Here is a 115,343-nt window from a genome sequence, read left to right as displayed (position 1 = left end):
TCAGTATCATATTCCTCTTGTCCGATTGCCTGAATCCATTGTCGGACGGTTCAATCACCGTGCGGTATCCGTTGGACAGCGTTGTACAGGTAAACCGGGTCCTGGAAGCAATATCTTCGAGATAATCGAGAGTTTCGCCATCGTCTTCATAGAGTTCAAACTCCGCCGCCTCATCTTCATAATTCGGAAAGATATGCACAAACAACGGATAGTCTTTCTTCTCGTGGATATATTGCATCACGGGCATCATAGGGATGATGGATCCTTTTTTTACAAAAATCGGGATGGTATTCAACGGCGCTTTATATGCCACTGTTTGTCCGCCTAAATACTCAGTTTTTTTATCGTTAAAATCGATCCATTCACCCTCCGGCAAATAGACCCGTTTCACCCGTTCTCCTTCTTTCAAAACCGGAGCAACTAAAATTTCTTCACCGAAAATAAACTGATTGTCTGTTTTTGCTGCTTCCTCATCATTGGGGTACTCCATAAACAACCCTCTGGTAATGGGTAAACCGGTATCATGTGCTCTACGGGAATAGGTATACAGATACGGAAAAAGCTGGTATTTTAATTCAATCGCTGCTTTGCTGTTTTTCTCCACTACATCTCCAAACATCCAGGATTCTACAGCATTATCCCCTTCGTGATGGGCACGGCTCAACGGACAGAATATACCAAACTGCATCCATCGGGTGTACAATTCTCCCATCGCCTGATAATCGGTAATGTCTCCGCAATATCCGGAAATATCGGTTGTCCAGAACGGTATACCTCCCAACCCGGCCGATATGCCTACAGCCACCTGATTTTCCAGTTGTGCCCAACCTTCAAGCACATCGTTACCATTGCCACTGTCGTTTGTCCATCCAAAAGTATAGCGCTGAAGCCCGGCATATGCAGAGCGTGTCATCTGGAATATACGGCGATTGGGATTATGTTTCTCGAATTGCTCTTTTACAACCTTATCCCATGTCAAACCGTAGACATTGTGAATTTCGTCGTGCATTCCAATATGATGTTGCATATTCAGACGGTCAACATCTTCTTCGTTGCTCCATGCCGGTTCACCCATATCGGTCCAGAATCCGCTTACACCATCATTGATGGGTTTCTGCTGATATTCTCCCCACCAATCGGCTACTTCGGGAATGGTGAAATCTACAACACCACAATTTCCGCCCCAGGGCCAGGGCATATCATAAGCTTTTCCTGTCCGGACATCTTTTACCAGATAGCCAAGTTTGTCAGCCTCCTCCCATTGCTTCTTATTCGCCTGGGAAATGACAGGATCCTGAGACACTATCATTTTGAATCCCTGATTGCTTAATGTCTGAAGCATTCCTTTCGGGTCTGAATAATTCCCTTTTCGCCACTCGAAGTCCTGCAGGTATTGTGTCCAGCCTATATCCTGATAAATGATATCACAGGGGATTTGCCGTTTGCGGAATTCAGCGGCAATCTCCAAAGCCTGTACCTCTTTGGTATAGAGCCCTCTGCTCTGTGCAAACCCCAAAGCCCATTTAGGCGGCATGATAGGCTTACCTGTAAGAGTAATATATTGTTGTTGGATCTCTTTATAATCTTTTCCGAATATGAAGTAATAGACGAAAGCTCCGTCGGGTGCTTCGAACGAATAATATTCCTCCGATTCCGTACCGAATTTGAACTCTGTTTTATATGTATTGTCCAAAAATATTCCGTAGCGGTAATTACTCATAAAGAAAGGGATACTTTTAGCCAATGGATCTTCTGTTACACTATAGCACGGACGGTCGCTGTTCCACATCTTATATGAACGTCCCCGGCGGTTCAAAGGACCTGTTTTTTCTCCCAACCCAAAGAACTGTTCATCGTTGCGCAATATCTTATATGCCTTCACGGCAGTAGCATCGGAGATATGCCCCTTATCTTTAAAATCACTGAAAACCAGTTTTTGCCATTTGTCGAATATCTGTAACTGCATCGGATTTTTATTCATCCGGATACGAAGTTTTGATGTAAATATTTCATAGCAGGAAGGTTCGTCGTTAACGTGTATTTCACCAACATCTTCCAACTTTTCATTGACCACTGCAAATGATTCATTGCTGCGGACAAACTGTCCGGCCGGATCGAACCATACTTTAACCACTGAACTGTTATGGATGGTTAATGACAACTTTGATCCGTCATTCCCGTTAAATATAACCTGATTACCTTTTTGGGTAAAGGAAATACATTCCCCGCCAAACAGCGTCGACGAAGAAAATCCTCCTATTAATACGATTATTATTGTTGTTAAATACCTCATACAGATAAACTAAAAGTTATATTGCGGGAAATATCCCGCAATATAACTTTCTAAAAAATAAGAATTTATATTTTTTCTGCTAAAAGCGTTTCTTCTAATGCATTGATAGTAAGCTTATAATTTCCTGCTTCTTCCACCCTGAATTTATCATCCGAACCGCCATCGCCACTTTGACTATAACGTAATGTTTGCGGCTTATTTAATTCTAATTTTGCACCAGCTTGTCCAGCCATAAAGAAAGCACCTCCCCAACCGTCACTTCTATTGATCGGAAATTTTATCTCACCTGCTGTGAGCGCACCTTCCCAGGTAAAAATATTTTTGTTGTCTGCGGACTGCTTCATCGCGGTTGCACTTTCAATATCCCAACCATTGGGTGTGGCATCACCCACCATATACATGGTAGCAAACCGGGGTGGGTCTTTATAATCGTCCGGATTTGGCGGAGGAATTAATTCATAATTCTCCTGACAGGAGACACCCAGGAATATCAATAACAGGATGGATAATACATATTGTATATTTTTCATAATTATCTAATTTTCAAAACTATATTTTAATAAATCTGCGATTCTTTATTAATTTTCATATCCGGGATTCTGTACCAGATCGGGATTTGCACCCAACACTTCGTAATGAATCGGATAGATTTCCCAATGATTGCCTGCATCGGGTTCTTTATCCCACCAGGTTCCGGTTGTGAATTTATTCCAGCGTATCAGGTCTGTACGCCTACGGCCTTCGGCAAGAAATTCGCGTCCCCATTCGTCCAACAGTTCGGCCTGCGTGAGTTCAACCACACCTTCGGGCTTGTACAGGTAATCGTTGTGATATTCGGACGGATAGTTCCGCTTTCTTACGACATTCAATAACCGGCCTGCTTCTTCTACATCTCCTGCACGGAACTTACATTCGGCCAACGAATAGTAGATCTCGGGCAGACGGATCAATGCGAAATCCGACTCGATCGCACCCGGATCGCCATCCCTGTAAACAGGATATTTCACGGGATGCCAGCCAGAATTATGATCGGCATTAGCCATTTCAGATTTTACACCCGGAAGTGTAACACTCGGAGCAGCATTTTTGAATGGACCAACCTGATCACGGATATAGTAATCGTATCCTTTGGGAGATTGCACCCTTTTGGTTTGTCCGCTTTCAGTGTATTCCAGATAGCCATACAGGAACATTCCTTCCCTTTGGCTTGTACCGGGCAGATTCCTGTATTTTTTCAACCGGTAATCTTCCGGATATTTCTGGAATTTTCCGACCGGCATTCCCAACTCAAAGTTATAGAGGTTGCCCATCAAATCGCGACTGGGTTGCAAAGCATATTTGGGATTCATCCCTCCGAATTCCATAAATCCGAAGTAAAAGTGTGCATTGGCCGGCAAACTCCACCAGTACATATCTGTATTCATATGCCAACGGGCTCTGGATTTCGATGCGGTAAATGCATAAATCACTTCATCACTGGTTTCATTGTTCCAGTCAAAAGGCTCATCCCAACGATCGGCCACTCTGTATGTACCGTATTTTCCGTCGATAATATCCTGTGCATAAACGGCACATTCGCTATACATTGCCGTACCGATCCATTTTTCGGCATTGAGATACAGCTTCACCAGTAAGGAAGCAGCTCCCGCCTGATTCCAGATTCCCTGTTTTAGCTGGTTGCCCCCGGTACCTTGTTTTACGGGTAGCATGGGGATAACTGCTTTGAGTTCCGTTTCAATAAAATCGAATACTTCCTGCGGGGAAACCTGTCCTTTACTGTTTAGTTCCTGATTCCGGCTGATCGCCAAAGGAATATTCCGGTATTGGTCGAGCAAATTAATATAGAACCATGCGCGCATAGTACGTAATCCACTTGAGAATTCATCCAGTTCCGCCTGCGTCATTCCGAATTTTGCCGGATCTAATGTTACGAAATCATCCAAAACAGCATTGATTTGCGTAATTCCCTGAAAGTTGGCATTCCAACCGTCTCTTGTGAATCCGTCAAGCGAAGACCATTTATGGTAATGCCAGCGTTGATAGTTTCCTCCATCAAGCCAGTCACCTTCCCTGTTCCATGTACCCAATTGATCTGCCGGCTGTTCCTGCATACCAAAATTGGCACCTATACTCCAGAAAGCATGTTCCAACGGACGTACATAAGCACGAATAACATCGTCTTTGGTATTGTAGTAGTTTTCGGTTACAATCTGATCATACACTTTCTCGGTAAGATCGGTACACGACAAACAACCGATGGCCAGTATTGCTGCTATTATATATTGAATTTTATTTTTCATCTTCATAGTTGTAAATCATTAGCCTGTTAAAAATCAACTTGCACACCAAACAGGAACTGTCTTGTTGAAGGATAGTAATTTTTGCGGGTTCCCGCATCGTCATTACCAAATATTCCGGGCAAAAGACCGTTCACATTGTAATTGGACGGGTCCACACCGTCGAATTTAGTCAATGTAAACAGGTTGCGGGCTGTTCCGTAGAAACGCAGACTGCTGATCCAGTCATTCTGCTTTATGGGAACGGTATATCCCAATGTAACAACGTCTAACTTCAAATAATCGCCTTTTTTGATGAAATAATCGCTCAGGACATTCATCCCGGTAGTTATAGCCGCATTCTTGCTGTAAGCCAGTGTAGTTACGTTCGATGTACTGGGTGCCGATTGCAGACCGTAGTAAAATTCGTGGACATCGAAAAGATCATGACCGAAGGCACCCCGGAAATAGAGTGATAAATCCCAGTTTTTATACATCAAATTATTGTTCCATGACATGGTAAATTTCGGTAAACCATTACCGGTCACACGTTTGAATGAGTCATTGGCTTCAGAAACAGGTACTTTTTCGGTATTATCGGCATTCCATACCAACCAGTTGCCATCTTCATCAATTCCGGCAAATGCGTGTGTATAGAATGTTCCCACCTGTTCGCCTTCGATGATCCGCTGTACCGATCCCGGACTACCCGGAGCAGGCATACCGCCCACTTCATAATAACTCTGTCCCTGGAAAATATCGTTGGAGAAATTCAGGAACTTGTTACTCATGGTCGTTCCAACCAATCCTGTATTATAACTGAAATCTTTGGTTTTAACTACATCGACATTCAATTCTATTTCAAAACCGGTATTCTGCATTGTTCCTACGTTTGCATACATGTTGTCAAACAGGTAAGGAGGAATAGGTACTTTATAATCGCCCAAAAGGTCTTTCTGTTTGCGGTTGAAATAGTTAAAACTACCCGTGAGCCTGCCAAACAAACGGAAGTCAACGCCAATATTCCAGTTATGCGCTTTTTCCCAACGCAGATCCGGATTCACATTTTTCCCGGCAGCCCATCCTTTGTAATATTCACCATTGTAGTACACGTCGCCGAAACCACCCATTGTGGCCAGTGAACGGTAACTATCGAAATTTTGGTTTCCGGTCACACCATAGTCAGCACGAAATTTTAAATCGTTTATCCATGCTATATCTTTCATGAATTGTTCTTCACTGATGCGCCAACCCGCCGATATAGCAGGAAAATATCCCCATTTATTATTTGCACCGAATTTCGAAGAACCTTCATAACGAAGCGATGCTGTAAGAAGGTAACGTTGCATATAATCATAGGTCAGACGTCCGAAGAAAGCAATTAATTTGGAATCGTTGCGTGAACTTGACATCCCGGCGCGACCATCTTCTTTCATATAGCTTCCATCACCCAAATTATCCCAGGTAAGGACGTCGGATGTGAAATCCTTATTCTCACCTTTCAATTGGTTGTACATCCAGTATTGATACGAATATCCACCTGTAAATCCTAAATTATGGTCGTTTTTTGACGTTTTGAAATTTACCAGCCATTCCAGACTTTCCTGCCGCCATTTTTTGTATTCCTGGCTGGCTTCACCCGCATATCCGTTGTTAATAGCCTCATTGCTGGTGGATGGGCGGAACCAATACCCCATTTCATCGTTGATTTGCTGAGCCAGGGTGATCTGTGTCGTCAATATATAATCTAACGCTTTTCCTTTAGCATAGAGTGTCGGGATATCCATTTTGGCAGTCATATCCCAATCCATCAATTTATGTTCGGTATAGCTTTTCTCCAGTGTAAGCTTCTCCACCGGATTATAGTCTGCCTGTTGATTTCTGAAATCGGTAAATCTTCCGGAACCGTCCTGTTCATATACCGGAGAAGTGGGATTAGCCACCAACGCATTGACGAATGCTCCCCAGTCGGCATTGTTTTTATTGATAACACGGGGCGCTACATTCCCCGAAAAAGTGAGCAATCCGCTACGAAGGGTATGGTTAAAAGATAAACGCGCACCATACTCTTTGCGGTCAGAACGGATATCAATCCCGTTGGCTTTACGGTAGTCTACCGATGCCCTGAAATTACTATCCCTGTTACCACTCGATAATGACAAGCTATGATTTTGCGTTAAGCCTGTCCGTGTAATTTCTCCGAGCCAATCGGTATCATGACCGTAATCAGGTGAACCATTCATCACTGAGCGGTAGGTACGGAATTGTTCTCCTGTCAGCGGCTCCAATTCACGTATCATCACATCGAACGAAGTATAGCCGTGATAATTGGTCTGTAAACTACCATCTCTTGAGCCTTTCTTTGTAGTCACCAGGATCACGCCGTTACTTCCTCGTGTTCCGTAAATAGCTGCTGCCGCTCCATCTTTTAGTATATCAAAAGACTCAATATCGTTAGGATTGACATTGTGTAAATTGCCACCCGGCACACCGTCGATAACGATCAGCGGACCTAAGCCTGCCGAACGTGACGAAACACCACGCACCTGGATGCTCGCACCACTATTCGGATCACCACTTCCCTGATTGGTGATGGAAACACCGGCTACTTTACCCTGAATCATCATTGCAGGATCAATCGCCCCGACATTTAAAAAGTCTTTACTCGAAATATGAGAAATTGAAGAAGTCAATTCTTTCTTGTCCATGGTTCCATAACCGATAACTACAATCTCTTCAATCATCTGTACATCTTCCTGTAACGTAATATCAATAGTAGTACGGTTATCAACCGAAACTTCCTGTCTGGTGAAACCCACATAAGAAAACTCCAGCTGTGCGTTTTGCGAAACTGTAATAGAATAGGCTCCATCCAGATCGGTCACTGTTCCGTTAGTTGTCCCCTTCTCTAAGACGGAAACCCCGATAAGAGGTTCACCCGACACATCGCTAACGGTTCCCGAAACAGTTATCTTGCCTGTATTCTGAGCATTGACAAATATCGGAAAACAAAGAAAGATTATTCCTAACAAGAATATATTAGGAATGATGCCTTTTTTATAGGGCTTTTTTTCTTTTAATTGCATACAATAAATTTAGATTAAGAAAATTAAAAATAAATGATATATAGTCTCATAAAAATAAGACTACACAGGATATTTAACCTTTACTTTTTTTCAGGTTATCTATTATAGATTTCTTATCCAGATATTCCGGAATGAGACAGCTGTACCGTGGTCCTGAAGCATTAGAGGGAGCCGTCCATGAGCGTTGTATTCCGGCAATCCGATATATGGTGTATGGCCTTTCAGGATATAATTGTTCTGTATAAGAATACCGTTTAATACGACAGTTATCATGGCAGGTGACTCAAGCTCACCTCCTGTACCAAATCTCGGGGCTTTCCAGTAAATATCATATACCTGCCATTCACCGTTTTTTGTATAGGCATTGGCCAACGGAGCCGTCTGCTTATATATACTACCCACCATTCCGTTTACATAGGTATCGTTATTGTCCCCATCCAGTACCTGTACTTCATAGCGGCTCATAAGAAAAATCCCGCTATTTCCGCGATCTTGTCCGTTGTATTTCTCAGGAGCAGGCGACCTGAACTCAATATGCAACTGGCAATCGCCAAAATGCTCTTTGGTCATAATACCTCCCGTGCCGGGTTTGACCGATAAAACTCCATCCTCAACCCTCCATCCGGGTTTTTCTCCTTTTTCATTTACCCATTTGGACAGGTCAGTGCCATCAAAAAGTATGATGGCATCGGAGGGGGCAGCGCCGGGCGTTTTACCCGGGATGACTTTCTCTGGTACGGGATAATACCATTCGGTCTGTGCAGGTGTCCACTGCGTAAATGCACCGAATGAATACACAATAAAAATCGTTAAAAACAGGCTTTTTTTCATTATATTACTTTTGTTTTTTAGTTAGTATATTTTTGGCTTAGACATATTTCTCTCTATGCGTGTGTTATTAGTAAATGACAAAAGTAAAAGATAAACGGATAATTCTGAAATGATAGAGTAAAAATAGCACTTGTTAAATACAACAATAAACTGTAAAACAATCATTTAAATAATATTAAAGAAACAACTAATCCATATATTTTTATTTCACAAACAGAAGAAAATAAAGAGTTTCTTGATTCCATGACAACTCTGTTTATGATACAGAATTATCCATTTTTAGGTATCCGGCTTATTCTGTATTCAAATTCTTCTTTGGGAATAATTGCTTTGGATTTTAATTTTCCCTTATAGGAGTAGACGGTTTTAACCGATAAATTAAGAAATTTGGCAATTCGTTCGTTATCGGTAATTCCCAGACGTATCAGGGCAAAAATACGCAATTCAGGATTTAAATTTCCTTCTTCATCAATCGTTACCTGATCTTCAGGATTGAGGAATTTATTAAATTCCGTGATAAAATTAGGAAAAAGCAGCAGAAACGTTTTATCGAATGATGAATACATGTTATCACGCTCGGTTTTCATATTAAATTCCTTATACAGCTTACTCAAATCTTCGTATTGCCGGGTAGTTACTTTACGGTCAATCGTCTTCAGAAGATTCTCAAAACGTTCGATATATTCGGATTTACCATACAAAGACTGTACAATATACATGTCTTTTATCTGGTTTGATTCTTCAAGCATTCGTTTTGAACGTTCCAATTCTTTGTTTGCTTCTTCCAGCTTGTAATTTATCAACCGTATTTCGTTGTATTGATCCTGTATAGATTTTTTTGCGTTTTTCAATTTTGAGATTTGGCGGAATATAATTACCAGTAACATAAGAGCAATGAGCGCCAACAACGAGACTGTAATCAGGTAGTTGGTAAGTTTATCCTTTTGACTACTGACAATATCGAGTCTCTCTTTTTCGATAATGGGAAGAATAGTGCTGATTTCAATTTTACGGCTGCGGTTGTCGTAAAATATAGCGTCTTCCATGGCTATTTGCATACATTTGCTTGCAAAATCTATATTCCCCAATTCATACAACCATTGTCCGAGGGATTTTTTGGAAGTCGTTTCACGTATGGAAGTCCGTATGTCATAAATGGATGAGAGGGCAGCATTGTAAATCGCTCTCACTGTATCGTTGACATTATGATAACTTACAGCAAGATTAGAATGTATGATAGCGTAATTGTGAGGGGATAATTGATATTTATCAAGTATTTCTGTATATTTTGCGATTTTGATGTTATCATCAGTGTAGAGCAGTAAATTATAATTATCATACTCGAACGTATTGGGGTTCAAGTAAATTAACAAGGAATCACAATATTGCAGTACTTTCTCCCTGTAATCCTTTTGGAACTGATTACTTCTATTGTATAACAATAAATCCTGATAGAACCTCAAACAATTTTGATAGTAGGTTATTTTCAGATTATCCGGCATTTTCCCGGGATTCAAGGTATTAATAAGCTCAAAGGCTTCTTTGTACAATCCGGCCAATACAAGGGATTTCAATATATTCAATCTGGATTCCGTAATCAGTATTTCATTATTCAAAGCCGTTGCAATATCCAGTGTATTTTGTGCATATACCCAGGCCGAATCGTATTGATAAACAATGTATTCGTTAAAGAGTCTGTTACTTAACTCAAATCTGGCATGCAGCTCATCCGTCTGATGGAGTTGCTGTTTCATCCTCTCCATCTCGTCTTCCTTAAGTTCGTAATAAAAAAAACGATTATCCAACTCTGAATCAAGCACCTTGAGAATGGAATCATTGGGCATGGATCCATATATACCATGAGCACATATCAGGAATAACAAAATCCCAAACAGTTTTTTCGGGAATAAAATAATTCTCATAATCCTACGCTCATTTAATGCACCTCCAAATTTCTGACCGGTCTAATTTATCACATTGCACGGTACAAAAGTAAGCTATCCTATTCTTCTTTCCAAACCGGATTATGATCATAGTAAGTTTATAGTGGATTACAGCCAGATATCATCAGGATAGATCACTTTTTCCAGGAAAAGGGCGTGTCCCGGTGCAGAGTCTCCTGCCACATTGCGATTTCCGGCTTCAATAATGCGTCGCAACCCCTGCTCATCAAGCTGTCCCCTACCCGCTTGCAACAGTGTTCCCACAATAGCGCGTACCATATTCCTAAGAAAACGATCGGCCCTAATGGTAAATTCATACAACTCTTCTTTTTTTTCCCACCGGGCATATTCAATCCGGCAGTTGTTGGTCTTCACATCTGTATGCAGTTTACTGAAACTGGTGAAGTCTTTATACTCCTTCAATACTTCGCAGAGGGTGTTCATCACTTCGAGGTCAGGCTGAAAAAACAACCGGTAAGTATATTCATGGAGAAACGGATCTTTCACCGTCGTCACATAGTATTTATAGGTGCGTGAAACAGCACTGAAACGGGCATGTGCGTCGGGGCGCACCTGTCGTATAGCGGAAAGGGAAATATCTTTCGGAAGGAAATTATTGAGTCTGTATACCAGATCATCCGGAGAAAAAATATCTCCCTGCCAATCGAAATGGGCCACCATTTCACGGGCATGCACACCGGCATCGGTCCTACCGGCACCTACCACCATCACTTCTTTCCTTAAAATAACAGAGAGTGCATCCTGAAGCACCTGCTGCACACTCATTCCGTTAGGTTGGATTTGCCAACCCACATAATTTTTTCCGTTATAGGAAAGTGTGATAAAAAAACGGGACATCCGAAGTTTATAAATTAAGAAACAATTAATTTAGTACGCGGGTGTAGAGGGTTCTTCCACCGGCATGTGCGGCGCAAGCAGGATTAACCCTCCTACAGCGGCTGCACCTGCCACAATCCAGCCGGCAGTAACAGCATTCCGATTGACTATCTCTATATAAAATATGTCACCTCGTTGTTGAACATCACGGGATAAGAGGTCGTTTTTACTACCTGTTTTTATTATTTCCGAAATAAAAAATACATCTTCAAAAACAGTCTGACTTTTATCCCTGTCATTGACAATGGTTAAATAGCTTCGAAATTTTAAAGGTGTATCTTCTTCGGTAAAATTGATAAAACGAACAGATGAGAGACCTATGTCCCGCTTCCGATACAGATATGCAGGAATATCCAGATTCAAAATGCGCGACAACGCCATAGGCGAATAAACAACTTTAGAATGAGGAGGAACAAACAGATCACTCTGAGGTAACACAACTCGCCCGGAAATACTTCCCGAAGAAGCACTGTAATTGGTATTTGAGAAATGATAGGTCGTGGTACTTACATCGCCGTGAAAGCGTGCGTTATTATCTCTCAACTGCACAGCATAGTCTTCAGCAATAATCACTGAGCGCGACCAATCTACAAAAACCGGATCCTCCGACTCATTATGGATTTCATACACTACTTTCCCGCCCAAATCCTTGAATGAATAGTTTACAGATAAATCATTACGAGAGGTACGAAACGAACCATCCTGGTTCCGCAGTAACTCCTTTTCATACGACTGAACGGTGGAATAATAGTAGGTCGTACAACCGGACGTCAATAATCCCAGACTGACAATTAAAAATAAAACGGTATTCTTTAAGATCATAGGGAAGTATTTTAATGTGCAAACAGCACGTTTAACTATTCATCCCACGAAGTCTGATTTTAGTAAGCGCCTGTTTGGTATTGAGCGGAAAATCGCCATCCATCATCCATGCGTAATAACTCGGTTCGTTTTTGAGTACCTCTGCCACCGGTTTTCCCTTGTGTTTCCCGAAGTTAAAAACTTCCACACCTTTCTCGTCATAGATAAATCGTCCGGCAAAGTCCACATTACTGTTGAAACTCGAATACTCCTTCGACAACATCTCAATATCATTTTCCAGATCGGGATAGCGGTCGAGTTGCGATTTCAACACTTCGTAGGTCGCTATGGTATCAGCCTCGGCAGAATGTGCATTATCTAATTTCTTATTGCAATAAAAAGCATAAGCTGCTTCCAGAGTGCGCTGTTCTTTTTTATGGAAGATGATCTGCACATCTACAAATTTACGTTTGCTCATATCGAAATCCACGCCGGCACGAAGGAATTCTTCTGCCAGCATCGGCACATCGAACCGGCTCGAGTTGAAGCCGGCCAGATCACATCCTTCCAGTTGGTCGGCCAGTGACCGTGCTACCTGTTTGAAAGTAGGGCAATCTTTCACGTCATCATCGGTGATGCCGTGAATAGCGGTAGCCTGCGGAGGAATAGGCATCTCGGGATTGATACGGCGTGATTTGATCTCCTCTTTGCCGTTAGGATACACTTTCAGGAATGATATCTCTACAATGCGGTCGTGTATGATGTTAATCCCGGTCGTCTCCAAATCGAAGAAGACGAGAGGATTCTTAAGATTTAACTTCATCAGATTATCGTTAGTCATTCAACATCATCGGCATCAACAGCGTCAGCATATCTTCATTTTCTTCTTTCTCGACAGGAAGGATCAACCCGGCACGTGACGGATCGGAAAGCTCTATACGTACATCTGAAGAGGGTATATTATCAAGAATATCAATCAGGAAAGAGGCTTTAAATCCAATATTCATCACATTCCCTTCGTAAGTGCAGGGAATGGTTTCTTCTGCAGTAGTCAGGAAATCGATATCCTGGGCGGTTATCACGATTTTATCTTCCGAGAGTTGGATTTTCACCAGGTTACTGGCCGGATTGGAGAATACAGCCACACGTTTGAGGGCGTTCAATAGTGTCAGTCGGTCCAGCACAAATGTGTTGGGATTATTCTGCGGGATTACCGAGTTATAATTGGGGTAACGCCCCTCTACAAAGCGGCATACCATCTTGTAAGACGACATGGCTATGTAAGCGTTGTTTTCATCGAACTTAATTTCTACCGTGCCGGATTCTTTCGGAAGAAGTGATTTGAGCAGGTTCGCCGGCTTTTTTGGCAGGATAAATGATGAGCGTCCTTCACCCCTGGTCTCAGTAGTGGTTACACGAACCAGTTTGTGCCCGTCGGAAGCCACGAAAGTGAGGTCGTCGGTTGTAATATCAAAATAGATACCGTTCATCACCGGACGCAATTCATCGTCGGCAGTAGCAAAGACAGTCCGGTTGATACCCGAAAAGAGTGTATCAGCCTCCACAGTCAATGTCATAAATGAATCTTTGAGCGGTTTGGGTTCCGGATATTCATCCCCTTTCAGACCGACAAAATTGTATTTCCCGTTGTGATAATAGAGGAATATCTCCAGTGTCTCATCGTTGATATCGAACGTAAGCGGCTGGTCGGGCAATTCTCGTAACGGGTCGAGCAGGTTTCGGGCATTGATGGCCAGGCTTCCTTCACCTTCCGCGCTATTCACTTCTACCGTCGTTTCCAACCGGGTTTCGTTGTCGGCTGCGGTAAGTGACAGTGTGTTACCTTTCAGATCGAGCAAAAAGCAGTCGAGAATAGGCAATGTGTTCTTGGAATTGATAACTCTGCTTATGGCCTGCAAGTGACTCAACAGTGCGGCGCTTGATACTACAAACTTCATATGATTAAAAATTAGACCCAAGAGCCAAGAATCAAGACACAAGAGTTGTTAATATCCTTGTGTGTGAACTCGTATCTTAGGAGCGTTGCATTTGTTTATTTATTTTTCAGCAAATATATAAAATTATCCCACTGCATCGACTCTTTTCCCGATAAATTTTCGATACCTGTTCAAAATTCAAGATTCCAAATTCAAGATTCAATATTTCAAAATTTCATGATTTAGTTTTCATTTTCAATTTTCAATTAACAAAATAACCTTCCCACCATTCCACATTATTACATTATACATTATTCTCATTGACATATTATTCTCATCAACTTCTCGGATGATGTTCGATGATCTCCTGTCGGAGAAAATGTCGGTCGATATGTGTATAGATCTCGGTAGTAGTGATCTTCTCATGTCCCAACATCTCCTGGATCACCCTTATATTGGCGCCCCTTTCGAGCAGATGGGTAGCAAACGAATGACGAAAAACGTGCGGACTGATTTTTTTTTGCAAACCCACTTCTTCGGCATACCGTTTGATATAATAAAAAACCGTAACACGGGAGATAGCTTTGCCGCGTGAACTGACAAAGAGAATATCTTCATTTCCTTTCTGGATGGGAATCTGATTCCGATAGTAAAGCCAGTCACGGATCTTCTGTATGGCCACATCGGAAATGGGTACCAGCCGCTGTTTACTCCCCTTTCCCTCCACACGGATAAAACCTTCGTTGAAAAAGAGATTCGAGAAGCGGAGGTTGGTCAGTTCAGATATACGAAGTCCGCAACTGTACAGTGTTTCAATAATAGCGTAGTTTCGGGTACCTTCGGCTGTCGACACATCTATAGCTGCCAGTAACGAGTCGATCTCCTCTACTGACAAAACGACCGGAAGCTTCAGTCCGACCTTGGGAGCTTCCAGCAATTCGGCGGGATCATCCGTCCGGATCTTATCCAGCAAGAGAAAGCGAAAAAATGATTTCAAGCCCGATATAATACGGGCAATGGAACGGGGCGAAATATCCTTATCATGCAATTCGGAAAGAAACTCTTCCAGGTGAGCGGTCTGAACGGATTTTATATCGATCTCTTTGTTTTCCATGAAATCAAGCAGTTTCTCCAGATCGGTCATATAGGCATCAATGCTATTGGCCGATAATCCTTTCTCCAACAAAAGATAGCGCTTATATTTTTCGACCTTCAGATCCCGCTTCATTTCAATTTTTGTCGATCTCTTTTCTGAGAGTTGTTGCCTCTTCGAGGTGTTCTTCGATTTTATTCAGTACAAAAGACTCCTCATCTTCCGACAGAGTCTCCCCTTTTTCCAATTTTTCCATAAGGCCAATCAACGGCTTATTTCCCATTAACCGGAACAGGGGCAATATCTTATGAACGATTCCCTGAGCTACCTTTTCTTCTTTTTTCCGGAAAGCTTCTTTCAACTGAATGTGACACTCTCCCGTTTCATTGATAAACGATTGCAGAATGGCTGCAGAGGTCTGTTTGTCATCACTCACAAATTCGATTAACGCCCTGGCCCCCTTTTCGTCGAAAGATTGTTTTTCTTCCGGCATAAAAGCCTTTTCTTCGGGATTTCCACTCCCTACATAGTGCCAAATAGTACTGTATAACCTGTCGGAAGTGAACGGTTTAATAAGAAAATCGGTAAATCCGGCAGACTTCATCTTTTCTTTCGATATATCCGATCTGGCTGATAACCCTATTACAGGCATATTTTTTACCTGTTCACTCCCTAAACGACGAATCTTTTCAACCAGTGTCAATCCGTCGGTTCCAGGCATCTGAATATCCATAAACAGGATATCAAAGGAAGACGATTGAAGAAGCGATAATACCTTATCGGGGTTAATTTCCGTCACACTCTTTATCTTCTTCTTCGCAAGCATCTCCGAAGTCATCGTCAACTGAACAGGGTCATCATCCACAAGAAGCACAGAAACACCTTCAAGATACTGTTGCAGTATCTCAGGCTTGTCCCTGCTTTCAACCTGTATCTCTTCTTTTGCATCTTTCAGAGGAATCTCAACAATGAATTCAGATCCTTCCCCTTTGCGGGAATTGAGATGAATAGTCCCATTCAATGCCTCTATAAACCCTTTGGTAATAGCCAGCCCAAGACCACTTCCTTCCTCACCGAGAGGGTTATCCAGTTGCCTGAATTCCTGAAAGATAATCTGTTGATCGGCATCATCGATTCCTTCACCGGTATCGGTGACTGAAAACAGAAGACGTTTCGGGGAATCATCGTCCTTTAACCAAGCCCTGACCCGAACACTACCCTCCGATGTGTATTTTACCGCATTGGAGATAATATTATTCATAATCTGGCGTATCATATAGAGATCACTATACACAGCCAATTGTTCAGGTAGATTATTTTCAACACTGTATTCCAGGCCTTTCCTTGAAGCCAGCGGCTCGAAGCCTGAAGCCGTATTATCTATAAGTCCGTACAGGTTGAAATTCGACTCCTTCAACTGCCAGCTTCCTTCTTCTAATTTATGATAGTCCAGCAATGCTGATGCAAGCTCCAGGATGTGTTCTCCCGAGCTTTTCATATTGTTAAGGTAAGTCTCGTTTTTCCGATCGCCATGAATATCCATCAACTCGATGAATCCGAGGATTGAACTCATGGGCGCCTTAATATCGTGCGATATGGTGAGCATCAGCTTTTCGCGTGACGCAAGTAAATCGGAAATACGTTTATTAGACGCTTCGAGTTGTCTTCTATAACGCTGGCTTTTGTTAATATCCACCAGAAAGAGTATGGCGAAAACAAACGCGATAAGCAATGCCACACAGAAAGCGATAAACATGGTACGTTGAGAGCCAGAGATAGTCTGTTCTTTTGCTATGAGGAGCTGAAGCGACTTCTCTAACTCCTCTTGTTCAATTCCTTTCAACAATTCGTCGATACGTGAAGTAAGCATCCGGTTGGTCTGACTCATCAACTCCTGACGTGTAAGATAGGCTAATTGAAATTGTCTTTGCCGTTCCAGATCGAGTCTCTCCGAATAACGCACCTTGTTGATAATAGTATCCACGATCAGTTTAAGGTCGTGATCCGAAACAATCGACCTCTTTTCAATCACCACTGTGGAGTCGGAACGGGCTACGAATACGTCACGTACACGATCCATAAAACCTCTCCGGTTACCGGCTACTACACTCGTATCACTTTTATTGGTATCTGCACTGTTCAGATTCTTACTCTCCAAATAATCAGTTATCTCCTGATTCAATTTCAGAGGCACATAGCTGCTTTCGTTTTGCACCACGATTCTCGGAGCACGGCGGATGGAATCGAGCAATACAGCTACTTCCTGCAGGTTTTCCCTTTTCCTGTCCACCAACAGTTGTATGGTATCCAACTTCTCTATTCGTGAAGAATCGACTGCCACCTGTTTCAACTCATCAAGGTTGGCTCTGATCTTGGGAGCTATAGAATCGTACTTGTGAAAATATTGTTCCGCATTTTCTGCATTAATCAGGTTTTGCTCGCTCTCAATCTCATAAAGCATAGAAAGCGTGTTTCCCACAATCAGTAATTCCGACATGTCTTCGCCTTTGATCCTGGTATTGGAATAGTTCACCAGATTATTATAGAGAGAAACAAGACCTAAAGCCATAACTGCTACCACCAGCAGATATCCGATAATAACGGTAAATTTGACCTTTAATGAACCTTGTTTTCTATTTTCAGGTAATGATCGCATATTGTTTTTCAGTTGTTGGTAAGGACGTTATATAACTTAATCTTGTTGTAAAGTGTTTTCCTGTCGATATTCAGTATAGAGGCTGCCATCGTTTTATTACCTTTGGCCAGCTCCAGTGCCTCCATGATCTTTTCTTTTTCGTAATATTCCTTGCGAAGGCCCTGTATTGGGTTCAATAGTTGCAAGCGGTTGTTATTTTTTACTCCGTTTCCGAATAACTCCGGAATAATGGATGCAGGAATGGTTGTGTCGTCTGTAAGCAAGGCGGCTTTTATGATACAGTTCTTCAATTCCTGTATATTTTCCGGCCAAGCATAATCGGCCAGCCGGTCCTGTACGATGGGATCAATGGTGTCTATCTGTTTGTCGAGTGTAGAGTTGGCAAACTGGAGAAAATGATTGGCAAGGAAGATAATTACCTCTTTTTTACCTTTCAGGGTAGGCAACGCGATACAATCCTGCATAACCAGATTATAAAGTTTTGGAATAAGGCGCTTCTGTAATTCCTCTTTACGCATCTCCGAACTCATGATCACCTGGGTAAAATCATCGTCTTTTTTTTGTCTGGTGAGGATGTTTAATAATTCATCCTGCTGATTGATATCGAGATAGGCTATTTGCCGTATGTACAGCAGCCCCCCTTTTGCTTCAAGAAATTTCTGCATAAGGGGTGACTTACCATCACTTCCGTTAGACGATTTACGGTAGGAACTTACCATATCGGCAGATTTATCATTATCGAGAATTACCAATGGTTTCGGCAAGTGGGTGCCTTTTTCGTAGATATATTTTACTACAGAGAGTTTTCCTGTCCCCCGGTCACCAAGGATCAACCGGTGTTGGTTATTTTCTATAATATGGTCGAGTTGTTTGTAGAGTTGCTCGTATTCTTCACCCGGGAACTTGATAAAATCATCGGAAAAGCGGTTTTGTTTCAACATCCGTTCCTGAAGAATAATGGCTTCATCGATCTTCTTGAAAAGTTGCTCCGGTTCGATCGGCTTGGAAATATAATCTACTGCACCCGATTTCATCGACTCGACTGCCGACTCGATGTCAGCATAACCGGTCATCATGATCACAAGTATATCCGAATCATATTTCTTTACCCAGGAAAGAAAACTGAAGCCGTCGGCATCAGGCATCCTTATATCGCTCAGGATCAAATCAAACGGTTGTTCCTTTACCTTCTGCTTTGCCTCCAAAACATTGGTGGCAGTTTCCACGCTGAACCCTTTTTTTACTAACCAGGATTTCAGCATCAGACAAACAGTCAGATTGTCGTCAATAACAAGTATATTCCTGTTTACATTATCCATAGTAGAATATTACATGCAACATACCGGGATTTTATAGTTTATTTTTCTCCTTTTCTAACTCCCGGGGTATCATAACAGCTGCATAGAGCAGAAATATTGCTCCTATGATCATTGCCAGTACCCATTCATTACGTCCCCTGAACATCAGAAAGGTCGCCACAATCATCGATATGCATGAAAACAGCTGAAAATTAAACAACCTCTTACCACGTATACTTTTTCCCGGATACGGGTTTGTAAAAGTGATGGCAGAGAAAACTGCCACGGACAAAGCCATTATCCAAGGTGCCACAGCAGGTATGAAAAGATACAATACCGCTGATAATAAAATCAAGATACCGGAAATCCGAAATAGAACATCTTTTACGCGATGCATTGTATATGTGCTAATTATTTGTAAAATATCAACCAGAACCCGATTATGGTCTTACAAATATATTACTTTTTTTTCATTATTTCACCTTAATTCCTTCTCACTTCTTTTCTTTAATGATAAAAATCTCTTCATTTTCCTTTTTCATGAGATAATTTTCTCGTGCAAATTTCTCAAGATCTTCTTTATTGGATTGAAGTTCATTCAGCTTTTCCGTATCTATCTCTGTCTGCTGCCGGTAAAATTCGATCTGGGATTCAAGGTCTTTTATTTGAGCCTCATATTTCATTCTTTTGGTAACACTACTGTCACTGAAGAAAAAGAGCATCGCGATCAGCATAAGAAGAATGATAATCTGATAGACAGTAAGTCCCAGAACTCTTCCTGATCCGAATTTCTTTGTATATTTATTCATTGTTGCACAACTTTTAAGCACTACAAAAATAGCTTCTTTTTTCCAATTGTGCGAACCATTGCAGGGAAATAAATATAAAATATCCATTCTACCTTTTGGGGAAATTGAACAAAATAAAGTACCTTTACGCTCAAGTTAAGAAATTAAAAAAAGGTATGAAACGCGCAAAAGAATTGTTCATACACCATAACATGATTATTGCGAGTTCCATATGATACCTTTAAATTATTCGTGTTAAGCTAAATGGGCAGAGTCAAGCTTGCTTGAGCTATGCCATAGCAGGCGAATATCTAACTTTAGTGAAATTAATAGTTTTAATCATATGAAAAAAGTTATTGCCGCAATTGCGTTGTTATTCGTAACCCTTGCATCCTTTCCCTGTACAAATTTACTGGTAGGGAAGAAAGCTTCCACAGACGGATCTACACTGATCTCCTATGCTGCCGATTCCTACGCACTGTATGGAGAACTGTATCACTGGCCCGCAAGACAATATAGTCCGGGAGAAATGCTCAAAGTATATGAGTGGGATACAGGAAAGTATCTGGGCGAAATACCTCAGGCATTACAGACCTACAATGTGATTGGTAATATGAACGAACACCAGTTGGCCATTGCCGAAACAACTTTCGGCGGACGAAGCGAACTGTCCGATTCTACAGGCATTATGGATTACGGAAGCCTTATTTATATTACGCTACAGCGTGCCAAAAACGCCCGGGAAGCCATTAGCGTGATGACCGGACTGGTAAAGGAACATGGCTATTACAGTTCAGGCGAATCGTTTTCAATAGCAGACCCTGAAGAGGTGTGGGTTATGGAGATGATCGGTAAAGGCCCCGGCAATAAAGGGGCTGTCTGGGTGGCTGTGCGTATCCCTGACGATTGTGTATCAGCTCATGCCAACCAGGCACGTATCCAACAATTCCCTTTAAACGATCCCGACAATTGTATCTACTCTCCGGATGTGATCTCGTTCGCCCGTGAGAAAGGATATTTTGAAGGTAACGATACCGATTTCAGTTTTGCCAAAGCATATGCTCCTCTTGATTTCGGTGCACTCCGCTACTGTGAAGCGCGGGTATGGTCGTTTTTCAACAAAGTGAACAAGGATATGGCCCAGTACGTCACCTATGCACAGGGAAAAACTACAGATCCCATGCCGCTTTATATCAAACCCGACAGAAAGTTGAGCGCACAGGATATTCAGGAGATGATGCGCGACCACTATGAAGGAACCGAACTCGATTGGCGCTTCGATGTAGGTGCAGGTCCCTTCAACTCGCCTTACCGTTGGAGTCCGCTCTCTTTTGAGGTTGATTCCGTGGAATATTGTAACGAACGCCCTATCGCTACACAGCAAACAGCCTTCTCATTCGTGGCACAGATGCGTTCCTGGCTGCCTGATGAGATAGGCGGGATCCTTTGGTTCGGCATCGACGATGCGGCACAAACGGTGTACTATCCGTTCTATTGTGGCCACACAGAAACACCTCACGAAATGACTGCAGGTAATGGAGACCTGCTCACTTTCTCATGGACATCCGCTTTCTGGATTCACAATTGGGTCTCCAATATGGTGTACACCCGTTACAGCGATATGAGCGTAGACATGAAAAAAGTGCAATCGAAGCTCGAAAACCAATTCCGAACCGCACAACCCGAAGTGGAACAGGAAGCGGCACGGCTCCGTGAACAATCTCCCTCACAAGCTGTTCAGTATCTTACACAATACACTAACAGCCTTGTAAAAGAAGGGGTAGCAGAATGGAAAAAACTGGGTGAATATCTTATGGTGAAATATGTAGACGGTGTAATCAAAAGAGAGGAGAACGGACAATTTAAGCGCAACCCATACGGGGAACCGGCTTCTCCTTTACGCCCGGGATATTCGAACGAATATTACAGAAAGATAGTCGACCAGACTGGCGAAAAATACAAAGTACATCCTATTGAATAAACAAAAAATAAGACTGTTTTAACATGGAAGAAGAAACATTATTAGCCCAGGTCACCGATAAGGCTATATCCTGGATTAAAGGAAATTACGATGCTGAGACGAAAGAAGAGGTACAACAAATGCTCGACAGCGACGATAAAACAAAACTGATCGATGCATTCTATAAAGATCTTGAATTCGGCACCGGCGGTCTGCGCGGCATCATGGGTGCCGGCAGTAACCGAATGAACATCTATACGGTAGGTTCTGCCACACAAGGGCTTTCAAATTACCTCAAAAAAGAATTTGCCGACCTGGATGAGATCAAGGTAGTAATCGGGCATGACTGCCGTAATAACAGCCGTAAATTTGCTGAAATCTCAGCTGATATCTTCAGTGCAAACGGCATTAAAGTATATCTTTTTGAGAATCTGCGTCCTACCCCTGAAGTATCTTTCGCTATCAGAAGGCTGGGATGCCAGAGCGGAATTATGATCACCGCTTCACACAATCCCAAAGAATACAACGGTTATAAAGCTTATTGGAACGATGGTGCGCAGGTGCTTGCCCCGCACGATAAAAATATCATCGCCGAGGTGAACCGTATTAAATCGGTAGATGATATCCATTTTGAGGGAAACAAAGACCTGATCGAGATTATTGGAAAGGATATGGACAAAGCGTTTATCGAAGAGGTAAAAAAGCTGGTGCTCTCTCCGGAGGCCATTACCCGCCATAACGACCTGAAGATTGTCTATACTCCGATTCATGGAGCCGGGAGCACGCTCGTGCCTGATGCTTTGAGAGCTGTAGGCTTCACCAATATCATCTCCGTACCTGAACAGGATGTGATAAGCGGAGATTTCCCGACTGTGGTATCCCCCAACCCGGAAGAATCGGCAGCACTCGATCTGGCTATCAAAAAGGCCACTGAAACCGGTGCCGATCTGGTGATGGCGACCGATCCCGACGCAGACCGTATCGGTACGGCTATCCGCGACAATAAAGGGGATTTCATCTTAGTCAACGGTAACCAGACGATGCTGATCTGCCTCTATTACCTGATGACCCGTCGCGATGAACTGCAACTACTTACGGGTAAGGAATATGTAGTAAAGACAATCGTCACCACCGAACTGGTAAAAGAAATTGCCGATAAGAGAGGAATTGAGCTCTTCGACTGCTATACCGGTTTCAAATGGATCGCAGAGATCATCCGCCAGAATGAGGGAATAAAAAAATATATCGGAGGAGGAGAAGAGAGTTACGGATTTCTAGCCGGCGACTTCGTACGCGACAAAGACTCCGTATCGGCCTGCACCCTGTTCGCAGAGATAGCAGCCTGGGCACGTGACAACGGGAAGAGTATGTACGAATTATTGCAGGATATCTATCTGGAATACGGCTATTCCAAAGAAGTGGGTATCTCCCTCGTACGCAAAGGTAAGGAAGGTGCCGACGAGATAGAAGCTATGATGAAGAATTTCCGGGTGAACCCCCTGACTTCTTTGGGCGGCTCTCCGGTTACCCTCGTGAAGGATTTTGCAAAACTGGAGGCTGTGGATCATCTTCACGGCGAACATATCTCCCTTGAAATGCCAACCACCTCCAACGTGCTGCAATTCTTCACGGAAGAAGGTACAAAACTCTCTATCCGTCCTTCAGGCACAGAGCCAAAGATCAAATTCTATATTGAAGTGAAGGGTGGACCGGCAAAAACGAGAGAGGCTCTGGAAGAAGCGGAAGAGGCAGCAAACAGGAAGATCAGTGCTATTCGCGAGGAATTGGGGATATAATTGATGTGATGATTTACAGATTTGATGATGTGATGATTAGAAATTCAATTAGCACATTATTTTAGTCTTGGTTCTTGATTCTAAAAGTCTTTTAAATATGAAACGAAAACTAACAATAGCTTTGGTGGCGCATGACCACCGCAAAGCCGATATGGTGGAATGGGTGGTTTTTAATGCCGACTTTTTGTCGAAGCATCACCTCGTTTGCACCGGCACCACCGGAACACTGGTACGTGATGCTTTGTACGAAAAAGGAGTCTATCCTGAATTCACCATCATGAATTCAGGGCCGATGGGCGGCGATGCAGAGATTGCCGCTATGGTGGTTCGTAAGGAGATAGATCTGGCCGTTTTTCTGATAGACGACCTCAATCCGCAACCTCACGAAGCAGATATCATGATGTTGCTTCGCCAGTGCCGGGTACATAATATACCTATAGCCTGTAACCGGTACAGCGCCGACCTCATGATCACCAGTAATCTATGGGATGATGATGACTATACTCCATCCCCACCCCGGTATGAAAAATTTGACAGGGAATCGTTGAATCTCTGAAACAACGATTAACTAAAGATTTGATCCCTCATCGGCAGACAATAGCCAATGAGGGATTTTTTAAAAGAACACATCAAATGACAACGTATATTTCCATCACAAAATCCGCGATAATTCAAATTATCGCGGATTTACGCGATACTCCATATTATTGCTTAAATATACAATAATCAAAAATATTGCGCTAATATGCAATATTATATTTAACTTTGTGATTCAATTATAACAACCATAACATGATAGCAGTTATAAAAGGAGATATCATCGCATCAAGGAAACTGACAGATCAGGAGAAATGGCTGTCACCATTAAAGAACCTGCTGTCCACGTGGGGAAAGACTCCCGAGCAATGGGAGTTGGTGTGGGGTGATTTTTTTCAGATAGAGATTGATCACCCGGAAGAAGCACTCCAAAAAGCCCTTATCATAAAGACGCTGATAAAAAAAACAGAACCACTGGATGAGCAAAAAAAGATCAGTCCCATAGATGTGAGAATAAGCATAGGGATAGGAGAAAAGACCTATACGGGTGTAAAAATATCAGAAAGTAACGGATCAGCATTCATCTACGCCGGTGAAAAATTTGATGCCCTTAGAAAGGAAAAGATCACTATGGGGATAAAAAGCCCCTGGTCGCCTTTTGACGAGGAAATCAATTTATATCTGAAATTAGCCGGCACTTTTATGGATAAATGGACTATATCTTCAGCAGAGTTGATGCACGCAGTACTTCAAAACAATACATATACACAGCAAGAAATTGGGAAATTGTTGGGGATAAAACAAAGCGGCGTCAGTGGAAGATGGAATCGGGCCAATGTGGAGGAAGCATTGGATGTGGAAAAGATGTATCGAAAAAAGATTAAAACTCTACTATCATGATATTTCTCATCAAACTCATATTGGCTCACTTTATCGGGGATTTTTTATTGCAACCCAAATCGTGGGTTAAAGAGAAAGAGACTAAGAAGCTCAAATCTCCTCAATTCTATCTGCATATTTTACTGCACGGCATATTATATCTGTTGATGCTTTGGGATTGGAACTATTGGCTTTTGGCATTGGTACTGATGTTTGCACACGGGATAATTGATATGGTAAAACTATATGCCCAAAAAGAAGACAACAAACCCAAGTGGTTTTTGATAGACCAGGGGTTGCATATCATCACCATCCTGGTATTATGGTATATTTGGAGCGGATTAAGTTTCAATTTTCATGAATGGTTCGATAATGTAAATGTATGGATTTACATCACAGCGATACTTTTTTTAACGGTCGTAAGCAGTATAATCATACAGGTTCTCATGTCCAACTGGTCAAAATCGTTGAACGACAATAACGACGCATCCCTGGCCAGTGCAGGCAAATATATCGGTATATTAGAGCGATTATTTGTCTTTACATTTATATTAACCGGTAATTGGGGAGCTATCGGATTTTTACTGGCTGCAAAATCGGTTTTCCGTTTTGGGGACTTAAGGGAATCAAAAGACAGAAAATTAACAGAATATATTTTAATCGGAACCTTACTCAGTTTTGGTATAGCCGTAGCTACAGCAATGCTTGTACTTGAATTACAATGAGATTATATCAATAACTCCTGCTCGCAGAGGCTAACGGACATTTATATAAAAGGGATGAAACATTCAATCCCTTTTTTTGTTTTAATAAAAGATGATTGTAACAGGGCACAGATATGAAGACTCATACGACAAATTATTTCAATACATTGATTGAAATGGCGGAAGATACAAAAGTAAACTGCGGAACAATACCGCCTGCAAAAGATAAAAAGACCGTCGCAGAAATGCAATACGAACTGCTGGATGGTAATCCATACAAATACAGTTCCGACGATGTATTGTTTCTGGTATATGCAGAAAGGAATAATATCCCCCAGGATGAATATCCCGAGGCAAGAGAACAGTTCTTCTCAAAAGGACAACCCTGCATGCGCACTTCACCGTTGACAAAGAATTACGGCTTTGGAATCCATAGTAACGGCGAAGGAAAGATCGCCCTCTTCGGAATGGAAACCAAAGAGTATCAACAGCTTTTAGCCGATACTACTGTAAAGAAGATAAAAGCGATGAAACGAGCATGAATTGCCTTGCAATCGACGGAGTCAATTACGAAGTAATACGGAGTCAATTACGAAGTAATACGGAGTCAATTACGAAGTAAGACATAGTCAATTACGAAGTAAGACGGAGTCAATTACGAAGTAATCGACTCATTGCTTAATGAAAAAGTTCCATACACCATAATAAAAAATAAATATTTTAGTCATATGAATAAACTAATTGTAATAGTATCACTGATGGCCATCGTACAAATGAGTCCGGCCCAGTCCCTGAAAACGGTCTCCTATATGGACGGGACACAGGAATTGAATGGGTTAGTCACTGCCAATGCAGGGCGACAATTACCCGGCGTATTAATCCTGCCAGCATGGAAAGGTGTTGACAATGAAGCCAGAACGGCTGCTTTAGAATTGGAAAAAGAGGGTTATATTGCCTTTATTGCAGATATTTACGGCAAAGGGAATATCCCGGAAGACAATGCTTCCGCCGCGAAATTATCCGGGTCTTACAAAAGCGACTATAAAGCGTATCAGCATCGGATCGCTTTGGCGTTAGAACAACTGGAAGAGCAAGGTGCTTTGCCTGACAAGATAGCCGTCATCGGTTATTGTTTCGGTGGGACAGGAGCCCTGGAAGCGGCACGTGCGGGATTTGACGTACAGGGAGTAGTCTCTATACACGGAGGATTAGGTAAAGACAAAAGCAGACCGAATGCACCCATAGAAACAAAAGTATTAGTGGAACATCCGGCAGAAGACCAGAGTGTATCCCAGGAAGATTATGACAGTCTGGTGAAGGAACTGCGGGATGGCAATGCCGACTGGCAGATCATTATATACGCTAATAGCGGACACACCTTCACCAATCCCGAATCGCACGAATACAACGAAGTTATGGCCCAAAGAGCCTGGAAACATACATTGATGTTTCTCGAAGAGATATTAAAATAACAAACATTTTTGCGAATTTCTAAACACAAAATAAAAGTATCCTGACAAAAAACGAATTGGCGGGGTATATCTCTATATCCCGTTGAAAAAGAAAAATTATGAGCAAAGTAAAGATCAACAATACAGATTTGAAGATAACCCGCATCAATCTGGGTGGAAATGTATTCGGATGGACACTGGATGAAACCAGATCCTTTGAAATTCTGGACAAATTCATTGAAAAAGGTGGAAATTTCATCGATACCGCTGATACTTACCCCTGGTGGGTAAACGGCACAGGGGGATTATCGGAAACCATTATCGGAAAATGGATGAAATCAAGAGGGAATCGGCAGGATTTGGTAGTAGCTACCAAAGTCGGTTCTGAAACCAAAGAGCACACTTTTGATATCAGCAGGAAGCATATCCTGCAATCTGTAGATGAGTCATTGCAACGGCTTCAGACCGATTATATCGATCTCTATTATACCCACTTCGATGATGAAAAGACGCCTGTCGAAGAAACATTGTCTGCTTACGACGAAATCATAAAGGCCGGAAAAGTTCGCTACATAGCCACATCCAATGTGTCACCCAAAAGATTGACAGCCTCTTTTGAAGCGGCGGAAAAGAACAACTTCCCCAAATATGTCGCTCTGCAACCGCATTACAATCTAATAGAAAGAGTAAAATATGAGAATGACTATTTACCTCTGGTGGAAAAATATAATTTAAGTGTGTTCCCTTACTGGTCTTTGGCTGCGGGTTTCCTTACGGGAAAATACCGCTCCGAAGCCGATTTCAATAAGAGTGTAAGGGGAGCGGGAGCAAAAAAATACCTGAATGAGAAAGGTTTTGCCATTTTAGATGCTTTGGATAAAGTGTCTGCCAAACACGGTACATCACAGGCGGCAGTCGCGTTGGCATGGCTCCTGGCACAACCGCATATAGGTGCACCTATCGCAAGCGCGACAAACCAAAACCAACTGGAAACTTTATTTGTGGCAACCAAACTGAATCTGGATAAAGAAGACCTGGATTTACTTGATAAAGCGAGTAAATAAACAGTTCAGTATTTCGCCTATTCAATTCCCAGTCTGAAAGATCTTTCTGAGACTATAAAGATCAATTTTCAGGATGGAATTTATCGGGAACGACTCTTAACATCTCTATAAAACAGTCTGATGATTGTTCGGGGAGAAGTAGGGTAACTACATCATCCAGCTTCAAACCATATTTGTGTGAGAATTCTCTTATTTGTCGCTTTCGGAATATTTTCTTTAAGGCAGTACGTACCGATAAATCAGGATATTTTAATATGAAGCAAAGGAAATCAAAGTATTTCTCTTTCATTTCAATATTTATCCTTGGGGATTGTTTTTTACTTATCTTCACCAGTGCCGACTGAACTGTTGGAGGTGGCATAAAACTAGCCGGAGGGACAGTATAGATTAATTCTAAATCATAAAACGTATGGTAAAACAGCACGTAGCACTGAAGAGAGATCACAGAAAAGTGACAGACAGTATTATCCTGCAGAAATAACAAGACTGCATTGCCTTAGCTCAAAAAAGAAAACAATGCAAAACAAATAGTATTCTTCTTTTAAAAAAGGAGAAAACAAATAAAATAATCAAGGGACCGTCTATCACTTAGATAGCAGTCCACGGTCTGCAGAAATACATAATGTATATATTTATTGTTACAAAAGTACACGATTTTTCTTTAAAAACTGATACCTTTGATGGTAGATAGCGACTTTACTACATGAAATTGATAAAACGAATAATGATAATCCTTGTAAGCATTGTATTGCTGTTGGGCATTACGATATTTTTCTATATCCGGCAACCGAAGTTCGGCAAAGCTCCAAGCGGGGAACGACTCGAGCAACTACAACAATCCCCGAATTACAAAGATGGACAATTCCGGAATATCCGTCATACACCCAATTTCAGCGGAGATCAATCGCCTGCGAAAATCTTTTTCAATTTCCTTTTTAAGAAAGTTCCACGTACAAGACCCGTTGACGAGATCCCGTTTCTGAAGACAGATTTGAAAAATCTGCCCATCCATGAAAATGTGCTGGTATGGTTCGGCCATTCCTCTTATTTTATCCAACTCAACGGAAAGCGGTTTCTGATCGATCCGGTTTTTAGCGGCAACGCTTCGCCGGTACCTAATTCCAATAAATCATTCAATGGAACAGATGTATATTCAGCCGATGATATGCCTGAAATTGATTATCTGCTTATCACTCATGATCATTACGACCACCTTGATTATCCGACAATAATGAAATTGAAACCAAAGATCGGGCACATTGTCTGCGGTCTGGGTGTAGGAGCACATTTAGAGTACTGGAAATTCGACCCTGGAAAAATTACCGAGAAAGATTGGAACGAAAGTATGTTTATTTCCAATAATATCACCCTGAATACTGCACCGGCACGCCATTTTTCAGGCAGGAGTTTTTCAAGGAACAACACTCTTTGGCTGGCATTTATTCTACAAACCAAAGAGTTAAAATTATATCTCGGGGGCGACGGCGGATATGACACCCATTTTGCTGAAATCGGAGAAAAATTCGGTGGATTTGATCTGGCGATTCTGGAGAACGGCCAGTATAATCAGGCGTGGCGAGCCATCCATCTACTGCCCGAGGAGGGGTTACAGGCAGCAAAAGACCTAAAAGCAAAACGCTTGTTTCCCGTCCATTCTTCTAAATTCAAATTAGCTCACCATCCCTGGGACGAGCCGTTAAAAACCATAACCGAAATGAATGAGCAAGGAGATCAGATACCACTGGTAACTCCCAGGATCGGCGAAGTTGTCTATCTGAACGACACTACACAGGTTTTCAGTAAATGGTGGGAGGGGATTAATTGAAATCTGAATAATATTAACTACTTTTGTCGCCGAAGACAATCAGCTCCATTTGATGCCAAACCCATCAGTTGAAATGTTGCCTTCTTTTCAAGTTGATCATCGATGCAGAAATGGAAAGAAACAAAACAAGTCAATACACTTTTACCATTATTGTCCCGATTTACAATGAAGCAGAGAACATCAGTCGGTTAGAAGCAAAACTACAAAACTTCTTACCTCAGTCACTCTATCCTGCTTGTGTACTGTTTGTCAACGACGGTTCGACCGACAGCAGCCGGGAAAAAATACATAATATCTGCGAACGGAACCCCCATTTTTTCTATCTTGACATGAAAAAGAATGGTGGATTGAGTGCTGCTTTAAAAGCCGGATTCGATTACTGTTTTTCGGAATTCGTAGGCTATATGGATGCCGACATGCAGACTGATGCCGATGATTTCAACCTGCTACTCCCCCATCTGGCCGAATATGAACTGGTAACAGGTATACGTGCTAACCGCAAAGACTCGTTCTTCAAGAACCTGCAATCAAAAATAGCCAACGGATACCGGCGGATGATGACCGGTGACGGCGTATCTGATACCGGCTGTCCGCTAAAAGTGTTGCATACCGGGTACGCCAAACGTGTACCAATGTTCAACGGAATGCACCGGTTCCTTCCGGCACTCATTCTGTTGCAAAACGGTAGGATACAACAAATCCCGGTACGTCACTATCCCCGTATAGCGGGAAAATCGAAATATCATCTGTGGAACCGGCTTACCGGTCCTTTTATCGACTGTTTTGCTTACCGGTGGATGAAAAAACGCTATATCAATTACCAGATCAGTGGAACCAATTTAGATTGATCTATGCAGGGAACAACCATCTGGATTTACGGAATTGGCTTTTTAGCCCAGATCTTCTTCTCGGCACGAATACTTTGCCAGTGGATTGTAACCGAGAAAGCAAAGAAAATAATCTCGCCCCCTATATTCTGGATCCTGAGCATTTTCGGTTCCTACCTGCTTTTTATTTACGGGGTACTCAGAAACGATTTTGCCATTATATTCGGGCAATTCATTGCATATTATATCTATCTCTGGAACCTCAATATGCAGGGAATCTGGAAACGAATACATGTCGGACTGAAAGCCATTCTCTTATTAACACCGGTGATAGCGGTTGCATTACTGATGCGCGACATGAATGCTTTTACCACCCTCTTTTTCCGGCAGAAGGATATACCTATCTGGTTACTGATCTTCGGTTCAGCCGGTCAGGTGCTCTTTACATTCCGTTTCATCTACCAATGGGTCTATTCTGCCCATCTTCATCGGTCGGTACTGCCAATCGGTTTCTGGATTATCAGCCTGTTGGGATCAGGTATTATCGTCGCTTACGGGATCATTCGCCACGACCCCGTCCTCATACTGGGACAATCGGTAGGTTTTGTGGCTTATGTGCGTAACATCATGATCGGCTTACAGACTAAAACTAGTGTGCCAATATGAATAATCCCGCCAATTCGGGGCGTGTAGGGTCAATGTGAATGATGTTAGAAGAAAAGAAGTCGGAAGTGTAGTTAAAGTGTCCTCGGCGATATGTGCTTCGCACGATAATTGGTAATTAGTAATTAGTAATTGGAAATTAGTTAATTAGTAATTCGGATGAAAACTAAGTATCTCTATCTCTTTTGGTTTATAGCGCTGCTCCCGGTTATGGTTTTACGGGACTATACCCCCAACAATGAGTTACGTTACCTGAGCATTATTGATGAAGCTTTGCGTAACGGCAACTTTTTTACTTTCACGCTGGATGGTGAAATCTATGCAGATAAGCCGCCTCTCAGCTTCTGGCTGATGATGGCAGGGAAAACATTGCTCGGCAGCCACCAAATGTGGTTTCTGTCGCTTTTATCGTTTTTGCCCGCATTGGTAGTGTTGATGGTAATGGAGAAATGGATGAGAAAAGAAAAATCTTTTGCCTACCAACCCGATGGTTTGCTGATGCTGATGACCGGCGGTTTCTTTCTGGCTCTTACCATTACTATTCGTATGGATATGCTGATGGTGATGTTTATCACCCTTTCACTCTACACTTTTTTTAAGATATACCGGGGAGAGGGAAAGAAACGGGATGCTTACCTGTTTCCGCTCTATGTCTTTCTGGCTCTTTTCTCAAAAGGCCCCGTCGGCATATTGGTTCCGTTGCTCTCCACCCTTATATTTCTTCTCTATCGGGGTAAAATCCGTACATGGCAACAATACTGGGGTTGGAAAAGCTGGCTGGTTCTACTGCTGGGATGTGGTATCTGGTTTACCGGTGTTTATATGGAAGGAGGAGATGCCTATCTCAATAACCTGTTAGTACATCAAACAGTGGGAAGAGGAGTGAATGCTTTTCACCATAAATCTCCGTTCTATTACTATGCTATTGCTATCTGGTACTTGCTGGCCCCCTGGATGTTTTTATGCGTGGGGCTTATCATTGCCGGAGTGGTTCGCAAAAAAATCCAAACCGAGACCGAAAAGTTTTTTCTTACTATTATCCTGACGACTTTCGTCATGCTATCCCTGATCAGTTCCAAGTTGGCAGTCTATCTACTTCCCGCCATACCGTTTCTGATCTATCTCCCGGCCATGCTACTCGATAAATTCGATGAGAAAAACATCTGGTTACGGCTTTCGGTGGCAGTACCTGCCGTCGTTTTCGCAGTAGTGCTGCCGGCTGTTTTTTATATAAAAGGAATCAACGAAATCTCTTATATCGCCGTACCATTGGTCTATGCAGCGGCAGCTGTTATATCACTCGGCGGAATCACGGTCTTATATCTGCTATTCCGGGAAAAAGCACTCCGTAAGTCTATCCGCGTGATGACTTTCACCCTTTTATTGACTATCTTTATCGCCGGATTAGCCTTGCCTCAGTTGAATCCTTATATGGGATGGAACACATTATGCAGGGAAGCGATTCGGATTGCGGAAGAGAAAGGCATTTCCGAATATTATGTATATAAGATTTCACGGCCCGGAAGTATGGATGTTTTTCTTGGAAAAGAAGTCATAGTTGCTTCCGAAGAAGATATACTGAACGATACATTATCCGGCCAACTGTTACTGTTACCCGAAAAAGCAGTATTGAATAACAGTCAGATTCAATCTGTTATATCAGGCAAAGAGCAACACAAAACCGGCCCTTACCTCATTGTTGTTTTATAATCTGATAAAGATGAAGATATTGGTTACCGGCACCGCCGGATTTATTGGTTTTCACGTCGTACGCGAATTAGTCCGGCAGGGATATGATGTGGCCGGTCTCGACAACATCAACGCTTATTATGATATACAACTAAAATATGCCCGTCTGGCCGAAACAGGCATACCACAGGAGAAAATAAAAGAGGGAGAATGGGTACAGAGCGATAAATACCCGACCTACCGTTTTATCCGGCTTGACCTGACTGATGCCAAAGGACTTCTCACTCTCTTTCGTGAAGAACAATTCACACATGTCCTCCATTTTGCTGCACAGGCCGGGGTCAGGTACTCCCTTGAAAATCCTCTTTCATACATCAATTCCAATATAGTGGGTTTTACCCACCTGCTGGAGGCATGCCGTTCCTATCCTGTCCGGCATTTCCTTTATGCCAGTTCCAGCAGCGTCTACGGAGACGACACTCCCTCTCCTTACAAGGAATCAGCCCAAACCGATCATCCCGTAAGTCTTTATGCGGCTACTAAAAAAGCAAATGAACTGTTGGCATATTCCTACAGCAAACTTTATGGAATAGCTGCAACCGGTATCCGTTTTTTTACGGTCTATGGCCCCTGGGGACGTCCCGACATGGCACCATGGTTGTTTATATCGGCCATTACGGAAGGAAGGCCTATCAAGGTTTTCAACAACGGGGAAATGCAGCGTGATTTCACCTATATCGACGATATTGTGGAAGGGGTGCTCAAAATTATGCCTGCTCCTCCGCAAGCCAAGGTTCCCAATGTAGTATATAACATGGGCTGTGCTTCGCCCGTACAACTGATGGATTTCATCCGTATTATCGAAAAAACCACCGGAAAGAAAGCTGTCAAGGAGATGGCAGATATGCAACCCGGAGATGTAGTATCTACTTATGCCGATACATCATTACTTGAACAGAAGTTTGGATACAAACCCCGTACATCGGTTGAGACCGGTATCAGGAATTTCTACGACTGGTTTAAGGAGTATCGTCACGGGTAAATATCTGTTTAAGGAATACAATCCCGGAGAAAACAAGCTCTGCAAGAAATATTTCTCCAAAGTGACAGATCTTTGGCCTTGCCCGATTTTCGGATAGTGCCAATTTTCAGTTTTTTGTCCCAAATAATTTTATCAAACCGAAAAAATATGCTATTTTTGTAAGCCTGTTAAAAAGATGGGTTTTAGGGACGTTCTTCATCTGGTTGAACGGGCTGAAAAAGGGTATAACAACCGTAATAAGGCCATAATAGGAAACAATAACAACGATTAATAAAAACTCTTTTAACAAATAAAATTCAATTAAGTTATGATTAAAGTAGGTATTAACGGATTTGGCCGCATCGGACGTTTGGTTTTCCGTGCCGCACAAAACAGAAATGATATCCAGATTGTGGGTATCAATGACTTGCTCGATGTGGATTACATCGCTTATATGTTAAAATATGACACGATCCACGGTCAGTTCACCGGATCGATCGATGTGAAAGACGGTAACCTGGTAGTAAACGGAAATACCATCCGCGTATCTGCTGAAAGAAACCCGGCCGACCTGAAATGGGATGCCGTAGGTGCAGAATATGTAGTTGAATCTACCGGTTTGTTCCTTTCTAAGGACAAAGCCCAGGGCCACATTGACGCTGGTGCAAAATATGTAGTGATGTCTGCTCCTTCTAAAGACGATACCCGCATGTATGTTACCGGCGTAAATGAAAATACGTATACCAAAGGCGAGCAGTTCGTATCGAACGCATCCTGTACCACAAACTGTCTGGCGCCCATAGCTAAAGTTTTGAATGATAAATTCGGTATCGAAGAAGCGTTGATGACCACCGTACACGCTACCACCGCTACCCAGAAAACAGTGGACGGACCTTCAGCAAAAGACTGGAGAGGCGGACGCGCGGCATCGGGCAACATCATCCCGTCTTCTACAGGAGCTGCCAAAGCAGTAGGGAAAGTAATTCCCGAACTGAACGGAAAGCTCACCGGTATGGCATTCCGTGTTCCCACCCTGAACGTTTCGGTTGTGGACCTGACTGCCCGCCTGAAAAAAGAAACCACTTACGAAGAAGTATGCAACGCAATGAAAGAAGCTTCGGAAGGTGAATTGAAAGGTATTTTGGGTTATACCGACGAGGATGTGGTATCGAGCGACTTCATCGGCGATGCACGTACTTCCATTTTCGATGCAAAAGCCGGTATCCAACTCAGCCCGACTTTCGTGAAAGTGGTAAGCTGGTATGACAATGAATGGGGATATTCCAGCAAAGTACTGGAACTGATCGCTCACATGGCAAAAGTAAACGGATAATACACCGTTATAACAATTATAGAAAACGCCTCCAAACGGGGGCGTTTTTTTGTGGTTGTTTTGCTCTTCCCGGCACCCATGCTTTAAGGCACAAAAAAAGCCGGACAACACCTGTTCGACTCTTTTTATCAAATATACCCGGTGTTATATTTATTCCGGATGAATTGATTCTGTGGGACATACTTCTGCACAAGAACCGCAGTCGGTACATACATCCGGGTCAATTACATAAATATCACCTTCCGATATAGCCTCAACAGGACATTCGTCGATACATGTTCCACAGGCAATGCAACTATCGTCAATTACGTAAGCCATAATAATAGTAAAAAATTAGTTATTGTAATTAGTTTATATTGATGCAAAGATAATCAGTTTTTTTCTAATACAAAAGAGGTGTAAAATATTGCCCGTTATTTAGAATCTGTATAAATTTCCCCTTCATTTACATCCATTATATCTTGATAAAAACCGGTACAACCTATCCAAAACACAATAACCGGTAAAGAAAAACGTTTAATATAAGGCATGATAAAAAAAACGACATATTTTCTTCTGTTGATCCTGATTTCAGGTAATCTTCATAGTCAGCAGCGTAAGTTACAACACCGCCCCTATGCCGATCAGCGGCTATTTCATCTGGGGTTTACACTCGGGGTACATACGCAAGACCTGATACTCACCCAATCGGGTTTTATCAATGAAAACGGAGAGGTTTGGTTTTCTGAAATCCCTGCTTATTCGCCAGGATTTGCGATCGGCATCATCGGGGATATGTACGTCAACAGGTTTATGAATCTCCGGGTGACACCCTCGCTTTATCTGGGCGATAAAAAATTTGTATTCAGGGAACAATCATCAGGGGAAGAATTCGCTACACATATCCGTAACAACTATATCACCCTGCCGTTACATCTGAAAATCTCTGCCGACAGGATCAATAATTTCCGTCCGTATGCCCTGGTGGGAGGGTATGGCAGTCTGGAACTGGCTTCTATTAAAAACCGTGCTGTACTGTTAAAACCATATGATGCAGGAATTGAGCTTGGTGTAGGATGTGATTTTTATCTGCCGCTTTTTAAACTGGCTCCGGAGTTGAAATTCAGTTTCGGCCTTGTGGACATACTGGAAAAGGAAAGGAATGATCTGAAAGATGATGATCTCCGGAAATATGCCAATTCACTGTCGAAAGCTGTTCAACGAATGATCACACTCAGTTTTCACTTCGAGTAATATTATTTTCGAGGGCGGCTCGATATAAAAATTTCTCTAATTACGGCTGGCTGTATAGTCTATTTTTCCTTTTTCGAAAAGGGATGCATAACTCCTTTTCCCCCTGAAATAGAAATCGATTAAGATGCTCTTCCGGTATTGTGTAGGGATAAGATCCATAGTTGCTTTTTGCAGGTTCTCTCTCCGTACAGGCTTATAGTACGGCCTCATCTTCAGGAAATCTCTATAAGCATCGATCACCGCCTGTGCACTTTGGATGTTTCCTCTTAGCAAAAGACGCAAACCAGCCAGGATATCGAAGAAAATTCGTATGGTAAAGGTGGAATAGTATATTCGTTGCGGTATATTTTTATAGAGCATCAGCAGGTTATTGCGGAAATTCAGATACATCTTTTTCGGATTATCCTGGTTCAGTGATGCCCCGCCTACATGATACACTACAGATGCAGGTACACACATCACCCTCCTTCCCCGCGCATTCAACCGCCAGCAGAGGTCTATTTCTTCCATATGCGCAAAGAAACGTCCATCTAAACCACCGGCTTCCGTGTAATCTTTCTTCCTGATACAAAGGCATGCTCCTGTCGCCCAGAAAACCGGTATCTCGGTATCATACTGTCCTCGGTCTTCTTCCACCACATGCAGAATCCTCCCTCTGCAAAAAGGATAACCATAGCGATCAATAAACCCTCCTGACGCACCGGCATATTCAAACCGGTTTTTATCTTTGTAAGCGCGTATTTTCGGCTGTACCGCCGCTACTTCGGGATGTAAATCCATATATGAGATCAGGGATTGTAGCCAGCCCGGCGTGGTCTCTACGTCAGAATTAAGCAATACTACATATTCCGAATCTATTTGCTGCAATGCCTTATTATATCCCTCGGCAAATCCCCAATTCTTATCCAGCACAATCACTGGCAGGTTGGGATAGTGTGTCCGGAGAAATTCCTGCGAATCATCACTTGAATTGTTGTCTGCCACAATCACATTACACTCCTTGTTCAATGAATGTTGCAGCACAGAAGGAAGAAACTGCTCCAGCAATTTTCTCCCGTTCCAGTTCAATATGACGACAGAAGTTTTCATTAATTAAAATTACCAATGACTAATTACCAATTACAGTAAAACTAAAAACTAAAAGTGAATCTCACCTGGGTACCCCACCTTTCCACCTTCCCACTTTTCCACCTTTCCACCTTAATCAGGTTTCTTAAATTTCCAGCGGTCATGCGACCATAAATAATAGGCCGGCTCCCTCATGGTTGTCTCCTCCAGCTTCCTCATGTACCGCTCCATAATACTGTTTTCAGTCTCTTCACTTGCGTCAGGCGTAATCACAAAAAATTTACCTGTATAATACCCTCTTTTGATTTTTTGTATATCTAAATAGACAATGGAATTTCCCAATCGCCGGGCTATTTTCTCCATGCCGGTCTGTACGGGGGTCTGCTGATTCATGAAGATAGTCCAGTATTTCTCTTGACGTGGGGATGGTCGTTGATCGTTAAGGAAACCGACTACCATTACTTTCCCCTGGTTCTGAAAACGGATCATCTGCCGGATAACACTTTGCATCTCAATCGGTCTGGCGTTGAAATGGCTCCGTGTCTTCAAAAACAGATGGTTGAATGCATTGGAGTGCAGCTTTTTATAAACAAATCCCAACACTACATCTGACGTCAGATGTAACCCGATCGAGGGAACCCATTCCCAATTACCATAATGGCCGAGGCTCACTACACAGGATTTTCCATTAGAAGTCAGCCGGTCAATTATCTCCGGATTTTCGAACTTCATCCGTTTTCGTACTTCCTCATCGCTAAGACGAAGAGTTTTGATAGTTTCTACGAAATAGTCACACAGGTGACGATAGAATTTTCTCTCAATCTTCTCAATACTCTTTATAGGTTTCTCAGGAAAAGCATTCTTGAGATTTTTCCTTACAATCTTCCTCCTGTATCTTACCACATAATACACAAATAGATATAGGATATCGGAGAGAATATACAGCACTCTAAACGGTAACAGTGCGTGCAGATATGTTACCGCATATAACAGTGAACCCCCGATTCCCTTTTTACTTCCTTCGTCATCCATTAAAAAATCGCTTTCATTGCCATTTCATCCTCATCATACGTCCCCACTTCCACTTCTGTAACCCTGTTCACAAGAGATGCGTCGTAATCGGCATACAATTTTACATAATTTTCGGTAAACCCATGCATTTTCTTACCCCGTTTTGTGTGTTCGAACAGTACTTTTTTCCGGCTTCCCTGTTGTGACAGATAAAAATCCCGCAAATGTGCGTCCGAGAGATCCAGTAATGTCTTACTACGCATATGTTTCGTCTTCGGATCTACTGCGTAATCGATATTTAGCGCTGCCGTACCGGGACGTTCGGAATAGGTAAACACATGCAGTTGCGAGAAATCGATGGAACGGATAAATGCTTCTCCCTCTGCAAAATAATCATCGGTCTCGCCCCTTACACCCACAATCACATCCACTCCGATAAAGGCGTGAGGAAGGATCTGTTTGATCTTTTCCACTTTATGACGGAACAGTGCAGTATCATACCGCCGCTTCATCAGACTCAGTACGGCATCACTTCCTGATTGCAACGGCATATGGAAATGAGGTGCAAAACGATGCGATCCAGCCACAAAATCTATGATCTCATCCGAAAGCAAATTCGGCTCAATAGACGAGATGCGGTAACGCTCCACACCTTCCACCTTATCGAGTTCTTTAAGAAGATCCAGGAAGGATTCTTTGGTGGTATGTCCGAAATCGCCGATATTCACCCCTGTCAGGACAATCTCTTTACCTCCTTCCTGCACAACCTGTTCGGCCTGTCTTACCAGATCGGCAATCGACCCGTTACGGCTTCTGCCTCTCGCAAAAGGAATAGTACAAAAGGAACAGAAATAGTCACATCCGTCCTGTACCTTCAAAAAATAACGGGTACGATCGTCCGCAGAAACGGAAGGGACGAACGAGCGGATGCGGTGTGTCTTTGATGTGACAACCTCTCCTTTCTCTTTTTTCTTCAGATCATCGAGATATTTTACTACATCGAGCTTTTGCTCTGCACCCAATACTAAGTCGACACCTTCAATGCCGGCCACCTCTTCGGGTTTCAACTGGGCGTAACACCCCGTAACAACCACAAATGCCGAAGGGTTCTCCTGAATCACCTTCCTGATAGCCTGACGTCCTTTCTTATCGGCCAATTCAGTGACGGAACAGGTGTTGATCACACAAATGTCGGCTTCCTGCCCCTTCCGGGCACGACGCACACCGGAATTTAATAACTGCCTCCCTATAGCAGATGTCTCTGCAAAATTCAATTTGCAGCCCAAGGTATAATAGGCGGCTGTTTTATTTTGAAAAATAGTTCTATCAATCATATCTGATTTGTCATATTCATATCGTTTCTCCTCGAAAACAGACCCATGGGAGAAACAATTCGCACGACAATAAATTAACTGTGAATAAATGAAGGGACAAAATTACAATTTTACTCCTAATTTACAGCCCTTTTTTCTTTGATAATACATTTTTAGCTATTACTTTTGCTCATATTTAGCAATAATGTGCAATCATGATTGAACAAAACTTCATCAAAATATACGAAGAGAGTTTCAAAAAGAACTGGGATCTGCCTGCACTGACTGATTATAAAGGCGGCAATTCATATACCTATGGTCAACTGGCCCATGAAATAGCCAAACTTCACCTTCTGTTTTCGGGATTACAGATTGAAAAGGGCGACAAGATCTCGCTGGTCGGTAAAAACCACTCCTCCTGGTCAATTGTTTTTATGGCTACCATCACTTACGGTGCAGTGATTGTCCCTATTTTACACGAATTCAATCCGGAGAGCATAGAACATATTATCGATCATTCCGATTCAAAACTGGTTTTTGTCAGTGAGGCTATCTGGAAATCCATCAACAAGGATAATCTGAAGATGCCGGTATTTGAGTTATCCTCTTTATACTCTCTTCTGAAAAGTAATGATGAAAGTACAACCGAAAAGGCGGCGAAACTCGAAGAACTATTTTATCGCACCTATGCGGGCGGTTTCTCGCGCAACGATATCCGGTATGCAGACGTAAACAATGAAGAAGTAGCTTGCCTTAATTACACATCAGGAACAACCGGATTCAGTAAAGGGGTGATGATTACGGCAAATAATTTTGCAGGGAACGTCACTTACGGCGAAAAATTAAATCTGCTTTTTACTGGTGACCGCAATCTGGCATTTTTACCGATGGCGCATGTATATGGTTGTGCATTCGACTTTCTCTATGCACTTTCTGCGGGTGTCCACACCACATTGCTGGGCATCTCCCCTACTCCCCAGAACCTTATTGTTGCACTGAACGAGGTGAAGCCACACCTTATCATCACGGTACCTCTTGTCTTTGAAAAGATATATAAGAAGCGGATCCTGCCGGTAATAGAAAAACCGGCTGTCAAGATGCTTTTAAAAGTACCCGGGATCAATAAACTTATACTTAATAAAATAAAGAGTTCGCTGACAAAAACATTGGGAGGAAACTTCAGAGAGGTAATCATCGGAGGTGCAGCACTCAATGCTGAAGTAGAAGCTTTCTTCTACAAGATAAAATTCCCTTTTACCGTCGGCTATGGCATGACTGAATGTGCTCCGCTTATTTCTTACGATCACCATTACGATTTTGTACCTACATCCTGCGGTTCGGTATTGGACAAGATCATGGAAGCACGTATTGATTCGCCTGATCCTGAAAATATTCCGGGTGAAATTCAGGTTAGGGGGGAAAATGTGATGAAAGGCTATTATAAAAATCCCGAAGCGACAGCAGCAGCTTTCACAGCCGACGGCTGGCTTAAAACCGGTGACCAGGGTATCATGAAGGGAAGGCGGCTTTTTATCAAAGGAAGGATCAAAACCATGATCCTTTCAGCGAATGGGCAGAATATTTATCCCGAAGAAATTGAATCGCGATTGAACAATCTCCCCTATATCGCTGAAAGTTTAGTCATAATGCAAAACACAAAACTTGTCGCATTGGTCTATCCCGATATTCCTGCCATGAAGGAGGACAATATACCGGAAGAAAAGCTTAAAGAGATCATGGATGAGAATAAGGGAATACTCAATCAATCGGTCGCTCAATACGAGAGGATCGCCGCTATAGAAATAATGGAAAAGGAGTTTGAGAAAACACCCAAGAAAACCATTAAACGTTTCCTCTACGAGTGATAAACAGTACGGAATCCGGCTTCTCTTTTTCAGATCATCAAGATTGACAAATACTTAATATTATTTAACTATAATTTTTTAGTAAAACATGTTCTATAACATGTTTTTGATGTAATTTTGCTTCGTTTTTGATAAAGCATTAATATTTATCGTTTAAAACTACTAAAAAATGAAAAAAGTAATTTTATTAGTTGCTACTATTGCAACTTTGGGTTTCATTTCTTGCAACAATGCTCAAAAAAATGCTGAAAAGGCAACGCAAGACAGTATCGCTGAAGCAGCCAGATTAGACAGCATTGCCAAAGTTCAGGCTGACAGTATCCGGGCAGCTATCGAAGCTGCTGAAGCAGCAGCCGCCGATACTCTGGAACAAGTGATTGAAGAAGCTACTCCTGGTGTGAACTAATCAGAGAGTAAAGTTGAAATTGAAGTGCAGCCACCCCAAAAGGGTGGCTTTCTTATTTGATATTCTGTCAAAAATAGTAACTTTGTTTGTCTGTTGTGTGGATGATATGGGAGAACAAACCCAAAGGATAACCAAACAGACTTATCTTTAAAATAGAATTTTATCAAGACAGCAAATGAGAAAGATCCTTTTTACCGCTTTGTTGGTGTCTCTGGTATCGCTCTCAGGGTGTAACCAGAGGGCCAATACTTATTTCGAGAAGAGACTGGATTTCCCTGATTTGCTCACTTCCGACCAGAAAGTCAAACTCTCGGCATATGTTGTTCCCACACAAAACCAGTATGAATGGCAGCGGATGGAGTTAGCCGCCTTCATTCATTTTGGGATGAACACCTTTACCGGGAAAGAACGGGGAGATGGCACAGAGGACCCGGCACTATTCAATCCCACTGATTTCGACGCCGACCAGTGGGTCAGCACATTACAGAAAGCAGGTTTTAAAATGGTCATTCTCACGGTAAAGCATCACGACGGTTTTTGCCTTTGGCCTACCAGAACTACCAGTCACTCGGTAGCGTCCTCACCCTGGAGAAATGGTTTTGGGGATGTAGTAAGAGAGGTGAAGGAAGCATGTGACCGTCACAACATGAAATTCGGTGTTTACCTATCACCGTGGGATAGAAATGCCGAAAGTTATGGCGACTCACCACGGTACAACGCTATGTTCGCACAACAGTTGGGAGAACTGCTTACAAACTACGGGGAGATCCACGAAGTATGGTTCGACGGTACTCACGGCGACGAACATGACAGTAAAGTGCAAAGATACGACTGGGCACATTTCTATCAGGTGATTGACAGCCTTCAACCCAAGGCTGTAAAAGCAATTATGGGTAATGATGTACGTTGGGTAGGCAATGAAGACGGATTAGGAAGAGAAACTGAATGGAGTGTCACTCCTCTGCAGCCGGATATCAATGATGCCATCATTAATGAAAATATACGATTGGATATCTCTCCTACTGCGGAAGATTTAGGTAGCCGCCGGCTTATCGCCGAAGCAAAAACAGTTTATTGGTATCCTTCCGAGGTAGATGTATCTATTCGTCCGGGCTGGTTCTATCACCCGGAAGAGGATCAAGCGGTAAAAACATTACCACAACTGGTGGATATCTATTTCCAGTCAGTCGGGATGAACTCGGTACTGTTGTTAAATATTCCACCGGATAAGCGTGGCAGGCTGTACGAAACTGATACTGAGCGACTCAGACAGTTTGGCACCTATATCACCCAGACTTTTGAAAACGAGAAGCTCACAAATGGCAATATGGAATGGAAAGCCTCTGTGGGAGCAAGCCGTGAATATAATATGATACCGGGTGAAACAATCAATACGGTGATGCTGCAGGAAGATATCCGTAAGGGCCAGCGTGTTGAAGAATTTGTCGTGGAAGGGTGGATAAACGACGAATGGGTGGAATTGGCAAAGGGCACTACCATCGGCTATAAACGATTGCTCAGGTTCGATGATGTCTCTGTTCCTAAATTACGGGTAACCATTTCAGAGACGCGTGATATTGCCAACATTTTCAAGGTGGGTGCTTATCATGCTCCGCATTTAAGCGAGGGAACCGATACTTATCATTCTGTAAAATAAAAATCAAATTAAAATATTTATAATAATAATGATCATGCGAAATTTTATATGGATATTTTTCCTTTCTGTTTCTTTAGTGGCAGAGGGACAAAATATAGGAGACCTGTTCAAATCGATGCCGTCGGAACTCCTTCCGGGAGTATCGGAAGGCAATAAGACCATGCTGTTGGTCGATTCAGGCGAAACAACCGTTCCTTATGCGCTGGGCGAAATCAAAAAACTGGAGCAAAGCAGCGATTATCTGAAGATAAAAACATCAGATGCAGGTACCACCCAATTAAAAATGCTACCGGTTGCGAAGGATTCTTCGATTGTATGTATAATCAAGACCGTCTGTGCGGAAGCATGTGATAGTCATATCTCTTTCTATACAACGGAATGGAAAAAAATAGAGAACAATAGTTTCCTACCGGAACTCACCAAAGAAATTTTCTTCGATTCTTCCAAAAAAGAGATGAAAAATTATAAATATGCAGTATCTTTGCACCACATTTACCCGATCTCGGCAGAGTTCAATGAAAGCGGTAGTGATTTAATGCTGACATTCAACTACAAAGCACTTTTGACAGACGGCCAGATCGCAGAGATAAAGCCTTTTCTGAAAAGTGACACCGTTACATTTAAATGGGAAAACGCTGTATTCAGGCAATAATAAGGCAATCCTGCACCCGTAGTTCAATGGATAGAATATCGGATTCCGGTTCCGACGATGTGGGTTCGATTCCCGCCGGGTGTACTTTCATTCCACCACATTCGTGGTGGTTTTTTGTAACATACTCCTCTTTTCCTATTAGATTATATAACTCAATAAAACACTTCTTCAATTCTGAGCTTTTGACAAAACCAGTGCCATTGGAATTATTGTAAGAAAACAGCCTTAAAAAATGTAACAAAAATACAACCTAAAAGGAACAGGATCGTAACATTCATTCCCTTACTTTGCAATGCTAATTTTGGGGGGTTGAATATGATTATTGACATTAATACGACAAAAGATATCACAGATGTAGAGGCGTTACGTAACAAATCGTGGTTTCAGATAATTTTCACACGTTATGCAGGTCGTCTGTACAGAACCGCAACCCGGTATATGAACACCGATAATGCGAAAGATATCGTGCAGGAACTGATGATAGAAACATGGAATAAAAGGAATTTCCTTACAGGCAGTGCTGACGGGTGTTTGCAGAATTATTTGTTTATCAGGTTAAAATATAAAATCATTGATTTTTACAGTAAAAAACCAGAACAGGTTCTTTGGGAGGAAGCTCTTCCGGAATTGATCCATCTTTCCGCAACCTATGCGCATGAAGAGACTATTCTGAAAGAATTGAAACGGATCATAGACTTTACGATACGGGAGATGCGGCCTTCAGAACGGGAAGTATTCCGGCTTCGCTGGGAGCAACAGCTATCTGTCCAAGAGACGGCAAAGTCTTTGGATATCTCCCCAAAATCGGTCATGAACCGGTTTGCAACAGCAATGAAAATGGTTCGTGAGAATGTATTGGAATATTACAATGAAGAACCGGCTGCAGAATATCAATTGGCTATTCTGACGCTTATTATTTCAAAAATAATTGCATAAACACAAAGTCGGCTTTTGATACGCCGCTTTCAATAAGTTGCGATGATATCTGTTATCTTCTCAATCAGTTCCTGCTGGGGTATCCCGGATTGTTCACTCATCATTTTGAGTGTGGCGATAGGCAACACAACTCTAGCCATCGGACTCTTCAACATGGAAAATTTTGGATTTATGCCGGGCAGATCTTCCTTTAGCTGAGGATAACGCTGGATCAATGTTTTTAATTTAGTATCCGCAGTAATGGTAATTGTGCCATCTCCATCGCTAACACCCTGGTTATCGTCTCCCCCGTTTTGGGTATTTTGGGTGCTCCGGGTGGCCTCTGCGGCTCCATTTTGTTGATTCTGTTTTCCCTCCCAGGTAAGCAGTCTCCGCTCACCTTCGAGCTGCCGGATATGGGTACAATCCTGCATCATTTCCATCACTCCCCTGAAAGTTCCGTCCTTGTCTCTCACAGCGACATACACGATATAGATGAAAAGTCCGGGTTTATTGATCCAAAACTCCGATTTACTCTGCTCGCCGCTACGAAATTTCTCAATGATCTCCTCCACCATGTGCAGACTTTTGGGCGGATGACAGTTACGTACCTCTCTGCCGATAACGCCCTTGCTACGTGGAAATACACGATGAGGCGTATCGGTATAGAATTTCACGAGATCGTTTTCATCTACGAAAGAGATGTCTACGGGTAAGTGACGGAAAAGAAGATTTATCTGCTCCAACGTAAGTTTTCCCTCGGCCACATCGAGTACTTTCTCCTTTGGATCTGTCTCTATGTTTTTTCCATATTTTGAAAGTAACGCCGCTAAGTCGTCCATAAAACCGTTTTGTCCTGCTACAGGTGGCACTTCTTTGTTGGATGAAGATGAGCGGAGATCGGGCATATCTATAAGGAAGAATCCGATTTCCCTGTCGCCCGATTTCATCTCTTCGAATTCATCTTCAGGAATCAGTTTCAATGAAGTCGGATAAAGGATCAACTCCTCTTTCTCCATCAGGTCTCTCAGATCGATAGTCATCTGCCGGTATGCATCGAGAAACGAATCCACATTTACCTCCTCTTTTTTTAGTAGCTCCAGGGCGTTATTCATCTCGTCACGTATCTCGTCGTCATACACCCACATCGTAGTGGAAGGACGATCGAATCCCTTTCTTTCCAACGCCGAATAAAGCTGGTTCTGTTTACGGCTGAAATGGACTTTGTACTGTATGATCTGTTCCATCAGTTCCAGCCAGGGATTCAGGATAAAAGACCTTTGAGCCAATTCGTCACCCTTTAGCAACAATTCCTTCATCTTATTATTTTCCCTCCGGTAAGCATCTATAGGATGACCGTACGGAAGACCGGGCTCATCAGCCTGGATCAATCCGTCAAATACCTCCAGTATAGTACGGACATCCTCGTTACGGCATTCGTCAGGATCCTCGTCCTTAAACATCTGTTCAGCGGCAGCAAACTCTTCGGGTGAAATTCTCCCCACTTCACTTTTCATACGATTTTTCGCTTCATCGAGTGACAACACTCCTTTATCATACTGTTGCTTGATATGAAGCATCCGTTGGAGTTTATTCTGGTCTAAACTCTCAAATGTTGTATTGGTTATTTTTTCTTCCATAATAAAATAATTTTGTCAGTGCCCCTTTTGTTTTACGCTGTGATAATTGATGTGTGATGCAAAAGGTGCTCTTGTGTATCGGCAGGTTACCTCTACCTTACAAAATTATAGGATCAAAACAGCATCCGCAATCGCTATAAATTGCTATTTTTCAAGGAAAACATCCCTCTTTTTGAGTATACACCACTTTGACAATGGACAATGGATAATTACTTATAACAAGGCATCGACGTATATTCACGGCAACGCATTGATATTTGTATCCAGCCATTGGAGGCGTTTTTCCACAAACTCCACAAAAAAGTTGACCTCAGCAGCATAGGATCCTCTGATTATCTTTGTATTCCATTCGGGTTTTGTGATGCTCCATCCGGCGCCTCCGGGTTTCGGACTAAAATTCTTTTTTTGTGCATCCTGTAATGCAAGGGCATGGTCCCTGATAAAACCGGGGATTTCATCGAGTTCAGGTTTCAGTTGGCTCCATCGTTTTTTTAATTCCGACACAAAATAGGGATCTTTAAATAGCTGATCGAACCAGGGCGATTGAGTTTTAATAAACCAGCCATCCGGACCCGCGGAAGTGGCTCCCTGTTCCCATGTGATATGGTCGGCATTACCAAAGGCGATATCAAAGTCCCATACTAACGGCATCTCGATCTTTTCGTTCCTGCGAATAGCCATATAACAACTGCCCCGCATATTCCCATCCACATTCTTGGCAAGTTCCTGTACTATATAATAGTTAATAAACGACTCTACATCGATATATTTGCGGTAACCGTTTTCGGGGTCAGTAAAATTATCTCCGTATAGAACCTCCTCGGCTATGTTGAAATAATTTTGTACATATTCAAATTGCGCATCCGTAGGTTCATCCGGATCTTTAAACATAATAGGCAACTGTTCCTTATTCGTTTTGAACTTATATGGTTCATCAAAATGAAAGTCCAGCTCCAGAAAATAACCACCGGTCAACACTTCCCCTGAATTATCGGAAGGTGTCACCAACTCCATATCAAGCCTTTCTTTCGAAACCTTTACATGCTCTGTCAATGCATATACTCCCTGGTATGTTCCGTTCAGGTAAAAATCGACGCTGATAGATGCAGGAGTCCAGCTCATTTCGGCTATTTTTGCTATTTCAAAAGCAGTAATGTTTCTCAATAATGTTTTGTCCGTATGATTGGCAAGAAGCGCCCAGTCTTTGTCGTTACTCATACCTAAAAGGGATACCTTATTGTCCAGCTTTACGCGGTACGGTTTTTTATCCATTCCCCATGTTGAGTTTCCCCTCCCTCTTATTCCGGCTGTTGATGTAACAGGGTCTCCATCAGTATAATATTTATCAATATCCTCAACCCTGACCGTTGAATTAACATAATTCTCCTTATCCAGAATAGGTGCACCTCCTGTTGTATTGACATACACTCTTGGTATACGTGGCAGATTCTTTATAACGGTAACAGTATAATCAGTTTTTGTCCCGTCTTCAGCAATAACACTATAAACGACCGGCTCGCTGAAATCATTTTTTGTAACATCACTGACCTGTTCAACATCACCTATTTTCACTGATGCACCCGAATAGGTAAATGTAGCGATCAAACCGTCAGGTGATACACTGTAAGGGATTGATACGGTTATATCTGTACCTGATCTCATAACCGATACAGTTTCTTCTAAATCTTCATTGAATTTTGGATGGAAAGTAAATGAATCGAGTTGGGAGACAGAAGACAACTCCTCCGTTCCCTTATCCGAACAGGAGATAAAAAAAGAAAATAATATGAAGTACAGGAACAGTCCCGATGCAGTGTGGTATTTGAGATATTTCATGCTTTAGTTTTTCTATTAATTACACTATAGTTCATAAACAAGTTCAAAAAGACTATGGTTTAAAATTAACCAATATAATAATTACTTCCCTACCGCAGAGCCGGGTCGTTGAATGTATCTCCCTGACTGATATCACCGGTCTGCATGCCCTTTCTGAACCAATAAGTACGTTGCGCGGAGGTACCGTGTGTAAACGAATCGGGGACGCTATACCCTCTCGAACGTTTCTGAATGGTGTCATCGCCGACCGCCGTGGTAGCACTGATTGCCGACTCCAGATCGCCCGACTCCAGTTGAATCATGTTCATCTGCTGTGCATGATACACCCAGACTCCTGCCAGAAAATCGGCCTGTAATTCCAACTTCACATTGAGTTTATTGAATTCCGTTTCGCTGATCCGCCCCCTGTATTGATTCATCTCATCGATGATCCCCAACAATTTCTGTACGTGGTGCCCTATTTCGTGAGCCGTCACATAAGCCATTGCCAGATCACCTTCAGCACCGAAATCAGTTCTTAACTGATGAAAAAAGTTGAGATCGATATACATTTTCTGGTCTGCAGGACAATAGAATGGTCCTACGGCATCCGTAGCCCCACCACATTCCGAAACTGTGGCATCGGTAAAAGTAACCAGGGTAGGACGTATATATTGTTTATTCAGTTGCGTCCGGAATATCTCCTCCCACACGTCATTGGCGCTGTTAAACACTCCCAGCGTAAAAACCTTCAGTTCCTCATTCTCATTCACCCTGGAAGGATCTATTACCTCAGTCAATTCTCCCGGAGCAATACTGTTTACCATGTCTAATGCCTGGAAAGGATTTTGGCCTAACAACAATGCTATCACCGCAATGACGACCGCTCCTACTCCACCGATGGCAGCGTTTCTTCTCCCTCTGCCTCTGCCCCTACGGTCTTCATAGTTGGCCTGGCTGTCATTTCTATTGATCCACTTCATGAAACATGTTTTGGTTGTATTCTATTTCTATTCTGTTTTTTTCAGCCAGTCGTTCACTATATCGGTATCGTATCCCAGTTCTTTGGCTTTCCTGAAATCGGCACGGGCAGCTATTTTATCGAATTGCGCAAGACGGACCCGCCCCCGAAGAATATAAAAATAGGGATTTCCTTTCTGAGATCCTTCCACAGCCCGTAAATCAGCCGACGCCCTGAATATCTGATCGGTGTTCACATAACATTCCGCACGGTTCAGATAAAAGCTGGGATCAACTTTAGAAGAGGACTGTATCAAGCTGGTATAAACCTTCTCAGCGGCCTCCCAGTTATCATCTAATTTATAAAGAAGCGCCTTGCTCAACTTCGTATACATATTGTCCGGATCTATCGCATCCGACGCCTTGAAATCATCCTCTGCTTTAGCTCTCTCATTCTTTTCGAGAAAAAGCAGACCTCTCCGGTAATAGGCTTCCACATCCTCCGGATAGTTACGGATAAGGGTGTTATAATCCTCCATCGCCTCATCAAACCGTTCCATATCACACAAAAGGGAAGCCCGGTTGTGCAATACAACATCGGGCAACGGATTATTTCCCATGGAGGCGGTAAATGAAATATATGCATCATCATAGAGCCCCAATTGCCGTTGCAGTATTCCGAGATTGAGTAGTAAAACGGGATTATTTTCATTTGCCGGTTCCAGCCCCATCGCCTTTTGCAGTGCCACTGCAGCACTATCGAGCCTGTTTTGCTCGATATGGTTGGCTGAGCGATCTACCCATCCCATATAATCCAACGATTGTGCCGAAAGTGCGTAAGCAAAGAAATACAATATAGCCGTAAAAATAATCTTCATTCTGTTTATTATATAGATATCAATCACAAAAATAACTGTTTTTTTGTACTTTTGCGATGTTACACTGTTTAAAAACTAAAATGATGACGCTGCTTCAGATATCATTGCCTACCGACAGCATTTTTGTGCCACGGTCACCTAATGATCCCTCTTTCGGTCAACTGATCAAAGAAGGCAGGTACGATCACGTACTGGATAATATACTCGCATGGGGGATTGACCTGATAGTGAACATACTTATTGCGATTGTGCTGTTTATCATCGGTCGTTTTTTAATCACGAAGATTGACAATTTTGTGGCAAAGATCATGCGGAAGAGCTCGATCGACAACACGCTGAAAGGATTTATAAGCAGCGTATTGCAGACGTTCCTTTTTATTGTCTTGTTCATGATCATCATTAATTCCGTGGGAGTAAAAACCATCTCCATCGCCGCTATTATCGGTACGGTGGGATTGGCCATAGGGCTTGCCATGAAAGACAATCTCTCCAATTTTGCGGGCGGAGTAATGATTCTCCTGAGTAAACCTTTCAGAAGCGGCGATTACATCAGGGCACTGAACCTGGAGGGAACGGTCGAGAGGATCGGTATTATGCATACCATATTGAGGACCGGTGATAACAAAACGATTTACATACCCAACGGACCGCTGTCGACCGGAAACATTATCAACAATAACAGCCTCGATGGAACCCTTCGCACGGAAATTATCGTCAATGTGGATTACGGCTGCAATGTGGATGAAGTAAAAGAATTACTGTTACAAATCGCCGCCCGTCATCCAAAGGTATTGAAACAACCCGCACCTTTTGCAAGGATGTCCAAGATTAACCCCACGTCCCTTGAATTCGTTTTCAGGGTATGGGCAAAGAAAGGAAATCTGGCCGATGTGAACCACGATCTGAGTGAAACTGTTTACAAACAACTTTACGAAAGGGGCCTGATCAGTTCGACACAGCGTATGTCGGTCTATCTTACAAAAGAGGAGGAAAAGCCTGTATAGTTTAATACTCTGAGCTAAAGTGGAAGCGGATATTTTTAAAATCCTGCTGTGCCATCATTAAGATATAGTTCGACTCGGCCAGAAAGACATCCCTGCCCTCTTTGTCGTGCGCCATGTATTGATATTTCCGCTTCCTGAAATCCGCCAGTTGCGCGGCATCATCGCTCTCGATCCAGCAGGCCTTGTATAGGCTGATGGGCTCCCAGCGACACTGCGCTCCATATTCATGGAGCAGCCGATACTGTATCACTTCGAACTGAAGCTGCCCCACCGTCCCGATGATCTTCCGTCCGTTAAACTGATTGGTAAAGAGCTGTGCTACCCCTTCGTCCATCAGTTGTTCAATCCCTTTCTGGAGTTGTTTCGATTTCATCGGATCAGCATTCTCGATATATTTGAACATCTCGGGAGAGAAACTCGGCAGTCCTTTGAAATGCAACTCCTCACCCGAAGTGAGTGTATCGCCGATCTTGAAGTTGCCGTTATCGGGTAATCCAACGATATCACCGGCATAGGCCTCGTCCATAATCTCTTTTTTCTGCGCCATAAAAGCGGTCGGCGATGAAAATTTCATCATCCGGTTAAAACGGACATGCTTGTAGTTCACATTCCGCTCGAATTTTCCTGAGCAGACTTTTACAAAAGCAATACAAGAACGGTGGTTCGGATCCATATTGGCATGGATTTTGAAAACAAATCCCGAGAAACTTTCCTCATATGGATCTACTATACGTTCTTCGGCCTGCACCTCACGGGGTGAGGGTGCTATATCCACAAAACAATCCAGCAATTCTTTCACTCCAAAATTATTCAGTGCGGATCCGAAAAACACAGGTGCCAGGGTTCCTGCAAGGTATTCGTCCCGGTCGAATGCCGGGTAGACTTCTGTGATCAGTTCCACATCGTCACATAACTTCTTCGATAAGCGATCACCAATATGATTTTCCAGTTCCGGTGACTGGATATCGAGCCTCAGCGATTCCGTCACCATCTGCTTACTGGGTTTATAAAGATCCAGACTATTCTTGTAAAGGTTATATACTCCGCGGAACCGTTCTCCCATATCTATGGGCCAACTCAACGGACGGACGCTGACTTTCAGTTCTTCCTCCAGTTCGTCGAGAATTTCGAACGGATCCCTCCCTTCACGGTCTAGTTTATTGACAAAGATCATCACCGGTGTATGCCGCATACGACAGACCTCCATCAGCTTGCGTGTCTGGGCTTCTACCCCTTTCGCGACGTCCACCACCACGATTACGCTGTCCACCGCCGTAAGCGTACGGTACGTGTCTTCAGCAAAATCCTGGTGGCCCGGTGTATCCAAAATATTGATCTTATGATACCCATATTCAAATCCCATGACTGAAGTGGCGACAGAAATTCCACGTTGTTTCTCTATCTCCATCCAGTCCGAGGTAGCTGTTTTTTTTATTTTGTTCGATTTCACTGCTCCTGCCACATGAATGGCTCCTCCAAAGAGCAGTAATTTTTCCGTAAGTGTGGTTTTTCCCGCGTCGGGGTGACTGATCACGGCGAACGTACGCCGGCGCTGTATCTCTTCTTTTAATGTCATTTTTTGATTTTTATCTCTTTATTGTGTGAAACACACTATCATTTATCAAGCGAAGCATATATCATTTTATCAAACCCATACATCTTTTTAAAGCCTCTTTCCATCCCGGAATCTCCACATGAAAAGCAGCACATATTTTGGACAGATCCATTACGCTATATGCCGGACGAGGAGCTGGTGAACCATATTCCTCTGTTTTAACAGGAACCAGTTCACAGCGATCAATTCCTGCAAGCCTTTTGATCTCTTCTGCAAAGCCAAACCAAGTAGTTTCTCCCCTGTTCGAAAAGTGATAAATGCCCGTTTTCCATTCAGTCTCTTCCGAGAACTGCAGGATATGGACGATCATCTCTGCCAGATCTGCCGCATAAGTGGGCGTTCCCCGCTGATCTTCCACGATAGTCAATCTATCACGCTCATTCATCAGCCGGATCATTGTCTTTACAAAATTATTACCGAATTCCGAATACAACCAAGAAGTACGTATAATCATCCACTCACCTCCGACAGCTTGCAGGGTTTCTTCACCTTTCAACTTCGACTGGCCGTAAACCGAAAGTGGATGCGGTTCCATATTCTCGGTATAAGGAATTTCCGACCGGCCGTCAAATACAAAATCGGTAGAAATATGGATAACCTTTGCTCCTTCTTGCTTTGCAGCAATCGCTATATTCTCTACCGCTTTTTCATTTACAAGATATACCTTCTCAACGTCTGTTTCTGCTTTGTCCACAGCGGTATAAGCAGCGCAATTGACAATATAGAGTATCCGGTAATCCCTTACAAAATCCGCTACCTGATCCCCGTCCGTCACATCAAGGTCACTCATGTCGGTAAATAGGAATTTAAAGGGCAAATTCAACCGATCCGTCAATTTTTTCAACTCGTTCCCCAATTGCCCGTTGGCTCCGGTCACCAGCACATTTTTCTGTACCAGCCCGTAAAAATATTGTTGTCCTGGGGTATCCTTTTCTGTCCCCCCCAGATGTTTGATTATACCTGTAAATATGGGCATCGCTTTTTTTTTAATTACCAATTACCAATTACCAATTACCAACTTATTGGCACATTGGCACAATTATCAATTACCACATCAACACATTCTCAAATCATCACATTAGTCTTATTGGCTTATTAACTAATCATCACATCAGTAAATTATCAAATCATCACTACCTGTCCCGACTTGTCGGGATCAATTTACTCTTCCTCAACAGCTTGATATTTTGGGGAAAGAAGCCGTAACAGGCCGGTAATTTGAGCAATAGCAGCCTGTGTCTCAGCGGAGATTTCCCGTTTCTGCAATTTCAGCAACAAGTACCCGTACAAAGCCGTAAAGCAGGTTTCCAGTTCAGATACATCCTTGTTCCCCGACTTTGCCCTTAAAGCCACAATATGAGGCAGTGTATTGTGGTAAACACCAATATATGCCGACTCCTTAGGGTCTTTCAATAACCGTAGGTGAAGATCGGTAAGGTCTATGATCAGGTTCTTGTTGATTTGCAGATGTCCCTCTTTCTGTACACCCTCCGATTTCATCATCAAGATCAGTCCTTCATACCAGTCACGTGCTTCTTTCTTTTCTTCTTCCGTATGATACACGGGGTCAATCAGCGATTGCTGTACCTTGTCGATATCCAATTCATATGATCGCAAGATATCTTCCAGTTGCCACATGTACAGCAAATATTCTGCAATATTCTCTTGTTTTTTTTGCCGGGCTATCAACATAACGTAATTTTGCACAAAATTACAACTTATGATCAAGTTTTACACCATAGACCCGGGATATTTTCTACTATTGTACCATTATGGCACATTCACTCGTCCTGATTGTAGGGATCAAATCAATTCCGGAGCAAAAAAGCCAATAACACCTGCCTTCCATTAAAAAAACACTAATCTCCGGTTAACTGAAAAAAAAATTATGTTTTGATGATACGTTTTGATACCCTTTCTCGTCGGATAAATGAGTATGGACATTGTTGAATACAAAAGAATAGTCGTTGCACTGCGCCCGTCGTTACTCGCAGTCGCCCGCCGCATCACAGGGAATACCGAGGATGCGGAAGATGTGGTGCAGGATGTATGTCTGAAGATCTGGCATTTCCGTGACCGGATCGATCAATATGAAAATATGGAAGCATACAGCACAACAATGGTGAAGAACCTGAGTATTGACAAGATCCGGAGCCGGAAGCCATTCTCCGATGAACTGGAGTTACTCGGCAAAGAAACGGGAGAACAACTCCCTGATTCATTGCTTGAAGAAAAAGAAGAACGTAATGCCATTCGCAGGATCATTGAGATGCTGCCGCCATTACAACAACGTATCTTGCAAATGAAAGATCTCGAAGGATTTGAAACCGTCGAAATCAGCGAGATGACAGGTATTGCAGCCGAAGCCGTACGCAATAACCTCTCACGGGCACGCAAACGGATACGCGAATTGTACCTGATGTATTATCAAACCCAACAATCAACAAAATGACAACAGATATCAGACATCTATTAGACAAATATTTTGAAGGAGACAGCTCTGCCGAAGAAGAGAAGATATTACGTCGTTATTTTGCGCAGGACAATCTGCCTGAAGACCTGAAAGTATACGCATCCATATTCTGTTTTCTCGACGACGAAGCAGCAGCACTGGCCGTATTGAATGAGATCCGTAGCGAAAACAATGTTCCTGCTCGCCGCAGACCCGTGTTTTTAAGAAAATTACTGACAATTGCTGCCGTGGCAGCCTCACTGCTGATCGCAATCCTATTACTGACACGTCCCGATCGACAATCGTCACTGAACGAAAGCTATGTGTGGGTGGACGGCAAACAAATTACAGATCCGGCTACAGTCCGTAAATATGCTGAAGCATCTTTCGGAAAAGTACAGTCCGAGAGTGACATCATAGAAGATCAGCTCCGCTTTATTCTGGAATAAATCAATTATGGTGAATCTTCTTATAAAGCCTGTTTACTATTTGAACATCAACATGATATCACAATGAAGATAAAAAGAACATTTCCACGCCTGCTTATCCTTTTCCTGTTGCTGGTAACCTCCGGAGTGACGGTACAAGCACAGGAAAACCTGAGGATCAATACTGTTTTCGAAAAATATGGCAAGCAAAAAGGCGCTACAATGGTAGTCCTCTCCGGCAAGGCGCTCCATAATTATCGACTCGATAAATACCGCAGCATTACCCTGCAATATAACCGGACCATTCTGGATGAAATACAACAGTGCCTTGAAACAGATAAAAAACAGGCGCACCAGATAAAAGAAGTCATCAGCAACGGTATTATCTCTTCAGGTTATTATCAGCTACCGGAAGAGGAAAACCAAACCAACCGGTATATCTTGTTCAAAATCGGAGACGACGGTACTGCCACACTCATTTATATGGAAGGTGGAAAGGATTCCGAAGAACTGATCAACCGGCTATTTATTAAAAAGGAGTAAATGAAAAGTTAGAAGTGGAGAAGTCGGAAGACTGAAATTAGAAATTAGAAGAAGTCCGGGATGCTGGACTCTTAAATCTTGAATTCGGAATTTTGAATTGAAATAAAATCATCAAACAATATAAAACAATGAAGAAAACTACATTTACCATCATTTTTTTGTCGCTAGCCTTGTATATGGCAGCTTCCTCAACGTTTCCTGCCGACACCACTTTTCATTATAACAACCGGAAAGTGGTCATTTCAGAAAACGATAATGAGATAAATATCTCGGTATATCATCGGAATGAACAGGGAGATACTATAGAGAGCCGGAAGGTCTACGAAGGCATCTTTACAGAAGGAAGGAGTATTGAACGGATATATGCAAATAGTTTTGAGATCTCCGTGCCTGATATTTTCAAACCGAAAAGCAAGCGTCGCCCAAGCCGTTCGCACTGGGCCGGTTTCGGCGTGGGATTCTCCAATCTGCCCCAGGGCCTTGATTTCGATGGGGAATTGGCATCCATTGTCAACCTGAGTCGTTCATTGCAGTATAACCTGAATCCCATTGAAGGTTCGTGGCGCATAGGAAACAGCAATTTCACCGGAATTGTCGGTATGGGTATCCAGTTCAATTCCATCCACTGGCAAAACAACAAAGCCATCGAAGTAGAGGATTACAAATCGGTTGTTACCACCACAGAACCGGGCAATGAATACAGAGACTCCCGCCTGCACTACACCTATCTCACCTTTCCTTTCCTCATAGAAACCAATTGGGATTTGGGACGTCGATCGCATTTTTTTCTGAATGCAGGTGTAGTCGCCAAAGTAAAGACCGCATCATCATCCGCAGTTTGGAGGAATAATGAAAACGGGAAAAAAGAGAAGACAAAACTTCCCGGAGAACTGAATATTCGTCCCGTTACACTGGATTTACTGGCCCAGGGAGGGGTCAATGATCTGGGTTTCTTTATTTCATATTCACCGTTCAACCTCTTCAGAAACAATAAAGGACCTGAAGCCAATCAGGCAACTATTGGAGTACAACTTTACTTCTGACGCAGGAAAAGATTCTTACACAGCACAAAACTTCACAATAAACAGACCGGGATTGTATCTTTTAAAAAAGAGATACGATCCCGGTTTTTAAATAATTGGATCTGTATAAAAACCGATCGGGGATCATGGTTGTTTAATGAAATTCGTTGTATTCAGTATAGAATACGACAAAAAGAGGTAATTTTGTATAAATATTTATAGAGTATGATCAAGTTCCATATCATTGAATCGGGATATTTCCTCGGCGATGGCGGAGTCATGTTCGGCCCCGTACCAAAAAAATACTGGTCGGCAAAATATAAGGTAGATGAAAAGAATATGTGTGTGATGGCGCTCCGCTGCCTCTTTATCGAGACAGATAAAAGACGTATCCTTGTGGATGCGGGAATAGGCGACAAACACAACTCCCGGTTGAAATTCTTTCAACCTTTCAATCAGAAGGATATTGCCGGAGAGATCCGGAAAATCGGATATGCGCCGGAAGAGGTGACCGACGTGATCATTACCCATCTCCATTTCGATCACTGTGGCGGTTGCACAGTATTTAACAGCAATAAAGAAGCGGTTCCTGCCTATCCTAACGCCACTTATCATCTGAGCCTCGCCCAATGGAAGAATTACAGAAACCCTTCACTTTTCGAAAAAGGCTCCTTTTTCCCGGACAATATTGAACCGGTATATGATGCGGGACAGTTACAATTTGTACTGGAAGATATGCAACTCGACGAACATATCCGGTTGGAATTGTATGACGGACATACTCCGGGACAGATCGCCGTGCTTTTCGATACGGAAGAAGGTAATTACGCCTTTCCGGGCGACGTGGTACCCACTTCACTCAACCTGTCACTAAGCTGGCTTTCTGCCTATGACAACAGCGTGGTCATAGCTATGGAAGAAAAAAAACGTTTTATGGACAAAGCAATAAAAGATAAACGTACGCTTATCTTTTATCACGATGCCTATACTGTTTCCTCCAAATTATAAAAAATTCCACCGGGGAGGCATATGGCAAAGAATGTCTTAAGAACCTGAAAATATAAAATTATAACGCTTATGAAAACGAACGTTCTCTTTTTATCGGCTATTATTGCTGTTCTCAACATTTTTTCCGCGTTCCCACAGAAAGAAGACTCCCTGCTATTACAGTTAAAATCGCTGGAACAAAAACTTTCGGATTACCAACACCGGTTCGATATATTGGAGAAACAAATTGACGACCTGATGTGGCTTCGCCGGCTGGAAGATATAGCCCATGTAGATAAAGTGCGGCTCACAAGCACACCCCGTTGGAAACCCAAAGACCCGGAAGACCGTTTTGCCGGCAATAAACTGCAATTTTACAGTTATGTTTTCATCCCGAAAAATGTCAATCCTAAGAAAACGTATCCCCTTATCGTACTTCCTCACAGTGGAATACATGCCAATTTCTCCACTTATTATTCTCATATTGTGCGTGAACTTATTGCCCAGGGATATATTGTGGTATCAGCCGAATACCGGGGCAGCACAGGTTACGGGAAAGCGACATACGAAAATATCGATTACGGCGGACGGGAAAACGACGATGTACTGGAAAGCCGTAATTATATGATTGAAAATTATAGTATTGTCGACCCTTCACGAGTAGGCGTAATCGGGTGGAGTCACGGTGGCATGATTGCCCTGATGCAGATACTTCAACATGGCGACAAATACCAATGCGCGTTCGCCGGAGTTCCGGTCAGCGACCTGGAGAACCGTCTGGCATCACATGATGAGAGTTATACCGCCTACTTTACCACACCCTATCATATCGGCGAATCCATTGAAGAGAATCCCGAAGAATACGTCCGCCGTTCACCCACGCACTATGCACAAAATCTCGACAAGCCGCTACTCATCTATACCAATACCAACGATAACGATGTGTATGTGGAAGAGGTACAACTGATGATCAATACGCTCAAAAAGCATGGCAAAGAGTTCGAATACAAAGTCTTTCAGGATGCCTCCGGCGGTCACGGTTTCGATCGGATCGACAGTAAGGAAGCCACTGATATCCGTTTCACGGTACACAAATTTCTGGAACGCTACCTGAAACCGCCGCATCCGTTCGCATCGCAAAAAGAGATGCGCCGCGCAGCCTACGGGTTTTGATCCGGAATCTTTTTCGTAATAATGATTACACCATTCTTTCCCTCGTCGCCATAGATTTCCGTTGCGTTTTTATCTTTCAACACCGACATGGATTCAATTTCTTTGACATCAATGGAATTCAGTTCAAAATCTTTCGGCATTTTTTCACCATCGAGAATAATCAACGGGGAGGTTCCGTCTGGGTTTTCCACTCTAAATATCACTTCATTGTTTAAAAATTCTTTAAGGTTTGGATTATTAGATCGCTTATAGGTAAGGGAAGGATTCGATTCAGTGGAAATAGACATAGTAGGAATTGTTTCAGCCTTATTGTTCAAAGAGGAAATAATAAGGGAATCAGCCTTATAACGTATCGACGGTCCTTCTTTTATTGCATTTTTAGTCGTGATCAGCACCACTCCGTCTTTTCCCTCATCTCCGTATATATCGATACCTGTTTTACCTTTTAAGATAGAGATCGCTTCTATATCCTCCGGATTAAGTTCCTGCAATTCAACGGAAGACACTTTCTTCCCATCTACTATTATCAGGGGTTTATTTATATCTTCTAAACCGTTTATGGCAAATTTGATATTTCTTTTGGAACCGGTCAATGTTGAGTCTTTCGGAACATTTTTTGTCTTTTCCGGAACTGTCAGTTTTTTTGTGATGATTACCGCACCATCTTTACCCTTATCTCCATATCTTTCAGTAGCAGTTCTGCTCCAAAAAAGTTGGTAGTGTGCAATATCTTGTGCAGATAATCTTGATAATTCTGCCAATGAAATTTCTTTTCCGTTGTAAATTACTAAAGGATTGTTCCCTTCTCCTAATTTCATTTTTAAGTTTTCATTTTTTCCGGATATCAAATCTATCAGTTCACTCCCCATTATTTTTCCGCCTTCCGATTTCGCGCTATCACTTGTCCCTATAAAAATATTAGCCTTCCTATTTTGAAAATATTCTTTTGTTTCAGGTATATCTTCTATTGCTTTCGCATTCAGCTTCGGTACCGAAAGTGCGATCATTGCCAGGAACAATACGGGAAATACCATTGTATAGTTCCATTTCACGTGTCTGTTTGTTTTATTTTTCTTCATCATAGTAATTCGTTTGTGCAGGTCGCGTTGCCGGAAATTATTTGCCAAAGCAAATTTATATTCACCCACGCTTTTGCGGATTAATAGAAGTTGGTATTGTTTAGAATCGATCCCCTGACTGAGCACCTTTTCGTCTGCCTGATATTCATGGACAGACTGAATTTCCCGACGCAACAACCATGAGAACGGATTGAACCAGAAGATGCAGGTAAAAAGATCGAAAAAGATCATATCGACCGAATGCCGTAAATGAATGTGCGCCCTCTCATGGCGGATCACTGCCTGGTTATCTGCCGATAATTCCCTGCGGGAAAGGACAATATATTTCATCCAACTGAACGGCGAAATATTCTTATCGGTCACACACAAAACAGTATGATCAGGCAGCATTTGTTTTTCTGAATTCCGGATGATAACGGCGATCTGGCTCAACCCTATCAGGTAACGGATAAACGTGAAAAGAAATCCTATGGCAAACAAAATTATCAGGATATGCATCCATGGAATTTCTACCCGCGGTTGCGTTTCCACAAATTCAGTGACGGGGATGGAAGAAAGATCCATCGAAAACGTTCCGGTAACCGGTTCCGTCTTTTTCTCAGGAATAAAGTTGAAACGGAAAAGGGGAAGCACTGATATCACCAGTAATATGAATATCAACGAACAACGGTTGACATTATGAAACGTATTATTGGCGAAAAAAAACTTGTATAAGCCGTAAAATAATGCCATTAAAACGGATGCCCGAAGCAGCCAATAGAGAAAGAGTTCCATACCAGTTATTTTTTAGAATCAGACTTTTCCACTTCGTCCAGTAAATTCCGAATCTCTTCTACAGAGATATCCTGTTCTTTTATAAGCGACGAAACCACACTCAGGTAGGAGTTATCGAAATATTTCTTCACCACACTCCTCAATGTCCCGTTGCGGTATTCCTCTTCACTGATGATCGCGAAATAACGATAGGTGGTACCAAATGCTTCGTGCGAGAGAAAGCCCTTCTCTTCGAGCATCCGGGCGTAAGTAGATAATGTATTGAAATGCGGTTTCGGATCAGGGTACTTCTCCACCAATTGCTTCACAAAGAGTGGTCCTTCATCCCAAAAAAAACGCATCACCTCTTCTTCCCTTGCTGTTAATTCCCTCATACAATTAAAAATTTAGACACAAGAGTCAAGAATCAGGACACAAGACATTTTTAATCATGCCTTCGTGTGAGAGTTTGCCTCTCATCAAAGTTTTATACGATTATTATATTTTTTCTTTGCGGTTCTGAATGAATCACGCCGCAAATATAACTAAAACTTTTCGTTTACCAACGAATTTATTTAGTTAAATAAACTATATTAATTAGTTAAAATTTATCGAAAAGAAAAACCGATTGATAATCAACCGGTTTACCTCTTTATATATTCTTGAAAAAATTTCAATTAACTTTGTCTTTCGTCACTTTAGTTTAACGAAAAAGTTCTTTTAACGCGTACATACTTTTTCGGAATTTCGGGTTCCGATAACGTATGAATCGTATCGGCTCTCATTTCAATTTTTGGAAAGTCTTTATCGACAAACTCAATATCAAAATTGTCCGGCAATTCATTTAATTCATCTTTATTGTCAATAAGATGATGTACAAAGTCAAAAGTCAAACTGATATTACGTTCAATTATCTCTTTTCGGGTCATTATTTTCTTCTGTTCATTTTTTTAATATAACTCTCTTTATACCATTGCCAACGATCTTTCAAATCTTGTTCGGCATATCTCGAGGCAGCTTTTAGATTATCCATTTCAATCGCTTTCTTCTCTTTATCTCCATTTGGCAGCATAATATCTCTATGGAAAAACCCGTGAGCGCAATCATATCGAACTATCGCCAACCATTCTCCTTGCAAAAACGCTTCGTATTGATACATTACATCTAACAATATTCCATTATCTATAACCAATCGAACTCTCAACCGGTTCAATTTTTGGAAGTCCAAATAAGATGTAAACTCAACTGTTTTCATTTCTACTCACACAAAGATAACATATTTATTGTAAGGGTAAAAATTTAACATTAATGCGAAATCATTTTACTTTACTTCAATCGCCCGTTCTTCCTGAGCGCCTGATCCAGTATCCATTGAATCTGACCGTTCACGCTGCGAAATTCGTCGGCCGCCCATTTTTCTATCGCATCCATGGTATCCGCATCCAACCGTAACGCGAAATTCCTGGTCGTTTTCTCTTTCTTAGCCATCTTTCATCCGCTCCATCTTATCAGGTTTCATCAATACCTACTATCTTACCACTGTTCCACATACCCCATCAACACACTCAAATTCCCAATTTCTCTCTTTCACTTTTAGTTTTTCACTTTTCACTGATACAACGTACCCGTATTCAGCACCGGCTGTGCCGATTCGTCAGCGCAAAGCACTACCAGCAGGTTACTCACCATAGCAGCCTTCTTATCCACATCGAGGTCGACTATATTCTCATCCTCTATCCTATCCAATGCCATCTTCACCATTGTCACCGCACCTTCCACAATCTTCTCACGGGCAGATATAATGGCCTCTGCCTGCTGGCGGCGAAGCATCACGGCCGCAATTTCGGGTGCATAGGCCAGATAATTGATACGTGCTTCCACCACTTCAATTCCGGCCATTTCCAAACGAATATTTAACTCCTGCAACAAATTGTCATTAATCTCTTCCCCGCCCGACCGCAATGTCAGTTCGGTGTCGGAAACCACATTATTGTCGTAAGCGTACAACCCGGCAACCTGCCGCAATGCAGCATCGCTTTGTATGGCCACAAAATTCTCAAAGGCATCCATCTGCTTGCTTACCGTATAGGTAATCGCACCATCCTTTCCAGGCCTTGAAGCGGCCATTGTCTGCGCGTCTATTTCGAACATCGCCTTGTAGGTATCCTTCAGTTTCCAGACCAGTACCAACCCTATCAGTACCGGATTCCCTACTTTGTCGTTCACTTTGATCGGATCCGCATTCAGGTTCCGGGCCCGCATGGACAACTTTTTCTTCGTCATAAAAGGATTTACCCAAAAAAAACCTGTTTCTTTCAACACTCCTTTGTATTTTCCGAAAAAGATCATCACTATCGCCTCATTGGGTTCCAGTTTAGTGTATCCGGGAAACAGGATAATCCAAATAATAGTCATAACAATACCTGTAATGATTCCCCAGACCTCCAGCGAAGAATAAAGCCATACAATTCCCGCCAATAGGATCAACATCAAAAAAAGCATCAGGAAGCCGTTTGTCTTAAAACCCTTGAAATTGAATTCTTTTGTTTCCATAAATTTATAATTTAAAATGATATTATTTTAATATCACAAATATATTAAGTAATTTCCAATTACCCAAACTTTTTCTTCATTAAATAAATAAAAAAATATTATCTTTGCGTCCATTGTGATGAGCAGGTTCTCATTTAACACTCCGGGTTATTAAAGCCACAACATTGACAATAATCCTGTTATTTTTGCTGTTCTCACAATATTCTTATCATTTTTCCGGTTCACATTCAACTATACTCAATACGTATGGACATAAACGTTCTTATTGTTTTCGGAATCATACTTCTGACGGTCATTTTTTTTGTCTGGGGTAAAATTCGGTCGGATATTGTAGCCCTATCCTCTCTCGTCTTATTGGTATTATCCGGAATACTCACACCCGAAGAAGGATTATCGGGATTTTCCAATTCCGTGGTTATCATGATCGTGTGCCTGTTCATTGTGGGAGGTGGAATTTTTCAGACAGGGCTTGCCAAAATGATCAGTACAAAGATCCTTACTCTGGCAGGGGGCAATCAATTTAAACTTTTCATACTGGTAATGTTAGTGACCGGTGGTATCGGCGGATTTGTAAGCAATACCGGGACAGTAGCACTGATGCTCCCTATCGTGATGAGTCTGGCGTCGGAAGCCAATACCGACTCACGACGGTTTCTGATGCCGATGGCTTTTGCCAGCAGCCTGGGGCTGCTCACGCTGATCAGCACTCCTCCCAACCTGATTATCAACGACGCACTAGTCAGCGGGGGATTCGAAGGATTATCTTTCTTCTCATTTTTGCCTGTCGGGTTGATTACACTCACACTTGGTATCCTGTTACTCTGGCCTCTCAGCAAACTATTAGTCGCAGGCAGGGATAAGGAAAAATCGACCGTAAAGAAAAACAAATCTTTAAACCAACTGGCGTCGGAGTATCAATTGGCTGACAATCTCTATAGGGTACAGATAGAAAAAAATTCGCCCTTTATCAATAAAACTCTTCAGGAATTAAATATCACCCAGACTTATAATGTAAGTATACTCGAGATCCGAAGGATCCACTCACGAAACCGTTTTCATAAAACTGTGGATATGAAGATGGCCGGGCCGTCGAGTACTTTCAAAGAAGACGATATATTATATGTGTTCGGGAATTTCAATGATGTGGCGTCGCTCGTCAGTGGAAATGGCTTGAAATTGATCGACACACATAAAACGGAAGGCACTGACAATGCATTATCCATTTCCAGGGCAGGGGGATTGGAATTCAGTGAAATCGGTATTGCAGAAGTGGTTTTGATGTCTACATCGAAACTGATCAATAAGTATGTAAAGGAATCCAATTTCCGTCAACTCTATAATGTAAATATACTGGGGATACAACGTAAAGACGGATATATCCTTCAGGATGTAAAGGATGAGAGGATGCTTTCGGGTGACGTATTGCTGGTACAGGGAAAATGGTCGGATATTGAAAAATTGAATCAGGAAACCTCCGAATGGGTGGTGGTCGGGCAACCTATGGAAAATGCGTTGAAAATTCCACGTGACCACAAAGCACCGGTCGCTGCAGTCATTATGGTGTTGATGATCGTGGCCATGGTATTCAATATAGTACCTACTGTGATTGCCACAATGATAGCAGCACTATTGATGATCATACTGGGATGTTTCCGCAACGTGGAATCGGCCTATAAAAGCATTAACTGGGAAAGTACTTTTCTGTTTGCGGGTATGTTTCCTTTAGCGATTGCCATGGAGAAAACCGGTGCTTCCAGCTTGATTGCCGATGCGATCGTGAACGGGTTGAGCCAATTCGGCCCCGTATCGGTATTGGCCGGTATCTATCTTGCCACATCCATATTGACAATGTTCATCAGTAATACGGCGACTGCCGTGTTGTTTGCACCCATTGCCCTACAATCTGCCGTAACCATAGGCGTCAGTCCCTACCCGTTTCTGTTTGCCGTGACGGTGGCTGCCAGCATGTGCTTTGCCAGCCCCTTCGCAACACCGCCCAATGCATTGGTAATGTCTGCCGGACGATATAAATTTATAGATTACATAAGAGTGGGATTGCCATTGCAGCTTATCGTGGGCATTATTATGATCTTCGTTTTACCACTACTGTTTCCACTTTAGTATCTGACAGAAAAATATTGACCTTCAATAATGTAAAAAACAGGGTAAAGGGCAAACAATCAATGGATACTTTTCGATATTTAAGTAAAAATTGTAACTTTGCACTTATTTTATATGAAACCGATTACCCAGGTTTTTTTCAATTGTTTAAATCATATTTAATTAGAAGTCGAATGAGAAAATTTCTTTTTATTTCATTAGCAGTTATGACATTACTTGCCTGCAATAACGCCAATACCGGTAAAACCGGTGGTGAGCCCGGTGCCATTTTTTACACCGAATACGATACACCGTTCGGTATGCCTCCTTTCGACCGGATCTCTTTTGAAGATTACAAACCGGCTTTCCTGAAAGGGATGGAAGAAGAAGCTAAGGAGATTGATGCCATTGCAAATAATTCCGAAGCTCCCACTTTCGAAAACACCATTGTGGCAATGGAAAACAGCGGAAGGATACTGACCCGTGTCTCCCGCGTATTTTACGGTTTGAGAAGCGCTGAAACCAACGACTCCATTCAAGCGTTGGCCGTAGAACTCTCTCCTCTTTTGTCGGAACATCGTGACAATATCAATTTGAACGAAAAGTTGTTCAACCGCATCAAAACGCTGCACGACGACACCACGGGCATGAATCTCAATACCGAACAATACCGGGTGTTGGACAATTATTACAAGAATTTTGTACGCTCAGGTATACTCTTAAGTGAAACAGAAAAGTCAAGATTGCGTGAGATCAACAAGGAATTATCCTCACTCACCCTTGCGTTTGGAAATAACCTGTTGAATGAAACCAACGATTTCAAATTAGTGATCGATAATGAGGAAGATCTTGCAGGACTTCCGGAAGGTGTTATTGCTGCTGCAGCAGAGGCTGCCAACGCTGCCGGTGAAGAAGGAAAATGGGTATTCAGCCTACAAAAGCCAAGCTGGCTCCCCTTCCTGCAATATTCAGAAAAACGTGACCTGCGTGAAAAACTATACAAAGCCATGTATATGCGTGGCGACAATGATAACGAGAATGATAATAAACAGATCATCAACGATATAGCAAACCTGCGTATTGAAAAAGCACAAATGCTGGGCTATAAGACACATGCCGATTTTGTGCTTGAAGAAAGTATGGCAAAAACGCCGGAGAACGTTTACAAACTGCTCAATGATGTTTGGGCATATGCGCTGCCGCAGGCAAAAAAAGAAGCAGCAGAACTCCAAAAACTGATCGATGCCGAAGGAGGCAACTTTAAGCTGGCATCCTGGGACTGGTGGTATTATACCGAAAAACTCCGCCAGCAGAAATATTCACTCAACGAGGAAGAGATCAAGCCTTACTTCAAGATGGAGAATGTACGCGAAGGGGTGTTCGAAGTAGCCAACCGTTTATACGGATTAAACTTCAGGAAATTAGAAAACATTCCGGTATATCACCCCGAGGTAGAAGCCTACGAGGTACTCGATGCCGATGGCTCCCATTTAGCGGTATTTTATACTGACTACTTCCCTCGTACAGGTAAAAACGCCGGTGCATGGATGAGCAGCTTCCGCGGACAGCAGGTAATCGAAGATGAAAATATCCGTCCCCTTATTTACAATGTAGGTAACTTTACCCGCCCTACGGGAACAATGCCATCTTTACTCACTCTCGACGAAGTAGAAACACTCTTTCATGAGTTCGGACACGCCTTGCATGGCATGATGTCGAACGTCACCTATAGCAGTGTAGCCGGCACAAGTGTTTCGCGCGACTTTGTGGAACTTCCGTCACAGATCATGGAACATTGGGCATTTCACCCCGAAGTATTGAAACTTTACGCTAAACATTATCAAACAGGCGAAGTAATCCCCGATGAACTGATTGCAAAAATCGATGCTGCGTCCAAATTCAATATGGGATTTATCACTACCGAATTTGTCGCAGCAGCGTTACTCGATATGGATTATCATACCCAGAATACAGTAAAGTCTTTCGATGTACGTGAATTCGAGAAAAAATCGATGGAGAAGATCGGGCTGATTGATGAAATTATACCCCGTTATCGTAGTACCTATTTCTCACATATCTTCAGTGGTGGATACTCTGCCGGATATTACGCATACCTCTGGGCAGAGGTGCTCGATGCTGATGCTTTCCAGGCATTTGTAGAGAATGGGATTTTCGATAAAACCACAGCTGCGAAATTCAGGGATAACGTCTTGTCGAAAGGTAATTCCGACGATCCGATGGAACTCTATAAAAGATTCCGCGGTGCAGAACCCAATCCGGTATATCTGCTAAAAAACAGAGGATTTATCGAATAAATTATTGCCTGCATCCCGTATATCCTCCACCTTGTTTTATCACCGGATAATTTTCGAGAAAAATTATCCGGTGATATTGTTCTTAAAAAGATAAAAAAAACGTATATTTGCACGCTCAAAATAGAAAGGCATCGAACATGCCTTTATTTTTACGTATATACGGAGTTCGTAACCTGAAAATAAATAGTAAACAAAAAGTAATATTGAAATGCAAAACAAAGGATTCATTAAAGTTTTCAGTATTATCCTGACACTTATCAGTTTGTTTTATCTCTCTTTTACTGTAGTGGGGAGACAATACAACAAGAAAGCGGATCAATACGCCAATGGAGACTTAGCCCTGAAGAATCAGTATCTTGATTCCCTATCTACTGAGAAAGTATATCTGAATTATACGCTTAAGCAGGTTCGCGCCAAGGAGATAGGACTGGGACTCGACCTGAAAGGGGGGATGAACGTTATCCTCGAAATCGATGCGGCACAAGTGATCGCATCACTGGCCAATACCGATGACCCTCAATTCAATCAGGCATTGAGAGAGGCGGTCGCACAAAACCGCCGTGGCAGTTCATCAGACTTCATCACACTATTCCGGCAGAACTATGAACGGATAGCGCCCGAAGGCAGACTGGCCAATATCTACAGCATTACGATGGGTGACAGGGTACGTCCTACCGCTACCAACGATGAGGTAATCACTATATTGCGCAATGAGTTGACCAGTGTAGCTAATAATTCATTCAATGTATTGGCTACACGTATCGACCGTTTCGGGGTAGTTGCTCCCAACATACAGAAACTGGATCGCGCAGAACGCATTTTAGTGGAGCTCCCCGGAATTACAGAACCGGAACGTGTACGTAACCTTTTGCAAGGAAGTGCCAACCTCGAATTCTGGAAAACATACAATGTGAGCGAACTGGCGGCCTACTTCAACGAAATGAATGCACGGTCGAGCGAATATGCCATGGCGCAAAGATCAGGTCAGGCTACCACTGATACCACTACTGCTGAAGCAGAAGCCGAAGAGGACGCCATAGCCGGAGATTCACTTCTGCAGGGTGATTCACTTTCATTACCTCTATTCGAAGAGGAAGGGGAAAAAATCGTCATCAACAGAAGCTTTGTGGAGTATTTCAATGAACCCTACTTCGCAATGGGCGGAGCTGTGGGACCGGTAGTAGGAACCGTGTCGAAGCTCGATACAGCTGAGGTGAATTTCCTCCTGAACAGATACAAAGATATATTCCCCGCCGACGTGCGGTTTAAATGGGGATTCAAACCCATCGATCAGCGTGAAACTTACTTCCAGTTATTCGCCCTTAAAGGTGATGGAAGCAAGCGCGGCCCTGCATTGGATGGAGACGTGGTAACCAATGCCCGTGCCGACCAGGGACAACAGGGATCGGCCTGGGAAGTAACCATGACGATGAACTCGAGTGGTGCCAGCCGCTGGGCGACCATCACCGGTGCTGAGATCGGAAAATCAATTGCTATCGTACTCGACGGATACGTATATTCAGCCCCCACAGTGAACGGGCGTATCGACGGAGGACGTTCCTCCATCACCGGTAATTTCACGCCACAGGAAGCACAGGACTTGGAGAACGTACTTAAATCGGGTAAGATGCAGGCCGGTGTCCGTATCGTACAGGAAGACGTGGTAGGTCCTTCGTTGGGACAGGAAGCCATCCGTGACGGATTTATCTCCTTTGTAATTGCCCTGGTGGTGCTCTTTATCTTCACCTGTATGCTCTACGGTATCATCCCGGGTATGGTAATCAACGGGGCACTGCTTCTCAACTTCTTCTTTACATTGGGAGCGCTCGCGGCATTCCAGGCCGTGCTTACCCTTCCCGGTATTGCCGGTATGATCCTCTCGCTCGCGATGGCGGTCGATGCCAACGTACTTATCAATGAGCGTATCAAGGAAGAACTTGCGGCTGGAAAAACCCTGCGAAGAGCATTGGAAGACGGTTACAGGAACGCTTTCTCAGCCATTTTCGACTCCAACCTCACGACCATTATCACCGGTATCATCCTCGCCATTTTCGGTGTAGGAGCTATCAGGGGATTTGCTATTACCCTGATCATCGGTATTGCCGTTTCGTTCCTTACAGCCGTATTCATTACCCGTCTGGTATACGAAAACCGGTTATCCAAAGACAAATGGTTACACCTCACTTTCAATACGGGATTCTCAAGGGCCATCTTCAAGGAGTATAGTTTCGATTTTATTCATAACAGCAAGAAGGTACTCATAGCGATCGGAATTTTTGTAGTAGTCAGCATTGTCTCACTCTTTACGCTTGGATTGAATTCAGGTATCGACTTCACGGGGGGACGCAACTATATTGTTCGTTTCGATCAGCCCGTCCGTGTGAGTGATGTGGAAAATGCCCTTAACCCCTATCTCAACGAATCGGTTCGCGCTATCACTATCGGTTCCAGCAACCAGGTGCGTATCTCCACAAACTATATGATCGAAGAGGAAGGTGCAGGCGTGGAAGATCAATTGCGTGATCTGCTGGGACAGGGATTACAGGAATTCATGACCCCCGGAAAAACGATCGACGACCATATACAAAGTTCTCAGAAAGTAGGACCAAGTATTGCTGAAGATATGATCCGGAATGCATTCCTGGCACTCTTCATAGCTCTCGTCTGTATGGGTATCTATATCCTTTCACGTTTCCGCAATTGGGGATTTTCTCTGGGTACAGTCGCAGCCCTGGCAGTAGACGCCTTCGCTGTGATAGGATTGTATTCATTGCTTTGGAAAGTCATGCCTTTCTCCATGGAAATGGACCAGACGTTCGTGGCGGCTATCCTCACCATCGTAGGGTATTCCATTAACGACAAGGTGGTGGTGTTCGACCGTGTGCGTGAATACAGGCAACTCTATCCAAAACGGGGATTGAGGGAGCTCTTCAACGATTCTATGAACGCTACACTGGCACGTACCATCAACACCGGTTTGAGTACTATCCTTGTGATTATCTGTATTCTTATTTTCGGTGGTGACGCAGTAAGAAGTTTCGTGTTCGCCATGCTTATAGGTGTGGTAGTAGGAACGGTTACCAGTTTGTTCGTGGCCTCTCCTATCGCCTACAAGCTTATGCTGAACCAGCAAGACAAAAAGAAACTGGAAAAATAACAGTTCTTTGGCTCTTTATATCTAACAGGAAAACGGGTAGTCATTTGGCTACCTGTTTTTTTATAGTATATAAAAAATAGAAGAGATTGACACGTATCAATTTTTTTTATACTTTTGCACTCTCATTACAAGCCACAATAGCTCAGTCGGTAGAGTAACGCATTCGTAACGCGTGGGTCGCGAGTTCAAGTCTCGCTTGTGGCTCTTCAGACGATTGTGCAAATAATTTTAAAATTATTTGCACAATCGTTTTATTTTGTACCTTTGCCCATAGCCATCACTGAATATACAACCATATCCAAATAATTATGTCGGCATTAAACGGACACATTTCTCAAATCATAGGGCCGGTAGTAGATGTACATTTTGAACTTTCCGGATCACAGGAAGCAAAACTCCCTGCTATCGACGATGCCCTTTACGTAAAGCGTTCCGACGGACAGAATATTTTCCTGGAAGTACAACATCATATCGGTGAAAATATTGTCCGCACCGTGGCAATGGAAAGCACCGACGGACTAAGTCGCGGTCTTCCGGTTGAAGCGTTAGGTCGTCCCATTAGTGTTCCAGTAGGAGAACAGATCAAGGGACGGTTACTTAATGTGATCGGTAGTCCTATCGACGGACTCTCAGATCTTAGCCGTGAAAACCAGTATCCCATCCATCGCCCTGCTCCTAAATTCGAAGACCTTGTCACCTCTGAGGAAGTACTTTTCACAGGCATAAAGGTAATCGACCTGCTACAGCCCTACCTGAAAGGAGGAAAGATAGGCCTGTTCGGAGGTGCCGGCGTAGGAAAGACCGTCGTCATCATGGAGCTGATCAACAATATCGCCAAAGGGCATAACGGTTATTCCGTCTTTGCAGGTGTAGGCGAACGGACACGTGAGGGAAACGACCTGCTCCGGGAAATGATCGGATCAGGAGTTATCAGGTACGGCGATGAGTTCAAAAAGGCGATGGAGGAGGGAAGATGGGATTTGAGCAAAGTCGATTATGAAGAGGTTAAAAAATCCCAGACCACGTTGGTCTTCGGACAGATGAATGAACCTCCCGGTGCCCGTGCATCGGTCGCCCTTACCGGGTTGGCTGTAGCTGAATCGTTTCGTGATATGGGTGGTGAAGGTAGCGATACTCTACTGTTTATCGACAATATCTTCCGGTTCGTACAGGCGGGATCCGAAGTATCAGCCTTACTGGGACGCATGCCTTCCGCTGTAGGCTATCAACCTACACTGGCTTCGGAGATGGGAACACTACAGGAGCGTATTGCTTCTACCAAATACGGTTCCATTACCTCCATTCAGGCAGTATATGTACCGGCGGACGACCTTACTGATCCGGCACCGGCAACCACATTCAGCTATCTCGATGCTACCACCGTACTCAGCCGTAAAATTGCCTCTCTGGGTATCTATCCTGCAGTAGACCCGCTGGAATCATCATCACGTATCCTCGACCCGCACATCGTGGGTGAAGAGCATTACAACACGGCCATGCGGGTAAAACAAATACTGCAACGATATAAAGAGTTGCAGGATATCATCTCCATACTGGGAATGGAAGAACTTTCGGACGAAGACCGCCTTACGGTGAATCGCGCCCGTAAGGTACAACGATTCCTATCGCAACCCTTCTTTATGGCAGAACAATATACCGGACAACCCGGCGTGATGGTTTCTATTGAAGATACTATCAAAGGGTTCAAGATGATCCTGGACGGGAGCCTTGATCATTACCCCGAATCGGCATTTATGAACGTGGGTACTATTGAAGAAGCGATTGAAAAAGGTGATAAACTGATGGGGCAGAGTAAACAGGTGGAAAGGTGATTTGCTGATAAGACTATGGATAATTGACAATTGATAATTGACAATTGACAATTAGTAACTGGTAATTGGTAATTGGTAATTGGTAATTTAGAAATATGACACTGGAAATTCTTACACCCGAATCTGTTTTTTATAGAGGTGATGCAGACTCCGTCACCCTACCAGGTACGTTAGGATCATTCCAGATACTGAACAACCATGCTCCTATTATTTCATCGTTGACAAAAGGAGTACTTTCCTTCACGGTAAACGGTGAGATCCGGCAGATCGAAGTTTCAGACGGGGTAATGGAAATGCACAACAATAAAGTAACGGTTTGTATTGATGAAATTCATTGAGAATGAAAAAACTCACAACATATTTTCTTATCGTTCATACAATCATGCTACTCATCACGGGATTCGGCTTTTGGTTTATCCTGAATAAGTTCTTTCCGGAAACGATGGTTGACTATTACTTCATTGTTCCTCTCTTTTTCTACCTGATGGGACTTATTTTCATTTTTCAGTTCAAACGCACTCCCGTCAACGAACCCAAAAAGATGGTCAACTTCTATATGCTTATGCGCATGATCAAGATATTCATGTCGGTAATCATCATTCTCATATATTGGTTCTTAGATAAACCCCATATTCGTAATTTCGCAATTATTTTTGTCATTTTCTATCTCATCAACCTGATTTGGGAAACATATATCTATATGAGAATGGAACTCTATTTTAAATATAAGGATAAACAGCAAAAAAACTCCCGAAAGGATATTGAGTTATGATGAAACGAGCATTATATATATCAGGTCTGTCACTGATTCTTTTTCTTATGGTTTCTCCGGTGTGGTCAGCAACTCAGGATGACACAAAGGAGGAACTGAATGCAAAAGAGTTTATCACGGAACATTTGGCCGACTCTTATGAATGGCAGATTGTGAGTGACGGCACTAAGCACATCGCGATTCCTCTTCCGGTAATATTACATAGTAAATCCACCGGATGGCATATATTTCCATCTTCACATTTTCATCACGGAGCAAACTCTTATAAAGGATTTAAGATTGCATCCGAAGGAGAATACAAGGGGAAGATCGTAGAAACGGATGTCAAAGGAAATATCTCCCGCCCGCTCGATCTCTCACTCACCAAAAATGCCGCCTCACTGCTGTTTGCTTCTCTGCTGATCATACTGATAATTATGGGGGTGGCCCGCTCAATGAAGCGAGACCCGATGAAACCCAGGAAAGGTTTCACGGGATTGATCGAGATGCTCGTCCTGTCTATCAATGATGAGGTGATAAAACCTTCTATCGGCAAAGATTATCAAAGATATGCTCCCTATCTGCTTACCGTCTTTTTCTTTATTTTCACAAATAATCTGTTGGGATTAATTCCTGTTTTTCCGGGAGGCGCGAATGTGACGGGAAACATAGCTGTAACACTGATACTTGCTGTTGCTACATTCCTGATAGTCAACCTGACCGGAACTAAAGAATATTACAAGGAGATCTTATGGCCCGATGTACCTACCTGGCTTAAGGTGCCCATCCCTTTAATGCCGATAGTGGAGATTGTGGGAACGCTCACCAAGCCTTTTGCATTAATGATCCGTCTTTTTGCAAATATGATGGCCGGACACTCCATCGTATTAGGACTGACGATGCTTATTTTCATCACGGCAAGCATGGGGATGGCCATCAACACCTCCATGACCGTCCTATCGGTTATCTTCACCGTCTTTATCGATCTGGTGGAGTTATTTATCGCTTATATCCAGGCATATGTCTTCACGTTGCTTTCGGCTGTTTTCATTGGCCTGGCACGAATAGAATCCTATTTCGAAAAGAAGAAAGCGGTTGAAACAGAGAAGGTCGCATAAGTTTCGGCATCAGCGGTAAAATGTTTGTTATTTAGAAACAAAGTGATGTTAAATAATTCGAAATACAACGATTTTCCACAAATAGTTTCATTAACTTTGCCGGGGTCGATTCCTGTTTTGTGAACCGGGCAGGAAGTTATTCAACGGTGATAAGGTTATTTTTCAGATAAATAAGTTATTCATGGTGAAGCGAATTATTATATATTTGTTTTGTCTTTCCATTACTTTGCAGTCGATGCTCGGACAGTTCCTGTTGTTGGATCATACGACAGGTCCTTTTGGAGTGTTGACTTCGGGTATCTCCCTTTTCTCAGATAGAACCGAAACCGGTCAAGGCCATGTAATGGAGGTGTCGGAAAGGGATCTACAAGATACCCATGAAAATCAAGCTCCGGAAGATGATAATACAGGCAATTTGAAATTTGTACGTGATTCGGTTATGGAGCATCTTTTTTCTCCTTCCAATTGTCCGAATGAAACAACCCATATTTTCACAACTTTCTCTTTTCTCTATATAAAGAATAACATCGATTTAATTGTTATTGAAGAAAAGATCAGTAATTTTGTACACTTTTATGCATCTTTTTTTAGAAATATCCAAATAGGACTTCCCATTGCAAAGATCATATATCCTTTCCACAACTTCTACTAAAATCACCGGAAAACATTTTAAGGATGGGCGTTGTTACTAATAAGATCACAGCCGGTTCTTAGTTCATTATTTTTTTCATATAAAGACTTTTCTTTCTTTACTTACTATCGCTCTGCCATAAAACGTATATAACTATGTGCAGAAGGGTTAGCAAGTAATACATAAATAGTTTTCCGCCATACATGAGGTTGGGGTATGCTGTGCTGGCCGTTTCTTTACACAGATGCAGTTACTCTTCAAAATTTAATCATCATTTAATTAAAAAAAGTATAATATGGTACTACTTACAGTTTTATTACAGACAGCCGGCACGCTGCTACAGGTAAGCGCCGATGGTTTAGGATCTTTAGGGGCAGCCATAGGTATAGGCCTTGCTGCAATCGGAGCCGGATACGGAATCGGGAAGATCGGCGCATCCGCCATGGAAGGGATTTCCCGTCAGCCGGAGTCGACCTCCGATATCAGGATGAACATGATCATTGCGGCGGCACTTATCGAAGGGGTAGCACTGTTTGCTGTGGTCGTCTGTGGTTTTATTCTCTAACCAATATGATAAGATATGTCATTACTTACGCCTGAACCCGGCCTCCTGTTCTGGATGCTGATTTCTTTCGGCATCACTGTGTTTGTGCTGGCAAAATTCGGATTTCCCGCGATACTGAAATCGGTTGAAAAGCGGAAAAACTATATCGAAGAATCGCTCCTCGCTGCCCGTAAAGCGCACGAGGAGCTGGCCGGCATCAAGGAGACCGGTGAAGCCATATTGGCACAGGCCCGAAAAGAACAGGCGGATATCCTGAAGGAAGCTGCTCTGAAACGGGAAATGATGATGGAAAAGGCCCGTGAAGAGGCCCGCCTGGAATCGGAGAAACTGGTCGCTTCGGCCCGCAGGCAGATCGGTGCGGAAAAAGAGGAAGCCCTCCGTTCAATCCGGAATGAGGCTGCCACACTATCATTGACCCTTGCCGAAAGGATATTACGGGAAAAACTGGGAACTGAACAGGAACAGAAGAAGATGATCGACCGCCTGTTCAACGAAATGGATATCTCAAAATCGTAAACAGTGTATGAACACCGGACTCATTTCTTCACGTTATGCGGATTCTTTGCTGCAATATGCCGTCAGCCTGGGACAACAGGAAGAGGTATATGACAAGATGAAACTGCTTTCGGAGATGTTCATGAAAATGCCCCGACTGCGCAGTGCCATCATAAACCCATCCCTGCCAGGTCGGGAGAAGAAGAAAATTCTCGTGACAGCTTGTGGTGGCGGTATGCCGTCGTCACTCTCCAAGATGATCGACCTTATCCTGAAGAACGAAAGGGAAGAGGCTCTTCAGTACATCGCCCTTCGCTTCATCGACCTTTACAGGGAGAAGTTTGATATCCAGAGCGGCAGGCTGGTCACCGCCATCTCTATCGACCACGAAACGGAACAACAACTTGTTACCCGGATACAAAAAATGGTGAAAACGAATGTAGAAATGGAATCTGTGACCGATCCCGGGATTATTGGCGGTTTCATACTCACTTTAGGGGATTTCAGGTGGGATGCAAGTATATCGGGTGAACTGGCCCGTATAAGGAATAAGTTCCGGAAAGGGCTACTGTAATTTTTCACTTCATTCATTTTCAACTTTCAACTTTCAATTTTCAATTTAACATACATGTCCAATAATAATATCAGGGTAAGCGAGGTCTCCGAGGTGCTACTGATGCAACTCGAAGGAATCGACACCGGCATTCAATTCAATGAGACAGGTACGATTATCACTGTGAGTGATGGCGTCGTACGGATTTTCGGCCTACGCAATGCAGAAGCGAACGAGTTGTTGGAATTCGATAACGGCATGCGGGCCATCGTGATGAACCTTGAGGAAGACAATGTAGGAGCCATTCTGTTGGGTAGCTCCAGTGAGATCAAAGAAGGATTTACCGTGAAGCGTACCGGACGGGTAGCTTCCATCTTTGCCGGGGAAGGTATGCTCGGTCGTGTGATCTCTCCTACCGGCGAACCGGTCGACGGCAAAGGCCCGCTGATAGGTGAACTGATAGAGATGCCCATGGAGCGGAAAGCGCCCGGGGTAGTTTTCCGCCAGCCTGTCAATACTCCGTTACAGACCGGGCTGAAGGCAGTCGATGCCATGATTCCCATTGGGCGGGGCCAGCGTGAACTGATCATCGGTGACCGGCAGACCGGCAAGACCAGTATCGCCATCGATACCATCCTCAACCAGCGGGAGAATTTCGAGAACGGCGATCCGGTCTATTGTATCTATGTGGCAGTAGGTCAAAAAGGCTCTTCGGTGGCTTCTATTGTAAAGACATTCACCGACGGAGGTGCCATGGATTACACCGTGGTGGTCTCCTCCAGTGGGTCTGATCCCGCCGCCATGCGGTATATCGCTCCCTTTGCCGGTGCTGCCATAGGTGAATATTTCCGCGATACGGGCAGGCATGCACTGGTGGTTTATGACGACCTCTCCAAACAGGCGGTAGCTTACCGGGAGGTGTCGTTAATCCTGCGCCGCCCCTCGGGGCGTGAAGCCTATCCCGGTGATATCTTCTACCTTCACTCCCGCCTGTTGGAAAGAGCGGCAAACATCATTTCCCAGCAGGATGTAGCAGTCCGGATGAACGATCTTCCTCCCAGCCTCGAAGGAAAAGTCAAAGGCGGCGGTTCTCTTACCGCCCTGCCGATTATCGAAACACAGGCGGGCGACGTGTCGGCCTATATCCCTACCAATGTCATCTCCATTACCGACGGCCAGATATTTCTGGAAGCCGATCTCTACCACAGGGGGATCCGTCCCGCCATCAACGTGGGTATCTCGGTCTCACGTGTCGGCGGTAACGCTCAGATCAAGGCGATGAAGAAAGTAGCCGGTACGCTGAAGATAGATCAGGCACAGTATCAGGAACTGGCAGCCTTTACCAAATTCGGTGGTGATATGGATGCCGTAACGGCCATGACCATTGATAAGGGACAAAAAAATGAACAGTTGCTTGTTCAGCCTGTGCACAGTCCCATGACTGTAGAGCAACAGATTGCCATCCTCTACTGCGGTACCCACGGACTACTCAAAGATATTCCTCTCGAGAAAGTGGCGAAATTCGAAAAAGAGTTTCTCGCTACGCTGGAGGCAAGCCATCGACACGATGTACTCGATCCGTTGAAAGAAGGTAAAATAAATGATGAGATCGGTAAAATTATTGAAGAAGTAGCGGCAGATACCATAAAAATAATAAATTCCTGAAACGATGGCACAGTTGAAAGAGATAAAAAGCCGGATACAGTCGGTGCGATCCACACAAAAGATCACATCAGCCATGATGATGATCTCTTCTGCCCGGTTGGTGAAGACTCAACGCCTCATCCAGAACCTCTATCCCTATGAGCAGACTCTGTACCGGATGTTACAGTTGCTTGCAGACCAGGAAGAGAGTATCGATTCTCCTTTCCTGCAAACACGTACCGTCAAACGGGTCGCTATCGTGGCATTTTCCTCCAATACCGGATTGGCCGGCAGGTTCAACGACGATATTGCTGAAAAACTGAAAAGAATAGTGGCAAACTATATGCCGCTGGGAAAAGAAAATATTCTTCTTTATCCTATTGGGGAGAAAGTGGCAAAAGCGGTACGGAATATGGGGTTCAAACTACAAGGAGATTATAATGCGATCAGTGAAAGTCCCCTTTATTATAATGCGCAACAAATTGCCGAAAAACTGATGGAGATGTATCAGAAAGGGGAGATAGACCATGTAGAGTTGATCTATCATCACTTCCTCACTAAAGGTTCGCAAGTGATAATCAACGAACCGCTTCTCCCTATCGAACCGAAAATACCCGATGGAGAAAAATTTGCTCCAAGCTATATAGTGGAACCGGACAGGAAAACTATTCTCACGCAACTTATTCCTAAGATACTGAAAGTAAAATTCTATACTGCACATCTCGATTCGGTCACTTCGGAGCACGCCGCCCGTATGACGGCCATGCGCATAGCTACCGACAATGCGGATGATCTCAGTGAAGAACTTACGCTGGAATACAACAAATTGCGACAACAATCCATCACCAACGAACTACTCGATCTGGTCGGCGGTTCATTCGACAGCCATTAAACTATCGCTACAGAATTGTTTTATTGATACTGTCGATATAGCTGAGCAATTCTTCCCTGCCCTGCCCTTTCTCGGATGAAGTAACAAAGACAGGCGGCAGTTCTTCCCAGGTCTCCAGCAGTTTTTCTTTGTAGGCATCGATATTTAACTGTAACCGGCCGGAACCTAATTTATCGGCTTTGGTAAAGACGATGGCAAACGGAACACCATTCTCACCCAGCCACTCCATAAACTCCAGGTCTATCTTCTGCGCCTCATGGCGCGAATCCACCAGCACAAACAGGTTGGTCATCGCTTCCCGTTCCAGGACATAATCCTCGATGATCTTACGGAGTTTATCCCGACCCTCTTTCCCGCGGCGTGCATAGCCATATCCCGGCAAGTCCACCAGATACCATTCGTCATTGATCAGAAAATGGTTGATAAGCATCGTCTTCCCCGGCGTGGAAGAGGTCATGGCCAACCCTTTCCGGTTAGTCAGCATATTGATAAGCGACGATTTCCCCACATTCGACCGGCCAATAAACGCATACTCCGGTTTCCCATCCTGCGGGCACTTCCGGTAGTCGCTGTTACTTATCACGAATTCTGCTTTTTTTATGATCATAATTTTTCAAATTTCAGATTTCAAATTCAAGATTCAAGATTTGACTAACGTCGATTTTCAACTCAGAGTTCTAACTTCTTATTTCTCCCCAGCCTCCCCCTTTCCCAATCTCCCCAGTCACCTCGTCTCCTTTTCCACTATCGTACGAAGCACATTATCATTCTTACCACTGAGTGCCCAGAGTCCTATTCCGGTGAACAGACCGTTCATCAGCAGCAGTTCATATCCTACCCGGTAACCGAATAGCTGTTGCATCACTATTTCAATAATAAAACAGAGTACGGGTGCGGCAATAGCCACGTAGGGTACCCATTTATCCGTCGGCTTCACTTTACTGTAAAGCCCGAAGACATAAAGGCCCAGCAACGGCCCGTAAGTGTAAGAAGCCAACTTGTAGATAGCGGTGATGATACTGTCCGATCCAATCGCTTCAATCAGCAGGATAATCAGCACAAATGCTGCGCTGACTCCCATATGCACCATCCTCCTGGTACGGATATCCTTCTGTTCCTGTGCTTTTGTCTGAGAAACTGCTTTCATATTCAGAATATCCACACAAAATGAAGTCGTCAGCGCCGTCAAGGCAGAGTCTGCACTCGAAAAGGCTGCCGCAACAATTCCCACAATAAAAATTCCCAACACCGTCTGTCCAAGGTATTCGCTTGCAATTACGGGTAGGATATTGTCGGATATTTCCGGTAATATAACACCATTCTGTTCTGCAAAGGCAATCAGCAATACTCCCAGGGAGAGAAAGAGAAAGTTAATGGGAGCAAACGCCAACCCGTAGGATACCACATTCTTTTGTGCATCCTTCAGTGTACGGATTGTCAGGTTCTTCTGCATCTGGTCCTGATCCAGCCCCGTCATCACAATCGTGATAAACATTCCGCTAAAGAACTGCTTGAAGAAATTTTGTGTACTTGCCCAGTCGTCAAAGACAAAAATGCGGGAATGCGAACTGTTTGCAATTGTCGTCACTACCCCGCCAAAATCCAGATTCAATCGCATGGCTACCTGCCACACAATCAATACGAGCGCAGTGATAAACAGGATCGTCTGCAGCCAGTCTGTCCAGATAATCGTCTTGATGCCACTCTTGTGGCTGTAGAGCCAGATCACCAAAATAATCCCCATCACCGTCACTACGAAAGGTACCCCCCAGGTATCGAATACCAGTGTTTGCAGGATAAAAGCCACCAGATAGAGCCGTGCTGCCGCACCCACGATTTTCGAGATCAGGAAAAACCAGGCACCCGTTTTATAGGATTTCGGTCCGTACCGCTGATCCAGATAACCATAAATAGTGGTCAGGTTCAGGCGGTAGTAGAGAGGTAAGAGTATATAAGCAATCACCAGGTAGCCAAAGAAAAAGCCAAACACCATCTGCATGTAGGTCATATCGAGGTTTCGCACCATTCCCGGGACGGAAACGAATGTTACCCCTGAGATAGATGTGCCGACCATTGCTACAGCCACGACATACCATTTGGATGATTTATTGGCACGAAAAAAAGTATCGTTACCCGAACCTTTTCGACTGGTAAGATAGGAAATCAGCATCAACAGGCCAAAATAGACAACAATTACGATCAGGATAAAAGTAGATTGCATAACAAGTGTGTGTTTTGGGTGCAAATATAGTGAAAGCCGAGAGACAAACCAAACTTGTTTGAGTATGTCCGAGGTACATCCTATATTATGGAAATGTAAAAAAACAAAGCGCGAAGAGGCAAATAAAAAGGGTTAAAACAAAATAGGACATCGGTTGTTAATTATATATTACGGCCTGCGGTTCATCGAAAGAAAAGATGAGTTGTGAGTTGAATGACAGACGACAGGCGGAAGACGAAATAAAAAACGCAAGAAATAGTATGCCAAAAGAAAAGATATGCCTCATTATCAACCCTATTTCGGGTACAGAATCCAAGAAAAACATTCCTGAGGAAGTGGCGGCTGCATTTGATCAGCGAAAATATGATATCTTTATCCGCATCACCGGTTATCCCGATCATGCCACGGAGATAGCCCACAAAGCAGCAAAGAAGAATTACAAATACGTACTTGTGGCCGGTGGGGACGGCACGGTAAACGAAGTAGCCAAGTCGCTGGTGCATACCAATACCACGCTGGGTATCATTCCATCCGGTTCGGGAAACGGACTGGCCAGGGAACTGGGTATTCCCCTGGATACGGAAAAAGCCATTGACATCATCCTTCGGGCACATATACGCACCATCGATTACGGCGTAGCCAACGGACACATTTTTTTCTGCACCTGCGGTTTTGGCTTTGATGCTTTTATCAGCGACCGGTTTGCCGAAAGTAAAAAACGGGGCCCACTGGGTTATGTACGCAATATTCTGGAGAGTGTGGTCGATTTCCGCTCGGAAAAGTATGAGATTACCACCGACCACGGAACCATTACCGAGCGCGCTTTCATCCTCACCTGTGCTAACGCGTCGCAGTATGGCAACGACGCGCATATCGCACCAGGTGCCAGTATGGATGACGGCATGATGAATGTATCCATTCTGAAACCTCTGAATGCCATCGAAATACCTCAAACTACCCTTCAGCTCTTTACCAATAATATCGATAAGAACAGTAAGATGACCTCGTTAGTCACCCGCAATCTGCTGATCAAACGTTCCCGTGCCGGAGTGATGCACGTGGACGGAGAACCGGTGAGTACAGGTAACGAAATCAAGGTAGAAACTATCCATAAAGGGCTGAAAGTGCTTGCCCCGGAAAACAGCACGCACGAAAAAAAACGGAAAGAGAGTGAAAATATCTTCAACTCTCTTACCCGCTGGTTTAATTAGACTTTTATAGTAGCACTATTGCAACTAAATCATCGTCTGACGATATTTTGCGACCCATCTTAACTCTCATTTGCTAAAAGAGTAGAACTCGCTTCGCTTCGGACAGCTACTCTTTTCACGCTTCTTGCGAGTTATGGGTACCCCGCAAAATATCTAAAGGTCTCCGCTTTAGTTGCAATCAAACAATTATTTCTTCTTCCAGATTGTAACCTGCAACGTCCGGTTTTCCATCAAACGCGACGATCTTTTTATCGTCCTCTTGATCTCCTGTGGATCGGATATGAGCTCGAACTGTGGTGCCAACGTCGCTTTTATACCATCGAGAGATGTCACCGGTTCACCATCCTTCTTAAACCCACCCGGCCATTTATCCCTCGGTGTCCTGGCCGTATCCCACTCGTAGTCCGACGCCAATATTAAATAACCATTGTCGTTCAATCGTTCGTGAATGTGCGACAGGAAAAGCAGTGGATCGCTTAACTCTTCCAGCAATGCAGGGACAATAATCAGATCGTATCCCGAGTAGTTAGGTTTCAGATTCATTGCGTCAGCCTGCATAAACAGAATATTTACCTTTGCTTCCGACAGATCAAAATCAGCCAGCACAATATCGCGGTAGAATACCAGTTCACCCTCGTCTTTTGTCGTATAGCGCACATAACCCTGCTCCTGCAGTTGGATGGGAATCCTTATCATTCGGGCGGTAAAGTCGAGTGCCATCACATCTTTATACTTCCGCGCCAGTTCAAAGGCAAGTCGTCCCGTGTCGGCATTCAGATCCAGAATACGTGCTGTGGCATTACCTTTTAGCAAGTCATCCGCCAGTTCTGCCAGCCGGATAGTGAATACAGGGTTATTACCCCAGGCATCACCCCAGCTGTTCTCGCAGGAGAGCGTCACTTCCTCATCTGTTTCATAATCCGCCTGCTGTATCACCAGCGGCCTGTCTGATTCCACATACCTGAATCCGGCATGTTGATAGAAATGCCGCCTGAAAGCGTATCGCGAGTGAATTGTCGCTTCGTTGCCGGTCGATATCCAGGAACCTCCCTTGATGAGATTATGCTTTCCGTCGAAGGTCGGCGTAGAGAAATCGTCATACATCGGATGCACTTTAAAGCCGGGAAAACCTGTGATAGGCGTCTCGGTCCACTGCCACACATTCCCGATTACATCAAAGAAATCTCCCTGTTCGAACATATCCACAGGAGACGGCGATGTGAAATATTCCAGATTAATATTGCCCGGTGCCTGCTCCCACTCCGTCACCTCCGTCAGGCCTGCTGCCTTATGCAGACGGTACCATTCCGCTTCAGTGGGCAATCTGAAGTTACGTCCCGTCTTCGCACTCTTCCAGTTACAGAAGGCTTTTGCTTCCAGATAGTTCACCTCCACCGGCCAGTTCCACGGCATGGGTATCTCTTCGGCTACCAATCTCAACTGGTAGCCATCTTCATCTTTCCTCCAGAAGAGCGGCATCTGTGCCTGTGTATAGTTACGCCAGTTCCATCCCTCTTCTGTCCAGTAGTTCTCTGTTTCGTATCCTTTATCTTCTATGAATTCCAGAAATTCCTTATTGGAAACCAGGTATTTCGACACAGAGAAATCAGCTACCTCTTCCTCATAGGCGCCGTATTCATTATCCCAACCATAAAGCGGATAATCTGCGGGCTTTCCTAATTTCATCGTAGCACCTGCCACAGGTATCAATTCGTTTTCCGGCGCCTCACCGCTCACACTGCATCGTTCGCCGAATCGACCCTTTGCCACCTGATTCAATGGCAACTGGCGGATCAATACCGACGAAGTCTCTAAGTGAATCCGTTCATGTTCAATCCCCATCATCACAATCCAGAAAGGACTCTCCCAATCGATCGGTAATTCAAGCGGAGTATTGTCAATCACATTCAGGATCAACTCTTTCGCCTTATCGCGGTAAACCCGCACCTCCGACACCGGCGGCCAGTCGTAATGGTTGTTATCCAGATCGTCCCAACTCATTTCATCTACCCCAATGGCGAAGGTCGACTCAAATTTAGGATTGATGCGCCGGTCGATGATCTTTGCCAGATATAGCTTATTGATAAAAAAGACAGCCGTATGCCCCAGATAAAAGAGAATGATATGGCGTAACGGATCACCACGCATATAAAACACATCATCTGACTTCAACTGTGTATATAGTAACTCGTCAATTGCCCAGGTCTTCAGAAAATAATCCCGGATCTCCTGCCGTTTTTCTTCCGGCGAACCGGATCGCAAATCAATTGTTTTAGTAATTAATTCTTTCATATTTTTTTAATTTCACAATTTAGCTCCGCTGATGTTGGCTCCGCCGAACGTTGTTTCAATTCAAGATTTAATGATTTGGGATCTCGGATTTGGGAATTATCCATTTTCAACTTTCCATATCCATTTTTAATTGTCAATTGTCAATTATCAATTGTCAATTATCTTAACCGCCAAATAGACTTTCTTCATTTCAAATTCCTCTCCCCCGGTACTTAATTTCCTCTGTGAAATTCCGGCAACAGGTACGAATCCCAACTTTTTGTAAAGTTCCAATGCGGGCTTATTCTTTTCCCACACCCGGATCACAGCATAGGAATAATTCTCCGACGCCTTTTGCAGGTAGTTATTCAGCATCTGCGATGCAATCCCCCTACCCCGGTAATCCGCATGTACCATTACCTCTGAGATATAAACCGCTTGACCGACCGGAATATCGGGACACCCATCGGCAGGGAAATCCGGATCTCTCTTCAAAGGAAAAGCTGCGAGCAATCCCACAAGCCGGTCGCCGACAAACGCCATACAACCCGCTCCGTCCTGCAATATATTATCCAGGGTAACCTCTACGGTTTCCGGAGCGATAAACTGGGCATACTCACCTGTAGTAAAAGCATGCAGGTAAAGCTCTATCAGCTTGCTTCTGAACTCGGAATAATTGAGTGTATCCAATCGACAAATTCTGACCGCCTCTTTCACATCTTCCATTTTTCCTTCATACGGATAATCCCACGATCAACATCGCAGGGAACGTTTTCGTTAAGCTAAAATAACGCATAAGCGAGGGCAGTGTCAAGCTCGCTTGAACATTGCCGAGCGAGAGTTATTTATTTAAATGAATAGAGGCCGAACTTGTTCGGGCTATATCATAGCGAGAAAACGCCTAATGTAATTGAACTTTATTATTCAACAAATTAAAATAAGGGATGTTCAAAAATTGGCGGCACTTTCCCACCTTCCCACTTTTCCACTTTTCTCACCAGCCGCCAACACGGCCGCCACCGCCACCCATACCGGAGAAGCCGCCACCAAATGAACCGCTGCTCCAGTTTCCACCTCCCGATGAAGAAGATTTCGGTGGTGTAGCCGCATGATTCACCGTATTGGAAAGCGTACTGTTGAGTGCATGACCAAAAGCCGCAGGGTTAATGTATGTACCGCCATACCATGCAGGACGGTAAGAGTCAGGTTGCATAGAAGAGGAAAGGAAAGTTTTCTCAAACTTCTCACCCCACACTTTCTCCATATCCAGGGCAATCGCATAAGGGAGCAATTTCTCAAAAACGGCTGGTGTCACTGACGGAGGATTAAAAAACTGCAATCGTTTTTCTTCGGCAAAATCAAGGTACATCTTCAATCCCTCTATCGAAGAGCGATAGTGTAGTTTCCGCTCCCCGGGACGCACGATCAGCCAGGCATATACCGGATATGCAACCACTATCAGAGGGAGTGTTATATAAAGCGCCAGCTTATTCGCCCGGAAACCAATAAGGTCTTCATTCGCGAAATAGAGAAGGATAAACAGATAGGCGATCATCACGAGCCAGGGAACAATATGGAATTTCAGATTGCGTCCCTCTCTTAGGACCGCCCCAAATTGATGATTCAGACTTTTTCGATAGGCCTGCATCATATCTTCAATACTTTTATTATACTTCCCGTCCAGATAGAAATTATCGCGTGAGGAGAACAGGTACTGCATCACCACCTGCTCTTCAGGTGGAAGCGTTGCATCGCTGTTTTTCAATCTAGTAAGCGAATAACATCTATCTTGCCGTATACCGAACAACCCCTTCTTCCTGATCACTTCTTCTATAAAGATATAGCCCTTCACAGAAAGATTTACGATGGAAGTGGTAATAAGATCGTCCAGATACCACCCTTTGTACAGCATCCCCACACTTGCGGGCGAGAGCCCGTCCGGAGGTGTAAATTGTGGAATAATGACCGGCTTGGGCGGATCGATGCCAAATCGGCGCCAGGTATGGATATAGTAGAAGAAAAGTAATATGACAGTAATGATACTGACTACTGCCAGTCCATTTTTATCGAAGAAGGTCAGCTTCCGCGGTTGGACGGACGGGGGTTGCCGCACCGCTCCTTTCATGAATCCGACCGAGAGGGTCAGCATTTCCTGTGGCGGCAAATCGACAACGCTGATAAAGAGCGAACCATCCGCCCTGTTTTCCGCCACACAATTACTTTCAGTAGACCCGTAAGCACCGGTATAACACCGGTAGCTCAGTATTTCTGCCTTTTCCGGCAAATGCACTACAGCACTCACTGAATCGATGGTGCGATCAGATTCACCGTTCACGTTCCAGCTCAGTTCATCATACTCGTCAAAGAAGCCGACCTGTCCCGCTGCTTCATATACAATTTCATAGGAGTAAAATCCGGGCTGTAGCAATACATCTCTTTCACCCACATAAATGGTTATGTCTCCACCTCCGGTCTCGGTAAAAAACCCGACGGGATTGCCATCCTGCCGTACTTCGGTGACCTCATACTCCATCTTTATCCGGTTTCCTTCCCTGTCTCGCCTTGTCAGCGGCAGCGAACGGGTGATACCCCGTTTAAAGATATCTCCCCGGGCGTAGATACGGATATGTTCACGCACAGTGATAACACCCGAACTATCCACGTTGATATCGGAATGGAACGTGTACACCTTTTCCTCCTGTGCTACCAATACAGTAAAGGAAAAGAGCAGCAAAAGAGAGGAGATAAGTGACCGCATCAGAATTGTATCCGGGGAACCTCTTTTTCTGCCTCGTTATCAAGTTCGAAAAAGAGTGATTTGGTAAAATTAAACATACCGGCTATGATATTGCTCGGGAATGAATCGATCACGATATTCTTCTCCCGCACCGTCCCGTTATAATATCGTCTCGATTTCTCGATATCCGACTCAATCACGCTCAACTGATCCTGTAGCTGCAGGAAGTTCTGGTTGGCTTTCAGTTCGGGATATTGTTCTGCGACAGCCAACAGCCGGATCAGCGCGGCATTCAGGTTGTTTTCCGCTGCTTCCTGCGATTTTATATCACCGGCCTGCATAGCGTTTGCACGCGCCTGCGTAACCCGTTCAAAGGTATCTTTCTCGTGGGTAGCATACCCTTTCACTGTTTCCACCAGGTTGGGAATAAGGTCATGCCGTTTCTTCAACTGCACGTTGATACCACTCCATGCCTCCTCCACTATTGTACGCAATTTCACCAGTTTGTTGTAGATAGATACGCCCCAAAGCAGCGCTATGACAACCAGTGCAAGAATAACCAATAAAATTCCCATATCTATACCTTTTAATTGAATTGAAAACGGCATAAAGATACAATATATTTGCTGCTCTCAAAATGAACAGCAAATATATTTTCAGCATAACCGGTTTTTATTACCCCTGATCAGATGATCTCTACCATTGGCGCCCCTTCCATTACTGTATCCCCTTGGTGAACAAAAATACGGTGCACAGTTCCTGAGACTTCCGATGCAATATCGTTCTCCATTTTCATGGCTTCGAGCACAAGGATGTTATCACCTCTTTTTACAATATCTCCCTCTTTTACAGAAATATGCAAGATATTACCCGGCATCGGACACATTACGCAATATCCTTTTGGAGATTCTTTACGTTCTTCTTTCACTTGAGTATCATCGACTCTCTGCACCTGCGCATCCTCATTTTCGGGCATATTCGGGATAGCCTGTCCAAGAAGTGCTTCTCCCTCTTGTTCCGGCATGTGATTTTCATCTTGCACATTCTCCCACTCTTTTTGCCGTTGTCCTTTCAGATAATTTGCGGCAACAGTGGGAAATAATTCCAGCAGAAGTTCTTCTTTCTCATCTTTTGCAAGAAGAACACCCCCATACCCTTCCAAAACGGGGTTTTCCTGACGTTTATAAGTAGAAGTATCATAAGGGACTTCTTCCCGTGTACCGGCAATCTGTAACCGGAATTCCGGATCTACCGGAACAGGTGTTTTTCCGTATTCACCTTTTACAAGTGATACAAACTGATTGGAGGGGTTGGCATATTTCGGACGGACGTTCTTCAGGTTCAATGCCGAACTCACAGCCTGTACCCCCACGATCTGGCTGGTTGGTGTTACCAGGGGTGGCAGTCCCGCGTCAAGACGGACACTGGGGATCAGCTTCATCGCCTCAGGAAGGATATCGAGCGAATTGACCTGTTTCAACTGGGCGACCATGTTAGTGTACATCCCCCCGGGAATCTCCGCCTCTTTGACACGTTCGTCAGGTTTTGGAAAATTGAAATAGGCTTCAATAGCATGGCAGGCATCCAGCAATGCCGTTTCATCATTACGTTCGACTGCTTCAATAGCCAGCTCGAACTGTTTATCTATTTCAACCGGGATACTGTCCGTCAAAGGATTAAACGGTTTCGGGAACTGTTTAACGGCATCGTATGCTTCCAGTTCCTTCCGGATATCAAACAGTTTTTCATTGATCTTTGCCACAGCCTCCATATTCACATCCAGCTCAATTCCCAGCTTCTTGCAGAAGATATAAATCAACTCAATAGCCGGGGCTGCCGGACCACCTGCAAAATTCCAGATAACGGTATCCACGATATCCGCCCCGTGGATAATGGCAGTGAGCACGGCTCCCAACCCGAATCCCGGCGTACAGTGGGTATGGAAATCGACCGGCACCTTCAGTTGCTCCTTAAACAAAGGTATCAGTGTAGCTACCCGTGAAGGCGGGATCAACCCGCTCATGTCTTTTATGGTAATCATATCGGCACCGAGGGCAAGCATCTCTTTTGCCTTATTCAAAAAGTATTCATCCGTAAAAATGGGTGTATGGAGGGAATGCCCGGTTTCTTGCTTCCGGGAAAGGAAACCAAACAATCCTCTTTTTTTCTTTTCGGGAGAAGGAGTCTCATCATATTTCGGGTCTATGGTGTAACATACGGCACAATCCGCCATCCCTCCATATTTCCTGATCGACGTGACACTCGATTTGATATTGTCCACATCATTCAAGGCATCAAAAATACGCATGATATCCAACCCCGAAGCTACAGCATTCCTAAAAAAACCGTCGATGATTTCATCGGGATAGGGAGCATAACCATACAGGTTCCGGCCACGGGATAGCGCGGTCAATTTAGACACCCCTCCAACAACCCGATGGATCTTCTCCAGCCTGTCCCAGGGGTTCTCATTCAAAAAACGCATTACCGAGTCGGGCACAGCACCTCCCCATACTTCCATGGCATAAAAATTGGCATCCTTGTAATAGGGTAATACTCTGTCGACTTGTGATTGGTTCATTCGCGTAGCAAAAGCCGATTGCTGACCGTCACGTAACGTGAGATCTCTGATTAAAAGTTTTTGTGTCATAATAGTGGTTTTTTCAATTAAACAGGTTATACACTGCAAAAGTATAACAATAATAACTCACTTCCTATTTTAATTATGGAAAAAATTCCATAATTTGATCGAATAACTGAAAACAAGGAATTTCTCGAAAAAAAACTGTAATTTTGACCTCAAAATAACAAATTTATATTTATGAGAGAACTCACTACTCTGATCCTGTCAAGCCTCTTTTTCCTACAGGCTTCGGCAATGGACGACGCACGTATGATGCGTTATCCCGATATCAACGGAAACCTGATCGCATTCGTTTATGCAGGTGATATCTGGACAGTAAATGCCAACGGTGGTTCCGCAAAAAGAATTACCTCACACCGCGGTATCGAGTTGTTCCCCAAGATATCACCCGATGGCAAATGGATCGCCTTCTCAGCCGAGTATTCCGGCAGCCGCCAGATATGGGTAATGCCATCCGGGGGAGGTACCGCACGGCAACTCACCTTCTACAACCCCATAGGAGAAATGCCGCCGAGGGGTGGATTCGACAACGTTGTGCTCGACTGGACACCCGACAGCAAGCGTATCCTCTTCCGGGCCAATCGCACGAGTTTCGGCGACCGTAACGGACGTTACTTCACCGTGGGTATCGACGGCGGATTCGAGGAACCGCTTCCCATCGTCAACGGCGGGTTCGCCACCTTCTCGCCCGACGGATCACAACTCTGCTTCACCCCGGTCGACCGCGAATTCCGCACCTGGAAACGTTATAAGGGAGGACGCGCCACTGACCTGTGGACATACGACCTGGCAAACAACCGTTCACGACAGGTCACTCAATGGGCCGGTTCCGACCAGTGGCCCGTATGGCACGGCAATAATATCTTTTATGCATCCGACCGCGACGCGCGCCTTAATATATGGCGCTATAACGTGACTACCGGCGAAAATGAGCAAATTACACGCCATAGCGACTTTGATGTGATGTGGCCCTCCGGCCGTAATGGCAAGTTGGTCTATGAAAACGGAGGTTACCTCCATGTGCTCGATCTTGCATCCGGCAGCAGCCGTAAGATAACCGTATCCATCCATTACGACAATCCCAATCTGCAACCCTATTTCAGAAATGTGAAGGAATTTATCGGCAGTTATAGTCTCTCGCCCTCCGGTAAACGGGCACTTTTCGAGGCTCGCGGCGATATCTACAGCGTACCGGTAGAAAAAGGAGAAATACGAAATCTCACCAATACTCAAGGTGTCCGTGAAATCTCTCCCGTATGGTCGCCCGACGGCAAACAGATCGCCTACTGCTCCGATGCGACCGGAGAGTACGAACTCTACATACTTGAAAATAAGGAGGGAGCAACCCCACGACAAATCACCCACGGCTCCGCAGCATGGAAACATACGGCCGAATGGTCACCACGCAGCACACACCTCGTCTATAGCGACCGCACTATGAAGCTATGGCTGGTGGATGTCGCCACGGGCAGACAGACCGCTATTGACGAAGCGACTGCAGAAGAGATCAGAGATTACTCCTTCTCTCCCGACGGCGACTGGATAGCCTACAGCAAATCGTCTCCCAACTACCAATCCGCCCTCTGGGTGTACCAGCTTTCCAGCGGCCGTAAGTATCAGCTTACCGATGCCACTTTTTCCGACAGTAACCCGGTATTCAGCCGCGATGGAAAATTCCTCTTTTTCCTCTCCAATCGCGACTTCAACCTCGCTTTCAGTAGTTTCGAGTTCGATTATCTTTACAACAACGCTACCCGTATCTACGCCCTTCCACTGCGTGACGATGGCACAACCCTCACTCCCTACAAGGAAGACAAGGAACCCTATGGTGAGGAGAAAGACGATAATGCGGAGAAAAACGGGAAAAAAAGTACTGCAAAAGAAAAAGATAGAGGGAGTGATAGTAAATTGTCGGGAGAGATAAAAGTAAAGATAGATACAGATAACGCACGAAACCGGATACAGGCGTTACCCCTGCAACCCGGCAACTATCGCATCATTGGTGTTGTAGAAGAGGGACTCCTCTATGCCACCGGAAATAAGATCATGCGTTACAATATCAACGAAGAAAAAGCCGAAGATATTCTTGACGAGACTGGTTACGGCATCCTTGCGGCAGATGGAAAATCGTTTATCTATCGCCGGGGTAATAACTACGGTGTAGCAAAAAACCAGACAGGACAAGCTGCCGGCACAGGTACGATCAATCTTGACAACCTCAATATGAAGATCGATCCCCGTGCCGAATGGAACCAGATCTATGCCGATGCATTCCGTATCTTCCGCGACTACTTTTACGTGAATAATCTGCATGGTGTGGACTGGAAAAGTATTCAGAAAAGTTACGGAGCACTGCTTCCTTACGTACCCAGCCGATTCGATCTCGACTATATCCTCAACGAAATAGTGAGCGAAACCAATACCGGGCATGCATATGTCGACTGGGGTGATATCGCACGGGTAGACCGTATCAATGGAGGATTATTGGGTGCGGAATTAGAGGCTGACCTTTCCGCCGGCCGATACAAGATACGGAAAATATATCCCGGCGAAAACTGGAACGAAAACCGTCGATCCCCTCTTACGGAAAGTGGCATTAATGTAAAAGAAGGCGACTATATCATCCGCATCAACGGGCAGGAGCTGACTACCGCCCAAAATCCTTATGAACTGCTCGAGAATACGGGCGACCGGTATATCGAACTGACAGTCAACAACAGCCCCTCGGCTTCGGGGGCAAAAAGCTATAACGTTAAAACCATTACAAGCGAACAGGAACTAAGATATATGGACTGGGTGAATCAACGCAGGGAAATGGTCGACCGTCTTTCCGGCGGTAAGATCGGCTACATTCATGTACCCAATACAGCTGTCGAAGGCAACCGCGAACTTTTCAGGGGGATGTATGCCTACCATCATAAAGAGGCGCTTATCATCGATGACCGGTACAATGGCGGTGGCTTTATCCCCGACAGGATGATCGACCTGCTTAACCGTCGCACCCTGGTTTACTGGCACCGTAACGGATTACCACAACCGATGAAAACGCCCGGTATCGCGCACGACGGTCCCAAGGCAATGCTTATCAATGGCTATTCCTCTTCCGGCGGTGACGCTTTCCCTTACTTCTTCCGTAAAACCGGAGAAGGCAAGTTGATCGGCACCCGTACCTGGGGAGGATTGGTCGGCATCTCCGGTAACGCCCGCTTAGTGGACGGCGGCTATATCTCCGTTCCCCGCTTCGGTATCTACGATCAAACCGGTGAATGGATTATCGAAGGTATCGGCGTTTATCCCGACATAGAGGTGATTGACCGCCCCGAAGAACTGGCCAAAGGAAATGATCCCTCCATCGAGAAAGCGGTAGAGGTACTGCTTGAAGAACTCAAAGCCAATCCCCGTCCTCAGGTCACTGCACCCGCACCACCTAACCGTTCCCAATGGATTGAGGTAGAGATAAAATAGTTTATAGTCAATTATATTATTGAACAATTGCGATTTACGCGTTGTTAAATAAAATGAGTTATTCGGATTACAATCCACATAAGGGTGGTGACATGTTCCGGATAACTTTCTATTCAAAACAATCAGATTACAATAAATCACAGTCCTATGAACTATTTAAAGATTACAGCACTTTTTTTATCAGCCTTCGTGTTGCTCTCGGCTTCATGCGAAGCATCGAAAACAAACGAAGAAGAACCGAAAGAGGAGACTCTGCCCCCGGTAGAGACTGAAAAACCCAATAATCCCGATTTTAAACCCGCTTTCGAGGGACAAACCCGCGTTGCAGGCGTGAAAACGACAACTCCTTACGAAGCGACTGTTATCGCCGACGGATTAGTGAAGCCATGGGCGGTCACACCACTGCCTGACGGCCGGCTGGCCATCACAGAAAAGGGCGGTACCATGCGTATCGCCACCACCGACGGCAATGTAAGTGCTCCCATTACAGGATTTCCTGAAGTAGACGACCGGAGTCAGGGAGGATTGCTGGATGTGGCACCGGCACCCGATTTCAGTAGTAGCAGGATGCTCTATTTCACTTTTGCCGAACGGGCTGCGCAAGGCTCCCTCACAGCAGTGGGCAAAGGAAAACTCTCCGATGATGAAACAAAAATAGAGGATTTTCAAATCATCTACCGCGCCATCCCCTACTACGATAACAGCATGCATTTCGGCAGCCGTCTGCTGTTTGATAAAAACGGACATATCTTCGCTACTACCGGTGAACGGTCTGATCTCGCCACCCGTCCCAACGCCCAAAAGCTCAATACCGGTCACGGTAAAGTAATATACATCACCACAGAAGGTGAACCTGTCCCGGGCAACCCGTTTATCGGTACCGAAGGAGCACTGCCGGAGATATACAGCTACGGACACCGTAATCCGCAGGGCCTGGATATCCATCCTGTTACAGGTGAACTCTGGCTCAGTGAGATGGGCCCGCGCGGCGGTGATGAAGTCAATCTTATCAAACCGGGTAAAAACTATGGATGGCCTACCATCACCTATGGCATCGAGTACAGCGGCAATATCATCGGTGAAGGAATTACACAAAAAGAAGGTATGGAGCAACCTGTTTACTACTGGGATCCTGTCTTCTCACCCAGTGGTATGGCTTTCTATAGCTCCAACGCTATCCCCGAATGGGAAAATAACCTCTTCATTGGCGGACTCAATACTAAGCATATTGTCCGGCTTGTGATCAAAGATAACAAAGTAACAGGCGAGGAACGCCTGCTCGCCAATGAAGGGCAACGCTTCCGTGATGTGGCCGACGGTAACGACGGTGCACTCTATGCCGTAACGGATGAAGGACGATTATATAAGATAAGTAAAAAGTAAAGTTGGGGAAATTACATCATCTGTTGCCCTGATGGGCTGGAGATCATCCACATTACCCCGAACCGGTCTTTGAAACTGCCGAAGTAATCGCCCCAGAACATATCCTCCATCGGCATCTCGACCTCACCTCCGACCGACAGTTCGTTGAACAGCCTGTCAGCTTCCTCACGACTGTCGGCTGTGATGCTGATATAGTTATTATTCCCCGCTTGAAAAGGATTGCCCATACCGGGTATCGTATCCGACCCCATCAGCAGATCGTTACCGACAGGCAATGAGACATGCATTACACGGTCTTTAAAAGCCTGGGGCAGGTCCATTCCCTCCACATCTTTCATTCTCATGATTCCACCTTTAAACTCTCCGCCAAATACGGATCTGTAGAAATTGAAAGCCTCTTCGCATGTACCGTCAAAATTGAGGTACGGATCTAATTTAAGCATGATTTTTAAATGTTTAAGTGATTATATATAATGAACTATTTCGTTAAGCTAAATGAGCAGAGCCAAGCTTGCTTGAGCTATGCCATAGCGAAAAATAGTCTAATGTAATTGAAATTATTCGGGCGATTCCGCTGCTTCCTTCAGTTTGCTGATACCCATCTTACTCATTTTCAACAGGGTAAATAGGTTGATGATCTTTTTGTGCCATGATTTTATTGTTTTAGATCGATGTTCTGAATAATTAGATATTACAAAAATAGGGTACCGACTTTTTAAAACACTTATCTTATGACAAGAAAAGCCAAATGGCTAATGAAAAGTTAATTCTTTGCGGATACGGCTTAAAGAGGTATCAGTGATGCCAAGATAGGTCGCGATCTGCTTCAATGGAGCCTGCCTGATTACTTGAGGCTTTTCTTTGATCAACTTCAGATACCGTTCTGTCGCTGTTTGGGTGATCATCTCTACCGAGCGTTGTTTTGACTGGAAAAGCTGTTCCGACATCCATGCCCTGCCCCATTCATTCAGTCCCTGGATAGAGTGATATAACATTTCAAACCTGTCCAGATCGATCTTCCAGCAAATACAGTCGGTCAGCGCCTGAATATATTCATCCGAAAGGGTTTGTTGAAACAGTGACAATACTTCAATAACAACCTCATGGTTGGAGAAAAAACTGGTGGTAATCTCATTTCCGTCGTAATCATAGACAAAAGACCGCATCAGCCCGTTCTCAAGGATCAGGTAACTGTCTGATCTCTCACCTCGTTTCAGGAAGAAATCTCCTTTATTGAACATCACTTCGGTATGTACATCCCTAATCACCGTAAGATCCTCTTCCGTCAGTAACGGATGCCGGTATACCTCTCTCAAAGTTTTCTCCTTATCCATCTTGGTCATCGATGCTTTTTCAGTAACAGGGCCATCTTTCACTTTTTCGGATTCTCATCCTTTTCTTTCATTCTCAAGAGAGTAGCCTCTATGGCTTCTTTTACTGAAGGATAAGTAAATTCATATCCTGCATCGATCACCTTTTGTGATGAGATGCGACTGCCATACAGTACCATATCGGCTGCCTGTCCCATAAAGAGCCGCAGCAGAAAAGCCGGTATCGGCGGCATAAGAAAAGGACGCTTCATCTCTTTGGCCAGCGTCTTCATAAACCCGGCATTGGTGATAAATTCCGGTGCGACCGCATTATAAACGCCCTGCATCGCACTATCTTCTATCGCTTTCAAATAGAGGCGGCAAATATCCTCAATATGGATCCAACTCAGATATTGTCTGCCCGAACCCAGTGGTGCTCCTAATCCGAACCGTGTCGGCAGCACCATCTTTCCGAAAGCTTCACTATCTTTGGATATCACAAAGGCCGTTCGCAACGCCACCGTACGTACATCCAGTTCATCCCTGAACCTGAAAGCCTCGGCTTCCCATTTCCGGCAGGTACGACTCAGAAAATCACTATCTGCGGGATTATCCTCCTCAGTGAATATCTTCTCTCCCGTCTCCTGTCCGTAAAAACCGACCGCCGAAGCAGAGATAAATGCCTCGGGCTTTTTATCCATCTTTTTCACTGTCTCCAGCAACAATTTTGCCGTCTGCACACGGCTCTCTACAATCTTCTGTTTCTTCAACCGCGTCCAGGAGCCATCACCTAAGTTTGATCCGGCCAGATGAACGATCACGTCGGCCTGTTCCACAGCCTCCCTGTCGATCTCTCCTTTCCGGTAATCCCAGCGATAGCGCGGAATCTGCGCCTTCACATACCGTTCACGACTTAACCAGATCACCTTGTATCCTTTCCCGATGAGCAGTTCCGATAGCCTTTTGCCCACCATTCCCGATCCGCCTGTAATCAAAATCGTCTTCATTTGTAATCCTTTAATAAAGTTAGAAACAGTTTCTTAGACGCTCCATCAGATAAACAAAAAAAGAGCGCAATTGTTGCCCTCTTCACTATATAATATCATATTTCACGGCACATTAAACAATTCATACAGAACAGCTGTTATTTCATAAATAACACCAATCAACCAGAATTAATTATGAAAACTATTTATCATCCGGCTACCTCCCGGGGGTATGCCAATCACGGCTGGCTAAAATCTGCTCATACATTTAGTTTTTCCAATTACTACAATCGTGCGAGGATGCATTTCGGTGTGCTTCGGGTAATCAATGACGACTATATAGAAGGGGGAGGAGGTTTCGGCACCCATCCTCACAACGACATGGAAATTATTACTATACCCCTGGAAGGCGATTTGGAACATAGGGACAGCATGGGTAACGGCGGTGTGATCCGCAATGGGGATATACAGGTGATGTCTGCCGGTACAGGAGTAACCCACAGCGAGTTCAATGCGAACAGCGACCGGCCTGTGGAACTGTTACAGATATGGATCTTCCCTCGTGAGAAAGGCATCACGCCAAGATACGAGCAAATGCATATCGCCGATTCTGCAAAACCCAATGATTTCCAACAGATCATCTCTCCCTACAAAGAAGATGAAGGATTGTGGATCCATCAGGACGCATGGTTTCACCTGGCTCATTTCGAGAGTGGTGTGTCGAAAGAATACAACCTCAAAAAAACGGGAAACGGCGTCTATATTTTCGCCATTCGGGGAAAAGCCAAAGTTGGTGATCAAATACTGAACAAGAGGGATGGTTATGGTATTTGGGATACCGACCATTTCCCTCTTGAAGCATTGGAGAATTCAGAAATTCTTCTGATGGAAGTTCCTATAGAACTACCGAAATAAAATTATTTAACCACAGATCATCTTCTGCTCATAGCAATCATGATATAATAGAGCAATGTAGCAAGGGAACTGAGTGCTGCCACCACATAAGTGTATCCGGCCCAGCGAAGGGCATCTACCGCCTGATTGTGGTTACCTGCATCGGTAATACCGGCGCTGCTGAGCCAACGGAGAGCACGGTTGGTAGCATTCTTTTCCACCGGCAGTGTGATAAAACTAAAGAGTGTGGAAAGTGCAAACATTGCAATTCCGAACCAGAGAAGCATAGGGAAGGTCTGGATCAGGATAATACCAGCCAGGATCACCCACATGACCCATTTGGAGGTAGACGAAATCACCGGCACCAGTGCCGAACGCATTTTCAAGGGTGCATATCCTTTCGCGTGCTGGACGGCGTGTCCCGTTTCGTGAGCTGCCACCGCGGCAGCCGCCACGCTATAAGATCCATATACCGGCTCACTCAAATTGATGGTTTTATTCAACGGGTTATAATGGTCGGTTAACTGCCCTCTTACCGAGATCACCTGTACATCGTATATCCCGTTGTCATGCAGCATCTTTTCCGCCACCTCTTTCCCCGTCATTCCGTTACGTAAGGGAATTTTTGAATACTTTTTGAATCGGCTCTGCAGCGTACCTTGTACGATCCAGCCGGCCACCGCAATTGCAATAAATATAATCCAGATTGTTGCCATTAATTATATAGTTAAGAAAATATTTTTCAATTTTAATTTTTAAACTTTCAATTTTTAAAACATCTCAGAGACGGCAAAAGTTCATAGCCTTCGCCTCATCCACGAACAGGATTCTCACTCTAACAGAACAAAAACCATGCCTAAATTAGCCAAAATCATAAAAGTGAGTTATAAATGAGTTTTCAAGGCATGAAATGAGTTATAAGTGAGTCAAGAGGAGTGATGAATGATAAATTATGAGTTATAAGTGAGGAACATAAATGAGAAGTGAGTTATAAGTGAGTTAAAAAAGAGCGCCTGATAGGGGCGCCCTTATGAAATTCCATATAAAAAAGTAGGGATCATCTTATAATTGTCTGTGCACGGTCAGGTCCGAGTGATACGATTGCAATCGGCACTCCCAATTCCGTTTCCAAAAAGGTCAGGTAATTGTTGAATTCTTCAGGAAATTCGTCTTCCGACTGCATCTTTGTCATATCAGTCTGCCAGCCGGGAAGCTCAATATAGACAGGTTCAATTCCATCCGAGATGTCATAAGGCAGGTCTTCGGTCTCTTCGCCGTTCACCCTATAGGCAACACAGGCTTTGATTGTCTCAAAGCTATCCAACACGTCACTCTTCATCATTACCAACTTCGTAACTCCATTCAGCATAATGGTATACCGCAGCGCTACCAGGTCGATCCATCCACAACGGCGCGGCCGTCCTGTCACAGAACCATATTCGTTACCGTTATCTCGCAACCGTTGCCCGTCCTCATCTGACAGTTCCGTAGGGAAAGGACCGCTGCCTACCCGTGTGCAATAAGCCTTGAAGATGCCGTACACCTCGCCGATCCGTCCGGGAGCTACTCCCATTCCGCTACAGGCACCGGCACAAATAGTATTGGAAGAAGTTACGAAAGGATATGAGCCGAAATCTATATCCAGCATCGACCCTTGTGCACCCTCGGCCAGCACCGAACCACCTTCCGCCAGATGTTTATTAATAAAATGTTCGCTGTCGATAATTGTGAACTCCTTCATCTTCTCAATTCCCTCGAACCACGGCTTTTCGAGGGCAGGCAGGTCATATTCCAACTGGTAATGGTCGAGCAGTTCCTTGTGTCGCAGCACTGCATTGCGATATTTCTCCTCAAAGTTGTGAAACAGGTCTCCGACCCTCAATCCGTGGCGTCCGACCTTATCGGTATAAGCAGGGCCTATACCCCGTCCCGTCGTGCCGATCCTGGCATCACCCATTGCTTTTTCCGAAGCCGCATCCAACAGGCGGTGCGTCGGCAGGATCAGGTGCGCCTTTTTAGAGATAAAAAGTCTGTCGGTGAGTGTGTGTCCTGAAGTTTCCAACCCTTCCACTTCCTGCTTAAAGAGTGCCGGATCGATCACCACCCCATTTCCTATGATATTTATTTTTCCATCCTGAAAAATTCCCGACGGGATCGATTTCAGAATATATTTCTCTCCTTCGAATTCCAGCGTGTGTCCTGCATTAGGTCCACCCTGAAACCGCGCCACCACCTCATACTGAGGCGTAAGCACATCAACCACTTTTCCTTTACCTTCGTCGCCCCACTGGAGCCCTAAGAGTACATCAACTTTCATTTTTTATTTTGTTTACCGTTGCTTTTATTCTGTTTTGTTTCCGTCTTACGTGCCAGTTTCCTCAGTTCCATCCGTTTAGCGTGAATGCACTTGCTGCATGTGCCGTAGATATAAGTGCTATAGTAACTCACTTTAAACTTTCTGATCTTTTTGAGCTGGACAGGCGTCAGCAGATCACCCGTCATCTCACGTACCTCTCCACAAGTTGTACATATAAGATGGTCATGGTTTTCGTTACCATAAGCACGTTCGTATTTCGATATATTCGCTCCGAACTGATGTTTCACTACCAGTCCGCAATCCAGCAACAGTTGAATGGTATTATAAAGTGTAGCACGACTCACCCGGAAGTTCACTTCAATCATAGAGTTATACAGAGAATCCATATCAAAATGTCCCCGGGTAGAATAGATATGATCGAGAATCGCAAACCGTTCGGGTGTTTTTCTATGCTTATGGAGTGTCAGATACTCCATAAACTCGCTTCTTACCTGTTGCTTCAATTTTTGAGCGGCATCCATAGGCTACAAAATTATTCTATTTTTTCGATTTTCCACCTCTTTTTCAGTTGAAAATTACCAATTACTAATTACCAATTACCAATTATCACGACCACATTTCATTTCCCCACAGACTACCTGCTCTTTCACCTCACTTAATCACATAGGCACCTTTTCACTTTCCTCCTGGTTCTGATATTCTTTGTCCGCCTTCCCTCCTTTCCACTCTTCACTCTTCATTCTTCACTCTTCACTCTTCATTCTTCACTCTTCACTCTTAATTCTTCATTCTTCACTCTTAATTCTTCATTCTTAATTCTTAATTTCTCACTTCACCATTTCCGAGTGGTAGAAGAAAGCCGGAATGCACGGTCCGCTCTCATTATGGTACGCATCCGATGTGGTAATATAGTAGTAATAAGCCTTATCGTTGTCTTCCGCCCGGTAGTGGAACCGTGGTTCCCGCAATCCTACCGCCATCAGGTTTTCCGCATTATCGAGACTCAGTGTATCGCCTTCGCTCCGATAGACGTTATAAGTTACTCTCTCATCCCCGTTTCCTTCCCATGAAAGTTCAAAGACACCGTCCTCATTTTTCTCCGCCCGCAGGTCATAAGGACTGTCGGGAATGGAATCGCTCAGCCAGGTCATAGGCGGCAATTTCGCCGGGTATTTGTAATACTCCTGCAATTCCCGCAAGATACCTTTCGTATTGGAGAGCACGTTATCGGCACGGAAATAGGCCTGTCCCTGTGTATCCTTCCGGCGGGTATAATCCACCTGGTTCAGTATATCACGGTGCGACCATCCCAATTCGATCATTTGATACGCCCCCAGCCCCGGTACCACGATCCGGCCGTTGCCATGCTTCAACCAATCGTCCACAAAAGGGTAAAAAAGTCCCTCCTTATAATACATCATCGGATAGATCGCATCATGCTTTCCCATCATCATCCACTTACCGGCGTCCTGCGATACCGTCTCCAGCGCAGTCCATCCCCCTCCGTTACTACCCAATGCACGATACCGTCCCAGCGGGGCGCTACTCACCTGCACCCACGGCTTTAACGCCTTCACCTGGTCGTACGCTTTCGTCACAAAGCGGGTAATATTATCCCTGCGCCATTCATCCCGTGTCTTCCCTTTGCCATGCAGCCGGTACATTCCATCGTCGGGGAAGCGTCCCCTGTTATCCGGATAGCGGATATAATCAAAATGGATCCCATCCACATCATAACTGGAGACGATCTCTTTCACGATCGAGAGCAGATAATCGTCTGTACGCGGATTCCCCGGGTCGAGAAACCACTCCCTCTGAAATTGTTTGGTGATGGAAGGATTTTTTTTCGTTACAGACCTTGCTCCTAAGCTGCGCACATGCCGGTCATTTCCCAGGGGGTAAGTGACTATCCAGGCATGGCATGCCAATCCCCGCTTGTGGCATTCCTCCACAACAAAGGCAAGAGGATCGAACGCGGGACGTCCCGGCCCGACAGGAGCAATGAGGGTAGACATCGGTTCGATACGTGAGTTGTAGAGTACTTCCCCCCTGCCTCTCACCTGAAAGAGTACCGTATTGAAATTGTGCTTCTTCAGGTTATCCAGTATCTCTGTCAGTTCTCTTTTTTGCACTTCAACACTGGTACGGTTATGCGGCCAGTCCAGCCCGTAATTGGTAGTCAGCCAGACTGCTCTCACTTCCGTCGCCGGGGGCCCGGACGAAAACAACCCTGTTGTCCCGGTCAAAAACAAAATCAGCAGGGGAAATATTTTGTGCATAATAGAATTGGCAATCGTCGTTATCATCCTCTCTCTTTTCGCGAAGCGGATGCAAAATTAGCACAAATAGAGACGTTTTGGCAATCAATTTCAAAATGTTAACAGTTTTGGATTAAATAGAATGACTCTGTCCTGGCTTTTATTTAAAGGAGAAACGATTTAAATAAGGATAATAGAAATATCTGTTATTTTTTGATAAGAAACGGCATCCAAGCCCCGTTTTAATTTTCCGAAATGATCACGAAGGGATTTCTTACCCTTGCGACTTTGTATGTTCCCCAACGCATCCTGAACTTTCTGGGGGGGGGTAATTGGTTTATCTATTTCTATGACCATAATACAATTAATATTAGCTATGAAATGTTCTAATGAGAACAATACAAAAATACAAAATTTCCATATATAAAACAAATATGAAAATAGTTAGTCCAAGGATAGCAGCTTAACATTCCACTCCATTCCTTGTACATGAATGGAAAAAGCATTAATTTCGGGACAGGAATTGATGTTATGATAAACCGTTAAGTATGGCAGAAAAAAGATGGCTGGCAGCTTATGTGAAGATGCACCACGAGAAGCGGGTACGCGACCGCCTCACGGCAATGGGTATTGAGAACTTCCTGCCGGTACAGGAGGAAGTGCGGCAGTGGAGCGATCGTAAGAAGAAGGTGGAGCGGGTACTCATCCCCATGATGATTTTCGTGCGTGTCGATACCCAAGAGCAGCGTAGTGTCATTACTTACCCTTCAATATTACGCTATCTGACACTACGCGGCGAACATAGTCCTACGGAGATACCTGCGGAACAGATGGAACGTTTCCGCTTTATGCTCGACCATTCTGACAGTGCCGTCAGTTTCAGCACCGACGACCTGCAACCGGGCGAGAAGGTACGAGTGGTCAAAGGGCCGCTTGCCGGCCTCGAAGGCGAGCTAATCACGGTGGAGGGTAAATCCAAAATTGCCATCCGCATCCATCAGCTTGGTTGCGCCGAAGTAGAGATAAACGCTTCCATGGTAGAAAAGATTTTATAGTTTGCCATGACATATCCGGAGATTTATTTGTATTTTTGTAAATGATGCGCAACAAAGATGAAATTAAGTCGTATTTATTGGCCAAATTACAAAAAGAAAATGTTTTCTGGTCTTTTGATAAAAGTTCTTGTCAGAAAATAAGTGATTGGAACCTTATCAAGTATGCGCTTATTCATCTGGATCTTCCCGAAATTGATTTATTATTCAAGGTGTTTCCCAAAGGGAAAATAAAACGGGTTTGGCTTGACGAGGCGGTTATCCAGGGAAATTATTTAAGGAATATGAATATCTGTTTAGCCAATCTGTACTTCGACATCAAACATCCTGTCCAATATCTGAAAAGGATGGAAACCTATTATTTAAACAGAGCCTGAAATCGTTTATGGATAAATCATTAGTCGATAAAACGAAAAAAGTTATCGAATCCATATCCGGAATGGAATCGATCAGGCCCTACATCCTTGTCGGAGGTACAGCCCTCTCTTTACAAATAAAAAACAGGCTTAGTGAAGACCTCGATTTTATGAGATGGCAACAACACAACGGTGAAAAGATGGATATAGACATCAAATCCATTACTAAAGAAGTAGAGTCTGGGCATATCATAGACAAAATAAATATTTTGGACAACAATCAAGTGGAGTTTTTTATTGACGGTGGAGTTAAACTTTCCTTTTATGCGCCGGAAAGAAAAGCTCCTCGAATAAATAAAGTACATTTTCTTAATAATTTATATCTGGCGGATATAGATACGATAGCATCCCTTAAAATGGAGACGATGCAGCGCAGAAACAGTTTTCGAGATTATTATGACCTTTACTGTATTCTCAAAGAAAAATCGGATGAAGAAATAATCCGGATTATCGACAATTCCCTCAAATATTCGGGCCATTTAATGAAAAGCAAAAACCTATTGGGTAAATTAGGTAATTATGAGCGATTTACAAAAGATGAAGCCTTTAAGCAATTAGAACCTAAATATGATATTTCCTCACGGGAAATTGCCGAATTTATGAATCGCAAGGTAAAGACAGCCTATAAAAGGCAGTAATCACGCATTTTTCTTACCTTTGTTGTCGAAATTGAAACATTCAGGAACATGATCATCGCTATCGACTTCGACGGAACTATTGTGGAACATGCCTACCCCGACATCGGCAAACCCATCCCTTTCGCCATCGACACGCTCCTGCAGATGCAGAAAGACGGACACAGGTTGATCCTGTGGACGGTACGCCGCGGCCGCCTCCTCCAGGAGGCCATCGACTACTGCGCCCAACGGGGACTCTATTTCTATGCGGAGAATGAGAACTACCGGGGTGAAAACAAGGAGTTGGGAGAAGAGGTTTCACGCAAACTGGGTGTCGATATGTTTATCGACGACCGCAACCTGGGGGGACTTCCCGACTGGGGTGTCATTTACAACGCTGTTAAAGCGACTGCCGAAGGAACCAATGCGCTAAAGATCATGGCAGGCCAATCACCTATGGCAGAACCGAAGAAGAAAAAACGTTGGTTTTTCTGAGTATCACCCAACTACGATTCCCATGCGCATCCCCATTTTTCACTTTTCCTATTTCAGAAAGGTCGGAATATGTTTTTTTATTGTATTTTTGCACGGTATTCCGATTGGGACTGCTTGCATGTATTGTGACAGGTAGTCACAAAGTGCAACCAAAAACGATCGTTTTACCACCACAGAAATTTATAACGACAAAACTAAGACTATATGCATAGAGAGACCAGGATTACCGTATTGATCACGTTATTGTTTTTCCTGTCCTGCGGGCTGTTTGCCCAGATGAGCGACCAGCAGGTCATACAGGAGTTGCGAAAGTACGAAAACTCGGGCATGTCGCAACAGCAGATACTCACAGAACTGCAAAGAAAGGGAGTCACCACCGCCCAACTGCAACGGCTCCGTGCGCAGTATGAAGAGAGGCAGAATGTTACCGACGGCGGCGTGGAATCTAACTACGACCCTTCGGAAAAAAGCTTCCGGGATATGTCCGAGATACCGGTCATCACGGCACAAACAGTACAGGCAGCGCCCGAAGACCGGGTTTACGGTCAGGACTTTTTCACCGCTGGCAACCTCACTTTCTCCCCCAACATGAATATGCCCACCCCGGCCAACTACGTGCTGGGGCCCGGTGATGAAGTAATTATCGATGTGTGGGGTAATTCCGAACTAAACGTGCGTTATACCATCACGCCCGACGGTTATATTGTTGTACCCGGTTTAGGAAGGATCATGCTGAACGGCCTTAACGTACAACAGGCCGAATCAAAAATACGCAACGAGTTCTCTTCCATCTATTCCGATCTCGGCTCCTCCACTCCCGGCACATTCCTTGCCATCTCCGTAGGCAATGTGCGCACCATTAAGGTGAATGTAATGGGCGAAGTGTCCACTCCGGGTACCTATACCCTATCCTCTTTCGCGTCGGCATTCCATGCCCTCTATGTATCGGGAGGGCCTTCCAGGATAGGAAGTCTACGTAATATCCGCATCTTCCGTGCCGGCAGGAATGTTGCAACTGTAGATTTATACGAATATCTGATGAAGGGTAACAATACCCAGGATATTAATCTTCATGACGGTGATATTGTGATGGTAGAACCGTATAGTACACTGGCACAAATCACAGGAGAAATCAGACGCCCCATGTGGTACGAGATGCGAGAAGATGAAACGCTTGAAGATCTGATTCGCTTTGCCGGCGGATTTAGCGGCAATGCTTACCGGGCTAATATCTCGCTGCTCAGAAGAGGTATCCATGAGATGGAAGCTTTCACCGTCAATCAACCTGAATACGCTACTTTCAAACTGCAGGATGGAGATCAGATCGATGTTGACAGCATCTCTGAAAAATTTTCCAATATGGTAGAGATCACAGGAGCCATAGAACGCCCCGGAAAGTATGCTGTGGGAGACCGCATCAAAACCGTACGCGATCTGGTGGAAGTCGCCCTGGGACCTACAGGAGATGCTTATCTTCAACGTGCATTGCTCTATCGTGAGCAGGATGATCTGAGGCAGAGTATGGAGTCATTCGATCTGGAGGCCCTACTCAATAATCGGATCGCAGATATTCCACTACGTAAGAATGATCGGCTCCATATCCCTTCCATCTTCTCTCTCGAAGATAGTGTTACAGTATCTGTCGGCGGCTCTGTCCGGGCTCCGGGTAACTACCCTTTCGCCCTGAACATGCGTATCGAAGACGCACTCCTGCGGGCGGGCGGATTGAGCGAAGAAGCCTCCACGGCGCGGGTCGACGTTTACCGGCGCATCAAGGATCCCTCCAGCACCACCGTCCCACGTACGATGAGCGAAGTATATACCTTTACCCTGGAGGAAGGGAAGATCGTCTCGAGCGACCCCACTTTCGTCCTGCAACCGTTCGACCAGATCGTGGTGCGCCGCTCACCCGGCTACGAAGCCCAGGAAAATGTCACTATTTCCGGAGAAATACTCTTCGGCGGCCGCTATGCCAAGAAGGCTCGGAACGAGCGGCTCTCTTCACTGGTGGAAAGGGCGGGAGGTTTGACCGAATACGCCTATCCCAAAGGCGCCAGGCTGCTGCGCAGGCTTACCCCCGATGAAATGGAAAGGGGCCGCAAGGCGCTGATGACCCGCGCCCGGATGGAAAAAGACTCTACCTTTGTCGATGAGCTCGACCTCACCGTGCAGTATGTGGGGATCGACCTGGAAAAGGCGTTAAAGAGGCCTGGCGGGGCCGACGATATCATCCTCCGTGAGGGTGATGTGTTGACCGTTCCCCAGTTCAACAACACCGTCAAAATCTCCGGGGGGGTGATGTATCCCAATACCGTCACCTACCAGAAAAATCTGAAGCTGGGCGGCTATATCCGACAGGCAGGGGGCTACTCACGTTTGGCAATGAAAAGCAAGCCTTTCGTGATTTACGCCAACGGCAAGGTCGCCACCGGCCGCTGGGCAAGGATCGAACCGGGCTGCGAGATCGTGGTTCCCGAGAAACCCGACAGGGAACCGATGTCTTTACAGGGAATACTGGGTATCTCCACTTCCATCGCTTCCATCGCCCTGTTGATCAGCAACCTTGTTAAATAATCAAACAAAGCAGACAGATGGTACAAGAAAAATATTCAGAGGATAATAATAGAAACCTAATTCCATCGCAGGAGGCAACCGATGAAATCGATCTAACCGAGATTCTCCGGAAGTTATGGGTAAAACGGAAGTTTATCCTGAAGACCACCGGCATCTTCCTCCTGATAGGCCTCTTTGTCGCCCTTTTCTCCCCGATAAAATATACCGCGCATTGCACGGTCGTTCCCCAGAGCGGAAAAGATGGCTCGGGGGGCAACCTGGGCGGACTTGCCGCCATGATGGGTGTCAATATCGGTACCGGGGCCAGCGGAGGGGAGACCCTCTCTCCTAACGTTTATCCGCAGATCGTGAAGAGTGTGCCTTTTACCCGGGAGATCATGCAAACCCCCATAAAAGTGGAAAAGTCTGAAGGCAAAGAGATCACACTGTACGACTTCTATACGAATAAAGAATACCAGCCGTTCAATCTTATAGGAAGCGTCAAAAAATATACCATCGGGTTGCCTTTCCTGCTTATAAACGCTATCCGCGGAAGCGATATGCAGGAAGAGGCGCACCCTTCCGACAGCCTGTCCCTCCCTACCCTTAACAAAGACGAAGAACGGGTATACCAGGCAATCCAGGGATCGATGCAACTGAATCTGAACGCAAAAGAGGGGTATATCACTATCGATTATACTTTTCCCGAAGCCGAAGCGGCAGCGCGGATCACCGATAAGGTGCGCAAAACATTGGAACAATACGTGATGGCATTCAAGTCGGAGAAAATGGAAGACAACCTCGCGTTCGTGCAACAAAGTTTTGATGAAGCGCAAGAGGATTTTCAACAAAAGCAGGATCGCCTCGCCATCTTCCAGGACGCCAACCGCGGATTGACCACCGCTTCGGCGCGCGCCACCGAACAGCGTTTGCGTAGCGAATACGATATCGCATTTACGGTCTATAATGAACTGGCCAAACAACTGGAGCAGGCCAAACTGGCGGTAAAGGAATCCAAACCGGTGCTTACGGTGATTGAACCGGTAGTTGTGCCGGTACAGAAAAGCGCCCCGCGGCGTTCCATCATCATAGCCGGCTTCCTCTTTCTGGGATTGGTAACCGCCATCGGATGGATATTTACGAAACCCTTCATAGCGGAAGTGGTACAAGGTGTTAAACAGGAAAAGGAAGAGTGAAACCTTTTCCTGTTCAATTATATCCATCTTAGAACCGCACATACAAAATATGGCAAGTAGTCACGGATAAGGAATGGTTAAGTTTTTACGTCATAAAATTTGCAGATTTATTTTCAAATCGTAAATTTGCAAGAAAAAAAGATGATACATCGAACCATATCCGAAAAACTAATCGCAATGGGGGCCAAATTTCCTATTGTGACGCTTACCGGGCCCAGGCAATCAGGAAAATCCACGTTACTAAAATCGACATTAGCAGGTTACAAGTATGTTTCCATGGAAGATCCTGACAGTCGGCTGCTCGCGATAGATGATCCGCGGGGCTTTCTTCGCACCTATTCCGATAAAACCATCATCGACGAAGTGCAACGCGTACCCGATTTATTCTCCTATTTGCAAACGCACGTCGACAACGGGAACAGGGAAGGAATGTATTACCTGGCCGGATCACAGAACTTCCTCCTGATGCAGTCCATCAGTCAATCGCTCGCGGGCAGGACCGCCATCCTCACGTTATTACCACTTTCACACGAAGAGTTAAAGCAAGCCGGCATAGCCCCGTCAACGAGCGACGAAGAAATTTTTCATGGAGGATACCCAAGAATTTACGATAAAAGCATTCATCCTGCCGACTTCTACCCAAACTATATTCAAACCTATGTTGAGAAAGACCTGCGGTTGTTGAAAAATATTGAAGACCTGAGTAAATTTATCCGGTTCATCAAACTATGTGCCGGCCGTATCGGACAATTGCTTAATCTTTCCTCACTTGCCAATGAAGCAGGAGTCGCTGTATCTACCGTTCAATCCTGGCTATCCACACTGGAAGCCAGCTATATACTCTACCTGTTAAAACCCGATCATCAAAATTACGCCAAACGGCTGGTCAAATCGCCCAAACTCTATTTCTACGATACCGGGTTAGCATGCTCGTTACTGGAGATTGAGGAGGCAGCACAGGTATCTACCCATTTTTTACGGGGAGGCTTGTTCGAGAACATGGTGATCAATGAATTTATAAAAGCCTCATTACATGTGGGACAAATACCCCGCCTCACATTTTGGCGAGACAGCACGGGCAACGAAGTAGATCTCCTGGTATCTGTCAAAGGCAAACAAAAAGCCTACGAGATAAAATCAGGCGCCACTTACTCTCCCGATGACTTCAAGGGCGTTAAAGTCTGGGCCAGGCTATCACAAACCAGGCCGGAGGATTGTCATGTCATATACAACGGTGACCGCGGTTTTTCCACTTCATCCGGCGAAGTCCTCCCGTGGCCGGAACTTTCAAATACCTTTCAATAGCCGCATCATTCCGACACCTATTACCATTCCTGCTACTACTCCTGCCAGGAAAAGCTTGTAATTAAACCGGAGAGTTGTCGTTTTCTCTTTCAACGCCCTGTCCTCACGGGTTTGTTTATCCACTGTAAGAACCCGGTTCCTGTCCTCAACAGCGAAATTTTCACGTGCCGCGAACATCTCCTCATGCCGCTCCTCGGCCTCTTCCGTTACTTTTCCGTAGCGGATCCCGGTGGATGTAATGATTTCCCGTAACACCCGCTGCTTCCCGGTTACCGTGTCCACCGGAGCGGTTGTGTCATATTGTATCTCGTACCGGCGTGTCTCGCTCCTGAGACGGATATTCTCTGCCCTTGCCCGCTTTACATCGGCTTGGAGGAAGGCAATTTGAGCCTCTTTCCGGTACAAACTGTCGGACAACATCTGCACGGCGGAACTGTCGGTGCGGGTAACAATCCTTTCGGTCACCACCCGGCCCGGCTTGCATCCCGCCAATCCCGACGGCAACAGCAGGACGGCGACGAAGGCCACAAAGGCTATCTTCAGGGCCTCTAAAAATTTCCTGTGATATTCCGCAATCCGGCGCGCGCAGTCCAAGCCGTTCACAATCCTTCTGGCATTCACCGGATCATCTGTATGGTCATTGAAATAATCTTCCAGCGAAACCCCGGTGAAGTCTCCCCGGTTGGAGCTTCCCCGCGTCATCCCCTCTACCAGGATCCTTGCCGAGATATCCGGTTCTAAAGCGAGTTCGGGATGCGTCAACAAAGGATACCCCAACAGTTTCCCCATCCTTTCATAATTCTCGTACCAGGTCAGTTGCACATCGCCGCGGCCAAAATACAACCGGTCGGGGTAGGTGTACACCGTGCCATCTTGCTTGCGCTTCTCTCCATACGGCCTACCCTTCCCTTTGCCGGTCTCCTCCACCGGCTGCATGGTCCCGCCCGTCTCGTGGTACGAAGTGGCAAGCATGTAGGCGCGCCATCTCTCATCCGTGATGCCATAAACATCGAACGCACTTAACTTTGTCTCGATACCGTCCCTGCGGCTTAATGACAGTCGCCCATTGAAAAGCGACCGCCCGATTGTATCAAAAAACACCCTTTTGTCCATTTTTAGTTTTTAGTTTTTAGTTTTTCACTCTCTCCTAAACGTCCCCATGGGCGGTTTGCGATTCTTGCAATCCTCCACTTCACAATAGTGGTAATCCCCGTCTTTCCGCCACGCCAACTCTGTCTCCATCGTTTTCTCCAAGGCGGTAATCCTCCTGTAATCTTCCGTCCGCTGCGACTGCAGCAACTCAAAAAGCGCCACGGTACGTTCCAGCAGTCCCATCATCTCCGTCGCCGCGGAGGCATCCTCCCGTTTGGCGGCCGCTTCCGACCGGGTGGCGTCGCTTTTCTTGATGCGCCTGTTTTCCTTGTGGTTTACCACGGTTGAAATCAGGCTCCCCAATGCCCCTCCGCCTATGAACGAGCTAAGCAAAGGGAACAATTCACTGTTTATTTGAAGCATATCTGTCATTGTTTAAGAATGTGAGTAAAAGAACCGCCCCAAGGCAGGGCGGTTCCCAATGAATAACAACACCGTCATGCGGGCACCACTTCATGCCTGCCCGCGTACACGGAGTCAGATACCAGCTCGCCATCTTCCGAGATGAATGCCACAAAAGCTTCCACCTCTTCACCATTCCACGCAGGCGGCAAAGCCAATGATCCGGAGCCATCCCCTCTTGTTCCGGCCTCCAGGTCATACACTGCTTCCTGGCTGCCCGGGTTATAGGCGAGAATCATCGCCCGGTCTGCAGTCGAAGCGTTATTGATCACGTCCGTGTCCCACGTAAAATTCAGCCTTCCGGCTTCACAAACGGTAATCACGTTATTCGCGACATACAAACCACCTCTTGCAACAGCCACTTTCGCGAAATCAATCCCGAAGTCGGGATACTCCCCTTTCACGGCATTATTGATGTTATACGACATGGCCGCACTGAAAGCACTGTTACTTGCACCGGCGCTGTTTTTGAATCCCACCCGGATAACCGGGAGAATTGCCCTCATAAATTTTCCCATCAACGAAAACTTGTTCCGTTGCGTGACCTGTTTCCGGGTCCTCGGATTCCTGATGCTCGAGGGCAGACTTCTGATGTAGTCGATACCTTTCCACGAGGCGCCAACCACGTTCCCTACTTTTCCGGAGAAACCTCCCAGGATACCTTTTTTAATTGTTCCCATAATTGTAATTGTTTAATAGTTTGACATAATCGGACTTGGCCTTATCCGGAAGCAAAGGACACCATTCTCTACGGGTCGCGCAATAATCGGTCAATTTGTCGTCATTTGTCTTCGTTTTTCCTTATCTGTCCCCATTTGACCCTGTTTGGCCTTGTTTTTACCCATTTGTCTTCATTTGTCCTCCTATTATCCTGTTACCGTCCCTATCCTCACTCTTGGTTTCTCACTTTTCACTTTTAGTTTTTCACTTTTCACTTTTCTCCCTATTATAATTCTCATTTAGCAAAGCAATGATATCCGACTTCTTGTAGTAGCATTTGCCGCTCACCCTGGAATACGGGAGCAGCCCGTTGATACGCCACCGTTGCAACGTGCGCGGGGCAACGTTCATTTTCAGTAGCACGTCCTGTCCGTCAATCCAGTCCAACCATTCGGTTAAATCAATATTCTTCATATCAACTTCTTTTGTATTAAAATAAAATCATCCCTTCCATTGCGGGGAAGGGGCGTACATAACGGCCCTATACATGGCATCCGTTTTCTTTCGCTCCCATGGCAGATTATTAAAAACACCTCTAAGAAACAGATATTAAACGAATTACCTGCAATATAATAATTTTCCGGCTATTTCATTATAGAAACAAAATTTTCATTACCCCCCTTTGGCACGGGGCAAGCCCGGTCCGGGGCTTGTACCACCTCATTTCCTCTTCATATTCCCCTTATATTCTCCTCATCAATTTATGAGGAGGCCCCCCTAAGTTCAACTTAGAAGTGCAACACCCGGGTGTTGTTTTTTGAAATGATTTCTTCAAAACAATCATGAAAAACACCGCGGGGGTTTGCCTAACGGCCGGGGGCGCGAAGCCCCCGAGGAGAGTCAAGCGGCAACATAAAAGAAAAAGGAGACCGAAGTCTCCCTAAAATTAACTATTATGTTGCTTATGAGAAAAAAATACAAACAGTTAACTTCAGAACAAAGGTACGCGATTTATTTAGGTATAAAAAATGGTGACAGCCAGCGAACCATCGCAGAGTCCATAGGGGTCAGTCCT

103 protein-coding genes and 2 tRNA genes (1 of these 105 running past the window's edge) are annotated in these 115,343 nt (G+C 44.2%); 54 read left to right on the top strand and 51 right to left on the bottom strand.

Annotated features, from left to right (window positions below):
- The 15 genes from F597_RS0114455 to F597_RS0114385 form a co-directional block, all read right to left on the bottom strand.
- Positions 1–2,293, bottom strand: partial view of a glycoside hydrolase family 31 protein gene (locus F597_RS0114455; protein ID WP_019540472.1) — the 5' portion only. The gene continues 212 nt to the left of window position 1, outside the view; the window shows 2,293 of its 2,505 coding nt (coding positions 1–2,293); its start codon is at positions 2,291–2,293; the stop codon falls past the left edge of the window.
- 65 nt (positions 2,294–2,358) lie between these two features.
- A complete protein-coding gene (locus tag F597_RS0114450; RefSeq protein ID WP_019540471.1) occupies positions 2,359–2,823 on the bottom strand; it encodes a SusF/SusE family carbohydrate-binding protein in 465 nt (154 codons plus the stop codon).
- Positions 2,824–2,871: 48 nt separating this feature from the next.
- Positions 2,872–4,599 (bottom strand): RagB/SusD family nutrient uptake outer membrane protein, encoded by a 1,728-nt coding sequence (locus F597_RS0114445; protein WP_019540470.1) that lies wholly within the window; start codon positions 4,597–4,599, stop codon positions 2,872–2,874.
- A 20-nt stretch (positions 4,600–4,619) separates the two neighbouring features.
- Positions 4,620–7,655: a SusC/RagA family TonB-linked outer membrane protein gene (locus F597_RS0114440; protein ID WP_019540469.1), complete on the bottom strand. Its 3,036-nt coding sequence runs from the start codon at positions 7,653–7,655 to the stop codon at positions 4,620–4,622.
- 102 nt (positions 7,656–7,757) lie between these two features.
- Positions 7,758–8,486, bottom strand: a complete 729-nt coding sequence (locus F597_RS0114435) for a 3-keto-disaccharide hydrolase (RefSeq protein ID WP_019540468.1) — start codon at positions 8,484–8,486, stop codon at positions 7,758–7,760.
- 269 nt (positions 8,487–8,755) lie between these two features.
- Positions 8,756–10,408, bottom strand: coding sequence for a DUF6377 domain-containing protein (locus F597_RS0114430; protein WP_019540467.1), 1,653 nt, complete (start codon positions 10,406–10,408; stop codon positions 8,756–8,758).
- A gap of 129 nt (positions 10,409–10,537) precedes the next feature.
- Entirely contained in the window at positions 10,538–11,287 is a 750-nt protein-coding gene (truA, locus tag F597_RS0114425) for a tRNA pseudouridine(38-40) synthase TruA (protein WP_019540466.1), read from the bottom strand.
- A 30-nt stretch (positions 11,288–11,317) separates the two neighbouring features.
- The gene (locus tag F597_RS0114420; protein ID WP_019540465.1) at positions 11,318–12,148 is read right to left on the bottom strand and encodes a hypothetical protein; all 831 of its coding nucleotides are present in this window, start codon (positions 12,146–12,148) and stop codon (positions 11,318–11,320) included.
- Between the two features lie 31 nt (positions 12,149–12,179).
- Positions 12,180–12,950 carry a 3'-5' exonuclease gene (locus F597_RS0114415; RefSeq protein ID WP_026327492.1) on the bottom strand — a complete coding sequence of 257 codons (771 nt, stop codon included), beginning with the start codon at positions 12,948–12,950 and terminating at the stop codon, positions 12,180–12,182.
- Between the two features lie 10 nt (positions 12,951–12,960).
- A complete protein-coding gene (dnaN, locus tag F597_RS0114410; protein ID WP_019540463.1) occupies positions 12,961–14,085 on the bottom strand; it encodes a DNA polymerase III subunit beta in 1,125 nt (374 codons plus the stop codon).
- 316 nt (positions 14,086–14,401) lie between these two features.
- The gene (xerD, locus tag F597_RS0114405) at positions 14,402–15,292 is read right to left on the bottom strand and encodes a site-specific tyrosine recombinase XerD (RefSeq protein WP_019540462.1); all 891 of its coding nucleotides are present in this window, start codon (positions 15,290–15,292) and stop codon (positions 14,402–14,404) included.
- Between the two features lies 1 nt (position 15,293).
- Positions 15,294–17,813, bottom strand: coding sequence for a hybrid sensor histidine kinase/response regulator (locus F597_RS0114400; protein WP_019540461.1), 2,520 nt, complete (start codon positions 17,811–17,813; stop codon positions 15,294–15,296).
- 8 nt (positions 17,814–17,821) lie between these two features.
- Positions 17,822–19,132 (bottom strand): sigma-54-dependent transcriptional regulator, encoded by a 1,311-nt coding sequence (locus F597_RS0114395; RefSeq protein WP_019540460.1) that lies wholly within the window; start codon positions 19,130–19,132, stop codon positions 17,822–17,824.
- A gap of 31 nt (positions 19,133–19,163) precedes the next feature.
- A complete protein-coding gene (locus F597_RS0114390) occupies positions 19,164–19,397 on the bottom strand; it encodes a hypothetical protein (RefSeq protein WP_169337986.1) in 234 nt (77 codons plus the stop codon).
- A gap of 208 nt (positions 19,398–19,605) precedes the next feature.
- Positions 19,606–19,920 carry an FtsB family cell division protein gene (locus tag F597_RS0114385; RefSeq protein ID WP_026327490.1) on the bottom strand — a complete coding sequence of 105 codons (315 nt, stop codon included), beginning with the start codon at positions 19,918–19,920 and terminating at the stop codon, positions 19,606–19,608.
- A 322-nt stretch (positions 19,921–20,242) separates the two neighbouring features.
- Between F597_RS0114385 and F597_RS0114380 the strand changes: the two genes are divergently transcribed.
- The 8 genes from F597_RS0114380 to F597_RS0114345 all read left to right on the top strand — a co-directional run bounded on the left by F597_RS0114380 (position 20,243) and on the right by F597_RS0114345 (position 28,290).
- Positions 20,243–21,880 (top strand): C69 family dipeptidase, encoded by a 1,638-nt coding sequence (locus tag F597_RS0114380; RefSeq protein ID WP_019540457.1) that lies wholly within the window; start codon positions 20,243–20,245, stop codon positions 21,878–21,880.
- A 23-nt stretch (positions 21,881–21,903) separates the two neighbouring features.
- Positions 21,904–23,655 carry a phospho-sugar mutase gene (locus F597_RS0114375; protein WP_019540456.1) on the top strand — a complete coding sequence of 584 codons (1,752 nt, stop codon included), beginning with the start codon at positions 21,904–21,906 and terminating at the stop codon, positions 23,653–23,655.
- Between the two features lie 97 nt (positions 23,656–23,752).
- On the top strand, positions 23,753–24,211 hold the full coding sequence (locus F597_RS0114370; RefSeq protein ID WP_019540455.1) for a methylglyoxal synthase: 459 nt from the start codon (positions 23,753–23,755) through the stop codon (positions 24,209–24,211).
- Positions 24,212–24,447: 236 nt separating this feature from the next.
- Positions 24,448–25,092 (top strand): hypothetical protein, encoded by a 645-nt coding sequence (locus tag F597_RS0114365; protein ID WP_019540454.1) that lies wholly within the window; start codon positions 24,448–24,450, stop codon positions 25,090–25,092.
- Positions 25,089–25,796, top strand: coding sequence for a DUF3307 domain-containing protein (locus tag F597_RS0114360; protein ID WP_019540453.1), 708 nt, complete (start codon positions 25,089–25,091; stop codon positions 25,794–25,796). Before F597_RS0114365 ends, F597_RS0114360 begins: the two co-directional genes overlap by 4 nt.
- A 113-nt stretch (positions 25,797–25,909) precedes the next feature.
- Entirely contained in the window at positions 25,910–26,317 is a 408-nt protein-coding gene (locus F597_RS0114355; RefSeq protein WP_019540452.1) for a DUF6157 family protein, read from the top strand.
- 186 nt (positions 26,318–26,503) lie between these two features.
- Positions 26,504–27,247 carry a dienelactone hydrolase family protein gene (locus tag F597_RS0114350; RefSeq protein ID WP_044060353.1) on the top strand — a complete coding sequence of 248 codons (744 nt, stop codon included), beginning with the start codon at positions 26,504–26,506 and terminating at the stop codon, positions 27,245–27,247.
- 98 nt (positions 27,248–27,345) lie between these two features.
- Positions 27,346–28,290, top strand: a complete 945-nt coding sequence (locus F597_RS0114345) for an aldo/keto reductase (protein WP_019540450.1) — start codon at positions 27,346–27,348, stop codon at positions 28,288–28,290.
- 61 nt (positions 28,291–28,351) lie between these two features.
- On the opposite strand, the gene F597_RS21725 is transcribed toward F597_RS0114345, so the two are convergent.
- The gene (locus F597_RS21725) at positions 28,352–28,714 is read right to left on the bottom strand and encodes an rRNA adenine N-6-methyltransferase family protein (RefSeq protein WP_157279155.1); all 363 of its coding nucleotides are present in this window, start codon (positions 28,712–28,714) and stop codon (positions 28,352–28,354) included.
- Positions 28,715–29,014: 300 nt separating this feature from the next.
- Between F597_RS21725 and F597_RS0114335 the strand changes: the two genes are divergently transcribed.
- The 6 genes from F597_RS0114335 (at position 29,015) to gap (ending at position 35,648) form a co-directional block, all read left to right on the top strand.
- Positions 29,015–30,115, top strand: coding sequence for an MBL fold metallo-hydrolase (locus tag F597_RS0114335; protein ID WP_019540448.1), 1,101 nt, complete (start codon positions 29,015–29,017; stop codon positions 30,113–30,115).
- Between the two features lie 110 nt (positions 30,116–30,225).
- Entirely contained in the window at positions 30,226–30,963 is a 738-nt protein-coding gene (locus F597_RS0114330) for a glycosyltransferase (protein WP_026327489.1), read from the top strand.
- 3 nt (positions 30,964–30,966) lie between these two features.
- Positions 30,967–31,608 (top strand): lipid-A-disaccharide synthase N-terminal domain-containing protein, encoded by a 642-nt coding sequence (locus tag F597_RS0114325; RefSeq protein WP_019540446.1) that lies wholly within the window; start codon positions 30,967–30,969, stop codon positions 31,606–31,608.
- Between the two features lie 156 nt (positions 31,609–31,764).
- Positions 31,765–33,315, top strand: coding sequence for an ArnT family glycosyltransferase (locus F597_RS0114320; RefSeq protein ID WP_019540445.1), 1,551 nt, complete (start codon positions 31,765–31,767; stop codon positions 33,313–33,315).
- A gap of 10 nt (positions 33,316–33,325) precedes the next feature.
- A complete protein-coding gene (locus F597_RS0114315; protein ID WP_026327488.1) occupies positions 33,326–34,336 on the top strand; it encodes an NAD-dependent epimerase/dehydratase family protein in 1,011 nt (336 codons plus the stop codon).
- A 307-nt stretch (positions 34,337–34,643) separates the two neighbouring features.
- Positions 34,644–35,648: a type I glyceraldehyde-3-phosphate dehydrogenase gene (gene gap / locus F597_RS0114305; protein ID WP_019540442.1), complete on the top strand. Its 1,005-nt coding sequence runs from the start codon at positions 34,644–34,646 to the stop codon at positions 35,646–35,648.
- A gap of 150 nt (positions 35,649–35,798) precedes the next feature.
- Here the strand turns inward: gap and F597_RS22075 are convergent, their stop codons facing one another.
- Positions 35,799–35,966, bottom strand: a complete 168-nt coding sequence (locus F597_RS22075; RefSeq protein WP_076930343.1) for a DUF362 domain-containing protein — start codon at positions 35,964–35,966, stop codon at positions 35,799–35,801.
- Between the two features lie 210 nt (positions 35,967–36,176).
- Here F597_RS22075 and porT point away from each other — a divergent pair, with 210 nt between their 5' ends.
- Positions 36,177–36,881 carry a type IX secretion/gliding motility protein PorT/SprT gene (porT, locus tag F597_RS0114295; RefSeq protein ID WP_019540440.1) on the top strand — a complete coding sequence of 235 codons (705 nt, stop codon included), beginning with the start codon at positions 36,177–36,179 and terminating at the stop codon, positions 36,879–36,881.
- Positions 36,882–36,917: 36 nt separating this feature from the next.
- Here porT and F597_RS0114290 read toward each other — a convergent pair whose 3' ends face one another.
- The 3 genes from F597_RS0114290 to mtaB form a co-directional block, all read right to left on the bottom strand.
- Complete coding sequence (locus tag F597_RS0114290; protein WP_019540439.1) at positions 36,918–37,970, bottom strand: glycosyltransferase family 2 protein; 1,053 nt, start codon at positions 37,968–37,970, stop codon at positions 36,918–36,920.
- 111 nt (positions 37,971–38,081) lie between these two features.
- Complete coding sequence (locus F597_RS0114285; protein ID WP_019540438.1) at positions 38,082–38,981, bottom strand: lysophospholipid acyltransferase family protein; 900 nt, start codon at positions 38,979–38,981, stop codon at positions 38,082–38,084.
- A complete protein-coding gene (gene mtaB, locus F597_RS0114280) occupies positions 38,981–40,294 on the bottom strand; it encodes a tRNA (N(6)-L-threonylcarbamoyladenosine(37)-C(2))-methylthiotransferase MtaB (protein WP_019540437.1) in 1,314 nt (437 codons plus the stop codon). Before mtaB ends, F597_RS0114285 begins: the two co-directional genes overlap by 1 nt.
- A 194-nt stretch (positions 40,295–40,488) precedes the next feature.
- Between mtaB and F597_RS0114275 the strand changes: the two genes are divergently transcribed.
- From F597_RS0114275 to F597_RS0114250, 6 genes are all read left to right on the top strand, one after another.
- Positions 40,489–42,138, top strand: coding sequence for an AMP-binding protein (locus F597_RS0114275; protein WP_019540436.1), 1,650 nt, complete (start codon positions 40,489–40,491; stop codon positions 42,136–42,138).
- A 169-nt stretch (positions 42,139–42,307) separates the two neighbouring features.
- Positions 42,308–42,544 carry a hypothetical protein gene (locus tag F597_RS0114270; RefSeq protein ID WP_019540435.1) on the top strand — a complete coding sequence of 79 codons (237 nt, stop codon included), beginning with the start codon at positions 42,308–42,310 and terminating at the stop codon, positions 42,542–42,544.
- A 175-nt stretch (positions 42,545–42,719) separates the two neighbouring features.
- Entirely contained in the window at positions 42,720–44,201 is a 1,482-nt protein-coding gene (locus F597_RS0114265; RefSeq protein WP_019540434.1) for an alpha-L-fucosidase, read from the top strand.
- Positions 44,202–44,235: 34 nt separating this feature from the next.
- On the top strand, positions 44,236–44,853 hold the full coding sequence (locus tag F597_RS0114260) for a DUF3256 family protein (protein WP_157279153.1): 618 nt from the start codon (positions 44,236–44,238) through the stop codon (positions 44,851–44,853).
- Positions 44,854–44,865: 12 nt separating this feature from the next.
- A tRNA-Arg gene (locus F597_RS0114255) sits at positions 44,866–44,937 on the top strand.
- A 231-nt stretch (positions 44,938–45,168) separates the two neighbouring features.
- Positions 45,169–45,789, top strand: a complete 621-nt coding sequence (locus F597_RS0114250; protein WP_019540432.1) for an RNA polymerase sigma factor — start codon at positions 45,169–45,171, stop codon at positions 45,787–45,789.
- 29 nt (positions 45,790–45,818) lie between these two features.
- Here F597_RS0114250 and F597_RS0114245 read toward each other — a convergent pair whose 3' ends face one another.
- From F597_RS0114245 to F597_RS0114230, 4 genes are all read right to left on the bottom strand, one after another.
- Positions 45,819–47,408 carry a PAS domain-containing protein gene (locus F597_RS0114245; RefSeq protein ID WP_019540431.1) on the bottom strand — a complete coding sequence of 530 codons (1,590 nt, stop codon included), beginning with the start codon at positions 47,406–47,408 and terminating at the stop codon, positions 45,819–45,821.
- 237 nt (positions 47,409–47,645) lie between these two features.
- On the bottom strand, positions 47,646–49,244 hold the full coding sequence (locus F597_RS0114240) for a CotH kinase family protein (protein WP_019540430.1): 1,599 nt from the start codon (positions 49,242–49,244) through the stop codon (positions 47,646–47,648).
- Between the two features lie 89 nt (positions 49,245–49,333).
- Positions 49,334–50,206: a KPN_02809 family neutral zinc metallopeptidase gene (ypfJ, locus tag F597_RS0114235; protein WP_019540429.1), complete on the bottom strand. Its 873-nt coding sequence runs from the start codon at positions 50,204–50,206 to the stop codon at positions 49,334–49,336.
- Positions 50,207–50,233: 27 nt separating this feature from the next.
- On the bottom strand, positions 50,234–51,061 hold the full coding sequence (locus tag F597_RS0114230) for a tetratricopeptide repeat protein (protein ID WP_026327485.1): 828 nt from the start codon (positions 51,059–51,061) through the stop codon (positions 50,234–50,236).
- Positions 51,062–51,141: 80 nt separating this feature from the next.
- Between F597_RS0114230 and F597_RS20910 the strand changes: the two genes are divergently transcribed.
- Positions 51,142–52,065: a mechanosensitive ion channel family protein gene (locus tag F597_RS20910; RefSeq protein ID WP_169337985.1), complete on the top strand. Its 924-nt coding sequence runs from the start codon at positions 51,142–51,144 to the stop codon at positions 52,063–52,065.
- 1 nt (position 52,066) lies between these two features.
- On the opposite strand, the gene F597_RS0114220 is transcribed toward F597_RS20910, so the two are convergent.
- The 3 genes from F597_RS0114220 to F597_RS0114210 form a co-directional block, all read right to left on the bottom strand.
- On the bottom strand, positions 52,067–53,641 hold the full coding sequence (locus F597_RS0114220) for a peptide chain release factor 3 (protein WP_019540426.1): 1,575 nt from the start codon (positions 53,639–53,641) through the stop codon (positions 52,067–52,069).
- Positions 53,642–53,702: 61 nt separating this feature from the next.
- Positions 53,703–54,656, bottom strand: coding sequence for a dTDP-4-dehydrorhamnose reductase (gene rfbD / locus F597_RS0114215; RefSeq protein ID WP_019540425.1), 954 nt, complete (start codon positions 54,654–54,656; stop codon positions 53,703–53,705).
- 185 nt (positions 54,657–54,841) lie between these two features.
- Positions 54,842–55,372 (bottom strand): DUF4924 family protein, encoded by a 531-nt coding sequence (locus tag F597_RS0114210; protein WP_019540424.1) that lies wholly within the window; start codon positions 55,370–55,372, stop codon positions 54,842–54,844.
- Positions 55,373–55,616: 244 nt separating this feature from the next.
- On the opposite strand from F597_RS0114210, the gene F597_RS0114205 reads away from it, so the two are divergent.
- From F597_RS0114205 to F597_RS0114180, 6 genes are all read left to right on the top strand, one after another.
- Complete coding sequence (locus F597_RS0114205) at positions 55,617–56,132, top strand: RNA polymerase sigma factor (protein WP_026327483.1); 516 nt, start codon at positions 55,617–55,619, stop codon at positions 56,130–56,132.
- Complete coding sequence (locus F597_RS0114200; RefSeq protein WP_019540422.1) at positions 56,129–56,581, top strand: hypothetical protein; 453 nt, start codon at positions 56,129–56,131, stop codon at positions 56,579–56,581. The genes F597_RS0114205 and F597_RS0114200 overlap by 4 nt, the downstream gene beginning before the upstream one ends.
- Before the next feature lie 63 nt (positions 56,582–56,644).
- Positions 56,645–57,103 (top strand): DUF6108 family protein, encoded by a 459-nt coding sequence (locus F597_RS0114195; protein ID WP_019540421.1) that lies wholly within the window; start codon positions 56,645–56,647, stop codon positions 57,101–57,103.
- Between the two features lie 128 nt (positions 57,104–57,231).
- Positions 57,232–58,146 (top strand): hypothetical protein, encoded by a 915-nt coding sequence (locus tag F597_RS0114190; protein WP_019540420.1) that lies wholly within the window; start codon positions 57,232–57,234, stop codon positions 58,144–58,146.
- A 204-nt stretch (positions 58,147–58,350) separates the two neighbouring features.
- The gene (locus F597_RS20905) at positions 58,351–59,133 is read left to right on the top strand and encodes an MBL fold metallo-hydrolase (protein ID WP_019540419.1); all 783 of its coding nucleotides are present in this window, start codon (positions 58,351–58,353) and stop codon (positions 59,131–59,133) included.
- A gap of 69 nt (positions 59,134–59,202) precedes the next feature.
- Positions 59,203–60,285: an alpha/beta hydrolase family protein gene (locus F597_RS0114180; RefSeq protein WP_019540418.1), complete on the top strand. Its 1,083-nt coding sequence runs from the start codon at positions 59,203–59,205 to the stop codon at positions 60,283–60,285.
- Here the strand turns inward: F597_RS0114180 and F597_RS0114175 are convergent.
- From F597_RS0114175 to F597_RS0114150, 6 genes are all read right to left on the bottom strand, one after another.
- The gene (locus tag F597_RS0114175; RefSeq protein WP_019540417.1) at positions 60,273–62,138 is read right to left on the bottom strand and encodes a M56 family metallopeptidase; all 1,866 of its coding nucleotides are present in this window, start codon (positions 62,136–62,138) and stop codon (positions 60,273–60,275) included. The genes F597_RS0114180 and F597_RS0114175 overlap by 13 nt on opposite strands.
- Positions 62,139–62,143: 5 nt before the next feature.
- On the bottom strand, positions 62,144–62,512 hold the full coding sequence (locus F597_RS0114170; protein WP_019540416.1) for a BlaI/MecI/CopY family transcriptional regulator: 369 nt from the start codon (positions 62,510–62,512) through the stop codon (positions 62,144–62,146).
- Between the two features lie 303 nt (positions 62,513–62,815).
- Entirely contained in the window at positions 62,816–63,046 is a 231-nt protein-coding gene (locus F597_RS0114165; RefSeq protein WP_019540415.1) for a hypothetical protein, read from the bottom strand.
- Positions 63,046–63,372: a DUF7718 family protein gene (locus F597_RS0114160; protein WP_019540414.1), complete on the bottom strand. Its 327-nt coding sequence runs from the start codon at positions 63,370–63,372 to the stop codon at positions 63,046–63,048. The genes F597_RS0114165 and F597_RS0114160 overlap by 1 nt, the downstream gene beginning before the upstream one ends.
- A 71-nt stretch (positions 63,373–63,443) precedes the next feature.
- Complete coding sequence (locus F597_RS20900) at positions 63,444–63,605, bottom strand: type II toxin-antitoxin system antitoxin (protein ID WP_019540413.1); 162 nt, start codon at positions 63,603–63,605, stop codon at positions 63,444–63,446.
- A 120-nt stretch (positions 63,606–63,725) separates the two neighbouring features.
- Positions 63,726–64,670, bottom strand: a complete 945-nt coding sequence (locus tag F597_RS0114150; RefSeq protein WP_019540412.1) for an SPFH domain-containing protein — start codon at positions 64,668–64,670, stop codon at positions 63,726–63,728.
- A gap of 246 nt (positions 64,671–64,916) precedes the next feature.
- Here F597_RS0114150 and F597_RS0114145 point away from each other — a divergent pair, with 246 nt between their 5' ends.
- The 14 genes from F597_RS0114145 (at position 64,917) to atpG (ending at position 80,723) form a co-directional block, all read left to right on the top strand.
- Complete coding sequence (locus F597_RS0114145; protein WP_019540411.1) at positions 64,917–66,791, top strand: SLC13 family permease; 1,875 nt, start codon at positions 64,917–64,919, stop codon at positions 66,789–66,791.
- 206 nt (positions 66,792–66,997) lie between these two features.
- Positions 66,998–69,085 (top strand): M3 family metallopeptidase, encoded by a 2,088-nt coding sequence (locus F597_RS0114140; RefSeq protein ID WP_019540410.1) that lies wholly within the window; start codon positions 66,998–67,000, stop codon positions 69,083–69,085.
- A gap of 208 nt (positions 69,086–69,293) precedes the next feature.
- A complete protein-coding gene (gene secDF, locus F597_RS0114130; protein WP_019540408.1) occupies positions 69,294–72,242 on the top strand; it encodes a protein translocase subunit SecDF in 2,949 nt (982 codons plus the stop codon).
- 131 nt (positions 72,243–72,373) lie between these two features.
- Positions 72,374–72,446 (top strand) — tRNA-Thr (locus F597_RS0114125).
- Positions 72,447–72,550: 104 nt separating this feature from the next.
- On the top strand, positions 72,551–74,074 hold the full coding sequence (gene atpD / locus F597_RS0114120; RefSeq protein ID WP_019540407.1) for a F0F1 ATP synthase subunit beta: 1,524 nt from the start codon (positions 72,551–72,553) through the stop codon (positions 74,072–74,074).
- 95 nt (positions 74,075–74,169) lie between these two features.
- Positions 74,170–74,412: a FoF1 ATP synthase subunit delta/epsilon gene (locus tag F597_RS0114115; RefSeq protein ID WP_019540406.1), complete on the top strand. Its 243-nt coding sequence runs from the start codon at positions 74,170–74,172 to the stop codon at positions 74,410–74,412.
- A gap of 2 nt (positions 74,413–74,414) precedes the next feature.
- Positions 74,415–74,846, top strand: a complete 432-nt coding sequence (locus tag F597_RS0114110; protein WP_044060351.1) for a hypothetical protein — start codon at positions 74,415–74,417, stop codon at positions 74,844–74,846.
- Positions 74,846–75,943 carry a F0F1 ATP synthase subunit A gene (atpB, locus tag F597_RS0114105; RefSeq protein WP_052319828.1) on the top strand — a complete coding sequence of 366 codons (1,098 nt, stop codon included), beginning with the start codon at positions 74,846–74,848 and terminating at the stop codon, positions 75,941–75,943. The genes F597_RS0114110 and atpB overlap by 1 nt, the downstream gene beginning before the upstream one ends.
- 181 nt (positions 75,944–76,124) lie before the next feature.
- Entirely contained in the window at positions 76,125–76,595 is a 471-nt protein-coding gene (locus tag F597_RS0114100; protein WP_019540403.1) for a hypothetical protein, read from the top strand.
- A gap of 274 nt (positions 76,596–76,869) precedes the next feature.
- Positions 76,870–77,139 carry an ATP synthase F0 subunit C gene (gene atpE, locus F597_RS0114095; protein ID WP_019540402.1) on the top strand — a complete coding sequence of 90 codons (270 nt, stop codon included), beginning with the start codon at positions 76,870–76,872 and terminating at the stop codon, positions 77,137–77,139.
- Between the two features lie 15 nt (positions 77,140–77,154).
- Complete coding sequence (atpF, locus tag F597_RS0114090) at positions 77,155–77,655, top strand: F0F1 ATP synthase subunit B (RefSeq protein WP_019540401.1); 501 nt, start codon at positions 77,155–77,157, stop codon at positions 77,653–77,655.
- Positions 77,656–77,662: 7 nt separating this feature from the next.
- Positions 77,663–78,208 (top strand): F0F1 ATP synthase subunit delta, encoded by a 546-nt coding sequence (locus tag F597_RS0114085; RefSeq protein WP_019540400.1) that lies wholly within the window; start codon positions 77,663–77,665, stop codon positions 78,206–78,208.
- A gap of 54 nt (positions 78,209–78,262) precedes the next feature.
- On the top strand, positions 78,263–79,852 hold the full coding sequence (gene atpA, locus F597_RS0114080; RefSeq protein WP_026327481.1) for a F0F1 ATP synthase subunit alpha: 1,590 nt from the start codon (positions 78,263–78,265) through the stop codon (positions 79,850–79,852).
- 4 nt (positions 79,853–79,856) lie between these two features.
- Positions 79,857–80,723 carry an ATP synthase F1 subunit gamma gene (gene atpG, locus F597_RS0114075; protein WP_019540398.1) on the top strand — a complete coding sequence of 289 codons (867 nt, stop codon included), beginning with the start codon at positions 79,857–79,859 and terminating at the stop codon, positions 80,721–80,723.
- 7 nt (positions 80,724–80,730) lie between these two features.
- Here atpG and yihA read toward each other — a convergent pair whose 3' ends face one another.
- Entirely contained in the window at positions 80,731–81,330 is a 600-nt protein-coding gene (gene yihA / locus F597_RS0114070; protein WP_019540397.1) for a ribosome biogenesis GTP-binding protein YihA/YsxC, read from the bottom strand.
- Between the two features lie 117 nt (positions 81,331–81,447).
- On the bottom strand, positions 81,448–82,944 hold the full coding sequence (locus F597_RS0114065) for a sodium:solute symporter (RefSeq protein ID WP_019540396.1): 1,497 nt from the start codon (positions 82,942–82,944) through the stop codon (positions 81,448–81,450).
- Positions 82,945–83,141: 197 nt separating this feature from the next.
- Here F597_RS0114065 and F597_RS0114060 point away from each other — a divergent pair, with 197 nt between their 5' ends.
- A complete protein-coding gene (locus tag F597_RS0114060) occupies positions 83,142–84,155 on the top strand; it encodes a diacylglycerol/lipid kinase family protein (RefSeq protein ID WP_139224126.1) in 1,014 nt (337 codons plus the stop codon).
- Between the two features lie 186 nt (positions 84,156–84,341).
- Here F597_RS0114060 and ovoA read toward each other — a convergent pair whose 3' ends face one another.
- The 5 genes from ovoA to F597_RS0114035 form a co-directional block, all read right to left on the bottom strand.
- Positions 84,342–86,447, bottom strand: coding sequence for a 5-histidylcysteine sulfoxide synthase (gene ovoA / locus F597_RS0114055; protein WP_019540394.1), 2,106 nt, complete (start codon positions 86,445–86,447; stop codon positions 84,342–84,344).
- 147 nt (positions 86,448–86,594) lie between these two features.
- Entirely contained in the window at positions 86,595–87,152 is a 558-nt protein-coding gene (locus F597_RS0114050) for a GNAT family N-acetyltransferase (protein ID WP_019540393.1), read from the bottom strand.
- A gap of 268 nt (positions 87,153–87,420) precedes the next feature.
- Positions 87,421–89,184, bottom strand: a complete 1,764-nt coding sequence (locus F597_RS0114045) for a DUF2207 domain-containing protein (RefSeq protein ID WP_019540392.1) — start codon at positions 89,182–89,184, stop codon at positions 87,421–87,423.
- Positions 89,184–89,738, bottom strand: a complete 555-nt coding sequence (locus F597_RS0114040) for a LemA family protein (protein ID WP_026327480.1) — start codon at positions 89,736–89,738, stop codon at positions 89,184–89,186. The genes F597_RS0114045 and F597_RS0114040 overlap by 1 nt, the downstream gene beginning before the upstream one ends.
- 110 nt (positions 89,739–89,848) lie before the next feature.
- Positions 89,849–91,813 (bottom strand): biotin/lipoyl-containing protein, encoded by a 1,965-nt coding sequence (locus F597_RS0114035; protein ID WP_019540390.1) that lies wholly within the window; start codon positions 91,811–91,813, stop codon positions 89,849–89,851.
- 171 nt (positions 91,814–91,984) lie between these two features.
- On the opposite strand from F597_RS0114035, the gene F597_RS0114030 reads away from it, so the two are divergent.
- Positions 91,985–95,272, top strand: a complete 3,288-nt coding sequence (locus F597_RS0114030) for a S41 family peptidase (protein WP_019540389.1) — start codon at positions 91,985–91,987, stop codon at positions 95,270–95,272.
- A 147-nt stretch (positions 95,273–95,419) separates the two neighbouring features.
- Positions 95,420–96,655 (top strand): PQQ-dependent sugar dehydrogenase, encoded by a 1,236-nt coding sequence (locus F597_RS0114025; protein ID WP_019540388.1) that lies wholly within the window; start codon positions 95,420–95,422, stop codon positions 96,653–96,655.
- Between the two features lie 11 nt (positions 96,656–96,666).
- Here the strand turns inward: F597_RS0114025 and F597_RS0114020 are convergent, their stop codons facing one another.
- The 3 genes from F597_RS0114020 to F597_RS20895 all read right to left on the bottom strand — a co-directional run bounded on the left by F597_RS0114020 (position 96,667) and on the right by F597_RS20895 (position 98,972).
- Positions 96,667–97,098, bottom strand: a complete 432-nt coding sequence (locus F597_RS0114020; protein ID WP_019540387.1) for a VOC family protein — start codon at positions 97,096–97,098, stop codon at positions 96,667–96,669.
- A gap of 309 nt (positions 97,099–97,407) precedes the next feature.
- The gene (locus tag F597_RS0114015; RefSeq protein WP_221406107.1) at positions 97,408–98,031 is read right to left on the bottom strand and encodes a Crp/Fnr family transcriptional regulator; all 624 of its coding nucleotides are present in this window, start codon (positions 98,029–98,031) and stop codon (positions 97,408–97,410) included.
- Complete coding sequence (locus F597_RS20895; RefSeq protein WP_019540385.1) at positions 98,028–98,972, bottom strand: TIGR01777 family oxidoreductase; 945 nt, start codon at positions 98,970–98,972, stop codon at positions 98,028–98,030. Before F597_RS20895 ends, F597_RS0114015 begins: the two co-directional genes overlap by 4 nt.
- 174 nt (positions 98,973–99,146) lie before the next feature.
- On the opposite strand from F597_RS20895, the gene F597_RS0114005 reads away from it, so the two are divergent.
- Positions 99,147–99,866: a pirin family protein gene (locus F597_RS0114005; protein ID WP_019540384.1), complete on the top strand. Its 720-nt coding sequence runs from the start codon at positions 99,147–99,149 to the stop codon at positions 99,864–99,866.
- Between the two features lie 17 nt (positions 99,867–99,883).
- Here F597_RS0114005 and F597_RS0114000 read toward each other — a convergent pair whose 3' ends face one another.
- The 4 genes from F597_RS0114000 to F597_RS0113980 form a co-directional block, all read right to left on the bottom strand.
- Complete coding sequence (locus tag F597_RS0114000; protein WP_019540383.1) at positions 99,884–100,561, bottom strand: zinc metallopeptidase; 678 nt, start codon at positions 100,559–100,561, stop codon at positions 99,884–99,886.
- 341 nt (positions 100,562–100,902) lie between these two features.
- Entirely contained in the window at positions 100,903–102,162 is a 1,260-nt protein-coding gene (locus tag F597_RS0113995; protein ID WP_019540382.1) for an adenylosuccinate synthase, read from the bottom strand.
- Entirely contained in the window at positions 102,159–102,683 is a 525-nt protein-coding gene (locus tag F597_RS0113990) for a Fur family transcriptional regulator (protein WP_019540381.1), read from the bottom strand. The genes F597_RS0113995 and F597_RS0113990 overlap by 4 nt, the downstream gene beginning before the upstream one ends.
- A 306-nt stretch (positions 102,684–102,989) precedes the next feature.
- Positions 102,990–104,468: a glycoside hydrolase family 10-like protein gene (locus F597_RS0113980; RefSeq protein ID WP_019540380.1), complete on the bottom strand. Its 1,479-nt coding sequence runs from the start codon at positions 104,466–104,468 to the stop codon at positions 102,990–102,992.
- 500 nt (positions 104,469–104,968) lie between these two features.
- On the opposite strand from F597_RS0113980, the gene F597_RS0113970 reads away from it, so the two are divergent.
- The 7 genes from F597_RS0113970 to F597_RS0113940 all read left to right on the top strand — a co-directional run bounded on the left by F597_RS0113970 (position 104,969) and on the right by F597_RS0113940 (position 112,054).
- Positions 104,969–105,475, top strand: coding sequence for a UpxY family transcription antiterminator (locus F597_RS0113970; protein WP_019540378.1), 507 nt, complete (start codon positions 104,969–104,971; stop codon positions 105,473–105,475).
- 41 nt (positions 105,476–105,516) lie between these two features.
- A complete protein-coding gene (locus F597_RS0113965; RefSeq protein ID WP_092120302.1) occupies positions 105,517–105,849 on the top strand; it encodes a hypothetical protein in 333 nt (110 codons plus the stop codon).
- A gap of 8 nt (positions 105,850–105,857) precedes the next feature.
- Positions 105,858–106,526: a nucleotidyl transferase AbiEii/AbiGii toxin family protein gene (locus tag F597_RS0113960; protein ID WP_019540376.1), complete on the top strand. Its 669-nt coding sequence runs from the start codon at positions 105,858–105,860 to the stop codon at positions 106,524–106,526.
- 48 nt (positions 106,527–106,574) lie between these two features.
- Positions 106,575–107,000 (top strand): BT0820 family HAD-type phosphatase, encoded by a 426-nt coding sequence (locus tag F597_RS0113955; protein ID WP_019540375.1) that lies wholly within the window; start codon positions 106,575–106,577, stop codon positions 106,998–107,000.
- Positions 107,001–107,204: 204 nt separating this feature from the next.
- A complete protein-coding gene (locus tag F597_RS0113950; RefSeq protein ID WP_019540374.1) occupies positions 107,205–109,574 on the top strand; it encodes an SLBB domain-containing protein in 2,370 nt (789 codons plus the stop codon).
- 17 nt (positions 109,575–109,591) lie between these two features.
- Complete coding sequence (locus tag F597_RS0113945) at positions 109,592–110,749, top strand: Wzz/FepE/Etk N-terminal domain-containing protein (protein WP_019540373.1); 1,158 nt, start codon at positions 109,592–109,594, stop codon at positions 110,747–110,749.
- 141 nt (positions 110,750–110,890) lie between these two features.
- Entirely contained in the window at positions 110,891–112,054 is a 1,164-nt protein-coding gene (locus F597_RS0113940) for an ATP-binding protein (RefSeq protein ID WP_026327474.1), read from the top strand.
- Here the strand turns inward: F597_RS0113940 and F597_RS21720 are convergent.
- The 4 genes from F597_RS21720 to F597_RS20885 all read right to left on the bottom strand — a co-directional run bounded on the left by F597_RS21720 (position 112,037) and on the right by F597_RS20885 (position 114,742).
- Entirely contained in the window at positions 112,037–113,167 is a 1,131-nt protein-coding gene (locus F597_RS21720; protein WP_019540371.1) for a glycoside hydrolase family 19 protein, read from the bottom strand. The two genes, F597_RS0113940 and F597_RS21720, sit on opposite strands and share 18 nt — an antisense overlap.
- 24 nt (positions 113,168–113,191) lie before the next feature.
- A complete protein-coding gene (locus F597_RS0113930; RefSeq protein WP_139298065.1) occupies positions 113,192–113,569 on the bottom strand; it encodes a hypothetical protein in 378 nt (125 codons plus the stop codon).
- 74 nt (positions 113,570–113,643) lie between these two features.
- A complete protein-coding gene (locus tag F597_RS0113925) occupies positions 113,644–114,288 on the bottom strand; it encodes a DUF6266 family protein (RefSeq protein ID WP_019540369.1) in 645 nt (214 codons plus the stop codon).
- Positions 114,289–114,532: 244 nt separating this feature from the next.
- Positions 114,533–114,742, bottom strand: a complete 210-nt coding sequence (locus F597_RS20885) for a helix-turn-helix domain-containing protein (RefSeq protein ID WP_019540368.1) — start codon at positions 114,740–114,742, stop codon at positions 114,533–114,535.
- A 490-nt stretch (positions 114,743–115,232) separates the two neighbouring features.
- Between F597_RS20885 and F597_RS22070 the strand changes: the two genes are divergently transcribed.
- Positions 115,233–115,343, top strand: a 111-nt coding sequence (locus tag F597_RS22070) for a helix-turn-helix domain-containing protein (protein WP_169337984.1), incomplete at its 3' end; no start/stop codon positions are given.

This window comes from Proteiniphilum acetatigenes DSM 18083 (assembly GCF_000380985.1).
In the GTDB taxonomy this organism is placed as follows: Bacteria; Bacteroidota; Bacteroidia; order Bacteroidales; family Dysgonomonadaceae; genus Proteiniphilum; species Proteiniphilum acetatigenes.
The sequence above is the reverse complement of the archived record's forward strand: the minus strand, read 5'-3'. Positions and strand labels throughout refer to the sequence as shown.

Coding starts and splice junctions, on each gene's coding strand:
- F597_RS0114370 (WP_019540455.1), top strand. CDS start 23,753: ATGAAACGAAAACTAACAATAGCTTTGGTGGCGCATGACCACCGCAAA.
- mtaB (WP_019540437.1), bottom strand. CDS start 40,294: ATGATTGATAGAACTATTTTTCAAAATAAAACAGCCGCCTATTATACC.
- F597_RS0114320 (WP_019540445.1), top strand. CDS start 31,765: ATGAAAACTAAGTATCTCTATCTCTTTTGGTTTATAGCGCTGCTCCCG.
- F597_RS0114110 (WP_044060351.1), top strand. CDS start 74,415: ATGAAAAAACTCACAACATATTTTCTTATCGTTCATACAATCATGCTA.
- F597_RS0114140 (WP_019540410.1), top strand. CDS start 66,998: ATGACATTACTTGCCTGCAATAACGCCAATACCGGTAAAACCGGTGGT.
- porT (WP_019540440.1), top strand. CDS start 36,177: ATGATAAAAAAAACGACATATTTTCTTCTGTTGATCCTGATTTCAGGT.
- F597_RS0113940 (WP_026327474.1), top strand. CDS start 110,891: ATGATACATCGAACCATATCCGAAAAACTAATCGCAATGGGGGCCAAA.
- F597_RS0114005 (WP_019540384.1), top strand. CDS start 99,147: ATGAAAACTATTTATCATCCGGCTACCTCCCGGGGGTATGCCAATCAC.
- F597_RS0113945 (WP_019540373.1), top strand. CDS start 109,592: ATGGTACAAGAAAAATATTCAGAGGATAATAATAGAAACCTAATTCCA.
- F597_RS0114435 (WP_019540468.1), bottom strand. CDS start 8,486: ATGAAAAAAAGCCTGTTTTTAACGATTTTTATTGTGTATTCATTCGGT.
- F597_RS0114050 (WP_019540393.1), bottom strand. CDS start 87,152: ATGGAAGATGTGAAAGAGGCGGTCAGAATTTGTCGATTGGATACACTC.
- F597_RS0114100 (WP_019540403.1), top strand. CDS start 76,125: ATGGTGAAGCGAATTATTATATATTTGTTTTGTCTTTCCATTACTTTG.
- F597_RS0114275 (WP_019540436.1), top strand. CDS start 40,489: ATGATTGAACAAAACTTCATCAAAATATACGAAGAGAGTTTCAAAAAG.
- F597_RS0114045 (WP_019540392.1), bottom strand. CDS start 89,184: ATGCGGTCACTTATCTCCTCTCTTTTGCTGCTCTTTTCCTTTACTGTA.
- F597_RS0114450 (WP_019540471.1), bottom strand. CDS start 2,823: ATGAAAAATATACAATATGTATTATCCATCCTGTTATTGATATTCCTG.
- F597_RS0114065 (WP_019540396.1), bottom strand. CDS start 82,944: ATGCAATCTACTTTTATCCTGATCGTAATTGTTGTCTATTTTGGCCTG.
- F597_RS0114200 (WP_019540422.1), top strand. CDS start 56,129: ATGACAACAGATATCAGACATCTATTAGACAAATATTTTGAAGGAGAC.
- F597_RS20900 (WP_019540413.1), bottom strand. CDS start 63,605: ATGGCTAAGAAAGAGAAAACGACCAGGAATTTCGCGTTACGGTTGGAT.
- F597_RS0114190 (WP_019540420.1), top strand. CDS start 57,232: ATGAAGAAAACTACATTTACCATCATTTTTTTGTCGCTAGCCTTGTAT.
- F597_RS0113925 (WP_019540369.1), bottom strand. CDS start 114,288: ATGGGAACAATTAAAAAAGGTATCCTGGGAGGTTTCTCCGGAAAAGTA.
- F597_RS0114440 (WP_019540469.1), bottom strand. CDS start 7,655: ATGCAATTAAAAGAAAAAAAGCCCTATAAAAAAGGCATCATTCCTAAT.
- F597_RS0114315 (WP_026327488.1), top strand. CDS start 33,326: ATGAAGATATTGGTTACCGGCACCGCCGGATTTATTGGTTTTCACGTC.
- xerD (WP_019540462.1), bottom strand. CDS start 15,292: ATGAAGCGGGATCTGAAGGTCGAAAAATATAAGCGCTATCTTTTGTTG.
- F597_RS21720 (WP_019540371.1), bottom strand. CDS start 113,167: ATGGACAAAAGGGTGTTTTTTGATACAATCGGGCGGTCGCTTTTCAAT.
- F597_RS0114170 (WP_019540416.1), bottom strand. CDS start 62,512: ATGAGGGAATTAACAGCAAGGGAAGAAGAGGTGATGCGTTTTTTTTGG.
- F597_RS0114020 (WP_019540387.1), bottom strand. CDS start 97,098: ATGCTTAAATTAGATCCGTACCTCAATTTTGACGGTACATGCGAAGAG.
- F597_RS22075 (WP_076930343.1), bottom strand. CDS start 35,966: ATGGCTTACGTAATTGACGATAGTTGCATTGCCTGTGGAACATGTATC.
- F597_RS0114400 (WP_019540461.1), bottom strand. CDS start 17,813: ATGCGATCATTACCTGAAAATAGAAAACAAGGTTCATTAAAGGTCAAA.
- yihA (WP_019540397.1), bottom strand. CDS start 81,330: ATGATCATAAAAAAAGCAGAATTCGTGATAAGTAACAGCGACTACCGG.
- rfbD (WP_019540425.1), bottom strand. CDS start 54,656: ATGCCCATATTTACAGGTATAATCAAACATCTGGGGGGGACAGAAAAG.
- atpA (WP_026327481.1), top strand. CDS start 78,263: ATGTCCAATAATAATATCAGGGTAAGCGAGGTCTCCGAGGTGCTACTG.
- atpB (WP_052319828.1), top strand. CDS start 74,846: ATGAAACGAGCATTATATATATCAGGTCTGTCACTGATTCTTTTTCTT.
- F597_RS0114260 (WP_157279153.1), top strand. CDS start 44,236: ATGCGAAATTTTATATGGATATTTTTCCTTTCTGTTTCTTTAGTGGCA.
- ypfJ (WP_019540429.1), bottom strand. CDS start 50,206: ATGAAGTGGATCAATAGAAATGACAGCCAGGCCAACTATGAAGACCGT.
- F597_RS0114040 (WP_026327480.1), bottom strand. CDS start 89,738: ATGGGAATTTTATTGGTTATTCTTGCACTGGTTGTCATAGCGCTGCTT.
- F597_RS0114395 (WP_019540460.1), bottom strand. CDS start 19,132: ATGGATAATGTAAACAGGAATATACTTGTTATTGACGACAATCTGACT.
- F597_RS0114245 (WP_019540431.1), bottom strand. CDS start 47,408: ATGGAAGAAAAAATAACCAATACAACATTTGAGAGTTTAGACCAGAAT.
- secDF (WP_019540408.1), top strand. CDS start 69,294: ATGCAAAACAAAGGATTCATTAAAGTTTTCAGTATTATCCTGACACTT.
- F597_RS0114285 (WP_019540438.1), bottom strand. CDS start 38,981: ATGGATGACGAAGGAAGTAAAAAGGGAATCGGGGGTTCACTGTTATAT.
- F597_RS0114360 (WP_019540453.1), top strand. CDS start 25,089: ATGATATTTCTCATCAAACTCATATTGGCTCACTTTATCGGGGATTTT.
- F597_RS0113970 (WP_019540378.1), top strand. CDS start 104,969: ATGGCAGAAAAAAGATGGCTGGCAGCTTATGTGAAGATGCACCACGAG.
- F597_RS0114420 (WP_019540465.1), bottom strand. CDS start 12,148: ATGATCTTAAAGAATACCGTTTTATTTTTAATTGTCAGTCTGGGATTA.
- F597_RS0114060 (WP_139224126.1), top strand. CDS start 83,142: ATGAGTTGTGAGTTGAATGACAGACGACAGGCGGAAGACGAAATAAAA.
- atpG (WP_019540398.1), top strand. CDS start 79,857: ATGGCACAGTTGAAAGAGATAAAAAGCCGGATACAGTCGGTGCGATCC.
- atpF (WP_019540401.1), top strand. CDS start 77,155: ATGTCATTACTTACGCCTGAACCCGGCCTCCTGTTCTGGATGCTGATT.
- F597_RS0114025 (WP_019540388.1), top strand. CDS start 95,420: ATGAACTATTTAAAGATTACAGCACTTTTTTTATCAGCCTTCGTGTTG.
- F597_RS0113930 (WP_139298065.1), bottom strand. CDS start 113,569: ATGCTTCAAATAAACAGTGAATTGTTCCCTTTGCTTAGCTCGTTCATA.
- F597_RS0114175 (WP_019540417.1), bottom strand. CDS start 62,138: ATGGAACTCTTTCTCTATTGGCTGCTTCGGGCATCCGTTTTAATGGCA.
- F597_RS0114270 (WP_019540435.1), top strand. CDS start 42,308: ATGAAAAAAGTAATTTTATTAGTTGCTACTATTGCAACTTTGGGTTTC.
- F597_RS0113960 (WP_019540376.1), top strand. CDS start 105,858: ATGGATAAATCATTAGTCGATAAAACGAAAAAAGTTATCGAATCCATA.
- F597_RS0114160 (WP_019540414.1), bottom strand. CDS start 63,372: ATGAAAACAGTTGAGTTTACATCTTATTTGGACTTCCAAAAATTGAAC.
- F597_RS0114330 (WP_026327489.1), top strand. CDS start 30,226: ATGGAAAGAAACAAAACAAGTCAATACACTTTTACCATTATTGTCCCG.
- F597_RS0114115 (WP_019540406.1), top strand. CDS start 74,170: ATGACACTGGAAATTCTTACACCCGAATCTGTTTTTTATAGAGGTGAT.
- F597_RS0114350 (WP_044060353.1), top strand. CDS start 26,504: ATGAATAAACTAATTGTAATAGTATCACTGATGGCCATCGTACAAATG.
- F597_RS0114355 (WP_019540452.1), top strand. CDS start 25,910: ATGAAGACTCATACGACAAATTATTTCAATACATTGATTGAAATGGCG.
- F597_RS0113950 (WP_019540374.1), top strand. CDS start 107,205: ATGCATAGAGAGACCAGGATTACCGTATTGATCACGTTATTGTTTTTC.
- F597_RS0114345 (WP_019540450.1), top strand. CDS start 27,346: ATGAGCAAAGTAAAGATCAACAATACAGATTTGAAGATAACCCGCATC.
- F597_RS0114230 (WP_026327485.1), bottom strand. CDS start 51,061: ATGAAGATTATTTTTACGGCTATATTGTATTTCTTTGCTTACGCACTT.
- F597_RS0114030 (WP_019540389.1), top strand. CDS start 91,985: ATGAGAGAACTCACTACTCTGATCCTGTCAAGCCTCTTTTTCCTACAG.
- F597_RS0114365 (WP_019540454.1), top strand. CDS start 24,448: ATGATAGCAGTTATAAAAGGAGATATCATCGCATCAAGGAAACTGACA.
- F597_RS0113955 (WP_019540375.1), top strand. CDS start 106,575: ATGATCATCGCTATCGACTTCGACGGAACTATTGTGGAACATGCCTAC.
- F597_RS0114150 (WP_019540412.1), bottom strand. CDS start 64,670: ATGGAAACAAAAGAATTCAATTTCAAGGGTTTTAAGACAAACGGCTTC.
- F597_RS0113965 (WP_092120302.1), top strand. CDS start 105,517: ATGATGCGCAACAAAGATGAAATTAAGTCGTATTTATTGGCCAAATTA.
- F597_RS0114335 (WP_019540448.1), top strand. CDS start 29,015: ATGATAATCCTTGTAAGCATTGTATTGCTGTTGGGCATTACGATATTT.
- F597_RS20905 (WP_019540419.1), top strand. CDS start 58,351: ATGATCAAGTTCCATATCATTGAATCGGGATATTTCCTCGGCGATGGC.
- F597_RS20895 (WP_019540385.1), bottom strand. CDS start 98,972: ATGAAGACGATTTTGATTACAGGCGGATCGGGAATGGTGGGCAAAAGG.
- F597_RS0114220 (WP_019540426.1), bottom strand. CDS start 53,641: ATGACATTAAAAGAAGAGATACAGCGCCGGCGTACGTTCGCCGTGATC.
- F597_RS0114035 (WP_019540390.1), bottom strand. CDS start 91,813: ATGACACAAAAACTTTTAATCAGAGATCTCACGTTACGTGACGGTCAG.
- F597_RS0114415 (WP_026327492.1), bottom strand. CDS start 12,950: ATGAAGTTAAATCTTAAGAATCCTCTCGTCTTCTTCGATTTGGAGACG.
- F597_RS0114385 (WP_026327490.1), bottom strand. CDS start 19,920: ATGAATAAATATACAAAGAAATTCGGATCAGGAAGAGTTCTGGGACTT.
- F597_RS0114000 (WP_019540383.1), bottom strand. CDS start 100,561: ATGGCAACAATCTGGATTATATTTATTGCAATTGCGGTGGCCGGCTGG.
- F597_RS20910 (WP_169337985.1), top strand. CDS start 51,142: ATGATGACGCTGCTTCAGATATCATTGCCTACCGACAGCATTTTTGTG.
- F597_RS0114290 (WP_019540439.1), bottom strand. CDS start 37,970: ATGAAAACTTCTGTCGTCATATTGAACTGGAACGGGAGAAAATTGCTG.
- F597_RS0114445 (WP_019540470.1), bottom strand. CDS start 4,599: ATGAAGATGAAAAATAAAATTCAATATATAATAGCAGCAATACTGGCC.
- dnaN (WP_019540463.1), bottom strand. CDS start 14,085: ATGAAGTTTGTAGTATCAAGCGCCGCACTGTTGAGTCACTTGCAGGCC.
- ovoA (WP_019540394.1), bottom strand. CDS start 86,447: ATGAAAGAATTAATTACTAAAACAATTGATTTGCGATCCGGTTCGCCG.
- atpD (WP_019540407.1), top strand. CDS start 72,551: ATGTCGGCATTAAACGGACACATTTCTCAAATCATAGGGCCGGTAGTA.
- F597_RS0114380 (WP_019540457.1), top strand. CDS start 20,243: ATGAAAAAAGTTATTGCCGCAATTGCGTTGTTATTCGTAACCCTTGCA.
- gap (WP_019540442.1), top strand. CDS start 34,644: ATGATTAAAGTAGGTATTAACGGATTTGGCCGCATCGGACGTTTGGTT.
- F597_RS0114375 (WP_019540456.1), top strand. CDS start 21,904: ATGGAAGAAGAAACATTATTAGCCCAGGTCACCGATAAGGCTATATCC.
- truA (WP_019540466.1), bottom strand. CDS start 11,287: ATGTCCCGTTTTTTTATCACACTTTCCTATAACGGAAAAAATTATGTG.
- F597_RS0114250 (WP_019540432.1), top strand. CDS start 45,169: ATGATTATTGACATTAATACGACAAAAGATATCACAGATGTAGAGGCG.
- F597_RS0114265 (WP_019540434.1), top strand. CDS start 42,720: ATGAGAAAGATCCTTTTTACCGCTTTGTTGGTGTCTCTGGTATCGCTC.
- F597_RS0113980 (WP_019540380.1), bottom strand. CDS start 104,468: ATGATAACGACGATTGCCAATTCTATTATGCACAAAATATTTCCCCTG.
- atpE (WP_019540402.1), top strand. CDS start 76,870: ATGGTACTACTTACAGTTTTATTACAGACAGCCGGCACGCTGCTACAG.
- F597_RS0113990 (WP_019540381.1), bottom strand. CDS start 102,683: ATGGATGCCGCTCAAAAATTGAAGCAACAGGTAAGAAGCGAGTTTATG.
- F597_RS0114325 (WP_019540446.1), top strand. CDS start 30,967: ATGCAGGGAACAACCATCTGGATTTACGGAATTGGCTTTTTAGCCCAG.
- F597_RS0114085 (WP_019540400.1), top strand. CDS start 77,663: ATGAACACCGGACTCATTTCTTCACGTTATGCGGATTCTTTGCTGCAA.
- F597_RS20885 (WP_019540368.1), bottom strand. CDS start 114,742: ATGAAGAATATTGATTTAACCGAATGGTTGGACTGGATTGACGGACAG.
- F597_RS0114205 (WP_026327483.1), top strand. CDS start 55,617: ATGGACATTGTTGAATACAAAAGAATAGTCGTTGCACTGCGCCCGTCG.
- F597_RS0114240 (WP_019540430.1), bottom strand. CDS start 49,244: ATGAAATATCTCAAATACCACACTGCATCGGGACTGTTCCTGTACTTC.
- F597_RS0114165 (WP_019540415.1), bottom strand. CDS start 63,046: ATGACCCGAAAAGAGATAATTGAACGTAATATCAGTTTGACTTTTGAC.
- F597_RS0113995 (WP_019540382.1), bottom strand. CDS start 102,162: ATGAAAGTTGATGTACTCTTAGGGCTCCAGTGGGGCGACGAAGGTAAA.
- F597_RS0114430 (WP_019540467.1), bottom strand. CDS start 10,408: ATGAGAATTATTTTATTCCCGAAAAAACTGTTTGGGATTTTGTTATTC.
- F597_RS0114210 (WP_019540424.1), bottom strand. CDS start 55,372: ATGTTGATAGCCCGGCAAAAAAAACAAGAGAATATTGCAGAATATTTG.
- F597_RS0114180 (WP_019540418.1), top strand. CDS start 59,203: ATGAAAACGAACGTTCTCTTTTTATCGGCTATTATTGCTGTTCTCAAC.
- F597_RS0114195 (WP_019540421.1), top strand. CDS start 56,645: ATGAAGATAAAAAGAACATTTCCACGCCTGCTTATCCTTTTCCTGTTG.
- F597_RS0114145 (WP_019540411.1), top strand. CDS start 64,917: ATGGACATAAACGTTCTTATTGTTTTCGGAATCATACTTCTGACGGTC.